This is a genomic window from Pseudomonas sp. BP01, assembly GCF_022760795.1.
In the GTDB taxonomy this organism is placed as follows: Bacteria; Pseudomonadota; Gammaproteobacteria; order Pseudomonadales; family Pseudomonadaceae; genus Aquipseudomonas; species Aquipseudomonas putida_Q.
On record NZ_JAFBKA010000007.1, the window covers coordinates 1 to 113,337 of the forward strand.

Genomic DNA, 113,337 nt, shown 5'->3' on the forward strand with positions numbered 1-113,337 from the left:
GCGCCGATGCCTGGCCCTGTGCACTACCTGTGGGAGCTGGCTTGCCGGCGATGGGCCGCAAAGCGGCCCCAAGATCTCAAAGGCTGCGCCGATGCCTGGCCCTGTGCACTACCTGTGGGAGCTGGCTTGCCGGCGATGGGCCGCAAAGCGGCCCCAAAATCTCAAAGGCTGCGCCGATGCCTGGCCCTGTGCACTACCTGTGGGAGCTGGCTTGCCGGCGATGGGCCGCAAAGCGGCCCCAAGATCTCAAAGGTTGCGCCGATGCCTGGCCCTGTGCACTACCTGTGGGAGCTGGCTTGCCGGCGATGGGCCGCAAAGCGGCCCCAAGATCTCAAAGGCTGCGCCGATGCCTGGCCCTGTGCACTACCTGTGGGAGCTGGCTTGCCGGCGATGGGCCGCAAAGCGGCCCCAAGATCTCAAAGGCTGCGCTCATGCTCCAGCCAACCCACAAACCGCTCGATCAGCGCCCCACGCCGCTTGCGCGGCGGCAGCACCGCATAATATCCGCGCTGCGAGCGCAAACTCCCCTCCAGCGGCCGGCACAGCAGCCCTTGCTCTACCAACCCATCCACCAGATGCCCCCAGCCAATCGCCACCCCTTGCCCGGCAATCGCTGCCTGAATCAGCAACGTATAGTTATCGAACCGCAACTGCCCCGCAGGCGGTGGGCTGGCCACGCCAAACCCGCGAAACACACCCGCCCAGTCAAACCAGCGGCTGGCCTGCTCGCCCTTCAAATGCAGCAAGGGCAAACGTTGCAAAGCCACGGCTGACAAGGGTTTGCCATCCGTCAGGCGGGGGCTGCACACCGGGAAGACTTCTTCATCGAACAACCAGCGGCTTTCACCTTGGTGAAAGCGCCCATCGCCAAACAGCACCGCCACATCGATGTCCGGGCGCAACATCCCCTGGCTGCGCTCACCGGTCACCAGGCTCACATCCACCTGTGGATAAGCCTCGTGAAAGCGCTGCAGCCTGGGCATCAGCCAGAACGCCGCAAAGGCAAAGTCGGTGGCCACCTGCAGCACTTCGCGCTGGCCGCGCCCGCTGGCTTGGCCAATGCCGTCATCCATGGCTTGCAAGCCCTGGTGCACCTGTTCGAACAACAGCTGGCCGGCCTCGGTGAGCTCGATGCCCCGATAAATACGGTCGAACAGGCGCGTGCCAAGCTGGGCTTCCAGGCGTTTCATCTGTTGGCTCACTGCCGGCTGCGTGGTGCCCAGCTCCAGCGCCGCCGCGGTAAAACCCCGCAGCCGTGCTGCGGCTTCGAACACACGCAAGGTATCCAGCGACAGCTCGGAAAGGTGCTCAAACATAAGTTCAGCTAATCCCAGTCATTGCCCGCCATGGGCTTTACCCATGTTATCCACAGTCGCATCTTGGTAGGCAAGCACATCGCATAACCCTCAACGATGGAAGCCACCATGACGCGCCCGAATATCCTGTTCATCATGGCCGACCAGATGGCCGCACCCTTGCTGCCGATCTACGCCCCTTCGCCCATCCAGATGCCGCACCTGAGCCGCCTGGCCGAGCGGGCGGTGGTGTTCGACTCGGCCTACTGCAACAGCCCGCTGTGCGCGCCGTCACGCTTCACCCTGGTCAGCGGCCAGTTGCCCAGCCGCATCGGCGCCTACGACAATGCCGCCGATTTCCCCGCCGATGTGCCGACTTATGCACACTACTTGCGCCGCCTGGGCTACCGCACCGCGCTGTCCGGCAAGATGCACTTCTGCGGCCCGGACCAGCTGCACGGTTACGAAGAGCGCCTGACCAGCGACATCTACCCGGCCGACTACGGCTGGGCGGTGAACTGGGACGAACCGGATGTGAGGCCAAGCTGGTACCACAACATGTCCTCGGTACTGCAGGCCGGCCCGTGCGTGCGTACCAACCAGCTGGATTTCGACGAGGAGGTGGTGTTCAAGGCGCGCCAGTACCTGTACGACCATGTGCGCGAAAACGATGGCCGGCCATTCTGCCTGACCGTTTCGATGACGCACCCGCACGACCCGTACACCATCCCCAAGCGCTATTGGGACCGCTACGAAGGTGTGGATATCCCCATGCCCGGCGCCGAGTTCAACCAGGCAGAACTCGACCCCCACTCGCGACGCCTGCTCAAGGTCTACGACCTGTGGAACAAGCCGCTGCCTGTGGACAAGATCCGCGACGCCCGCCGCGCCTACTTCGGCGCCTGCAGCTACATCGACGACAACATCGGCCAGCTGCTGCAAACCCTGGAGGAGTGCAACCTGGCCGACGACACCCTGATCGTGTTCTCCGGCGACCACGGCGACATGCTTGGCGAGCGTGGCCTCTGGTACAAGATGCACTGGTTCGAGATGTCGGCGCGGGTACCGCTGCTGATCCATGCGCCCAGGCACTTTGCGGCGGCTCGGGTGCGTGCCTCGGTATCGACCTGCGACCTGCTGCCAACCTTGGTAGAACTGGCCGGCGGCGCTGTGGATAAAAACCTGCACCTGGACGGCCGCTCGCTGCTTGGCCACCTGCAAGGGCAGGGCGGCCACGATGAAGTGATCGGCGAGTACATGGCCGAAGGCACGGTCGGCCCGCTGATGATGATCCGCCGCGGGCCTTACAAGTTCGTGTACAGCGAAGACGACCCATGGCTACTCTATGACCTGAGCCGCGACCCGCACGAGCGGGAGAACCTCACCGGCAGCCCGGACCACCAGGCGCTGCTGCAGGCATTTGTCGATGAAGCACGACAGCGTTGGGATATCCCCAGCCTGCGCCAGCAGGTACTCGCCAGCCAGCGGCGGCGCCGCCTGGTGGCCGAGGCGCTGGCCATCGGCACGCTGAAAAGCTGGGACCACCAACCGCTGGTGGACGCCAGCCAACAGTACATGCGCAACCACATCGATCTCGACGACCTCGAGCGCAAGGCACGTTATCCACAGCCCGCACCCCTGGATTGAAAAGAGAGGCCGCCATGCACAAGTTCTCCGCCGCCGTGTTCGCCCTGGCCCTTGGCGCTGCCACGGCCCACGCCGCCGACAGCGACGCGCAATGCAATACCGTGAAAATGGCCGACCCCGGCTGGAGCGACATCGCCTCGACCAATGCCGTGGCCCGTCTGTTACTGGAAAGCCTGGGCTACAAGGTGAAGATCGACAGCCTGGCCGTCCCAATCATCTACGGCGGCTTGAAGGACGGCCGTGTTGACGCCTTTCTGGGCAACTGGATGCCGGCGCAGCAAGGCTTCCATGACAAGTTCATCGCCAACGGCGATGTGCAGCAGCTGTCGCGCAACCTGGAGGGAACCGAGTTCACCCTGGCAGTGCCCGACTACGTGTGGAATGCCGGGGTGAAGGACTTTGCCGACCTGCAGAAGCATGCCGACCAGTTCGACAAGAAGCTGTACGGTATCGGCTCCGGTGCACCGGCCAACCTGTCGCTGAAGGCAATCATCGACAAGAATGAATTCAACCTCGGCCAGTGGAAACTGGTGGAGTCCAGCGAGCAGGCGATGCTGGCCCAGGTCGACCGGGCGGTGAAGAAACAGCAGTTCATCACTTTCCTTGGCTGGACCCCGCACCCGATGAACGTGAAGCTGAAAATGCATTACCTGACCGGTGGGGAAAAGTGGTTCGGCAGCAAAGGTGAGGTGTACACGCTGACCCGCAAGGGTTATCCACAAGCCTGCCCGAATGCGGCGAAGCTGCTGGATAACCTGAAATTTACCCTGGACATGGAAAACGCCATCATGGCCGAGGTTGTGGATAAGAAGATCAGCTTCGATGACGCGGCCCGGGCTTGGGTGAAAACGTATCCCGAGGTGCTGGACGGGTGGTTGGCTGGGGTGACCACCAAGGCCGATGGCAATGCCCTGGAGGCCGTCAAAGCCAAACTGTAGTTTCAGACACGACGCGCCCCCTGTGGGAGCGGGTTCACCCGCGAATGCTGCATTGCATGTACCGACGCATTCGCGGGTAAACCCGCTCCCACAGGGGACAGTGGACCTTTGGAAATGTGAATATCTCATGCATCGCATCATTCACCTGCTGCCCTTCCTCTCCTGGCTCCCGCGCCAATCGGGCCGCAGCCTGCGCCAGGACCTGCTGGTCGGCCTGAGCGGTGCCATCCTCGCCCTGCCACAATCCATCGCCTACGCCCTGATCGCCGGCTTGCCCGCCGAATATGGCCTGTACGCCGCCATCGTACCGGTGCTGATCGCCTGCCTGTGGGGTTCGTCCTGGCACCTGATCTGCGGCCCGACCGCTGCCATCTCCATCGTGCTCTACGCCAGCATCAGCCCGCTGGCCGTGGCCGGCAGTGCCGATTACATCACCCTGGTGCTGCTGCTGACCTTCCTCGGCGGCATCTTCCAGCTGCTGCTCGGGCTTTTGCGCTTTGGCGCGCTGGTCAACTTCGTCTCCCACTCGGTAGTACTCGGTTTCACCCTGGGCGCCGCTATCGTCATTGCCCTGGGCCAATTGCCCAACCTGCTGGGCATGAACCTGCCCAGCCAGGCCACAGCACTGAAGACCGTGCAGGACCTGGCCAGCCATGCAGGTGAGGTCGACCTGCCTTCCTTGATGCTGGGCCTGGCCACTGTCGTGATCGGTGTGGCCTTCAAACTCTGGCGCCCGCGCTGGCCGAGCCTGTTGATAAGCCTGATGCTGGTCAGCCTGCTGGCCTGGCTGTTGCCGGGCTACTTTGGCCATGTGCCAAGGGTGGCGGCATTCACCGGGCAGCTCCCACCCTTCAGCCCGCTGCCTTTGCTGGATGTGGAGCTGATGCTGCGCCTGCTGCCCAGCGCCGTGGCGGTGGGCATGCTGGGGCTGGTCACCAGCCTGTCGATTGCCCGCTCGTTGTCGGCACGTTCGGAACAGCTGATAGACCCCGACCAGGAAATACGCGCACAGGGCCTGTCGAACATAGCGGGGGCGTTTTTCTCCGGTTACCTGTCTGCCGGTTCCTTCACCCGCTCGGGCCTGAGCTATGAGGCAGGTGCCCGCTCGCCTATGGCCGGGGTATTTTCGGCGCTGTGGGTGGCGTTGTTTGCCGTTACCGGCGCCGGCCTGATCGCGCACCTGCCGATACCCGCCATGGCCGGCAGCATCCTGCTGATCTGCTGGGGGTTGGTGGACCATCGGGGGATTCGCGCGTTGTTCCGGGTCAGCCGCTCGGAGTTTCTGGTCATGGCACTGACGGCGGCGGCGACGTTGTTGCTGGAGCTGCAGACGGCCATCTATGCCGGGGTGCTGGCGTCGCTGTTCTTCTACTTGAAGCGCACTTCACGGCCACGGGTGCAGCAAAGCCGTGAAGGGGACGCGGATGTGTTGCGGGTGGGCGGGTCGATTTTCTTTGGTGCGGCGCATTACCTGCAGGTGCGCTTGCAGCGCTGCCAGGGGCCACATGTGGTGATCGATGCCCGGCAGGTGAATTTTATCGATTACTCGGGTGTGGATATGTTGCACCGCGAAGCGCGGCGGTTGCGGCGGTTGGGCGGGAGTTTGACCTTGCACCGGGCCAGGCCGCAGGTGATCGAGGAATTGCAGAAGCTGGAAGGGGTGGAGTTGTGTCCGATCCGGTTTGAGGAGTGAGGTTGGGTTGAGATCCTGGGGCTGCTTTGCAGCCCCAAAAATCTCAGCCCCGAGCCAGTTGCCGGCGCAGTTCAGCCAACACCGGCGCCGTATCCGGCCGCACACCACGCCAGATAAAGAAGGCTTCAGCCGCCTGCTCAGCCAGCATCCCCAACCCATCGAGCACCTTGGCAGCACCCAGCCGGGTAGCCCACGCGCAAAACGGCGTCGGCTCCTTGCCATACATCATGTCGTAGCAAACCGTGCGCCCCGCCTCGACCAGGCTGTCGGCAATCGGCGGCATTTCGCCGGCCAGGCTCGCCGAAGTGGCGTTGATGATCACATCCACAGGCTCCTGCAACCAGGCAAACCCGCTGGCCACAACCGGCCCCAGCTCATCGAACTCACGCGCCAGCTGCTCGGCTTTTTCCACAGTGCGGTTGGCAACCACAAGCGACTGCGGCTTGTGCGCCAGAATCGGCTCCAGCACACCCCGCACGGCGCCACCGGCACCGAGGATAAGAATGCGCTTGCCGGCCAGTTCGACCCCGGCATTCACCGTCAGGTCGCGCACCAGGCCCGCGCCATCGGTGTTGTCGCCCTGCAGGGTGCCATCAGCCAGCTTGCTCAGCGTATTCACAGCGCCAGCGCGCTGGGCACGCGGGGTCAGGCTGTCGCACAGCCGGTAAGCCTCTTCTTTGAATGGCACGGTGACGTTGCCGCCGCTGCCTTGCTTGAAGAAGCCGCGCGCGCAATCGCTGAACTCGTCCAGCGGCGCCAGCAGGGTGGCGTATTCCAGGTCCTGGCCGGTCTGCTCGGCAAACAGGCGGTGGATCAGCGGCGACTTGCTGTGGCCGATGGGGTTACCAAAAACGACGTACTGGTCCATGACGGCTCCTTGGTTATCCACAGGCTTACTGGCCGAGCCAGTCGCGGTCCTGCAGGAAGTACTCGGTCAGGCGCGCTTCTTCGCTGCCGGGTGCGGCCTTCCAGTCGTAACCCCAGCGCACCTGAGGTGGCAGCGACATGAGGATGGACTCGGTGCGGCCACCGGATTGCAGGCCGAACAGGGTTCCACGGTCGTAAACCAGGTTGAACTCCACGTAGCGGCCGCGGCGGTATTCCTGGAACTCGCGCTGCTGCGGGGTGTAGGGCGTGTCCTTGCGGCGCTGGACGATCGGCAGGTAGGCGTTGACGAAGGCATCGCCGATGGCGCGGATGAAAGCGAAGCAGGTGTCGAAGTCCCACTCGTTCAGGTCGTCGAAGAACAGGCCACCGATGCCGCGTGGCTCGCCACGGTGCTTGAGGTGGAAGTAGCGGTCGCACCAGGCCTTGTAACGCGGATACACGTCGGCGCCGAATGGTGCGCAGGCCTGTTCGGCCACGCGGTGCCAGTGGATGCAGTCTTCTTCGTTGCCATAGTACGGGGTCAGGTCGAAGCCGCCGCCGAACCACCATACGGCCTCTTCACCTTCCTTTTCGGCGATGAAGAACCGCACATTGGCGTGGGAAGTGGGCACATGCGGGTTGTGCGGGTGGATCACCAGCGACACACCCAGGGCCTCGAAGCCACGGCCCGCCAGTTCAGGGCGGTGTGCGCTGGCCGAGGGTGGCAGGCCGGCACCAAACACATGGGAGAAGTTGACCCCGCCTTTCTCGATCACCTTGCCGTCGCCGATCACCCGCGTGCGGCCCCCGCCACCGGCTTCGCGCACCCAGGCATCCTCGACGAAACGGGCACCGCCGTCTTCTGTTTCGAGGGCAGAGCAGATGCGGTCTTGCAGGTCGAGCAGGTAGGCTTTCACGGCCTCGGTGCGGCTAGTCATCGGGTCACCAGGAACGGGCAGGGAAGAATTCGCGCGTAGCATACCACCGCCAGCGCGCGCGCCGCAGTTGACGGCGATCAAGCAAAGGCGTCCGATAGAAGGCCTTTTCCCGATCCCGACTACAGGAGTGCGAGATGGCCAAGCGTATCCAGTTCAGCCAGCATGGCGGCCCGGAAGTGCTGCAGTTTGTGGAATTCGAACCCACCCCGCCCGGGCCACAGCAGGTGCGTGTGCGTAACCACGCCATCGGCCTGAACTTCATCGACACGTACTTTCGCAGCGGGCTGTATGCACCGCCGTCCCTGCCTTCTGGCCTGGGTACCGAGGCGGCCGGCGTGGTCGAGGCCGTGGGCGACGGTGTGACCCGCCTGAAGGTGGGTGACCGCGTGGCCCATGCCGGTGGCCCGCTGGGCGCGTACAGCGAGGTGCATACGCTGCCGGAGGCCAACCTGGTCAAGCTGCCCGACAACATCAGCTTCGAGCAGGCGGCAGCGGTGATGCTCAAGGGTTTGACCGTGCAGTACCTGCTGAAGCAGACCTATGAGGTCAAATCGGGCGACGTAATCCTGTTCCACGCGGCAGCGGGTGGCGTCGGTTCGCTGGCCTGCCAGTGGGCCAAGGCCCTGGGCGCCAAACTGATCGGTACCGTGAGTTCTGCCGAGAAGGCCGAGCGGGCCAAGGCGCTGGGGGCATGGGAAACCATCGACTACAGCCACGAAGATGTGGCCAAGCGGGTACTGGAACTGACCGACGGCAAGAAATGCCCGGTGGTGTATGACGGCGTGGGCGCCGATACCTGGCTCACCTCGCTGGACTGCCTGCAGCCACGCGGGTTGATGGTGAGCTTTGGTAATGCCTCAGGCGCGGTGAGCGGGGTGAACCTGGGGATCCTGGCGCAGAAGGGCTCGCTTTACGTCACCCGGCCAACCTTGGCGACCTATGCCAATAATGCCGAGAACACCCAGGCCATGGCCGATGACCTGTTTGCAATGATTGCGAGTGGCAAGCTGGTTGTGGATATCCAGCAGCGGTATCCATTGAGCGAGGCGGCCAAGGCACAGGCGGAGCTGTCGGCGCGGCGGACTGTGGGGTCGACTGTACTAATCCCCTGAGCCACACACGTTCCCTGTGGGAGCGGGCATGCGCGCGAAGCAGCCACCGCGGTGGATGGCACCGGCTCTGCCGGTGTTCGCGGGCACGCCCGCTCCCACAGGTACTGCGTCGGCTTCAATAGCTGCGCTATGCCTGTGAGGGCCGGTTTGTCGGTGGAGGGGTCGACTCGATGCCATCGAGTATCGCCTCAATCACACCCTCTGCCATCTCAATCGAATGCAGGTTCGACCAGAACATGCCACGGCCCTCTTCGCGCATGTAGTCCAGGGCTTTGTAGCCGGTTTCGTAGGCGCTGCGCAGGTACAGGGCTACGTGGACCAGAGCGTCCTCGGCGGAAATGTTCGGGTTGACGGTGAAGAGAGGGTCATGGCCGGCGTCGCAGCGGCCGAAGGGGCGGGTGGAGGTGCATGGAAGGGGTGGATCGGGGACTATTTTCTTGCTCATGGGAATTCACCTGATCAGGGCGGCCGCTCAATCCGTTACCACACGAAATGGGTGGCAGCTGCACGCAGGGTGGTAAACCGGACGAATCCCAAACCCGGCAGGCTCGAAAGCCTCCCGCGCACAGCCGCCATGGCTGCCATTCAGAATTCGCACATCCGGGTTACCACACCCGATCGCCAAGTTATTCGGCGACGGTTTAAGCCTAAGGGCAGAGGTTCCCACTGAGAAGGTGATGGCAGAGGACGCGGCTCGTAGGATATTTCCCAAGCCGCAAGCTGGACAGCCATTTTGGCAAAATCAGAAAAATCTGCGGGGTATGGGGCCGCTTTGCGGCCCAATCGCCTGCAAGCCAGCTCCCACACCGACCGCACCGGCTTCAAGCCATGGGCAGTACCTGTGGGAGCTGGCTTGCCGGCGATCGAGGGCGAAGCCCTCGGCAGCGGTATCAGCCCGGGCGCACAACCTCGCCGGTTGCCAGGTTGCGAATCACACTCGGGTTCTTCCGGCCCCCCAGCGCCCCGCCAAGCACCAGGTCCAGCTGGCCGTGGAAGTACTGCTCCACCCGCAACCGGGTCTTCGCCGCCGGGCGCCCGCCGGGGTTGCACGAGGTGGAAATCAGTGGCCCCACCAGTGCGCACAGTTCACGCACCACCGGGTGGTCACTGACGCGCAGCGCCACCGTGTCATGCTGACCGGTCACCCACTCGGGCAGCAGGTCCTGGTGCGGCACCAGCCAGGTATTCGGCCCCGGCCAGGTGCTGCCCATGCGGTCGATCCAGTCTTCGGGGAAGTCCTCGAACAGGAAGTCGAACTGGCGGATGTTGTCAGCGATCAGGATCAGCCCTTTATCCACAGGCCGCGACTTCAGCGCCAGCAGGCGATACACCGCGTCCTCGTTCCATGGGTCGCAGCCCAGGCCCCAGACCGCTTCCGTCGGGTAGGCGATTACTGCGCCCGCCCGGATCTCACGTGCGGCTTGTTGCACACGAAAACTGCTCACCATTGCTGTTACTCCGCCTGAATACCTTGCTTGTGCGCAGTGTACTTAGCCCGCGCGGGCAAACCAACGCCCGGCTTCATTGCTGACCCGGCCTTCCAGCTCCAGCTCGGTCAGCTGCGCCAACACTTCAGCCAGCGGCAGCTCGCTGCAGTGCGCAAGGCTTTCGCTGGTTTGAGGCGCTGCATGCAGCAGGGCAAGCAGGGGATGGTCGAACCTGTCCACAACTGCAGGTGGCAGGTTCTGCCAACCCTGCAGGCTTTCCAGGATTTGTTCCACCGTTTCCACCAGCAGTGCCCCATCCCGGATCAGCTGGTGACAGCCCTTGGCCCCCGGGTGATGAATAGACCCCGGAATGGCATACACCTCACGGCCTTGCTCGGCCGCCAGGCGCGCCGTAATCAGCGAGCCGCTGGCAATACTGGCCTCTACCACCAGCACACCCAGCGACAGCCCGCTGATGATGCGGTTGCGCCGTGGGAAGTTGCCAGGCAGTGGCCCGGCATCCAGCGGATACTCCGAAACCAGCGCACTGCCGTTGTCGATCATCGCCTGCGCAAGCTCTTGATGGCGCTGTGGATAAAGTTTTTGCAGCCCCGTGCCGAGCACGGCAATCGTGCACCCACCAGCCTGCAACGCAGCCCGATGAGCGGCACCGTCGACGCCTACCGCAAGCCCGCTGGTAATGGTGAAACCAGCCTGCGCAAGGTAGCGGGAAAATGCCCGGGCGGTGTCGAGCGCCGGGGGTGTGGCACGTCTGCTGCCCACAATCGCCAACTGAGGGCGGTCGAGCAAGGCCCGGTCGCCAGCAACGAAAAGCAGCGGCGGGGCATCGTCGATTTCTGCCAGCAACGCTGGGTAGCCAGGGCCGTCCCACATCAGCAAATGCTGGCCGGGGCGCTCTAACCAGGCCATTGCGGCGAGCGCGCCCTCGCGGACCTCGGCACTGCGCCGGGCATCGATGGTGGCTTGGGGGATGCCCAACGCTCGCCAGGCCGAACCGGGAGCGCTAAGTGCACTAGAGGCGCTGCCGAACGCATCCAGCAAGGTGCGAAAACGTCGCAATCCTGTCTCGGGCAAGCGATGCAGGCGTAATCGCGCCTCCAGTTCGGCAGGCGGGCAGAGCGACGAATGGTAACTGGGCATGGGGATCGTCCTTGATCGAAACAGGGCCATCTACGTGGCACAACCTGTGGATAACTCTGTGAGTAACACTTTGAAAACCTGTCCATTGGCTGGGGGCTATCAAGCCCATAGACACCCTAGACGAGCTTGCCAGGTGCCGAAATCCCCGTTTCCCTTTATTATGTGTGCTCAGTTTTCAACCGAACGCACAGTGACTGCCTGACCTTATGGCCATCTTGAACATTCTCGAATTCCCGGACCCGCGCCTGCGCACTATCGCCAAACCGGTGACGGAGTTCGACGACGCCCTGCGTCAGCTGATCGACGACATGTTTGAAACCATGTACGAAGCCCCTGGTATCGGCCTGGCCGCCACCCAGGTCAACGTGCACCTGCAGGTCGTGGTCATGGACCTCAGCGAAGACCGCAGCGAGCCGCGCGTCTTCATCAACCCCACGGTCGAAGAACTGACCCACGACATGGGCCAGTACCAGGAAGGCTGCCTGTCGGTGCCCGGCTTCTACGAGAACGTCGACCGCCCGCTGCGTGTGCGGGTCAAGGCCCAGGACCGCGACGGCAAGCCTTACGAGCTGGAATGCGAAGGCCTGCTGGCGGTGTGCGTGCAGCACGAATTCGATCACCTCAACGGCAAGCTGTTCGTTGACTACCTGTCGCAGCTCAAGCGCGACCGGATCAAGAAGAAGCTGGAAAAGCAGCACCGCCAGCAAGCCTGATCCCTACCTTCCAGAAGGCTTGCTCCGGCAAGCCTTTTTCTATTTTGAAGCGAGAACTCCATGCGCATCGTCTTTGCAGGCACTCCAGAGTTTGCCGCCGAACACCTCAAGGCCCTGCTCGACAGCCCTTACGAGATCGTGGCCGTCTACACTCAGCCCGACCGCCCGGCCGGCCGTGGCCAGAAGCTGATGCCAAGTGCGGTCAAGGCACTGGCCGTCGCCCACGACATCCCGGTGTTCCAGCCGCAGACCCTGCGCAACGCCGATGCACAGGCCGAACTGGCCGCGCTGAAGCCGGACCTGATGGTGGTGGTCGCCTACGGCCTGATCCTGCCGCAGGCAGTGCTGGATATCCCGCGCCTGGGCTGCATCAACAGCCACGCCTCCCTGCTGCCACGCTGGCGCGGTGCGGCGCCTATCCAGCGGGCCGTGGAAGCCGGCGACGCCGAGAGCGGCGTAACCGTGATGCGCATGGAAGCTGGCCTGGATACCGGCCCGATGCTGCTCAAGGTAGTCACCCCCATCAGCGCCGATGACACCGGCGGCACCTTGCACGACCGCCTGGCCGAAATGGGCCCGCCCGCCGTGGTACAGGCCATCGCCGGCCTGGCCGACGGGTCGCTGCACGGTGAAGTGCAGGACGATGCCCTGGCCACCTACGCACACAAGCTGAACAAGGACGAGGCGCGCATCGACTGGAGCCGCCCGGCGGTTGAGCTGGAGCGCCTGATCCGCGCCTTCAACCCGTGGCCGGTGTGCCACAGCACCCTCGATGGTGAAAGCGTGAAGGTGCTGGCCGCCAACTTGTCCACAGGCCAGGGCGCCCCGGGCGAAATCCTGTCCGCCAGCAAGGACGGCTTGGTCGTTGCCTGCGGTGATCAGGCGCTGAGCCTGACCCGCCTGCAATTGCCCGGCGGCAAGGCGCTTAACTTCAGCGACCTGTTCAACAGCCGCCGCGAGAAGTTCGCCGTCGGCAAGGTGCTGGGCCAATGAACCCACGTCTCGCCGCCGCCCGTGCCCTTGCCGCTGTGCTCAGTGGCAAGGCCTCGCTGAACAGCTCGCTGCCGGCACAACTGGACAAGGTTGATGAACGCGACCGTGGCCTGACCCAGGACCTGGCGTTCGGTACCGCACGCTGGCAGCCGCGCCTCGACCTGCTGGCCGCGCAACTGCTGCAAAAGCCTTTCAAGGCGGCCGACGCCGATGTGCAGGCGCTGCTGCTGGTCGGCCTGTACCAGTTGTTCTACACCCGCATTCCGGCCCACGCCGCCATCGGCGAAACCGTGGGCTGTGCCGACAAGCTGAAAAAGCCGTGGGCCAAGGGCCTGCTCAATGCCGTGCTGCGCCGCGCCCAGCGTGAAGGCGAAGAATTGCTCGCCGGCATGGAGCGCGACCCAGTGGTACGCACCGCCCACCCGCGCTGGTTGCAAAAGGCGCTGAAAGCCTTTTGGCCAGAGCAGTGGGAAGCCATTTGCGCCGCCAACAACGCCCACCCGCCGATGATTCTGCGGGTCAACCGCCGTCACCACAGCCGCGATGCCTACCTGGCACTGCTGGCCGAAGGAGGCATTGGCGCCAGCGCCTGCCAGTACAGCCGTGACGGCATCGTGCTGGCCGAGGCCTGCGACGTGCGGGGCCTGCCAGGCTTCGCCGAGGGCTGGGTGAGCGTGCAGGACGAAGCCGCGCAGCTGTCCGCCGACCTGCTCGAACTGGCCCCCGGCCAGCGCGTGCTGGACGCCTGTTGCGCCCCGGGTGGCAAAACCTGCCACTTGCTGGAGGCCGAAGCCGGCCTGGCGCAGATGGTGGCCATCGACCTCGAAGCCAAGCGCCTGACCCGCGTGCGCGAGAACCTCGACCGCCTGCAACTGGACGCCGAGCTGATCGCCTGCGATGCCCGGGACACCGCCAGCTGGTGGGACGGCAAGCCGTTCCAGCGCATCCTGCTCGACGCGCCGTGTTCGGCCACCGGCGTAATTCGCCGCCATCCGGACATCAAGCTGACCCGCCAGGCCGACGACATCCCGGCCCTGGCAACGCTGCAAGGCGAGCTGCTCGATGCCCTGTGGCCGACACTGGAAGTAGGCGGCATGCTGCTGTACGCCACCTGCTCCAGCCTGCCGACCGAGAACACCGAAGTGATCGGCGCCTTCCTTGCCCGCACCCCAGGCGCCCGTGAGCTGGACCTGGCCACCGAGGCCGGCCTGCGCCAGCCCCACGGCCGCCAGTTGCTGGCCCAGGAAGGCGGCCACGACGGTTTCTACTATGCCAAGCTGATCAAGATCGCCGCCTCACGCGGATAAGCACAAACGGTAGGGAGTAGCGGATGAAGATCATCATCCTCGGCGCAGGGCAGGTAGGCGGTACGCTGGCAGAGCACTTGGCCAGCGAAGCCAACGACATCACCGTGGTCGACACCGATGGCGAGCGCTTGCGCGACCTCGGTGACCGCCTGGACATCCGTACCGTGCAGGGCCGCGGCTCGCTGCCGACGGTACTGCGCCAGGCCGGTGCTGACGACGCCGACATGCTGGTGGCTGTGACCAACAGCGACGAAACCAACATGGTCGCCTGCCAGGTGGCCTATTCGCTGTTCCACACCCCGACCAAGATCGCCCGGGTGCGGGAATCGTCTTACCTCACCCGCGAGGAGCTGTTCCACAACGACCATATCCCGGTCGACGTGCTGATCAGCCCCGAGCAGGTGGTGACCAACTACATCAAGCGCCTGATCGAACACCCAGGCTCGCTGCAGGTGATCGACTTTGCCGAAGGCAAGGCCCAGCTGGTGGCGGTAAAGGCTTACTACGGTGGCCCGCTGGTGGGCCAGCAGCTGCGCCAGATCCGTGCGCACATGCCCAACGTCGACACCCGCGTGGCAGCCATCTTCCGCCGCGACCGGCCGATCACCCCACGTGGCGACACCGTGATCGAAGCTGACGACGAAGTGTTCTTCATCGCCGCCAAGAAGGACATCCGCGCGGTGATGGGCGAGCTGCGCCACATCGACGAAACCAACAAACGCATTGTGATCGCTGGCGGTGGGCAGATCGGCGAACGCCTGGCCGAAGCCATCGAGAGCCGCTACCAGGTGAAGATCATCGAGATGAACCCGGCGCGCTGCCGGCACCTCTCCGATACCTTGGAAAGCACCGTGGTGCTACAGGGCAGCGCCTCGGACAAGGACCTGATGCTCGAAGAAAACATCGCCGACGCCGACATCTTCCTGGCCCTGACCAACGACGACGAGGCCAACATCATGTCGTCGCTGCTGGCCAAACGCCTGGGCGCGGGCAAGGTGATGACCATCATCAACAACCCGGCCTATGTCGACCTGGTGCAGGGCGGTGATATCGACATCGCCATCAGCCCGCAGCTGGCCACCATCGGCACCCTGCTGGCGCACGTGCGCCGTGGCGATATCGTCAGCGTGCACTCGCTGCGCCGTGGTGCGGCCGAGGCCATCGAGGCGGTGGCACACGGGGACGCGAAGTCGAGCAAGGTTGTTGGCAAAGCCATCGAAGACATCGCCCTGCCGCCGGGTACCACCATCGGCGCCATCATCCGGGACGAAGAGGTGATGATCGCCCACGACGCCACGAGGATCGAATCGGGTGACCATGTGATCCTGTTCGTTGTGGATAAAAAACACATTCGGGATGTGGAAAAGCTGTTCCACGTTGGCTTGAGTTTCTTCTAGGAGAAGAGGGCATGCGCGAATCGCTGGAGAAGATGCTGGCCAAGGGTGTGGATAACCCATTGCTGCGGTTCGGGCTGGGGAAAGCTTGGCTGGATGAAGGCAACGGCGCTGAAGCGGCGGTGCACCTGGCACGGTGTGTGGAGCAGGATCCCAAGTATTCCGCGGCGTGGAAGCTGCTGGGCAAGGCGCATCAGTTGCAGGGTGACCTGGCAGCAGCGCGCAAGGCCTGGGAAGATGGGATCGTGGCGGCGCAGGCCCATGGGGACAAGCAGGCCGAGAAAGAGATGACAGTGTTCCTGAAGAAACTCAACAAGGTCTGAAATTGCCGGGGCTGCTTTGCAGCCCATCGCCGGCAAGCCAGCTCCCACAGGTGCCGAGCAAGCCCATGGGCTTTGTACAAGCCAGAGCTTGTCTAAGCCGAAAGCATGAGCTCGGGCCGGCACGGTCAAGGTGGGAGCCCATCGCCGGCAAGCCAGCTCCCACAGGGGCCGAGCAAACCCATGGGCTTTGTACAAGCCAGAGCTTGTCTAAGCCGAAAGCATGAGCTCGGGCCGGCACGGTCAGGGTGGGAGCTGGCTTGCCGGCGAAAGGGGCGCAAAGCGCCCCCAGAAATCTCAGTACCAGCGCGGCTCGCCAGCCGGGCGCTTCTTGAAGCGTTTCATGCTCCACATGTACTGGCTCGGGTACTCGCGTACATAGCGCTCGACCACCTTGCTCATCGCCGCCGCCGATTCGGTCACATCGGTGCTGTACATCGCTTCCGGCGCTGCTTCCAGAATCACCCGAAAGCCCGAACCATCCGGCAGCCGCAGCGCATGCAGGAACACCCCCACAGCCTTGCCACCGGCCAGCATGTTCGGCACGAACTTGCTGGTCAGCGCCTGGGTACCCAGGAACGGCACGAACACCCCAGCCGATTCCGCCGGCTCCGGGTCGGCGGGGATGCCCACCTGGCCACCACGGCGCACTTCCTTGATCACGCTGAGGATGCCTTCCTTGGTCGAAGGCGCCACGCGGTTGCCCATCTGCACGCGCTGCTCACGCAGCAAGTCATCCACAGCTTTGAGCTTCGGCGGGCGATAGAAGATGATCGGTTTGCACTGGTTGCAGTAGAAGTGGTTCAGCACTTCCCAGTTGCCCAGGTGGCTGGTGATTCCCACCACGCCCTTGCCTGAGGCCAGGGCCTGCTCCAGCACTTCCAGGCCGTGCACTTCCTTGACCAGCTCCAGCGAACGCTGCGGCGGCCAGATCCAGGCACAGGCACTTTCGACGAAGGACTTGCCGATGTCCCGCAGCGCCTGGCCAACCAGCTGCTCACGGGCAACCGGGTCCATCTCCGGGAAACACTTGGCAAGGTTGATCCGCACCACGTTGCGCGAACCATTGGGCACTTTCCACATCAGCCAGCCGATACCCGCGCCCACACGCTGTACAGCGCCCCAGGGCAGCTTGGCAAACAGGCGCAGCACCCCGACCATCAGGGCGCCCTTGAACTTTTCCACAGGCGAATTCCTTATTTCAGCAAGGCGCGCATTGTAACCCCTCAGCGCAACAAGGCGGCGTAGCGATCGCAATCGGTGGTGTGGTCCATGACCATGCCGGTGGCCTGCATGAAGGCGTAGCAGATGGTCGGGCCGACAAAGGTGAAGCCGGCTTTCTGCAGGGCCTTGCTCATGGCCTTGGCTTCGTCGGTGACAGCCGGCACGTCGCCGCGCACTTCGAAGTGGTTGATCTTCGGCTCGCCACCAACGAACGACCATAGCCATGCGGCGGGGTTATCCACAGCCAGCCAGGCCTGGGCATTGCGCCGCGCAGCCTTGAGCTTGAGGCGATTGCGGATGATGCCGGCATCCTGCATCAATTCTTCGATGCGCTTGTCGCTCATGGCGGCCAGCTTTTCCGGGTCGAAGCCGTACATCACCTCGCGATAACGCTCGCGCTTGCGCAAAACGGTTATCCACGACAGCCCGGCCTGGAACCCTTCGAGCAAAAGCATCTCGAAGAGCAACGCCGGGTCACGCTGTGGCGTTCCCCATTCCTGGTCATGATAGGCCTGGTACAACGGATCGTCGGTACACCAAAAGCAGCGTGGCATAAGGCTCCAATGAGTAGAGGGCGAGGCGAATCAGGTTATACTCCCGCTCTTTACATCCGCATCCCCAGATACAGGTGAATTTCGTGAGCCAGCCTACGCCAGCCGTGCGTACCTTCCAAGACCTGATCCTCGCCCTGCAAAACTACTGGGCAGCTCAAGGTTGTGTGGTGCTTCAGCCCTACGATATGGAAGTAGGCGCCGGCACTTTCCATACCGCCACGTTCCTGCGCGCCGTCGGCCCAGAAACCTGGAACGCCGCCTACGTGCAGCCTAGCCGTCGCCCTGCCGACGGGCGGTATGGCGAAAACCCAAACCGCCTGCAGCACTACTACCAGTTCCAGGTCGTGCTCAAGCCCAACCCGGCCAACTTCCAGGAGCTGTACCTCGGCTCGCTGAAAGCCATCGGCCTGGACCCGCTGGTGCACGACATCCGCTTCGTCGAAGACAACTGGGAGTCGCCGACCCTCGGCGCCTGGGGCCTGGGCTGGGAAATCTGGCTCAACGGCATGGAAGTCACCCAGTTCACCTACTTCCAGCAGGTAGGCGGTATCGAGTGCTATCCGGTCACCGGTGAAATCACCTACGGCCTGGAGCGCCTGGCCATGTACATCCAGGGCGTCGACTCGGTGTACGACCTGGTATGGGCCGACGGCCCGTTCGGCAAGGTTACCTACGGCGACGTGTTCCACCAGAACGAGGTGGAACAGTCGACCTACAACTTCGAACACGCCAACGTCGACAAGCTGTTCGAACTGTTCGACTTCTACGAAAGCGAAGCCAACCGCCTGATCAAGCTGGATCTGCCGTTGCCGACCTACGAAATGGTCCTGAAGGCCTCGCACACCTTCAACCTGCTGGACGCGCGCCGCGCCATCTCGGTAACCGAGCGCCAGCGTTACATCCTGCGTGTACGTACCCTGGCCCGGGACGTGGCGCAAAGCTATCTGCAAGCCCGCGCACGCATGGGCTTCCCGATGGCCACCCCTGAACTGCGTGACGAAGTGTTGGCTAAGCTGGAGGCTGCACAATGAGTGCTCAAGATTTCCTGGTAGAACTGGGCACCGAAGAGCTGCCACCCAAAGCCCTGGCCACCCTCGGCGACGCCTTCCTGGCCGGCATCGAGAAAGGCCTGCAGGCCGCTGGCCTGAACTACACCGGCAAGCAGGTGTACGCCGCGCCGCGCCGCCTGGCCGTGCTGATCCGCCAGCTGGACGTGCAGCAGCCTGACCGCAGCATCAATATCGACGGCCCGCCCCTGCAGGCTGCTTTCAAAGACGGCGAGCCGACCCAGGCTGCTCTTGGCTTTGCCAAGAAATGCGGTGTAGATCTGTCGGAAATCGACCAGAGCGGCGCCAAGTTGCGCTTCTCCCAGCATATCCCGGGCAAGTCCACCGTCGGCTTGCTGCCAACCATCGTCGAAGATTCGCTCAACGACCTGCCGATTCCCAAGCGCATGCGCTGGGCGGCCAGCCGTGAAGAGTTCGTGCGCCCGACCCAATGGCTGGTGATGCTGCTGGGCAACCAGGTGGTCGACTGCACCATCCTGTCGCAGAAAGCCGGCCGTGAATCCCGTGGCCACCGCTTCCACCACCCGGAAAACGTGGTCATCACCACCCCGGCCAACTACGTCGAAGACCTGCGCAAAGCCTACGTGCTGGCCGACTTCGCCGAGCGCCGCGAGCTGATCAGCAAGCGTACCGCCGAGCTGGCCATGCAGCAGGAAGGCACCGCCATCGTGCCGCCTGCGCTGCTGGATGAAGTGACCGCCCTGGTCGAGTGGCCAGTGCCGCTGGTGTGCTCGTTCGAGGAGCGTTTCCTTGAAGTGCCACAGGAAGCCCTGATCACCACCATGCAGGACAACCAGAAGTACTTCTGCCTGCTGGACAGCGAAGGCAAGCTGCTGCCGCGCTTCATCACCGTAGCCAACGTCGAGAGCCGCGACCCGAAGCAGATCGTGCAAGGCAACGAGAAGGTCGTGCGCCCACGCCTGACCGACGCCGAGTTCTTCTTCAAGCAAGACAAGAAGCAGCCGCTGGAAACCTTCAACGAGCGCCTGAAGAACGTGGTATTCCAGGCTCAGCTGGGCACTGTGTACGACAAGGCCGAGCGTGTTTCCAAACTGGCTGCGTTCATTGCCCCGCTGATCGGCGGCGACGCCCAGCGCGCCGGCCGTGCCGGCCTGCTGTCCAAATGCGACCTGGCCACCGAAATGGTTGGCGAGTTCCCAGAAATGCAGGGTGTTGCCGGTTACTACTACGCGCTCAACGATGGTGAGCCGCAGGACGTCGCCCTGGCCCTGAACGAGCAGTACATGCCGCGCGGTGCTGGCGCAGAGCTGCCGCAGACCCTCACCGGTGCTGCCGTGGCCATCGCCGACAAACTCGACACCTTGGTTGGCATCTTCGGCATCGGCATGCTGCCCACCGGTAGCAAGGACCCGTACGCCCTGCGCCGTGCTGCCCTTGGCGTGCTGCGCATTCTGATCGAGAAGCAGCTGGACCTGAACCTGACCGGTGCGGTCGAGTTCGCAGTCAAGCAGTTCGGCGCCAAGGTCAAGGCCGCCGGCCTGGCCGAGCAAGTGCTGGAATTCATCTTCGACCGCCTGCGTGCGCGTTACGAAGACGAAGGCATCGACGTGGCCACCTACCTGTCGGTGCGTGCCCTGCAGCCAGGCTCCGCCCTGGACTTCGACCAGCGCGTACAGGCCGTGCAGGCCTTCCGCAAGCTGCCAGAAGCCGAAGCGTTGGCCGCGGTGAACAAGCGTGTATCGAACCTGCTGAGCAAGGCCGAAGGCGCCATCGCCGAACAGGTCGAGCCAAAGTACTTCGACAACGCCAACGAGTTCTCCCTGTACTCGGCCATCCAGCAGGCCGACCAGGCCGTGCAACCGATGGCTGCTGCACGCCAGTACAGTGAATCGCTGGCCCGCCTGGCGGCCCTGCGTGACCCGGTCGACGCCTTCTTCGAGGCGGTGATGGTCAATGCTGAAGACGCCAAAGTACGCGCCAACCGTTATGCCCTGCTCAGCCGCCTGCGCGGCCTGTTCCTGGGCGTGGCCGACATTTCGCTGCTGGGGTAAGCCTTGAAACTGCTGATTCTCGACCGTGACGGGGTCATCAACCATGACTCCGACGCCTACATCAAGACGCTGGAAGAATGGGTGCCGATCCCTGGCTCGGTCGAGGCCATCGCGCAGTTGAGCAAAGCGGGCTGGACGGTGGCCGTGGCCACCAACCAGTCCGGCATTGCCCGTGGCTATTACACATTGGCAACCCTGGAAGCCATGCACGCACGCCTGCGCGAGCTGGTGGCCGAGCAGGGGGGCGAGGTGGGCCATATCGTCTATTGCCCGCACGGGCCGGACGGAGGCTGCGATTGTCGCAAGCCAAAGCCTGGCATGCTGCTGGCGATTGCCGAGCATTACCGGGTCGGCCTGCAAGGCGTCTGGTTTGTCGGTGACAGCAAAGGTGACCTGGAGGCCGCCCTGGCCGTCGGTGCACAACCCGTGTTGGTAAAAACCGGCAAGGGCGAGCGGACCCTGGAAAAAGGCGTCCCTGAAACTACACTGATTTTCGACGATCTGGCAGCTATCGCCAGAGAACTAATTTAAACAGTGCGCCTTCGGGCGCATTTTTCTCAGGCGGGCATGCCCCGCAATGGTACAAGCCACTATGTCGATCCTGCAGGCGATCAGAATCTTTCTTTTTTACCTGCTGCTGGGCACCAGTTCGCTGCTGTGGTGCTCGCTGAGCTTCTTCATCGCGCCGTTCCTGTCGTTTCCCAAGCGCTACAGGTTCATCAACGTGTACTGGTGTCGCTGCGCGCTGTTCCTGGTGCGCACCATTCTCGGCATCGACTACAAGGTCACCGGCGCCGAGAACGTGCCGAATGAGCCCTGCGTGATTCTGTCCAACCACCAGAGCACCTGGGAAACCTTCTTCCTTTCCCAGTACTTTTCGCCGCTGAGCCAGGTGCTCAAGCGTGAACTGCTGTACGTGCCGTTCTTCGGTTGGGCCATGGCCATGCTGCGGCCTATCGCGATCAACCGCGACAACCCCAAGGAAGCGTTGCGCCAGGTGGCGAGCAAAGGCGACGAGCTGCTCAAGCAGAAGACTTGGGTGCTGATTTTTCCGGAAGGCACCCGCGTGCCGTACGGCACCGTGGGCAAGTTCTCCCGCGGCGGTACCGCGTTGGCCGTGAATGCCGGGCTGCCGGTGCTGCCGATTGCCCACAATGCCGGCAAGTTCTGGCCGAAGACCGGGTGGGGCAAGCGTGCCGGTACCATCGAGGTAGTGATTGGCGAGCCGATGTACGCCAATGGCACCGGACCACGTGCCATCGCCGAACTCAACGACCGCGCAGCGGCTTGGAACGAAGCCACCCAACGGGCCCTGGGTTCGCTGCCGCCAGCCGATGAAAAAACCCAACAGCAGACGGCTTGATGATCTGTGGATAACTTGTGAGCAGTTTTTCGATCAAATGCTTGAAGTGATCGCTAAGTATTTGAATTAGCTGTTTATTTCTACGTGTGACATTTTTCTTAAAATCGTGCATAAGTTTTTTTGGGGCATAAAAAAACCGGCTTTTACAGCCGGTTTTTTTGTGCCCTGTGAACAGCATCAGACCTTGTCGAGATCCACGTCTTTGGTCTCTTTAAGGCAGAAAATCCCCACAACCAAACTGATCCCGGTCACCAGCACCGGGTACCACAGCCCGTAGAAGATATCCCCGGTATACACCACCAGCGCGAACGACACGGTTGGCAGGAAGCCGCCGAACCAGCCATTGCCAATATGGTAGGGCAGGGACATCGAGGTGTAGCGGATGCGGGTCGGGAACAGTTCGACCATCACGGCTGCCAGCGGGCCATAGGTCATGGTCGCGATCAGGATCATCGCCACGATCAGCACCACCACCATGACTTGGTTGACCTGCCCTGGGTCGGCCTTGGCCGGGTAGCCAGCCTGCTCCACTGCGGTGCGCATGGCCGCTTCGTCATAGCCATTGATGGTCTTCTCACCAATGTTGACCACCACATCACTGCCGGCCACGTTTACCGAGCTGTACGGCAGACCCTGCTTGACCAGGAACGTCTTGACCTTGTCGCACGGGCTGTCAAAACGAGCCTTGCCCACCGGGTCGAACTGGAAGGTACAACTTTGTGGGTCGGCGGTGACCACGATAGGCGCCTGCCGGCTGGCGGCGTCGATCTGAGGGTTGGCGTAGTGGCTTAGCGCCTTGAACAGCGGGAAGTACAGCACCGTGGCCAGCAGCAGGCCCAGCATGAGGATCGGCTTGCGGCCAATACGGTCCGATAGCCAGCCGAAGAATACGAAGAACGGCGCACCGATCACCACACTGATGATCAGCAGGGTGTTGGCCTGGGCCGGGTCCATCTTCAGCATCTGGGTCATGAAGAACAACACGTAGAACTGCGCTGTGTAGAAGGTTACGGCTTGCCCGGCGTTGATGCTGAACAGCGCGGTAAGCACCACTTTCAGGTTCGGCCAGGAGGTGAACGACTCACGGATCGGCGACTTGCTGACCTTGCCCTGGGCCTTCATTTTCACGAACGCCGGTGACTCGTGCATGCTCATGCGGATCCAGGTGGAGATGGCCAGCAGCACGATCGACAACAGGAACGGCAGGCGCCAGCCCCAGGTTTCGAACTGGTCGCCACTGATGTAGCGGCTGCCCAGCACCACCAGCAGCGACAGCAACAGCCCAAGGGTGGCAGTGGACTGGATAAAACCGGTGTAGAAGCCCCGTTTGCCATGGGGCGCATGCTCGGCCACATAGGTGGCAGCACCGCCGTATTCACCGCCCAGCGCCAGCCCCTGGAGCATGCGCAGGATCACCAAAATGATCGGTGCGGCAATGCCGATGCTGGCATAAGTGGGTAGCAACCCCACGGCGAAGGTGGACAGGCCCATCAGCACGATGGTGACCAGGAAGGTGTACTTGCGCCCGATCATGTCGCCCAGGCGGCCGAACACCAATGCACCGAACGGCCGTACCAGAAAGCCGGCGGCGAAGGCCATGAGGGCGAAGATGAAGGCGGTGGTGTCGTTCACCCCGGCAAAGAACTGCTTGCTGATGACCGCTGCCAGCGCACCATAGAGAAAAAAGTCATACCACTCGAAAACCGTCCCGAGGGATGACGCGAAAATGATCTTGCGTTCTTCACGGCGGCTGGAGCTGCTGGCCGCCGCACCCTGCTCTTGGATGTAATCCGACATCGTTGCTGTCCTCGGCCCGCAGGCCACAGTGATTATTCTTTTTGTTCCACTGTCGGCGGCTTTTGACCGCAAGCCGCCGGTGTTGCACGTACCCGGGTCAGGGGGTCGGTATTGCGTCTTCGTTCAAGTAGGTCTGGGTAGCAGCTCCTTTGAGGATCAGTTGCGCCGCCTTTTCGGCGATCATCAGGGTCGGTGAACAGGTATTACCGGAGGTGATCTGCGGCATGATCGAGGCATCGGCCACGCGCAAACCGGGGATGCCGTGTACCCGCAGCTGGTTATCCACAACGTCCAGGGCACCGCTGCCCATGCGGCAGGTACCCACCGGGTGGAAGATGGTGGTGCCAATCTTGCCGGCTGCCTCGAACAGCTCTTGCTCGGTTTGCAGGGCTGGGCCTGGCAGGTATTCCTTGGGGTCGAACGCTGCAAGGGCAGGGGCCTGCACGATGCGCCGGGTGAGGCGGATGGCATCGGCAGCCACGCGCAGGTCCTGTGGGTCGCTGAGGTAGTTGGGGTCGATCAGCGGCGTGCTGTTCATGTCGGTGCTGCTGATATCGATACGCCCGCGGCTGGCTGGGCGCAGGTTGCACACCGATGCAGTAAAGGCCGGGAACAAATGCAGCGGTTCACCGAAGCGCTCCAGTGACAGCGGCTGTACGTGATACTGCAGGTTGGCGGTGGCCTGTTCCGGGCTCGAACGCACGAACGCGCCCAGTTGGCTTGGCGCCATCGCCAATGGGCCGCTGCGGTCATAGAGGTAGCGCAGGCCCATGCCCATCTTGCCCCAGAGGCTGTTGGCCATCTGGTTCAAGGTGCGGGTGTTGCTGATCTGGTAAATCAGGCGCAGTTGCAGGTGGTCCTGAAGGTTGCCACCCACGCCCGGCATATCGTGGCGTACACCAATGCCCAGGCTTTCCAGCAGCTGGCGCGGGCCGATGCCGGAGCGTTGCAGAATACCGGGTGAACCAACGGCGCCGGCGCACAGGATAATCTCGCGACGCGACGAAAACTCGTGCCAGGCGCCTTGCCAAAATGCTTTCACGGCCCGCGCCCGGGTGTTGTTGAGCAGTACCTGGTCAACCTGAACGCCGGTCAGCACGGTGAGGTTGGCGCGGTCCTTTATCGGCCTCAGGAAGGCTTTGGATGCGTTCCAGCGTACGCCGCTGCGCTGGTTGACCTGAAAGTATCCACAGCCCTGGTTGTCGCCGGTGTTGAAGTCGTCGACCTTGCCGATGCCGCTTTGCTCGGCGGCATCACGGAAAGCATCGAGGATCGGCCAGCTGTAGCGCTGGCGCTCGACCCGCCATTCGCCGTCACCGCCGTGGTGCTCACTGGCGCCGGCGAAATGGTTTTCGCTGGCCTTGAACAGCGGCAGCACATCTTTCCAGGCCCAGCCGTCATTGCCTTGCTCGGCCCAACCGTCATAGTCGGCCGCCTGGCCGCGCATGTAGATCATGCCGTTGATCGAGGAACAGCCACCCAGCACCTTGCCACGCGGGTAGCCCAGGGCACGACCGCCAAGGCCAGGCTGGGCCTCGGTCTTGAAGCACCAGTCGGTACGCGGGTTGCCGATGCAGTAGAGGTAACCGACGGGTATGTGAATCCAGGGATAGTTGTCGCGGCCACCCGCTTCCAGCAGCAGAACGCGGCAGGAAGGGTCGGCGGACAAACGATTGGCCAGCAGGCAACCGGCTGGGCCGGCCCCTACGACCACGTAGTCGAAGACAGAATCGGCTGATGGCATGTGCAACCTCGCGCCCGTTTTTTATTCTTGTCCCGATCCATCTTAGTGCGTAATTTCGTGGGTGAAACACGAGATTTCGCGCAGCCGTTGTGCGTTTTAGCACAGGGGTAAGCCTGGACCGACCTCTTCGCGGGCTCGCCCGCTCCCACAGGGATCTCGTTACCTTCAGGATGTTCTCTGTACCTGTGGGAGCGGGCATGCCCGCGAAGAGGCCGGAACGAACTGCCAAAAAGGATCAGCATGTTCGACTGGAACGATCTGCGGTTTTTCCTCGAGTTGCAGCGCAGTGGCCGCCTGCTTACCGCTGCCAAGCGCCTCAACACTACCCACAGCACCGTGGCCCGGCACATCGAGAGCATCGAGCAAAGCCTGGGCACGGCGCTGTTCGTGCAGCATGCCCAAGGTTACGAGCTGACGCCCTCAGGCCAGGCCCTGCTTAAACACGCCGAAGCCATGGAAAACGTCGCTTTGCTGGCGCAGGAAGAAATCACCCAGGCCATCACCCCGTTGGGCAAGATTCGCCTGGGGGTGACCGAAGGCATCGGCATCATGTTTTTCACCCCGCGCATGAACGCGCTGTTCGAGCGCTACCCGGGCCTGGAGGTGGAACTGGTGGCGGTGCCGCGCTTTGTCAGCATCCTCAACCGCGAAGCGGAAATCAGCATTCACCTGGAACGCCCCAACGCCGACCTGCTGATAACCCGCAAGCTCACCGACTACCGGCTGGCGCTGTACGCAAGCCAAGGCTACCTGGACCGCGCGCCGCCACTGCGCAACCGCGAAGACCTGGCCAAGCACAACTGGATCGGCTACGTCGACGACCTGCTGTTCAGCCAGGAGCTGCTGTTTCTCAACAGCTTCTGCCGGGCACCCACCGTGGTGTTTCGCAGCACCAGCGTCATTGCCCAGCAAGCTGCCGCCCGCGCCGGGCTAGGCATCGCCGTACTGCCCAACTACATGGCGCGCCACGATCCGACACTGGTGCGCGTGCTGCCGGGTGAGACCATCCAGCGCAGCTACTGGATATGCACCCGCCGCGAGCTGCACAAGTCTGTGCGCCTGCGGGTGGTGTGGGATTACCTGCTGGCACTGTGTGCGGCGCAACAGGACGAGCTGCTAGCCCAATAGCGCTTTGCCGGCCAGTAGCACTGCCGCCGCCCAACCGGCAATGGCAAACATCTGCTGCAAGCGCGGCCCAGCCAGCCTGGCCGCCAATGGCCGCGCCAGCAACAGGCCGAGCACCGCACCGACGGCAAACGGGGCGCCGACCTGCCAGTGCATGACGCCGGCAAGGCTGGCGCTGACCACACTGCCGGTGGACACCAGCGCGATCACCGCCAGCGAAGTGGAAACGATGCTGGCCATGCGCAGGTTGGTATAGCGGTTCAGGGCCGGGATGATGACGAAACCACCGCCAACCCCGAGCAGACCCGACAGCAACCCAGACAAGGCACCGGTGAATGCCAGGGCTCGGGCGCAGGGCAAGGTCCAGCGCAAGCGGCCTTGCAACGGGTTCAGCACACACGGCTCGATAAAGCGATGAGCGTCATTTGCCTCGCCGCGCAGTTCTTTGGCAGCCTTGCGCCAGATCCGCAGACAGGCATAAACCAGCACCCCGGCGAATACCACCTGCAACGGTGTATTCGGCAGACGGTGCGCCAGCATCAGCCCGAACGGCGCCGCCGCTACGCCGATCAGCGCAATAAACAACGCCGCCCGATAACGCACCAGCCCCTGCCGTAGGCCCAGCACCGCGCCGACCGCCGCTGCCAGGCCTACAGCCAACAGGCCGACCGGTGCGGCCTCGATCATCGACAGCCCCAGGCCGAACACCAGCAAAGGCACTGCGAGAATGCCCCCGCCTGCGCCGGTCAACGCCAGCACGGCACCGATGATTGCCCCCAGGCCCGCCCCCAACAATTGATGTTCGATCACTGCCCACCCTCGGTTACCAGCTGCGGGCGGGCCAGCCACTCACGGCCCTTGAGCATGCCTTGCCAGTACAACGGCGGCAGCGCCTGCGCCTTGAGCAACCAGGCCAGCCGCGTGGGTTTGCGGCCGTCCAGCAACCAGCTGGGGAAACTCGGTGCCAACTTGCCGCCATAGGTGAATTCCGCCAGGACGATTTTGCCGCGCTCGACAGTCAACGGGCACGAACCATAGCCATCGTATTGGGCGAGGGTAGGCAGCCGGCCCAGCGCCACCAGCACGTTGTTGGCCACGACCGGCGCTTGCTTGCGGGCAGCTGCGGCAGTTTTGGCATTGCTGGTACTGGCCACGTCACCCAGTGCATGGATGTTGGTGTACTTGTGATGGCGCAGGGTATGCGGGTCGACATCGACCCAGCCGGCGTTGTCGGCCAAAGGGCTTTCGCGAATAAACGCCGGCGCCACCTGTGGCGGTACCACGTGGAGCATGTCGAATGCCTCGATGCGCGTTTCGCTGCTGCCATCGGGCAGGGTGCGCACGAAGGTGGCGCGCTTGCTCGGGCCATCCACGGCTACCAGTCGGTGGGAGAAATTGAGGTCCACGGCGTATTTTTCGATGTACTTCATCAGCGCGGGCACGTAGTCCGCCACTCCGAACAAAACTGCACCGGCATTGAAGAAGCTGGCTTTCACCGCGCCCAGATGGCCGTTGCGCAGCCAATGGTCACAAGACAGGTACAGCGCCTTCTGCGGCGCGCCCGCACATTTGATCGGCATAGGCGGCTGTGTAAATACGGCACGGCCTTGCTTGAGTTTTTGCACCAGCTCCCAGGTATAGGGCGCCAGGTCGTAGCGGTAGTTGGAGGTGACACCGTTGCGGCCCAGCGTGTCGCTCAGCCCATCGATGGCCGCCCAGTCCAGCGTGAGGCCAGGGCACACGACCAGCTGTTCATAGCTGATGGCGCGACCATCTTCGAGGATTACCAACTGGCCCGTAGGGTCGAACCCCTGTACCCGCGCCTTGACCCAGCGCACACCGCGCGGGATGGTCGAGGCCATGGTGCGGGCGGTGCTCGGTGCCTTGAACACACCGGCACCGACCATGGTCCAGCCGGGTTGGTAGTAATGCACATCGGCAGGGTCAATCAAGGCAACGTCCAGCGACGGGTCACGGCTGACCAGGCTGGAAGCGGTGGCGATACCAGCGGCACCGGCACCGACGATGACCACCTTGTGGTGGTCGGTATTGGCAGGGGACAACAAGGCAGGCATGGCGGTAAATCCTGGAAATCTGATTATGGGGCAGGGCGGTTACAGCTTGTTCAGCGGGATTTTCAGGTAGCTCACGCCGTTCTCTTCCGGCGCGGGGAGCTGTCCGCTGCGCATGTTCACCTGCACCGAAGGCAGGATCAGCACCGGCATGTCGAGGGTCTTGTCACGGGCTTCGCGCATGGCGACGAAACTGTCCTCATCGATGCCCTGGTGAATATGAATGTTGCTGGCGCGCTGCTCGGCCACGGTGGTGACGTACTGCATGTCGCGGCCACCTGGCAGGTAGTCGTGACACATGAACAGCCGGGTCTGGTCGGGGAACGCCAGCAGACGACGGATCGAGCGGTACAGGGTACGGGCATCGGCCCCAGGGAAGTCGCAGCGGGCAGTGCCGTAGTCGGGCATGAACAGGGTGTCCCCCACAAACACCGCGATCTCCCCGGCGTCTTCGATCATGAAACTCATGCATGCGGGTGTATGCCCCGGCGTGTGCAGCGCCCGCGCGTGCAAGTTGCCAATACGAAAGCCTTCCTCGTCTTCGAGCAGCACATCGAATTGGCTGCCATCTCGGGCGAAGCCAGGCTCTGCATTGAACAACGCACCGAATACTTTCTGCACCTGGGTGATATGCGCGCCGATGGCGGTATGGCCGCCCAGCTTTTCCTTCAGGTAGGCGGCTGCTGAAAGATGGTCGGCGTGTACATGGGTTTCCAGTACCCAGCGCACGCTGGCATTCAGTTCGGTCACGCGCTCGACCAGGCGATCCGCCGAAGCGGTGCAGGTGCGCCCGGACTTGGGGTCGTAATCCAGCACACTGTCGATCAATGCGCATTGCCGGGTTTCACGGTCCATGACCAGGTAGCTGATGGTCGAGGTCGCCTCGTCGTAAAAGGCGTCCACGTGAAGGTTGTTGCCGATGATCATCACGTTCTCCAATTTATCCGCCCCGCCTTGCAAGGCGTAGGCAGTGACAGGAGGTTTATCAAGATGCATGCCAGCCTTTTCAGCGCGCTTGGGCCAAGGAAACCGGCCGGTTGCAGACAACTGGCAGCAGCAGTGGCAGAGCAGGTGGCAGTCGACTGTCAGCCAATGGCAGTGTTTGGCAGTCCTTGTTACGCTGCTCAGTCATCCAAACGGTGCCGTCATGCCTGAAGCCCATCCCCTCATCCTAGCTCTGGTTTCCTACCTTGAGCACGATGCCCTGCCGGCCATCGTGCTGGACACCGACTACAATATCCTGGCCGCCAACGCCGCCTATCGGCGCCAGTTCGCCCACCATGACCAGGCCCCGCTGGGGGAGAAGTGCCACAAGGTCTCGCACCATTACGCCGTACCGTGCGACCAGGCCGGCGAGCATTGCCCCATGCGCAAGGCCTGGGACAGCAAGGTGCCCGAGCGAGTGCTGCATGTGCATCACACACCACGCGGCCCCGAGCATGTGGATGTCGAGCTGCGCCCGATTCTGGATGAGCAGGGCAGGGTGGTGGCTTTTGTCGAACGCCTGACCACCATCACCCTCGCATCAGCGCAACCTCAAGAGCAGGGCCTGGTTGGCCGTGCGCCAGCCTTCAAGGCCGCCTTGGCCAGCCTGCAACGTGCTGCGCCAGCGCAGATCCCGGTGCTGCTGCAGGGTGAGTCCGGTAGCGGTAAAGAACTGTTCGCCCGTGCGGTCCACATGGGCAGCCCCAGAGCAAACGGCCCCCTGGTGGTGGTGGACTGCACTGGCCTGACGGAGCCGTTGTTCGAAAGCGAGTTGTTCGGTTATGAGAAAGGCGCGTTCACCGGTGCCAACCAACGCAAGATCGGCTTGGCTGAGGCAGCCCATGGCGGCACCCTGTTCCTCGACGAAATTGGCGAAGTACCGCTGGCGATGCAGGTAAAGCTGCTGCGTCTGATCGAGTCCGGCAGCTTCCGCCCGGTGGGCAGCCTGCGCACGGTGCATTCAGATTTCCGCCTGGTATCGGCCACCCACAAGCCGCTCAAACAGATGGTGGCGCAGGGCGCCTTCCGTGAAGACCTGTACTACCGCATCAGCGGCTTTCCGATTCGCCTGCCGGCATTGCGCGAGCGGGTGGAAGACCTGCCGCTGCTCGCGCAGAGCCTGCTGCAGCGCATGGCCACGGCCGGCAAGCCAACGCCCAGGTTGAGTGACGATGCCTTGCAGCAACTTGGCTTGCATCCGTTTCCGGGCAATATCCGCGAGCTGCGCAACATACTGGAAAGGGCGCGTCTGTTTGCCGATGACGGACTGATCCGACCTGAGCACTTGCCGGAAGATATCGGGCCGGTGGGGGCGCTGAAAGGAAGCGGCCGTCGTAATGACTTGGGTGAGCTGGCGCAGGCGCTGGAACAGTTCAAGGGCTCGCGTAGCGAACTGGCCAGCCATCTTGGCATGAGTGAACGCACGCTCTATCGCCGCTTGAAGGCCCTGGGGCTGAACTAACGAATATCCACAAACGCGGACTCTGTGGGAGTCAGAGGGTTGATGCGATACAGCATCCACAGCGGTCTTCCTTCTACACCTTTACCCGACCTTTACCTCTGCCCTTACATTAAACGGCTAGAACCATGGTCTGATTGGTTAACCGTACCCGGTACCCAGACAGTGACAACCGGGCGTTAATAGGCAGAGGACCGCAGCAAATGAAGAAAACCCTAACCGTGATCTGCGCCGCGCTCATGTTCAGCGCACCGTTGGCCAGCTTCGCGCAGCCGGGCCCACCAGACCGACATGATGGCGGCCCATCGCACCAGGGCAACCCGCCACATGGACAGCCGAAGCAGCAAGGTCGACATGACAACGGGCGAGCACCCGCTTACCGCAACCCGAATTTCCGACCGCAGCAGGGCATGCCGGTACCTCATCAGCAGTGGCAGCGTGGACATGCCGTTGACCCACATTACCGTGGTGACCGTTACTGGGTGACCGACTGGAAAGCGCGCCACCTGTATGCGCCACCGCGTGACCACCGTTGGCTGTACGTGAATGGCGACTATGTGTTGATGTCGATCGCCAGTGGCAGGATCGTCAACATTCTTACCGGTTACTGATTTTTTGCAGACACTAAAAAGCCCGCATCAGCGGGCTTTTTAGTGTCTGGCGCATTACACCTGATCAGAAGTCCAGGTTGGACACCGACAGTGCGTTGCTTTCGATGAACTCACGACGCGGCTCGACTGCATCACCCATCAGGGTGTTGAAGATCTGGTCAGCAGCGATTGCATCCTCGATGGTGACCTTGAGCATACGGCGAACGGTCGGGTCCATGGTGGTTTCCCACAGCTGGTCCGGGTTCATCTCACCCAACCCTTTGTATCGCTGGATGGTATGACGCTTGGTGGTCTCGTTCATCAGCCAGTCCAGGCCTTCCTTGAACTCGACGATTGCCTTGCGACGTTCACCACGTTGTACGTAAGCACCTTCACCCAAAAGGCTGGAGAGCTTGGCACCGATGTTGACGACGGTCCGGTAGTCATTGCTGCCAAAGAAGTCACGGTTGAACGTGATGTAGCTGGCCAGGCCGTGGGAGGTGATTTCCACTTCCGGCAGCCACACGTTGCGCTCTTTGTCTTCACGCAGGCTGGCGTTGTAAGCCAGGCCAGACTTCTGGCTGGAGTTCAGACGCTCCTGCAGCTTGGCCAGCCAGGCTTGCATCACTGCGTGGTCACCCAACTGCTCCAGGGTCACCTCAGGCAGGTAGACGAAGTGCTCGGTCAGCTCTTCCGGATACAAACGCGACAGGCGCTTGAGGGTCTTCATGACGCTACGGAATTCGTTCACCAGGCTTTCCAGCTGCACGCCAGAAACCGCTGGGGCCGACTCGTCCAGGTGCAGGCTTGCGTCCTCCAGGGCCGACTGGGTCATGTATTCTTCCATGGCCTCGTCGTCCTTGATGTACTGCTCCTGCTTACCTTTTTTCACCTTGTACAGTGGAGGCTGGGCAATGTAGATGTAGCCGCGCTCGACCAGCTCCGGCAACTGACGGAAGAAGAAGGTCAGCAGCAGGGTACGGATGTGCGAACCGTCCACGTCAGCATCGGTCATGATGATGATGTTGTGATAACGCAGCTTGTCGATGTTGTACTCTTCGCGGCCGATACCGCAGCCAAGCGCAGTGATCAGCGTGCCCACTTCCTGGGACGAGATCATCTTGTCGAAGCGTGCTTTCTCGACGTTGAGGATTTTACCCTTCAGCGGCAAGATCGCCTGGGTACGACGGTTACGACCTTGCTTGGCCGAGCCACCTGCGGAGTCACCCTCCACCAGGTACAGTTCGGAAAGGGCAGGGTCCTTCTCCTGGCAGTCTGCCAACTTGCCTGGCAGGCCGGCGATATCCAGCGCACCTTTGCGGCGAGTCATCTCACGGGCTTTACGTGCCGCTTCACGCGCACGAGCTGCGTCGATCATCTTGCCAACGACGGCCTTGGCCTCGTTCGGGTTCTCCAGCAGGAAGTCGGAGAAGTACTTGTTCATCTCCTGTTCCACGGCGGTTTTCACCTCCGAGGAGACCAGCTTGTCTTTGGTCTGCGAACTGAACTTGGGGTCCGGAACCTTTACCGAAATGATCGCGGTCAGGCCTTCACGAGCGTCGTCACCCGTGGTCGCCACCTTGTTCTTCTTGGCCAGGCCTTCCTGTTCGATGTAGCTGTTCAGGCTGCGGGTCAGCGAAGAACGGAAGCCCACCAAGTGTGTACCACCGTCGCGCTGTGGAATGTTGTTGGTGAAGCACAGCAGGTTTTCGTTGAAGCTGTCGTTCCACTGCAGAGCGACTTCCACACCCACGCCATCTTCACGCTGAACGTTGAAGTGGAACACCTGGGAGTTCACCGGCGTCTTGTTGGTATTCAGGTACTCGACGAATGCACGCAGGCCGCCTTCGTACTTGAAGAACTCTTCCTTACCGCTGCGCTCATCCTTCAGCAGAATGCCAACGCCCGAGTTGAGGAACGACAACTCGCGGATACGCTTGGCCAGGATGTCCCAACTGAAGTGGATATTCTTGAAGGTTTCAGCCGACGGCTTGAAGTGGATGTGGGTACCGGTGGTTTCGCTTTCACCGACAACCGCCATCGGCGCTTGTGGTACCCCGTGAACGTAGGTCTGTTCCCAGATCTTGCCGCTACGGCGAACGGTCAGTACCAGTTTCTCGGACAAGGCGTTCACAACAGAAACACCCACGCCGTGCAGGCCGCCGGATACCTTGTAGGAGTTATCGTCGAACTTACCGCCGGCGTGCAGTACGGTCATGATGACCTCAGCTGCGGAAACGCCTTCTTCTTTATGCACGTCGACCGGAATGCCGCGACCGTTGTCGCGCACACTAATGGATTCGTCCGTGTGGATGATGACGGTGATGTCATCGCAGTGACCGGCGAGGGCTTCGTCGATCGAGTTGTCGACCACCTCGAAGACCATGTGGTGCAGGCCGCTACCATCATCGGTGTCGCCAATGTACATGCCGGGACGCTTGCGTACGGCATCCAAACCTTTCAGCACCTTGATGCTGGAGGAGTCGTACGTTTGATTTTCGCTCATGCCTTCACTCCCGATGGTCGTGGGTCTGGGTGATACGGCCTTGTTCCACGTGGAACAAAGCAACTGGCGTTTCCGTCTGCCAGCCTTCCCTCAGTAATTCGTGATCTACACAGGTGATGAACACCTGGCAGCGTAATTCTTCAAGCAAGCGGCACAGCGCGCGGCGATGCTTGTCGTCCAGTTCGGACGGCAAGTCATCCACGAGATAAATACAGTTACCGCGACGAGCCTGGCTGACGAGGTGGCCTTGGGCAATGCGCAATGCGCACACCACCAGCTTTTGCTGACCACGCGACAGGATGTCGGCCGCGTTATTGGCAGCCAGACGAAGACGCAGATCAGCACGCTGCGGACCGGCCTGGGTATGGCCCATCTGCTGATCGCGAAGGAGAGAGGATGCGAGTACTTCTTGCAGTTCCCGGTCCTTGTCCCAGCCTCGGTAGTAGCTAAGGGTCAACCCGTCCAGCTCGACCAGTTCGCTCAGGGTTCGCTCGAAGACGGGCTTCAAGGCCTTGATGTAGTTGCGACGGTATTCATCTATTTCCGCGCTGGCCAGGCACAATTCCCGGTCCCAGGCGGCTTGCGAAGCTGCGTCAAGTGTACCATGACGCAACCATGAGTTCCGCTGCCGCAGCGCCTTCTGCAGCCGTTGCCAGGCTGGCAAAAAGCGAGGTTCCACGTGGAACACACCCCAATCCAGAAACTGGCGGCGTATTTTCGGGGCACCTTCCAACAGCCGGAAACTGTCTGGGTTGATGAGCTGCAGCGGTAACAACTCCGCCAGCTGGGCGGCGCTCCGTGCGTTCTGCCCATCGATGCGTATGGTGAATTCTCCCTGCCGCTCTCGGGAGACACCCAGGTTGCTGGTGCCACCTTCAGCCAACTGCACTTCGCCAAACACGGTACAGGCAGGCTGTTCGTACTGGATGACCGGGTTCAGGCGGGTGCTGCGAAATGAGCGTGCCAGCCCAAGCAAGTGCACGGCCTCGAGCACGCTGGTCTTGCCACTGCCGTTGGCGCCGTAAAGGATATTGATGCGGGGGGAGGGCGAGAGGGTCACCGGGTGCAAGTTGCGCACCGCGGTGACCATGATCCGTCGAAGGGACATTGCGCCTGCTACAGGTTACAGACGCATCGGCATGACAACGTAGGAAGAATCGTCGTTGCCAGCTTCCTGCAGCAGCGCACTGCTGTTGGAGTCGGAAAGGATCAGACGAACTTGCTCGGTAGTCATCACGCCTAGCACGTCCAGCAGGTAGCTGACGTTGAAGCCGATTTCCAGCGAGCTACCTTCGTAGTCCACGCTGATCTCTTCTTCAGCTTCTTCCTGCTCGGGGTTGTTGGCCTGGATCTTCAGTTGGCCAGCCGCCAGTTGCAGGCGAATACCGCGGTACTTTTCGTTGGAAAGAATCGCCGTGCGGCTGAAGGCTTCACGCAGCGCCTGACGGTCGCCGACCACCAGCTTGTCGCCGCCCTTGGGCAGTACACGCTCGTAGTCCGGGAACTTGCCGTCCACCAACTTGGAGGTGAAGGTGAATTCACCGGTCGTGGCGCGGATGTGGTGTTGGCCCAGGACAATGCTGACCATGCCTTCGGGGTCGGTCAGCAGACGCGCCAGCTCCAGGATACCTTTGCGCGGCACGATGACCTGATGGCGATCTTCCTGCTCGATCGGCGCGGTCATGGAGCACAGCGCCAGGCGGTGGCCGTCAGTGGAAACTGCGCGCAGGGTGTTCCGAGAAACCTCGAGCAGCATGCCGTTGAGGTAGTAGCGCACATCCTGCTGGGCCATGGCAAAGCTGGTGCGCTCGATCAGACGGCGCAGCTTGCTCTGTTCCAGGTTGCAGGTCAGCGAACCCGGGCCTTCTTCCACAGTCGGGAAGTCATTGGCTGGCAGGGTCGACAGGGTGAAGCGGCTGCGACCGGCCTTCAGCAACAGTTTCTGCTCGTCGACCTTGATATCGATCAGGGCGTCGTTCGGCAGACTTTTACAAATGTCCATCAGCTTGCGCGCCGGCACAGTGATTTCGCCAGGCTCGGCCGGCTCTTCCAGTTGTACGCGGCCTACCAGTTCGACTTCCAGGTCGGTACCGGTCAACGACAGCTGCTGGCCTTGCACGACCAGCAATACATTGGACAGGACCGGCAAGGTCTGACGGCGCTCTACGACACCGGCGACCAGTTGCAGGGGTTTCAACAGGGCTTCGCGTTGAATGGTGAAATGCATGGTCTAGTCCCTTGCCTTCAATTAGCTGCGCAGACGGCCATCAGGTCGTCAGCGTCCGCAGCAGGTTCTTGTAGTCCTCGCGGATGTCCGCGTCGGATTCCTTCAATTCGTTGATCTTGCGGCAGGCGTGCAGCACGGTCGTATGGTCGCGACCACCGAACATGTCGCCGATTTCCGGCAGGCTGTGGTTGGTCAGCTCCTTGGACAGGGCCATGGCCACCTGACGTGGACGCGCGACAGAACGCGAACGACGCTTGGACAACAGATCAGAGATCTTGATCTTGTAGTACTCGGCAACGGTGCGCTGAATGTTATCCACACTGACCAGTTTATCTTGCAGCGCCAGCAGGTCTTTCAGCGACTCACGGATCAGCTCGATGGTGATATCGCGGCCCATGAAGTGCGAGTGGGCAATCACCCGCTTCAGTGCACCCTCCAGCTCACGTACGTTGGAGCGAATGCGCTGGGCGATGAAGAAGGCCGCATCGTGTGGCAGCTCGACCTTGGCCTGGTCGGCCTTTTTCATCAGGATCGCTACGCGGGTTTCCAGCTCTGGTGGCTCGACTGCCACCGTCAGCCCCCAACCAAAGCGCGACTTCAGGCGCTCCTCCAGGCCTTCGATTTCCTTGGGGTAACGGTCAGAGGTCAGAATTACCTGCTGGCCGCCCTCAAGCAGGGCATTGAAGGTGTGGAAAAACTCTTCCTGCGAGCGCTCTTTGCGTGCAAAGAACTGGATATCGTCGATCAGCAACGCATCCACCGAACGGTAGAAGCGCTTGAACTCGTTGATGGCGTTGAGCTGCAGCGCCTTGACCATGTCTGCGACGAAGCGCTCGGAGTGCAGGTACACGACTTTGGCGTTCGGGTTCTTCCTCAGCAGGTGGTTACCCACAGCATGCATAAGGTGGGTTTTACCCAGGCCAACGCCGCCGTACAGGAACAGCGGGTTATAGCCATGCTTGGGGTTATCAGCCACCTGCCAGGCAGCCGCGCGCGCCAGCTGGTTCGACTTACCTTCGACGAAGGTGTCGAAGGTGAAAGTGCGATTCAGGTAGCTGGTGTGCTTGAGCGCACCTTCTACCTGGACGGTGCGCTGTTCGGTCCGGGCATTGCTGGCTGGCGCCGACACAGGCTCGACCATGGCATCAAAGCTGTCACGCGAGGACGGCTCTGCCAATTCATTGACCAGTACAGGCTCGGTGGCCGTGACAGCAACGGGTTCGACCGCTGCCGCTACCGGCACTGGCTTTTGTGCCTGGCTCTGCGACCGGGTCTGCGCCAGCGAAGCGGCTACCGCGGCGCTGACAGGCGCGTTGGGCGCGGCACGTGGGGCCGAGCTGCGCCGGCTGCCTATTAATAAGGAAAGGGCAGGCGCAATGCCGCTGCCGTTCTCACCCAACAGCTCGAGCAAGCGGCTCAGGTACTTTTCATTGACCCAATCGAGAACGAAACGGTTAGGCGCATAGACGCGCAACTCGTCGCCTTCGGCTTCGACCTGTAGCGGACGGATCCAGGTGTTGAATTGCTGGGCAGGCAGTTCATCGCGCAGAAGCTCCACGCACTGCTGCCAAAGTTCCACTGACACGGATATCCCCTGAGTTTGAAAGCCGGATGAGGCAAAAGCAAACCGCCATTGTACCGGTCGAGCGTTCAGTTATCCACATGTGGACACGTTAGGAACCATGACAAAACAGCCATTTATCGACCAAAAAGGCTTTGCCTCACTGTGAATAAGCCCTGTGGATAAACGACCATGAGGGCTATGCACAACCCTGGGTCCAGATCTGTTGATAACTCATCTGTGGATAAGCGCCATTTTAATCCACAGGTTTCGACCACGATGGAAACAAGCGCAGCACCGGTTGAGAACAAGGTTTTAAAACTCTGTACAGCTCGTATTTACTGGCCTACAGAAGGTTATCCACAGAAGGTTATCCACCTAAGATTTATAAGTTATTCAGAAAAGCTTTTTATATGTCTCTTCTTTTTTTTCATGTTGTCCCCAATTCGTGTGTCCGATCAACCACCCCCTTGAGGATGAACGAGCAGGCACCGTCCATCACACGGCCTATAGGGAATAGCTGGTTGGAAATTGACCTACGGGCTTGCTTTCTCTAGAATCGCCGGTCTCTTAAAAAGGGGGCCATCCCGGCCCGTCGTCGACAAACCAGGTAACACGCCATGAAACGTACTTTCCAACCAAGCACCATCAAGCGCGCCCGCACCCACGGTTTCCGTGCCCGTATGGCTACCAAGAACGGCCGTGCTGTTCTGTCGCGTCGTCGTGCCAAAGGCCGTAAGCGTCTGGCCATTTGATTTTTCGGCACAGGTGGTGAGTCAGGACTTCAGTCGGGAAAAGCGACTGCTTACACCCCGACACTTCAAAGCGGTCTTCGACTCCCCAACCGGCAAGGTTCCAGGGAAAAACCTGCTGATCCTTGCTCGCGAGAACGGTCTCGATCACCCACGTCTCGGCCTGGTGATTGGCAAGAAGAGCGTCAAGCTCGCCGTTCAACGCAACCGCCTCAAGCGCTTGATGCGCGATTCCTTTCGTCTGAACCAGCAATCGCTTGCCGGGTTGGACATCGTGATCGTCGCGCGCAAGGGATTGGGTGAGATAGAAAACCCGGAATTGCACCAACACTTTGGCAAGCTCTGGAAACGCCTGGCACGCAGCCGGCCAACACCAGCAGTCACCGCCAATTCCGCAGGGGTAGACAGCCAAGATGCGTAAACTGGCACTCGTTCCGATCCAGTTTTACCGTTACGCCATTAGTCCTCTGATGGCCAGTCACTGTCGTTTTTTCCCCAGTTGCTCCTGTTACGCTTATGAAGCCATCGAAAACCATGGCCTCTGGCGTGGTGGGTGGCTGGCCGTTCGTCGCCTGGGGCGTTGTCATCCGTGGAATGACGGCGGTTTCGACCCCGTTCCACCCGCTCCTTCCTCCCGAACTTCTTCGATAGCCGAGTAATCATGGATATTAAACGCACGATCCTGATCGCCGCGCTGGCAGTCGTGTCCTACGTCATGGTCCTGAAGTGGAACGATGACTACGGCCAAGCTGCCCTGCCGACTCAGAATACTGCTGCCAGCACTGTTGCTCCGGGTTTGCCTGATGGCGTGCCGGCCGGTAACAACGGCGCCAGCGCCGATGTACCAAGCGCCAACGCCGAATCGAGTGCTGCCGAACTGGCACCGGTCGCACTCAGCAAGGACCTGATCCGCGTCAAGACCGACGTCCTGGAACTGGCTATCGATCCGGTCGGTGGTGACATCGTCCAGTTGAACCTGCCGAAGTACCCACGCCGTCAAGACCACCCGAACATTCCATTCCAGTTGTTCGACAATGGTGGTGAGCGTGTCTACCTGGCACAAAGCGGCCTGACCGGTGCCAACGGCCCGGATGCCCGCGCCAGCGGCCGTCCGCTGTATGCCGCCGAACAGAAGAGCTACCAGCTGGCCGACGGCCAAGAACAACTGGTGGTCGACCTGAAGTTCAGCGACAACGGTGTCAACTACATCAAGCGCTTCAGCTTCAAGCGCGGTGAGTACGACCTGAATGTCAGCTACCTGATCGACAACCAGAGCGACCAGGCCTGGAGCGGCAACATGTTTGCCCAGCTCAAGCGTGACGCCAGCGGCGATCCGTCCTCGAGCACTGCCACTGGCACCGCCACCTACCTGGGCGCAGCCCTGTGGACAGCTTCCGAGCCCTACAAAAAGGTCTCGATGAAGGACATCGACAAAGGTAGTTTGAAAGAAAATGTGTCCGGCGGCTGGGTTGCCTGGCTGCAGCACTACTTCGTGACCGCCTGGATTCCGGCCAAGTCGGACAACAACGTTGTCCAGACCCGCAAGGACAGCCAGGGCAACTACATCATCGGCTACACCGGCCCAGCCCTCAGCGTCCCTGCGGGTGGCAAGGTCGAAACCAGCGCCATGCTGTACGCCGGCCCGAAGATCCAGTCCAAGCTCAAAGAGTTGTCCCCAGGCCTGGAACTGACCGTCGACTACGGCTTCCTGTGGTTCATCGCCCAGCCGATCTTCTGGCTGCTGCAACATATCCACAGCCTGCTGGGTAACTGGGGCTGGTCCATCATCGTGCTGACCATGCTGATCAAAGGCCTGTTCTTCCCGCTGTCGGCTGCCAGCTACCGCTCCATGGCGCGCATGCGTGCTGTTGCGCCCAAGCTTGCCGCGCTGAAGGAACGCTTCGGTGACGATCGCCAGAAGATGTCCCAGGCGATGATGGAGCTGTACAAGAAAGAGAAGATCAACCCGCTGGGCGGCTGCCTGCCGATCCTGGTGCAGATGCCGGTATTCCTGGCCCTGTACTGGGTACTGCTGGAAAGCGTAGAAATGCGCCAGGCCCCATGGATGCTGTGGATTACCGACCTGTCGATCAAGGATCCGTTCTTCATCCTGCCGATCATCATGGGCGCCACCATGTTCATCCAGCAGCGCCTGAACCCGACGCCGCCGGATCCGATGCAGGCCAAGGTGATGAAAATGATGCCGATCATCTTCACCTTCTTCTTCCTGTGGTTCCCGGCTGGTCTGGTGCTGTACTGGGTTGTGAACAACTGCCTGTCGATTTCGCAGCAGTGGTACATCACTCGCCGTATCGAAGCAGCCACCAAAAAAGCTGCTGCTTGACGGGCTAGTACGCTAGCCTGTGAATAAAAAACGCCCCCTAGTGGGGCGTTTTTGCTATCTGTCGTTTTTGTCGTAGAGGCTTTCGAGCATGAACACTGTGCGTGAAACCATCGCCGCCATCGCTACCGCCCAAGGCCGCGGTGGTGTGGGTATTGTCAGGTTGTCCGGCCCTTTGGCCAGCAAGGCCGGGCAGTTGATCACCGGTCGTACGCTGACCCCTCGCCATGCCCATTACGGCCCGTTCCGCGACGATGAAGGGCTGGTGCTGGACGAAGGGATCGCGTTGTTCTTCCCAGGGCCAAACTCGTTCACCGGCGAAGATGTGCTCGAACTCCAGGGCCACGGTGGCCCGGTGGTGCTGGACATGCTGCTGCAGCGCTGTGTACAAGTTGGCTGTCGCCTGGCCCGCCCGGGTGAATTCAGCGAACGTGCGTTCCTCAACGACAAGCTCGACCTGGCCCAGGCCGAAGCCATTGCCGACCTGATCGAGGCCAGCTCCAGCCAGGCGGCACGTAACGCCCTGCGCTCGCTGCAAGGGGAATTCTCCAAGCGTGTGCACAGCCTCACCGAGGCGCTGATTGCCCTGCGCATCTACGTCGAGGCAGCAATCGACTTCCCTGAAGAGGAGATCGATTTCCTCGCCGATGGCCACGTCCTGTCGATGCTCGATGCAGTGCGCGGCGAGTTATCCACCGTGCAACGTGAGGCCGGGCAGGGTGCCTTGCTGCGTGACGGCATGACGGTGGTCATCGCCGGGCGGCCGAACGCCGGCAAGTCGAGCCTGCTGAATCAGCTGGCTGGTCGGGAAGCCGCCATTGTCACCGATATCGCCGGCACCACCCGGGACATCCTGCGCGAACATATCCACATCGACGGTATGCCGCTGCACGTGGTCGATACCGCCGGTTTGCGTGATACCGATGACCATGTGGAAAAGATCGGCGTAGAACGCGCCCTGAAGGCCATTGGCGAGGCCGATCGTGTGTTGCTGGTGGTCGACTCCACCGCGCCCGAGGCCAGCGACCCGTTCGCCTTGTGGCCCGAGTTTCTCGCTCAGCGGCCGGACCCGGCCAAGGTCACGCTGATTCGCAACAAGGCCGACCTGAGTGGTGAGCGGGTAGCGCTGGAACAGTGCGATGACGGCCATGTGACCATCACCCTCAGTGCCAAGGGCGACGACACAGGGCTGCAACTGCTGCGCGACCATCTCAAGGCCTGCATGGGTTACGAACAGACGGCAGAGAGCGGCTTCAGTGCCCGCCGGCGCCACCTGGATGCCTTGCGCCAGGCCAGCGAGCACCTGGAGCACGGCCGCGCACAGTTGACCTTGGCGGGCGCAGGAGAGCTGCTGGCAGAGGACTTGCGCCAGGCACAGCATGCCCTGGGGGAAATTACCGGGGCATTCAGCTCGGATGACCTGCTGGGGCGGATTTTCTCCAGCTTCTGCATCGGCAAGTAATCCACAGCCAGACACGGCCAAGCGCCGCTCCTTAGGGAGCGGCTTTTTTTTGCCTGAAATTCGTTGCAGGAAGTGACCACAGTGAGGTTAACAGCGCACCTGTGGGAGCGGGCATGCCCGCGAAGACGGCATTACAACCGCTAGATCTCTATGGCTGGGCCGACGCTTTTGCGGAAAACCGGCTGTCGCCTTTGTCCGCATCTGTCGTGAACTTGAGTATTTTTTCATCCACAACCTGAAAACTGCGCTCAGGAGCCCTGTGGAAAACCCATCTTCAGCTCAGTTGATAAGCAGGCTTTTTTTCTGAGGAAAAATCCGCCTGTGGGTAAATAGCCATTTCATCCACAGGCTAAATGACGTTATCCATAGCCCTCATGGCACTCCAGACACAGGGTTTAATTTCTCTCTACACATCGCAAATCGTGGCCTACAGAGCTTTATCCACAGATATCGTTGTGCATAAGAATAAACATAAAAACAAAGCTTTTATAAATTTCTTCTTGTTGATTTCTGTTGTCTGCCACTCATCCACAGACTGGTCAAAATTTGCTCAGACGGTTTCTTTAAAGGGGGTGAAGTCCCTATACTTGTCGGCTTACCTTCTCTATTCGCAAAAACAGGCACGAGGTGCGTGGTGGATTTCCCTTCCCGTTTTGAAGTGATCGTCATCGGCGGCGGCCATGCCGGTACCGAGGCTGCGCTTGCGTCTGCACGCATGGGTGTGAAAACCCTGCTGTTGACCCATAACGTGGAAACCCTCGGTCACATGAGCTGCAACCCCGCCATCGGCGGTATTGGCAAAAGCCATCTGGTCAAAGAGATCGATGCCCTCGGCGGCGCCATGGCGCTGGCCACCGACAAGAGCGGCATCCAGTTCCGCGTTCTGAACAACCGCAAGGGCCCGGCGGTACGCGCCACCCGTGCACAGGCCGACCGCGCCATTTACAAGGCGGTGGTGCGTGAAATCCTGGAAAACCAGCCGAACCTGTGGATATTCCAGCAGTCCTGCGACGACCTGATCGTCGAGCAGGACCAGGTCAAGGGCGTAGTTACCCAGATGGGTTTGCGTTTCTTCGCAGAATCCGTAGTACTGACTACCGGTACCTTCCTGGGCGGGCTTATCCACATTGGCCTGCAAAACCATTCCGGTGGTCGCGCCGGTGATCCACCCTCGATCGCCCTGGCCCACCGCATGCGGGAACTGCCGCTGCGCGTCGGCCGCCTGAAAACCGGCACTCCGCCACGCATCGATGGGCGCTCTGTGGATTTCTCGGTGATGACCGAGCAGCCAGGTGATACCCCGATCCCGGTCATGTCCTTCATGGGCAATGCCGAAATGCACCCACGGCAGGTGAGCTGCTGGATTACCCATACCAATGCGCGTACCCACGAGATCATCGCCTCGAACCTCGATCGTTCGCCGATGTACTCAGGTGTGATCGAAGGCGTCGGGCCGCGCTACTGCCCATCGATCGAAGACAAGATCCACCGCTTCGCCGACAAGGAAAGCCACCAGGTGTTCATCGAGCCGGAAGGCCTGAACACTCACGAGCTGTACCCCAACGGTATTTCCACTTCGCTGCCGTTCGACGTGCAGCTGGAGCTGGTGCGTTCGATCCGCGGCATGGAAAACGCACACATCGTCCGCCCGGGCTACGCCATCGAGTACGACTACTTCGACCCGCGTGACCTCAAGTACAGCCTCGAGACCAAAGTCATCGGCGGCCTGTTCTTCGCCGGGCAGATCAACGGCACCACCGGTTACGAAGAAGCCGGTGCCCAGGGCCTGCTGGCCGGGACCAACGCCGCACTGCGCGCACAGGGCCGCGACAGCTGGTGCCCGCGCCGCGACGAGGCGTACATCGGCGTGCTGGTCGACGACCTGATCACCCTGGGTACCCAGGAGCCGTACCGCATGTTCACCTCGCGTGCCGAGTACCGCCTGATCCTGCGCGAAGACAACGCCGACCTGCGCCTGACCGAGAAAGGCCGTGAACTGGGCCTGATCGACGACCAGCGCTGGGCCGCCTTCTGCGCCAAGCGTGACGGCATCGAGCGTGAGGAACAGCGCCTGAAGTCGACCTGGGTTCGGCCGAACACCGAGCAAGGCCAGGCCATTGTGGATAAGTTCGGCACGCCGCTCAGCCACGAGTACAGCCTGCTCAACCTGCTGGCGCGCCCGGAAATCGACTACGCCGGGCTGATCGAGGCGACCGGCGGTGAAGCGATCGATCCACAGGTCGCCGAGCAGGTCGAGATCCGCACCAAGTACGCGGGCTACATCGACCGCCAGCAGGATGAAATCGCTCGCTTGCGCGCCAGTGAAGACACCCGCCTGCCTGTGGATATCGATTACTCGACGATTTCTGGCTTGTCCAAGGAGATCCAGGGCAAGCTGGGTCAGACCCGGCCGGAAACCCTGGGCCAGGCTTCGCGCATTCCCGGCGTGACCCCGGCGGCGATTTCCCTGTTGCTGATTTACTTGAAAAAACGCGGCGCTGGCCGCGAATTGGAGCAAAGCGCTTGAGTTCCCTGGTCACCCCGCAACACGCTGAAGAGTTGTCCACAGGCGCGCGCCAGCTCGGTGTCGAGCTGAGCGCCGAGCATCACGAGAAACTGCTTGGCTACCTGGCCCTGTTGATCAAATGGAACAAAGCCTACAACCTTACGGCGGTGCGCGACCCGGACGAGATGGTGTCGCGCCATCTGCTCGACAGCTTGAGCGTCATGTCGTTTATCCACAGCGAGCGTGACAACTGGCTGGATGTGGGCAGCGGCGGTGGCATGCCGGGTATTCCGTTGGCTATCCTGCATCCGCACAAGCGCGTGACGGTGCTGGACGCCAACGGCAAGAAGACCCGCTTCCTGACCCAGGTTAAAATGGAGCTCAAACTGGACAACCTCACGGTTATCCACAGCAGGGTCGAAGCCTTCCAGCCGGCTCAGCCGTTCGACGGAATCATCTCCCGCGCCTTCAGCAGCATGGAGAACTTCACCAACTGGACCCGCCATCTGGGCGACACCGGGACGCAATGGCTTGCAATGAAGGGGCTGCATCCTGCCGATGAACTGGTAGCATTGCCCGCAGACTTCACAGTAGAAAGCGAACAGGCCCTGACCGTTCCGGGTTGCCAGGGCCAGCGCCATCTGCTGATACTGCGCCGCAAGGCATGACTGGGAACACGCGCATCAATGGCTAAGGTATTCGCAATCGCGAACCAGAAAGGTGGTGTAGGCAAGACCACCACCTGTATCAATCTCGCCGCCTCGCTGGCCGCGACCAAGCGTCGTGTGCTGCTGATCGACCTCGATCCGCAGGGCAACGCCACCATGGGCAGCGGTGTGGACAAGCACGAGCTCGAGCACTCGGTCTACGACCTGCTGATCGGGGAATGCGACCTGGCCCAGGCCATGCATTACTCCGAGCATGGTGGGTTCCAGTTGCTGCCGGCCAACCGCGACCTGACCGCCGCCGAGGTGGTGCTGCTGGAAATGCAGGTCAAGGAGAGCCGTCTGCGCAACGCCCTGGCGCCAATCCGCGAGAACTACGACTTCATCCTCATCGACTGCCCGCCGTCACTGTCGATGCTCACGCTCAACGCCCTGGTCGCTTCCGATGGCGTGATCATCCCCATGCAGTGCGAGTACTACGCACTCGAAGGTCTCAGCGACCTTGTGGATAACATCAAGCGCATCGCCGCCCGGTTGAATCCGGAGCTGAAGATCGAGGGCCTGCTGCGGACCATGTACGATCCTCGCCTGAGCCTGAACAACGATGTTTCGGCGCAGCTGAAGGAGCACTTTGGCCCGCAGCTGTACGACACGGTCATTCCGCGCAATATTCGCCTGGCCGAGGCCCCTAGCTTCGGCATGCCGGCCCTGGCTTACGACAAGCAATCGCGCGGCGCGCTGGCCTATCTGGCCCTGGCTGGGGAACTGGTTCGCCGTCAACGCCGTCAATCACGCACTGCACAAACAACTTAAGGAATCCGTATGGCCGTCAAGAAACGGGGTCTCGGACGTGGGTTGGATGCACTGCTCAGTGGTCCTTCCGTCAGCGCGCTCGAAGAGCAGGCTGTGAAGATCGACCAGAAAGAACTGCAACACCTGCCGGTCGAGCTGATCCAGCGTGGCAAGTACCAGCCGCGCCGGGACATGGACCCGGAGGCGCTGGAAGAGCTCGCGCACTCGATTCGCAGCCATGGCGTGATGCAACCGATCGTGGTCCGCCCGATTGGCGAAAACCGCTACGAGATCATCGCCGGTGAGCGCCGCTGGCGCGCGACCCAGCAGGCCGGCCTGGACACGATCCCGGCCATGGTCCGCGAAGTGCCCGATGAAGCCGCCATTGCCATGGCGCTGATCGAGAACATCCAGCGCGAAGACCTCAACCCGCTGGAAGAGGCCATGGCCCTGCAGCGTCTGCAGCAGGAGTTCGAGCTCACCCAGCAACAGGTGGCTGATGCCGTGGGCAAGTCGCGGGTAACCGTGGCCAACCTGCTGCGCCTGATCACCTTGCCTGAGGCGATCAAGACCATGCTCGCCCACGGTGACCTGGAGATGGGTCACGCACGCGCATTGCTCGGTCTGGACGAGAACCGTCAGGAGGAGGGGGCGCGTCATGTTGTCGCACGTGGTCTCACCGTGCGCCAGACCGAGGCACTGGTTCGCCAGTGGCTCAGTGACAAGCCTGATCCGGTCGAACCGAGCAAACCTGATCCGGATATCGCACGCCTTGAACAGCGGCTCGCAGAGCGCCTGGGCTCGGCCGTTCAGATCCGTCATGGCAACAAGGGCAAAGGTCAGTTGGTTATTCGTTACAACTCGCTTGACGAGTTGCAAGGCGTGCTTGCTCACATCCGCTGAAACAATTCCTGTTGTAGCGCGCAGTCGGAAATCACTACGAAGAGTTGAATAGGGGTTAATCCACCCCTATACTCTGCGCGCATTTTGTCGGCACAAATTATGCCAAGTCATAGCTGACTTGTTGGTCGACTTCCGAGGAGCAGTTGTGATGGAAATCCGCACGCCAAACCGCCTGCCTTTCCATCGCTGGGCGGTTTTTCCGGTACTGCTGGCTCAATTCGTCGTACTGCTGCTGGCAACCCTGGTGTTGTGGCAGTGGAAAGGGGCGGTCAGTGGATATTCAGGCCTTTGCGGAGGTTTGATTGCGTGGCTGCCCAATGTGTATTTCGCCTGGAAGGCTTTTGGCTTCAGCGGAGCTCGGGCAGCACAAGCCATCGTCAAGTCGTTTTACGCTGGCGAGGCAGGCAAGATGATTTTGACGGCAGTGCTTTTTGCACTGACCTTCGCAGGAGTGAAGCCACTGGCGCCGTTAGCAGTATTCGGCGTCTTCGTGTTGACCCTTTTGGTCAGCTGGTTCGCGCCCCTGCTGATGAATAAAAGACTTTCGAGACCTTAGGGCGTTTGAGGCAACCATGGCAGCAGAAACCGCTTCGGGCTATATCCAGCACCACTTGCAGAACCTGACCTACGGTCAACTACCAGACGGCAGCTGGGGCTTTGCCCATTCGGCTGCAGAAGCCAAGGCAATGGGCTTCTGGGCGTTCCACCTGGACACCCTGGGTTGGTCCGTCGCGCTGGGTCTGATCTTCCTGTTCATTTTCCGCATGGCGGCAAAGAAGGCGACTTCCGGCCAGCCTGGCGGTCTGCAGAACTTCGTGGAAGTGATGGTCGATTTCGTCAACGGCAGCGTGAAGGACTCCTTCCACGGCCGTAGCCCGGTAATCGCACCGCTGGCGCTGACCATCTTCGTCTGGGTATTCCTGATGAATGCCGTCGACCTGGTACCGGTCGACTGGATTCCTCAGCTGGCCATCCTGATCTCCGGTGATCCGCACATTCCGTTCCGCGCCGTGTCGACCACCGACCCGAACGCGACCCTGGCCATGGCCTTCAGCGTGTTCGCCCTGATCATCTTCTACAGCATCAAGGTCAAGGGCCTGGGTGGCTTCATCGGTGAGCTGACCCTGCACCCGTTCGGCAGCAAGAACATCTTCGTGCAGATCCTGCTGATTCCGGTCAACTTCCTGCTGGAATTCGTCACCCTGATCGCCAAGCCGATCTCGCTGGCACTGCGTCTGTTCGGCAACATGTATGCCGGCGAACTGGTGTTCATCCTGATCGCTGTCATGTTCGGCTCCGGCCTGCTGTGGCTCAGCGGCCTGGGTGTGGTGCTGCAATGGGCGTGGGCTGTGTTCCACATCCTGATCATCACCCTGCAAGCTTTCATCTTCATGATGCTGACCATCGTCTACCTGTCGATGGCGCACGAAGATAACCATTAAGACCGCCTGGCGTGTCTGATAGCCTTCCCCGCCCGTTCGGGGGGAGGGCTTAAAAAGTCCGCAAGGGCATGCTGTACCAAACGATTTGTTTTACCGCTTCAAACTAAAAACCTAACCAATACGACGTAAAAGTCGGGAGGAAAGATGGAAACTGTAGTTGGTCTGACCGCTATCGCTGTTGCTCTGCTGATCGGCCTGGGTGCTCTGGGTACCGCCATTGGTTTCGGCCTGCTGGGCGGCAAATTCCTGGAAGGCGCTGCTCGTCAACCAGAAATGGTTCCGATGCTGCAGGTTAAAATGTTCATCGTTGCCGGTCTGCTCGACGCCGTAACCATGATCGGTGTTGGTATCGCTCTGTTCTTCACCTTCGCGAATCCGTTCGTTGGTCAGATCGCCGGCTAATCACTCGTCACCACGAGTTGATGGCTGTATGAATTAAGACCGAGCGAGGTGTTGGCGTGAACATTAATGCAACCCTGATTGGCCAATCCGTTGCTTTCCTGATTTTTGTACTCTTCTGCATGAAGTATGTATGGCCTCCGGTCATCACTGCCCTGCAAGAGCGCCAAAAGAAGATTGCCGACGGCTTGGACGCTGCCAACCGCGCAGCTCGCGACCTGGAGCTGGCCCAAGAGAAAGCGGGTCAGCAACTGCGTGAAGCTAAAGCACAGGCAGCCGAAATCATTGAGCAAAGCAAGAAACGCGCTGCTCAGCTTGTCGAGGAAGCCCGTGAACAGGCCCGCGTCGAAGCTGACCGTGTGAAGGCTCAGGCTCTGGCCGAGATCGAACAGGAACTGAACAGCGCTAAAGACGCCCTGCGTGCCCAAGTGGGTGCTCTGGCTGTTGGCGGTGCTGAAAAGATCCTTGGCGCCACAATCGATCAAAACGCGCATGCGGAGCTGGTTAACAAACTGGCCGCTGAAATTTAAGCGAGGGCGATCATGGCAGAACTGACCACGTTGGCCCGACCTTACGCTAAGGCTGCCTTTGAGCATGCCCAGGCCCATCAGCAACTGGCCAATTGGTCAGCCATGCTCGGCCTGGCTGCTGCAGTGTCGCAAGACGACACCATGCAGCGCCTGCTCAAGGCCCCGCGACTGACGAGCGCAGAAAAGGCCGCCACGTTCATTGACGTGTGCGGTGACAAGTTCAATGCACAGGCACAGAATTTCATTCATGTTGCCGCGGAAAACGACCGTCTCCTGCTTCTGCCGGAGATTGCCGCTCTGTTCGACCTGTACAAGGCCGAGCAAGAGAAATCCGTGGACGTGGAAGTCACCAGTGCCTTCGCGTTGAACCAAGAACAGCAAGACAAACTCGCCAAGGTTCTCAGTGCACGGTTAGGCCAGGAAGTGCGCCTGCACGCGTCGGAGGATGCCAGCCTGATTGGCGGCGTCGTCATCCGCGCTGGTGACCTGGTAATCGATGGCTCTGTTCGCGGCAAAATCGCGAAACTGGCCGAAGCATTGAAATCTTGAGTTTGAAGGGGCAGCAGAGCAATGCAGCAACTCAATCCTTCCGAAATTAGTGAAATCATCAAGGGCCGCATCGACAACCTCGATGTGAGCTCCCAAGCCCGTAACGAAGGTACCGTCGTTTCGGTTTCCGACGGTATCGTGCGGATCCACGGTCTGGCCGACGTCATGTACGGCGAAATGATCGAGTTCCCGGGCGGCGTCTACGGCATGGCACTGAACCTGGAGCAAGACTCCGTAGGTGCAGTGATCCTGGGTGCCTACGACACCCTCGCCGAAGGCATGAGCGCCAAGTGCACCGGCCGCATCCTGGAAGTTCCGGTTGGTAAGGAACTGCTGGGTCGCGTCGTCGACGCACTGGGCAACCCGATCGACGGCAAAGGTCCTCTGGGCAACACCCAGACCGACGCGGTCGAAAAAGTTGCTCCAGGCGTGATCTGGCGTAAGTCGGTAGACCAGCCTGTACAGACTGGCTACAAATCCGTCGACGCCATGATCCCTGTCGGCCGTGGCCAGCGTGAGCTGATCATTGGCGACCGTCAGATCGGCAAGACCGCCATGGCCATCGACGCCATCATCAACCAGAAAGACTCCGGTATTTTCTGTGTTTATGTAGCTGTCGGCCAGAAGCGTTCCACCGTTGCCAACATCGTTCGCAAGCTGGAAGAAAACGGCGCCCTGGCCAACACCATCGTGGTGGTTGCCAGTGCATCGGAATCCGCCGCACTGCAATTCCTGGCGCCATACGCCGGTTGCACCATGGGCGAGTTCTTCCGTGACCGCGGTGAAGACGCTCTGATCGTTTACGATGACCTGTCCAAGCAGGCCGTTGCCTACCGTCAGATCTCCCTGCTGCTGCGCCGTCCACCAGGACGTGAAGCGTACCCAGGCGACGTGTTCTATCTCCACTCCCGTCTGCTGGAGCGTGCATCGCGCGTTTCGGAAGAGTACGTCGAGAAGTTCACCAACGGTGCTGTCACTGGCAAAACCGGTTCCCTGACCGCTCTGCCGATCATCGAAACCCAGGCTGGCGACGTTTCCGCGTTCGTTCCGACCAACGTGATTTCCATCACCGACGGTCAGATCTTCCTGGAATCGGCCATGTTCAACTCGGGCATCCGCCCTGCAGTGAACGCCGGTGTTTCGGTATCCCGCGTAGGTGGTGCCGCTCAGACCAAGATCATCAAGAAGCTGTCCGGTGGTATTCGTACCGCGCTGGCTCAGTACCGTGAACTGGCTGCATTCGCCCAGTTCGCGTCCGATCTGGACGAAGCGACCCGCAAGCAGCTGGAGCATGGTCAGCGCGTTACCGAGCTGATGAAGCAGAAGCAGTACGCGCCGATGTCCATCGCGGACATGGCCCTGTCGCTGTATGCCGCTGAGCGTGGCTTCCTGACCGACGTAGAAGTCTCCAAGATCGGCAGCTTCGAGCAAGCTCTGATCGCCTTCTTCAACCGTGATCACGCTGAACTGATGGCGAAGATCAACGTGAAGGGTGACTTCAACGACGAAATCGACGCAGGCCTGAAAGCCGGTATCGAGAAGTTCAAGGCCACCCAGACCTGGTAAGCCGCAGCGGGGGCCCTGGCCCCCGCTTGCTAACCTGATAGGTGATACATGGCAGGCGCAAAAGAGATTCGCAGTAAGATTGCGAGCATCAAAAGCACGCAAAAAATTACCAGCGCCATGGAGAAAGTGGCGGTCAGCAAGATGCGCAGGGCACAAATGCGCATGGCTGCTAGCCGTCCTTACGCGGAGCGTATCCGCCAGGTGATCGGTCATCTGGCCAACGCCAACCCGGAATACCGCCACCCGTTCATGATCGAGCGCCCTGTAAAGCGCGCCGGTTATATCGTGGTGAGCAGTGACCGTGGTCTGTGCGGTGGCTTGAATACCAACCTGTTCAAGGCCCTGGTCAAGGACATGAGCGCAAACCGCGAACAGGGCGTGGAAATCGACCTGTGCGTGATCGGCAGCAAGGGTGCGACTTTCTTCCGCATCTTTGGCGGCAACGTCGTAGCAGCGATCAGCCACTTGGGCGAAGAGCCATCGATCAACGATCTGATCGGCTCCGTCAAAGTGATGCTGGACGCCTACCTGGACGGCCGTATCGATCGCCTCTCCGTGGTTTCGAACAAGTTCATCAACACCATGACCCAGAAGCCAACGGTCGAGCAATTGGTACCGTTGGTGGCAACCCCGGATCAGGATCTCAAGCATCACTGGGATTACCTGTACGAACCCGACGCAAAAGAGCTGCTGGACGGCTTGATGGTGCGTTACGTGGAGTCGCAGGTATACCAGGCGGTGGTCGAGAACAACGCTGCTGAACAAGCGGCCCGGATGATCGCCATGAAGAACGCCACAGACAACGCCGGTGATTTGATCAAAGAGCTTCAGTTGATCTACAACAAGGCGCGTCAGGCTGCGATCACCCAGGAGATCTCGGAAATCGTCGGCGGCGCTGCCGCGGTTTAACGGTTCAAAAATTCAGAGGATCCAGCTATGAGTAGCGGACGTATCGTTCAAATCATCGGCGCCGTCATCGACGTGGAATTCCCACGTGATGTCGTGCCGAGTGTATACAACGCGCTGAAAGTACAAGGCGCGGAAACCACCCTGGAAGTTCAGCAGCAGCTGGGCGACGGCGTGGTTCGTACCATTGCGATGGGCTCCACCGAAGGCCTGAAGCGCGGTCTGGAAGTCGTTGACTCCGGCGCTGCCATTTCCGTTCCTGTTGGTAAGGCCACCCTGGGCCGTATCATGGACGTACTGGGCAACCCGATCGACGAAGCCGGCCCGATCGGTGAAGAAGAGCGTCGCGGTATCCACCAGCCAGCGCCTTCGTTCGCTGACCAGGCAGGCGGCAACGACCTGCTGGAAACCGGCATCAAGGTTATCGACCTGGTTTGCCCGTTCGCCAAGGGTGGTAAAGTTGGTCTGTTCGGTGGTGCCGGTGTCGGCAAGACCGTAAACATGATGGAACTGATCCGTAACATCGCCATGGAACACAGCGGTTACTCCGTGTTCGCTGGTGTGGGTGAGCGTACTCGTGAGGGTAACGACTTCTACCACGAGATGAAGGACTCCAACGTTCTCGACAAAGTAGCACTGGTCTACGGTCAGATGAACGAGCCACCAGGAAACCGTCTGCGCGTAGCGCTGACCGGCCTGACCATGGCTGAGAAATTCCGTGACGAAGGTAACGACGTTCTGCTGTTCGTCGACAACATCTATCGTTACACCCTGGCCGGTACCGAAGTATCCGCACTGCTGGGCCGTATGCCTTCGGCAGTAGGTTACCAGCCGACCCTGGCTGAAGAGATGGGCGTTCTGCAAGAGCGCATCACCTCCACCAAGGAAGGTTCGATCACCTCCGTCCAGGCCGTATACGTACCTGCGGACGACTTGACCGACCCGTCGCCGGCGACCACCTTCGCCCACTTGGACGCCACCGTCGTTCTGTCCCGTGACATCGCCTCCCTGGGTATCTACCCAGCGGTCGATCCACTGGACTCGACTTCGCGCCAGCTGGACCCGAACGTGATCGGCAACGAGCACTACGACACCGCTCGTGGCGTTCAGTATGTTCTGCAGCGCTACAAAGAGCTGAAGGACATCATTGCGATCCTGGGTATGGACGAACTGTCCGAGACCGACAAGCAACTGGTAGCCCGCGCTCGTAAGATCCAGCGCTTCCTGTCGCAGCCGTTCTTCGTGGCCGAAGTCTTCACCGGTTCGCCAGGCAAGTACGTTTCCCTGAAAGACACCATCGCTGGCTTCAGCGGCATCCTCAAAGGTGACTACGACCACCTGCCAGAACAAGCGTTCTACATGGTCGGCAGCATCGACGAAGCGATCGAGAAAGCCAAGAAACTGTAATTCCTGCGCCCCGCAAGGGGCGCTATCAGGTTGAGGCAAGCAGATGGCTATGACAGTCCATTGCGATATCGTCAGCGCGGAAGGAGAAATTTTCTCCGGTCTGGTCGAGATGGTGGTTGCGCACGGTAACCTGGGTGATCTTGGTATCGCTCCAGGCCACGCGCCGCTGATCACCAATCTGAAGCCAGGTCCGATTACGCTGACCAAGCAGGGTGGCGCCCAAGAGGTGTTCTACATCTCTGGTGGTTTCCTCGAGGTTCAGCCGAACATGGTCAAGGTGCTTGCCGATACCGTGCAACGTGCTGCAGACCTGGATGAAGCTCAGGCTCAGGAAGCCCTCAAGGCTGCCGAGAACGCCCTGAATCTGAAAGGCGCGGACTTCGACTACGGTGCCGCCGCCGCACGTCTGGCAGAGGCCGCAGCCCAGCTGCGTACCGTCCAGCAAATGCGCAAAGGCAAGTAATCGGCCCCGGCTGATGACTTCTGTTGCGATTGAGTAAAAGGGTAGCCTCGGCTACCCTTTTTCTTTTTCTGATTTCTCCCCCGGTCATTTCACTGACCGCCCAGGATTGGTAGCCAGTAATGTCACTCGATATCGTTATCCTCGCCGCCGGCCAAGGTACCCGCATGCGCTCGGCGCTGCCCAAGGTGCTGCACCCGGTAGCCGGCAACTCCATGCTCGGCCATGTTATCCACAGCGCGCGCCAACTACAGCCACAAGGTATTCACGTGGTCATTGGTCATGGTGCCGAGCTGGTACGCGAGCGCCTGGCCGCTGACGACCTGAATTTCGTCATGCAGGAAAAACAGTTGGGTACCGGCCATGCGGTTGCCCAGGCACTGCCAGCCGTCACCGCCGACACCGTGCTGGTGCTGTACGGCGATGTACCGTTGATCGAAGTGGAGACCCTGCAACGTCTGTTGGCCAAGGCCAATGACCAGCAGCTGGGCCTGCTTACGGTCACGCTCGACGACCCGACCGGCTATGGCCGCATCGTGCGTGACGAGCAAGGCCAGGTGACTGCCATCGTTGAGCACAAGGACGCCAACGACGCGCAGAAAGCGATCAAGGAAGGCAACACCGGTATTCTGGCCCTGCCAGCTGCGCGCCTGGCTGACTGGATGGGCCGCCTGTCGAACAACAACGCCCAGGGCGAGTACTACCTGACCGACGTCATCGCCATGGCGGTGGCTGACGGCCTGGTGGTGGCCACTGAACAGCCACATGACCCGATGGAAGTGCAGGGCGCCAACGATCGTCGTCAGCTGTCCGAGCTTGAGCGTCACTACCAGCTGCGTGAAGGCCGCCGCCTGATGGCCCAGGGTGTGACGCTGCGCGACCCGGCGCGCTTCGATGTACGGGGTGAAGTGACCGTTGGTCGTGATGTGCTGATCGACATCAACGTGATTCTCGAAGGCAAAGTGGTCATCGAGGACGATGTGCAGATCGGCCCAAACTGCGTCATCAAGAACACCACCCTGCGCAAAGGCGCGGTGGTCAAGGCCAACAGCCACCTCGAAGGCGCCGTGATGGGCGAGGGCAGCGATGCCGGCCCGTTCGCCCGCCTGCGCCCGGGCAGCGTGCTGGACGCCAAGGCCCATGTGGGTAACTTTGTCGAACTGAAAAACGCCCACCTGGGTGAAGGCGCCAAGGCCGGTCACCTGACCTACCTGGGCGATGCTGAAATCGGTGCACGCACCAACATCGGCGCCGGTACCATCACCTGCAACTACGATGGTGCCAACAAGTTCAAGACGGTGATGGGCGAGGACGTGTTCATCGGTTCGAACAACTCACTGGTGGCGCCTGTGGAAATCAAGGCCGGTGCCACTACCGCAGCCGGTTCGACCATCACCCAGGCCGTCGAAGCCGGCGACCTGGCTGTGGGCCGCGCGCGCCAGCGCAACATCTCGGGCTGGAAGCGGCCGGAGAAGATTAAGAAGAGCTGAGTTATCCACAGCTGTTTCAATCGAAAGCCGACTTATGCGAATAAGTCGGCTTTTTTATTGGCCGATCGGTAATCCCGTGGGACCGCGCCAAATCTGACAAAACTATCCACAGGGCAGCGACTGCTTGACGAAACGGGCGACTTAGGTTTTGATTGCAACCATTATCTTTCGAAACGAAACTTAAGCGCTCATGTCGAAACGAAACACACCGCAGCGGCGGCACAATATCCTGGCTTTGCTCAGCGAGCAGGGCGAGGTAAGTGTGGACGCCTTGGCCAAGCGTTTCGAAACGTCGGAAGTGACCATTCGCAAAGACCTCGCGGCCCTTGAAACAAACGGGCTGTTGCTACGCCGCTACGGTGGTGCGGTGCCGGTGCCGCAAGAGCTGCTCGGTGAACCCGCCCAGCCTGTGTCTTCCTATAAAAAGGCAATTGCGCGGGCCGCCGTGGGGCGTATCCGCGAACACGCGCGCATCATCATCGACAGCGGCAGCACCACCGCCGCCATGATCCCCGAACTGGGGCGCCAGCCAGGCCTGGTGGTGATGACCAATTCGCTGAACGTGGCCCGTGCCATTTGCGACCTGGAACACGAGCCAGTGCTGCTGATGACCGGTGGCACCTGGGACCCCCATTCCGAATCGTTCCAGGGGCAGGTTGCCGAGCAGGTACTGCGCTCCTACGACTTCGACCAGCTGTTCATCGGTGCCGACGGTATCGACCTTGGCCGCGGTACCACCACCTTCAACGAGCTGCTTGGGTTGAGCCGCGTGATGGCCGAAGTCGCCCGTGAAGTGATCGTGATGGTCGAGTCGGACAAGGTGGGGCGCAAGATCCCCAACCTGGAGCTGCCTTGGGGCAGCGTCCACACCCTTATTACAGATGAACGCCTGCCCGCAGCGGCACGCGAACAAATTCAAGCCCGCGGCATCAACCTGATCTGCGCCGCGATCAGCCAGGAGCAATAAAACATGTGTGGAATCGTTGGTGCCGTCGCCGAGCGCAATATCACAGCCATCCTGATCGAAGGCCTCAAGCGTCTTGAGTACCGCGGGTACGACAGCGCCGGCCTGGCCGTGCTCACCCAAGGCGGTGAACTGCAGCGCCGCCGCCGCATTGGCAAGGTCAGCGAGCTGGACGCTGCTGTCGTAGCCGACCCCCTGGCGGGCCAACTGGGCATCGCCCACACCCGTTGGGCCACCCACGGTGCGCCAACCGAAGGCAATGCCCACCCGCACTTCTCGGGCAATGAAGTGGCTGTGGTGCACAACGGCATCATCGAGAACCACGAAGAGCTGCGTGAAGAGCTCAAGGGCCTGGGCTACGTCTTCAATTCGCAGACCGACACCGAAGTTATCGTCCACCTGATCGACCACACCCTGAAGAGCATTCCGGACCTGGCTGATGCCTTGAAAGCCGCCGTGAAGCGCCTGCATGGCGCCTATGGCCTGGCACTGATCAGCGCCAAGCAGCCTGACCGCCTGGTAGCTGCACGCAGCGGCAGCCCGCTGGTCATCGGTTTGGGCCTGGGTGAAAACTTCCTGGCGTCCGACCAGTTGGCCCTGCGCCAGGTCACCGATCGCTTCATGTACCTGGAAGAGGGCGACATTGCCGAAATCCGCCGTGACCAGGTCACCATCTGGGACCAGGCCGGCCACAAGGTCCAGCGCGAAACCGTGCAGTACCATGAAGGCGCTGAAGCTGCCGACAAGGGTAACTATCGCCACTTCATGCTCAAGGAAATCCACGAGCAGCCAAGCGTGGTGCAGCGCACCCTGGAAGGCCGCCTGGGCAAGGACAACGTACTGGTCCAGGCCTTCGGCCCGCAGGCAGCCGAACTGTTTGCCAAGGTGCGCAACGTGCAGATCGTTGCCTGTGGCACCAGCTACCACGCCGGTATGGTCGCCCGTTACTGGCTGGAAAGCCTGGCTGGCATCCCGTGCCAGGTAGAAGTCGCCAGCGAATTCCGTTACCGCAAAGTTGTGGTGCAGCCGGATACCCTGTTCGTCTCTATCTCGCAGTCTGGCGAAACCGCCGACACCCTGGCCGCGCTGCGTAACGCCAAGGAGCTGGGCTTCCTCGGCAGCCTGGCAATCTGCAACGTGGGCATCAGCTCGCTGGTGCGTGAGTCGGACCTGACCCTGCTGACATTGGCCGGCCCGGAAATCGGTGTGGCCTCGACCAAAGCCTTCACCACCCAGTTGGTCTCGCTGATGCTGCTGACCTTGGCCCTCGGCCAGGTGCGCGGTACCTTGGAAGCAGGTGTCGAAGCCGAGCTGGTTGAAGAACTGCGTCGCCTGCCGACCCGCCTGGGCGAAGCCTTGGCCATGGACGCCACGGTCGAGAAGATCGCCGAGCTGTTCGCCGACAAGCACCACACCCTGTTCCTCGGCCGTGGTGCACAGTACCCGGTGGCGATGGAAGGTGCGCTCAAGCTCAAGGAAATCTCCTACATCCACGCCGAAGCCTACCCGGCAGGCGAGCTGAAGCACGGCCCGTTGGCACTGGTGGATAACGACATGCCGGTGGTTACCGTTGCTCCGAACAACGAACTGCTGGAGAAGCTGAAATCCAACCTGCAGGAAGTGCGTGCCCGTGGTGGCGAGTTGGTAGTGATTGCCGACGAGCACGCTGGCATGACCAATGGTGAAGGCACTCACGTGATCAAGGTTCCGCACATCGTCGATGCGCTGGCGCCGATCCTGTACACCATTCCACTGCAGCTGCTGTCGTACTACGTGGCCGTGCTGAAGGGCACCGACGTGGACCAGCCGCGTAACCTGGCCAAGTCGGTTACTGTCGAATAACCAACGCTGATTGACCGGTTCGAAATGGCTTTGAACAATAAAGATTGACACAAAACAATAAAGTTTGACACAAGCTATTAAAGTTTGACACAACGCGTAAACCCCCGTATCTACGGGGGTTTTCCGTTTATGGGCCAAACCGTTGGTCCGGATCCGCCGCTTCGCTTTTCAGCGGGAGTAGTCTAGGAATTCCTTCGGAGTGGCCGTGCAACAGGCCATTTTTTCCTATTACTTTTTTTGAGAGTGAGGTGAAGCGGTCCGGGTGGACTAAGGAGGGAAGGTTGCGCGGTCGTAGGTTTGCGTCAAAGCAGGACATAGAACGGCACATCGCCAATGGATTTGGGGGCGGAGCCGGAGCCGGTTACATGCCCTGGTTGAGAGTGCAGGATGTTCCGTCTAGAGGGCGCTCCCACAAAATCCTGGGCGTCAAAGTCGAACGCATCCACCATCTCCTGTCTGACCTGGAACGGGCATACCTTTTGGTCTGTGAATTCTCTGAGGACGTTGTTGATATCCGTGAGCAATATCCGTTACTGCCTGTGGAGAGCACCCAGGCCATTGCACGTGCGATCGGTGTCCGTTACCCAAAATACACAGGGACCACCCTTCCGTTAGTCATGACTACCGACTTCCTTTTGACCGTCAAGCAGCCAAACGGAGACTTCAAGACCGTAGCTAGGACGATCAAATATCAACACGATCTAAAAGGGAAGGATGCTGTTCGGACGCTGGAGAAACTTGAGGTCGAGCGACGTTTCTGGATGAGTCAGGGGGTAGATTGGAGCATCGTAACCGAGGAGTTGTTCACGCCTGATCTCATCAAAAATCTAGGTCTGTTGAGGCGGTATGCGCAACTGCCCCGTGCTTTGATGGGTTCCTCTTTGCACTGTGATTTCATGGAAGCCATGGAAGAAAGCAAGGTGTATCCGTGGACAACGGCAGAATGCTTAAGGAAAATTGCCGCTCGGCTGTCCATACCTTATGGCGAGGCCCGTGACATATTCTTCAACCTGATCTGGCGAAAGTTGATTCAGATTGATCTGAGTAGCGCTCCTCTTCACCTAAAGTCGCCGTTACCTGATTTCAACCTCGTTTACCCCTCCGAAATCGCCGCCCTGAGCGAGAAATTGTCATGATTATTTCAGTCAATGACGTGCTCGAACCCGTCACAGAACTGTCCGCGCTCTCCACCATGGTGAGAGTCCTCCATATCGATGAAGCGCGTGACGTAGTGATGGTCATAGATCTGATTGAACCACCAGGCAGGCCTAATCCTGTGGGATTGGAGGAGCTTCAGCTGTCGCTGGGGTCTGGTGATACAAAACCTGTGACTTTGTCGGTTCCCGAATTTCTGTTGGTATTAGAAGATGATTTAGAAGCGAGCGCCAAACGGGATCGGGATGATAAATGGGCTGTGATAGCGCCACTTTTGGATCCGGCTTACCCAGGTCAGATCTTTGTTCGGGGTGAGATGGGTCGCCTAGTCGGAAATCGAGCGGCTGAACTGGGCATGCAACGAAAAACAATTTACCGGCTTCTGTATCGATACTGGTTCTATGGTCAGGTGAGAAATGCGCTTCTGAAGAACTACTCGGCAGTGGGGGTTGAGAATCGCAACTACAAACCCGAAAGCCGACCGGGGCGTAAACCAAAATTCCAAGGTGTGCTCGTCTCCCCGGCCAAATTGCTCAGTGTTGCCGATAAGCGATGCATTCGGGTGGGTTACGCCCTGTACACAAAAAATAAGACGTCCACGGTCCGTAGTGCCTACGACAAGATGCTTAGTAGGTTCTACTCGGTTAAAGAACTCGCCAAGAACCCGGAGAATCGTGTCCGCCTGCTCCCCCAGTCGGAAATTCCCACATTTAGGCAGTTCGATTATTGGGGGAAGCAGTTTTTTGATGTAATCGAAACTGACCGCGGTCGGAAGGGAATGATCAAGTGGCTCAAGGATTGCCGTCCGCTTTCTGGCACTGTCCGCGACTGGCTTCGCGGACCTTGCCACCAGTTTGAGATCGACGCGACGATTGCAGACATCTATCTGGTCAATAGCTACTCCAGACGGATGCTGATCGGCCGACCGGTACTGTACATCGTGGTCGACAGTTTTTCGGGGATGATTGTCGGGTTGTATGTCGGTCTGGAGGGGCCCAGCTGGAACGGCGCCCGGCAGGCATTGTTCAATGCATTCACCCCTAAAGTCGATTTCTGTGCGCAGAATGGCGTTGAAATCACCCCCGAGGATTGGGACTGTCATCATCTGCCGCATCAAATCTATGCCGATCGAGGCGAGATGCTGTCTTTGGCGGCTGAAGGCCTAGCGACTGGTTTGGGTATCGAGATGGGGACAGCTCCTCCGTACCGACCAGATTGGAAACCTATGGTCGAGAGCCGGTTTGGCATCCTGAATGATCTGACCGGCATTAGATGGCTTCCAGGTGGTGTTGCTGCGCGGGAAAAGGAGCGGGGCGATCGCGATTATCGACTCGATGCCACTCTAAACGTGAAGGAGTTCACACAGATAATCATCGAGAGTGTCCTTCACTACAACCGCTATCACCGGCAACCGGAGCGACTCACCCAAGCGATGATGAATGATGGTGTCGAGCCTACCCCGATGGGTATCTGGAATTGGGCATCAGAGAACGACCTGATCCAGCCAAACAACCGGCCTGAGGAGCTGATTTATTTGCACCTGCTGCCTCGTGAGAGAGCCACCGTACAAAAGAGTGGTGTGCTGTTCCGTGGGATGCACTATGTCTGCGAATTGGCGATCCAGGAAAATTGGTTCGCCAAATCACGTCGCAACGGTGTCTGGTCGATTGAGTGTCGGTTTGATCCGAATTCAGCCGCTCATATCTGGATTCAGGATGAGAACAAACAATTCGTCCGCTGTGACCTTCGACGTTCGGATGCGAAGTACGCGAGTTATCGCTCAGACGAGGTTTACGATCTTCTGGAAGCGTACCGGCAGTCGCCACCCGCTCATAAACGTGCGGAGCTGGAAAGTCGTGTGGATTTGGTCGACACGGTCGAGCAAATCATCACCAACGCAAAAGCCGAGCGTAAGCTTGAGCCTCCTCCCAGCAGCAAGGCTGAGGCGGTGGCCAATATCCGCGAGAATCGCACTGAAGAACGGCTGCAGGAGCGCGAGAATGCCACTGTTCCAGTTGGTGTCCGTGCAGAACCCGTGCAATCCGCCACGGATCCTTCGACCGTTACGCACGATTCTTATGCGGGGCCGCGCAGTGCACAAGTTATCGATCTGCTCAAAAGACTCCGGCCGGGACAATCTCAATGAAAGGTGCACAGATTTTTGCCGGCTACACCAAGCAGGCCATCACGGAGTATGCGGGAAATCCGCTGATTGAAGCTCTGCCGCCAATTCTTGCGGAAACGACGGCGATCGAGCTGATTTCGAATTTTCCTCAGCCAGTAGTGGCTGAAGAGCTTGATCTTGATGGGGCAACACGGATCCACTGCATAGAGCGCCTGAGGACGGTCGTCCAGCCGTTCCTGCTGCATTTGGAGCTGGAGTCCATGTTCTCGTTGCTGATCCGCCGCGGATATGTAGGACGCAATCCAACCTCACCCGACACGGTCAGGCATCTGCATTCCTTGTCGGGGGCTCAGCGCTATCACGACTCCTTTAAGTCGACCGCTGATTCCTTCAGTGTTGTGGGCTTGAGTGGCATCGGAAAGTCCACCGCTCTCCACGCGATCTTGAGCCTTTATCCGCAGACGATTCGGCATGAGCGCTATGAGGGCAACCAGTTTGTCCACACCCAGATTACGTGGCTAAAACTTGATTGCCCGCGGGATGGTTCACTGGCTGGGTTCTGTCAGCAGTTTTTTTACGCTGTCGGCCATGCATTGGGCGACAAGGATTATCACAAGCGACATCGGCACCGGAATATCAACGACGCACTGCAGCAGATGGAGCAGGTCGCCAGCACGTTTTTCATCGGCGCCTTGCTCATTGATGAGTTGCAAAACCTTCACCTGGCGAAGACGGGCGGCAAGGAGAGCATGTTGAACTTCTTCCTCCACCTGGTGAACAACATCGGTATTCCGGTGGTATTCATCGGGACGAACTCGATGATCAGTTTGTTCTCGGACGTTATGCGTGTCGCCCGGCGTAGCTGCGGCGGCGGGATGGTGGAATTCAAGCGCTTCGAGAAGGAAAATGATGAGTGGCAGCTTCTTGTTGAGAATCTCTGGAGCTATCAGTGGTGCAAGAAGACCGCGGAACTGACCCCGGAGATTTTAGACGCGCTGTATGAGCACACTCAGGGCGTAACTGATTTCCTGGTTAAGCTACTTGTACTGAGCCAGCGCTATGCAATCCAAAGTGGCTCCGAATGCCTGACTGCCGAGATGATCGGCAAGGTAAGCAACGCCAAGATGCAGATACTCAAGCCAGCGCTAGCGGCTCTACGTAGCCGAGACCCTGCTCGTATGCGGCAATTCGACGACCTGCTTCCGATCGAGGAGCAGTTGATAGACATGATGGCGTTCGATGCACTTCCACGAGCAGACCGTCTCGCGTTGCTTCGTGGTGTAACGTCGCTTGCGAGGCCAGAGGCTGCAGCCCAAGTCGCTGTTGCAAGTAAACCCGCAGCTCCTGCAGCTGCAGCAGTGGAGACATCGGAAGCAAAAGTGCTGAGCGAGCAGGCGGACACCATCGCAGCGCTGAAGTCAGCAGGCTGGATAACCACGGACCTTTTGGAGTTTTCGCCGGCCTACCGCAAATCATGAACTGAAGGTGGTGGAATGGAGCTCAATTTCCATTTCTTCCCTACCGCTTTTCCTGACGAGACACTTCACAGTGTCCTCTCTCGCTACGCCCGGCTCTGCGGTGGAAGTAGCCGCAAAGCGGCTTTCGCTGGCGATCGGGCAGCAGCCTCATTCACGCAGAATGTGACGTTCCCACATCGGTTGGCTGACTTAGTCGAGGCACTTCCCCGCAGTACCGATCTATCCGTAGCTCAAATCATCAAGTGTCATACCGTACTTCCTTATTACGCGCCCTTTCTCACCAAGGACCAGCTGAAGCATGCTCAGGCTTCAATGGCGGGCGACGGCAAGGGGCTGATGCTTAAACTTGGAATCAATGCCAGTAGGCTTGAGGGTGCTTCGAGAGTGCGGTTCTGTCCGGTATGCCTCAATGAGGACATCTGTCGAGTGGGCGCAGCTTATTGGCACCGAGTTCACCAACTCCCGGGGGTACTGGTATGTCCCCACCACGAGCAGATGCTCAAGGTGGTGGATCCCAGCGGGTACAGTCGTAGTTCAAGGCAACTCAATTTGCCTGACGACACAGCAGTGCAGGAGCATGCCTTTCAGCTAGATGCTAACTTGGACACCCTCCCAGCATTACATCAGATTGCGCTGAGCTCACTGCAGTTGCTAGGTGCAGATCTTCCCGCACTGCCTGCGTCGTCGGTGCGCTCCTGTTTTCTTCACGCCGCTGTTCAATTGAACTTGGCCTCTGACTCACACCGTTTAGATTTGCATGAGTTGGCCAGACATATGGCCAGTTTTTTCACATCGCTACCGGCGTCATGGGAGTTCTCGATTCTAGGTGACTCGCCCGCAGATGCTCCTGCGACCTGGGTCACCAAGCTTCTTCGCAAGCCAAGAGGCACACACCACCCACTCAAATACATCGTGCTCGCGGGCGCCCTTAAGGTCGACCTGGTCAGCATGCTGGACAGAGACCAGCCACCACTGACACCGGAAGTTGCGGGTGTATCCATCCATGCTTTCCCCTTGCCACAGAATTTACCCATCGAACCAGCCATTGAGGGTTTAGAAAAGCTTCCGGCAGCGATTTGGGAACTCGCTAGCGGAGGTGCCGACGCGAGTGAAATTTCTTCTGCACTGGACCTATCCCGGGCGTCTGTTTACCGGTCCATCCGAGCCATCAATGGCGGTCCGGAGGCCTGGAGGAAAGCGAGATTTATCAGGATGCGCGATGAACGCAGGACGGCCTTCGAGGCTGAGTATCGCTTACTGCATGCACATGGTTGCCAAGGCTATGCCTGGCTGTATCGATGTGACCCTGAATGGCTCTCAGGTTGTATCGCAAAGCACACCGATACCCATACTCAGACCGGCCGAGCAGACGTTGCGGAGAAATTCGCGATACTGGATGAGAGCCTCGCCAAAAAAATCAACGAATGCGCGAAAAGCCTTCGGGCTCTCGCTGGAAAACCTGTTCGGATTTCTAGAACCAGGATTGGCCGAGAACTGCACGTGCTGTCTCGCTTTGAGAAACAGCTATCAAAGCTGCCGCTATGTATGGATGCCTTGGCAGAGGCCTGTGAGTCTTCCTACGAGTTTCATGCTCGACGTTTGCAGTGGGCCGAGGCGAAGCTGATGAGTGAAGGCCACGCCCTGACCCTTTCAGCGTTGTATCGTACCGCTGGTATCAGGCCGTTATAGACTTCACCGGACGGTATGCATAGCCTCCCAGCGGAGCTTCATAGCCTGGAGGACCTCCCCATTTGCGAGAAACGCCGGTTGATTTGAGCAATTTCGCCGGATCTATGCCGTTTTTATCAAGGTGTTCTAAGTTCCATTCAAAGAAATTAACAAGAGCTGGAAAAACTTGACGTGGTAAGGTCGAAACCAGATTAAGGCGGGAGCAATTTAACGGCAGGTCTCGTTTTATCATTTCAGCCAAAGCCCAGATCAAACGCCTCAAATGAAAATGCCAAATTGACTCACGGTGCAGCTCTACTTCCTGAGCGACCAGAGGGAAATTTCGCTGCCGAGCCATTGCTGCAGACCTCAGCCGTATCGGGAGTAATTTCAAGAGATTGCCTAGGTTCACGCGTTTTAGATCATTTCCGATGCGGTACAGGTCCTCAGCCCCTGAGGCGATAATGGCAGCAAACGACTCATCGCGAGGGTCGCTAGCTTTGTCCAGAGTTTTGGCCTTCGGGTCCTCATGACAGAGTTTTGCCTGTAGCCACGTGTTGTCATTCTCCTTGAGCCAGCGCGTTGCTTGGTACGCTTTCTTCCAAAGATACTCAAGGTCAGCATCCGGACGCAGAGCCAGAAGTGTCGCAACCTTTTTTCGATGCTGGTCTTTATTACTGTGCTGTTGTTTAGGTTTAACCCGAACATTTACCTTAGCAGCACTACGTAGTATCAGCTCACTGTTCAATGACTCATGGAATTTATCGGCGTTACCAAAGAGGTGCAAAGCGAGAATCAAATGCCGCGCGAGGGGTAGATCCATTTGTCCATCGCGGTGACTGAATCTGATCCATTGATTATAGTCGCCTTTTCCAAATGCCCCATCCATTTGCGATAAAATTTCATCACCAAACTTTACTCGAATACTCTCAAATAATTTAGCCTTGCTCACGAGATCGCCGCAGTTAAATTCACGCTTGCGGCATTGCCTTACATAACATGATGATAAGGCTTCGCCACTTATCAAAGGAAGATTACGCTGAAGAATATCATGTGCGAAAGCTGCAAATTGCACCTCAAGTTTAGAGCCTTGAGATTCTGGGGCAGGAGATAGAGCACTCCAACCGCAGATACAAGGCTCCGTCAAATTCGGCAATAATTTCAGTTTTCGATAGAACGGATGGCTGCAGTTTGGGCAGTCATGAATCAGTGAGTCTCCATGACGCCAACAGACCGTGACGCCAGGCAAATGGTGCGATCTGTGCCAGTAGGCGTAGCCCAGTTCGATGAGGTCCTGTCGAACGCAGCTAAGGCAGATCCGCGCCTTGCCATGAATCGTGGCTTCCCGGCGAGGAACGCGCGCCACCCCCGAGTAGATACGAGCTCTGGAGGGGTATTCAGTGCCCGTGTGCCTCCCTAGAAAAGGCTTGTATGCAGGGAACGTCGTGTTGCTGCAGATCAGCTCTTCGAGATTCCTTTGCTCGTCCCCCGGCAGTCTTCTAGCGAGGATTTCAATCTGCTTAGGTAACATACCCACACCAAACGGATCGGAGTCGAACAAATCGCGGAAGGTCTCCGCCTCAGTTCTGTTGCCTGAGAGGAAGTGATAGCGGGTGATACGAGAATGGAGCATCTCGTCTGGCATCGACATAGGGAAGAATAATAGATCCGACATCTGTTACCGACTTACAAGTGGGGCTCGAAAAGGACGTGCATCCGGTGAGGAGCATAGTTGTAACACACCGAGTCCTGTACCAGGGTTAGGATTTTTGAATTTTTTCAAGGCGGACTGGCTATAGCCCATGCTGTTGATTATGAAGTGTCCGGTCGCGCTCAGGGTATTGAATTCCATACAAAGCACGTATTGATACGAGCCCCAGGGTGAAAGTGTATTTCCCGAACCGGCTTTGCCATGGTTCGTGCATTGCTCTTGTGTAGGACAGGAACCAGAGCTAATGCTTGCGAGTAGCGATTAGGTCAAGACGGCTAAGGCAAAGTTTCCTTTACCTTAGCTGGGCGATTACGAGCTAATAGAAATCTTTATCTTATGCCTACCCTGCCAAAGCCCGTGCAAGCAGGTGCCAGCCTCGAAAACAACCTTATGTCGCATCCTCCTACGCTGATTCAGAGCGGGTTGAGGATTCTCCTGGCCTCTCCTAAGCCCTGTGCGCTCGCCGTGATGGGGTAGTTCAGTCGAGGTGAAATCTTTGCTTCTCAGTCAAAATGCGCCGCGGCAGGCTGCATCGAGCCGCTAGCACGAAGGACATCTAGCTGCATCGCTGCTGGCCCGATGTCAGAAGCAAGGTGATCCCAGTACGTGGGTCGACCACGGCGACAGGCCCTTGCGCAGATTGAAGTCAGTCAGCTGAGCGAGGGATCGAGGACGCTTCCAAGGCTGGTAGGTATGCACCAGCCCCCGCTCATGCCGATCCGTGCTGAAGCTGAGCGAAGCAGGGCGTTCAGAAAGCATGAATCTGGGGAAATGGGATGGCGGGGTGTCTATTAGCGCCTACAGCTATTAAATCGCCGCAGCCACACGAAGTGCCAGCTCGGTTCGGTTTGTCACTTTGGCTTTTCGAAAAAGAGCGTGGATCTGATTCCGAACTGTATTAGGGCTCGACCCCAGCTCTCGGGCAATTTGTTTGTTGCTTATGCCACTCGCAACCAGCTTCAAGATCTCAAGCTCCCGCGCGGTGAACTGGTACCAATCCAGCTCTTCAGTTTCCTGGGTTGGAGGGGGCACGTAGGCAGGAGTCTTGGACGAGTGCAGCTCGTTGGCTTGCCGCACCAGGTCAGCCACTATGGCTTTGACGCTTTCTACGTCGCTCCAGCGCTTTGTGGAACTGATTACGGCGAACAGCAAGAGGTTATCGCTGATCGGCGTCGCATCGATAGCGAAGCGTCTGCCCAATGTCGGTTCCTGCAGGAACAGGCGGCGGCCTATGCAGGTGCATTTTCCAAGGTCAATCAGTGACGGGGCTCGGACGGCAGCCCAGAGGGCTACGAGGGACGCGCAATGGCTCTGCAGGGTTTCTGGCTCTTCATGGATTTCGCCTTGCATGAAGAGCAACTGCTCAAAGTGAACTGCCGGGCCATTCACCGAGGCGGTACCGACAGCAACGCAGTCCACATCAAGGCCAGCCAGGGGTGGCGATTCTATGCTTTGACCAAGCACTTCCCAGCCGTTTTTGACCTTTTCCATGTACCGCTCTCCATGCCGTCATGAGCGCACCAGAAGCCTGAGTGCAGGCTCCTGATAAGCGTATTTGTCTCGATTATATGGACAAACGGATACCTCCGCGACAAATGCGACTCACAACGGTCTGGCTAGCAACATCCACTTACAGAGGAGCAACAGGCCGTCGCCTGACCACCCTCAAACGCCAACAGTCCTTTAGTAACCTTCGGGTCCCTCAGCGCTGGTGTATTGCAGTCAAACAGCACCGCCTCGGCCAAGGGTGGCTCGTTCACGCTGCGCAGTCCGAGTAAGGAGCCCTGATACGGAGCTCGCATCATGAGGTCGTAGGTTTTCGCACAGACAGCCACACGCTCCCCGCGCCGATACACATGGCCATCGTCATCGCGGACTTCACTCCAGGGGCCCCGGTACATGACTGCCTGACCCAATTCCCAGCAAGGCCCTTGCTTACCCTTGTAAGCCTGGATTGTGCAAATCCGGACTTCTGCCTCGCCGATCCTGTCGATTGCCTCCGCCGCTGTTGCCGACCAGTGGAGAGTAATACCGTGGAAGCCAGCCCGTTCAAACGCATTGATAACCGCCGTTTCAGAAGGAACTCTGAGCGCCGCGCCGGGAGGTGCGCAGCGGACGGAGTGCAGCGAATCCAGTGGTTCGTCACTCACCACTACCGCACAAATCACCGAGCCGCTCAGGCTGAGGGCGCGAAATGCTTCGGTCAGCAACTGCTGCTCGGCTTCGGCACCGACGCGGTTGAGCGCGAAGTCCATGACGATCCGGCTGGCCCATCCGGCCGGGACGGCCGGAGAGCGCTCGACACCGAAACGCAGCTTTTCTTCCAGGGCCAGATACCCGTCGATGTCGCGGAGTACCGCGCCTTGCAGCAGCGTCTCAATCACGCCAGCATCGCGGGACAGATCCGAGAGCGCCATCAGTCGAACAGCGCGAGCTTTGGGGAGCAAGACCGCGCCTTTGCGCAGTGTTCGCGGTTCGTGGTCGGCAATGAGCAGTTCGCCTTGTAAGCCATCGGCACACATGGCGAGCAGCTCGGAATAGGCGCCGCCCCACCAGAGCGTGCGTGGCAAGTCTGTGGTACTCGCATCATGGTCGAGGTTACTACCAAGCAGCGACGCGATGTGCATCAGCTCCCGCTGCCAGGGCTCCAGCCTCATGGCTGTGCTATCAAGCATGTTCATTGGCGGCGATGTCCAGAGTGTCTTGATAATGGCGGTATTCGGTGTGGGCGGGCAGATCCGCACCGAACCGTTCCAGATATCGCTGAATGGGTTGGGATGATCGAACGAACCGGTCTTGGCAAACCTTCAGCGTTTCCATGGTGGTCTCGGTGAAATGCAATCCGTGATTTCGTAACGTCTTCAGCCAATGGCGATCAAATGCCCAAGGGTAGGCACCTATTTCAAGGTTGGTCTGGGCGAAGGTCAGATAGCCGCGCTGGCGAATGTTGATGGCTTTGAGATCGACGTCCTGAAGACTGTCATAGAAGATAACCGTATTGGGCCGGGTGACTTCACAGAAGACTTGCCACAGGTCCCTCATGGACGGACTGGTCTGGTCGTCCACGACGAGATTGACGTATTCCCCCTCCGGGACCCAGCGGAAGATGCTGGCGATACTGGCTTGGAACACGTCCTGGTGCAGCAGGTTGAGTGCCTGGTTAGTGGCGACTGTGTGCAACTCAGCATGGTGTCGGTCCGATAGCAGCCGTTCGATGCCCATCCATTGCTGATACAAGCCGTAGCGCTTACCGCTGTAGCGTCCGTCCACTGAACTGCCGATTACGATCGAAGGCCGTATGACGATGAATGGGATACCGCATTCAGCGACGACCCGTTCGGCGGCCCGCTTGGTCAGGGTGTAGTTGGTCGGGTCTTTCGGTGGTTCGCTTAAGGCCGTTTCGGGCACCGGAGCACCGGAGTAACCCGCCGAGTAGGCCGTCGAAACGAAAATGAAGAGGCTGACGCCTGCACGCTTGGCCGCGATAGTCAGCCTTTCGGTGAAATCGACGTTCATCGCTTGGAGGGCGTCGTTGTCGAAGTAGTCGAGGCAGCCGGCGCAGTGAACGATGGTGTCAGCCTTGCCTGCACGAAGGGTATTTTCCAGCAGCTCTACCGTGGCGGTTTCGGCGCCTTGCCAGTGAACCGTCGAGACTTGGCCGGCAAAATCATCCGCGTTTTTCCCCAGCGCAAGCAGTTCGCGCTGGACCTCTTCGGGAATACTGCTTGGTGCGACTTCACGGCGAGACGGCAGGATCAGGTGGTCGGCCCATCCGTCAGTCAGCATCTGGGCAGCCATCAAGGCACCTAGAAAACCGGTACCTCCGGTGAGAAATACACGGCCCCCGTGGCGTGCGGTCGGCAACGGCGTTTTCATCGTGCTCCTCCGCTCGCCACAGTGGGCTCGCTCGTAACGGTCGGAAGAGTATCCTGGATCATGGTCTGGTCGGGTACACCGCCGTAGGACAGCAGTTTTTGGTCAACGATGACGATCGGGAACGCGCTCAGTCCGTGCGCCATAAACAGCTCAGAGACCTGCTGCGCCAACGCTGCTTCGGCTGGGTTCAGCGCGGAAGTAATTTTCGGAAGGATGGTTTGTGCCGTCGTCACAGTGACGGTCAACACCGGCCAGTCGAGTTTGGTCGCGGCCAAGGCCGCCCGCGCCGCCGATTCGATCTGCTCATCGACCTGATTGGTCCCTGGCATGCAGCAACTGGCAGAGAGTATGACCACTGCGTCGTTGCCCAGAGCGCGTTTTACCTGGGCGATATCTGCGTCCGAGGCTTTGTTGAAGAAACCTAACATGTCTTGTCCCTCTTGAATGGGTGGTTACAGCACGAGAGCCACGGTTACGCCCAGCGCAAGTGCGCAGAGGACGACGGTCAGGGTGTGGGCAATCACCAGTGGAAGTCTGAACAGCCTGAAAAGCAGCATTACTTCTGGCGGGCTCGTGCCGATCGCGGCGACGAGGAATGTCACCAGCGGGCCGACTGGGAACCCTTTTTCAATCAGCGCGAAGCCGATGGGCAGAGCTGCGATCGGGGAGATATAAAGCGGCACCCCGACCAGTGCGCAGGCGAGGTAAAGCCAGGCGATCGGCAAGCGGTCGACCAGCCCCATCAGCATGTCCTTGGGCACTGCGCCATAGATCAAACCGCCGATGAGCAAGCCAACCAGCAGGTAGGGTGCGACGGTGCGCAGCTCCTGCTTGGCGGCTAACCAGGCGAAGCGGCTTGCAGGTTTCCAGCCAGGCCAGGCTGCAACTTTCTGCCCCAGGAAGGTTGCGCTGCTCTGCGGGGCTGGGGTGATGGTGACGTGCTTGGCCATTCCCAGCCGACCAGCGATCACGCCGGCGGCCGAAGTCAGTGCCAGACCGGCGATGATGAACACAGCGCCTGGAATAAAGCCGACAGTCAGGAACAACAGGATGAAGACACCTTCGTTAACTACCGGGGACGCCACCAGGAAGGCGAAGCTCGGAACGAAACTAACGCCCGCCCTAAGCATGCCGCTCAGAACAGGAATGGTTGAACACGAGCAGAACGGAGTGATCACCCCTCCAACGCTTGCGGCAAATGCAGACCGCCAGCCTGAAGAGCCGAGCAAGCTGCCTTGCGTCGCTTGAAAGGGCATTCGTTGTTGCAGCATCACCACAGACCAGGTGACCAGCAGAAAGAGCCCAATGAGCAGGGTGCCGTCCATGAGCAGAAACTCGAAGAAGGCGCGAAGACCCTGCGCTAAGGTCGTGTTATCGGACATAGGTGCTCCGCCGGTACTGATGAGGGCGGGCTGATGCAACGCTTCAGGCGTTGGCCAGCCCGGCATTCAAGGACGGGGTGCCGCCGTAGGCCTGCATTGATTCGATCAGGGACGCAGTCACTACCGGGTCGAAGTTGGCCTTGTCGAGCGTTTCCACGTAGGTGTCCAGCGCTTCGATGCGGATTTCGTCAATGTCAGTTTTTAGGTCGCCAAGCGAGAGGGCACCGCAATCGATATTCAGGCGGTCGCAGAGGAAGTGGCAGCTAGTGCTCACCATGCTGAAAAGCTCTGGCATGACCCGGTGGTGCGCCCATTTGAGGCTTTCGTGGACGCCTTCCGAATCTTTTGCGATCAGACCGCGAATTCGGGCTAGGCCGATTTCCAGGTGTTCCAGCTCATCGTCGAGGATCTTGTTAGCCAGCGCTGCGGTATCCGGGTCGCCCTGACGCACCAAGGTGCGGTACAGCACGATGGCCATGGTTTCGGTCATTAGGTCCTGAATCACCAGGCAAGCGGCCAGATCCTTGTTTTGGACGGCGGTGCTGAAGTGCCGGCGGATGTTGAACCACTGCGGCTCGACGATCTCGCGCATGACGTTATAGTCATGGCGCTTGCCCAAGCTGGCCAGCATCTGGATGTGCTTCGATTCCTCGTGGGCCTGTTTAACGGTTTCGATCTTGCTCTCGGTATCCGGCATCAGCGGCACCATTTCCGAGTAGTTCTCCACCGCCATGATTTCGCCTGCAATCGCATTCGAAGCGATGTAGGCCAACAGGTTGAAGTAACCATCGGACTTGTTGTGCTCGGCGCCGAGTTCTTCGCGGCGGCTGGCGGAGCGCAGGTCGATTGGGGCGTGTGAAATTGGCTGAGTACCGGCAGATGCGTGTTGCATTTCTTATCCTCCCATAGGCTTCAAGGGCATTCCCTTGCCGCGGCAATTGTCGAGAGGCTGCTGGCGTGGTGCCATAGTACATAGCTTCTATTCAAAATTAGGCGCACTACCCCCTACCATGAGTCAGATAACGACGCATCGGTCATCCGGTGCGTTTCATGGAAGATGCTAGGGAACAAGATGAAAACAAGAACCTGGGCGGCCCGGCACGTCGGTATGCCTGCGCTGTTGACGCTGGGCGCGTTGCTCTGCCTGTCAGGCTGTAATGGTGAAGCAGAACTGAATGCTGACACCAAGTCGATGCGCGTCAGTGTCGTCGGTGCCAGCACCATTGCGCCGCTGATCAGCGAATTGGCCAAGGCCTACGAGAAGCAGCATCCCGGCGTTCGCATCGAGGTGCAGGCGGGCGGAAGTGCGCGGGGCATCATGGACGTGCGCAGCGGTACCGCCGTGCTTGGCATGGTGTCTCGCGACCTCAAAGCCGATGAGCAAGACCTCGAACATGCACTGATCGCCAAGGACGGCATCGGCATGATCGTCAACAAGAGCAACCCCGTGGTCGGGCTGAGCAAGGCGCAGGTCATTGCGATCTACACCGGCCAGATCAGCAACTGGAAAGAGGTGGGGGGCAATGATGCACCCATCACCGTGGTCAGCAAGGCCGAGGGCCGCTCCACGCTGGAGATCTTCAGCAGCTTCTTCGGCATCCCCTACAAGGACATCCGAGCCCACGTCATCATCGGCGACAACCAGCAAGGCATTCAGACCATTGCCGGATCGCCTGACGCAGTGGGTTATGTCTCCATCGGATCAGCAGAGTACGAAGCTGGCCAAGGCGCCGCCATCCGCTTGATCCCTATGGATGACCAGATTCCTTCGACCGCCTCCGTGGCCTCGGGGCAATACGCGATCAGCCGTGACCTGAACCTGGTCTACAAGGCGCCTTTGAACGAGCAGGTCCGGGACTTCGTAGCCTACGCACAATCGAAACAGGCCGAAGACTTTGTCACACGGATGTACTTCATCCCGGTGGTGAAATAACGGCCGGCGTTGCTGGCTAGGGCCGCTTCATGACACTACCTATCGTTGACTCCACCTCACCGCCCACAGCGGCACTGCGCGGCTGGGCATTCTGGTCAGCAATGGTCATGCTGGCTTTGCTCGGGGCCGCGATCGTATTCCTGATCGTCGCGTTTCTCTTGGGCGAAGCGCTGCCGCTGATCAACAAGGGTGGCTTCGCCCGGTTCTTCACCGACGAAGGCTGGTGGCCAAGGGATGCCAGCTTCAACATGACGCCGATGGTCATAGCGAGCCTCTACCTGACGGTCGGGGCGCTGCTGGTAGCGACCCCGTTGAGTCTGGCGATATCTCTGGTCACCACATTCAAAGCGCCACTTGGGCTAGCGCGGCTGATGCGCAATTTAGTGGAACTTAGCGCGGCCGTACCAACAGTGGTTTATGGCCTTTGGGGCGTGAGTGCCATCGTCCCGATCATCAACCTGTGGAGCCCACCGGGCGCCAGCTTGGTGGCCGGTATTCTCGTAGTGGCTTTGATGATCATTCCGACTATCACCGTACTGACTCAATCAGCCCTCCAGACGGTACCGTTCGCCTATGTACAGGGGGCGGCGGCACTCGGTGTTTCCGCCAATCAGACCCTGTTGCGCATTGTCGTTCCGGCAGCCAGGCAGGGCATTTTTTCCGCCATGGTGCTCGGTGCTGCCAGAGCCATCGGGGAAACCATGGTGGTTCTGATGGTCTGCGGCAATATCGTGCAAATACCCACTTCGTTATTTGATCCTGTCCGTGCGCTAACAGCCAACATTGCGCTGGAGATGCCGTATGCAATGGGTGATCACCGGGCCTCGTTGTTCATCGCTGGCGTATTAATGTTGCTGCTAGTCAGCGTGCTGGTTGCCACGGGCGAATGGGTGGGCAGGCGTCAGCGGGAGATGAGCTTATGAGACGGATGTTCTTGGCTCGACTCAAGGAGCGGGCTTGGACTGCATCCTTCTACGGCTTGGCCTTCGGGGCAATTGCAATGCTCCTGTGGCCTCTGCTGACTGTGTTCGGCAATGGGCTTCAGGTACTTAGCTGGGAGTTCGTTTTGTCCGACCCGCTCGATGCGGGCCGTGGTGGCGGGATCGCTCCGATCCTCGTCTCGACGCTGGGCATCGTACTGGTCAGCCTGACGGCAGCCTTGCCGCTGTCGTTCGGGGTGGCGGTGATGCTGACCGAAGGTTTCAAAGCCGGTGGCTGGCCCGCAACCTCTGTGCGCTGCAGCCTCGATATCCTCGCTGGCGTTCCCTCTGTGGTGTTCGGGCTCTTCGGCCTCAGCCTGTTCTGTCGGCAGTTGGGGTTGGGCTATTCCATCCTGGCCGGCGGCCTGACCCTGGCCTGCATGATCCTTCCGACACTGGCGCGGTCGCTAGCGTTTTCCCTAGAGGCGGCGGCCACGGCCCATCGTGCTGGCGGTGCCGCGCTGGGACTGTCGCGGCAAGCCGTGCTCTTGCGGGTGATGGTGCCAGTGGCGCTCCCGGGTATCTGTGCTGGGATCGTGCTGGCGCTGACTAGGGCCCTGGCGGAAACGGCGGTGTTACTGTTCACCAGTGGCTATTCGGACCGTATGCCCGGATCGCTGCTCGACTCTGGACGCAGCGTTTCGGTGCATATCTACGATTTGGCCACCAATGTGCCCGGCGGTACGCCGAACGCCTATGGATCGGCCCTCGCGCTTCTGTTGCTCCTGGCTCTGCTCAGTTTCGCGGTGCATACCCTGACTCGGTGGATGCAGCAGCGTATGACCGGCACAACTACAGGGAGATATTGAGCATGACCAATAAGACCGGTGCACAAAGGCTTGAAACCCCAATGCTAGCCATCCCCTACGAGCCAGGCACGGTTACGCATCTGAATAGCGCTGCCGAAGGCTACATCGAGATCCAGGATCTGTCGGTGAGCTACAACAAACGGATGGTCGTCGAGGGCGTGAGCCTGCGTGTTCCGCGAAATTCGGTCACAGCCTTGATTGGGCCGTCCGGCTGCGGCAAGTCCAGTTTGCTGCACTGCTTGAATCGCCTGAACGATCTTGTTCCCGATTGTTCAGTCTCGGGTTCGATCAGCTTCAGTTGGATGGACGGTAAGCTGTTATTGAAGAATCCGACCCAGTTGCGCCGTCAGGTCGGGATGTTGTTTCAGCGGCCTAATCCGTTCCCGTTCTCCATTCGCAAGAACCTCGAATTTGCATTGCGTCAGCACGGCATCAAGTCACGGGAAGAAATCGATACGCGGATCGAGGCGTCCCTGATGGAGGTAGGTCTGTGGGATGAGGTTCATGATCGCCTCGATGGCCCGGCGCTGGCGCTATCTGGCGGGCAGCAACAGCGACTATGCCTTGCGCGGGCCCTCGTACTGGGGCCGGAGGTGCTGTTGATGGACGAGCCATGCAGCGCCCTCGATCCGATCTCGACCCAAACGATCGAGGCGTTGATCTCAAGCCTGTCGCAGCGGCGAACCATCGTTCTGGTCACCCACAGCCTGAGTCAGGCCCGGCGGGTTGCGGACCAAGTGGCGGTGTTCTGGAAGGTCGATGGCGTGGGACGATTGATTGAGTGTGGCAAGGCGCGGGAGGTATTCGAGCGCCCGCGTCATGAGCTGACACAGGCGTATCTGCAATTCGCCTGAATCGAGCAGTCGGTGCAGCGGGGCGCCATGGTACATCGGTTCCATTGTGGGCACAGCGCGGCGATTCCTACCATGGCCGCATGAAAACTATCTCTGCTAATCCCGTGCAATACCCGGCCGCGAGAGTGAAAACCCTCCCGCTCCTTGTCCATGATGTGCTCAAGCATGCGGCAAGGGTGCATGCCGCAGTGAAAGTAACTTCCATCGCTCTCGACGGTGCTGTCAAACGCCAGAGCTACGTGGATCTGGCGGATTCCGCGCGTAATTGCGCCGCGCAACTCCATGCTTTGGGGTTTCAGCCAGGCGATGCGCTCGTCAGCTTTGGCCTGAGCTCGCTCGATCAGTTGGCCTGGCTGTACGGGGCACTCGATCAAGGCGTGGTCACCCACCTGCTGAACCCCCAGCATCGTCCTGAAGACCTGGGGCTTTTCCTTCAAAATATCCGTCCGAAGCTGGTGCTGCACGACGCCGCCACGGCCGGCGCGGTTCAGGCTTTTCAGGGGCTGCCTCCAGGGTCTGCGGTGCGCGCGATGACCCATCGCAACGCCGAGGGGGCGGTTGGCTATGTAGCGGCACAGTTTACGGAGGACAGCCTTTCCCACGTCTGTTACTCGTCCGGCACCACCGGCACGCCGAAAGTCGTCGAGTACACGCACCGTTCGACGCTGCTGCACACCTGGGCTTGTGCCTTGCCGGATGCCCTGGGCCTGACTGGCGCCGACCGGGTCATGCCGCTGATGCAGAATTTCCATGCCAGCGCATGGGGCGCTCCGTTCGTATGCCCGATGGTAGGCGCCGAGCTTATCCTGGTCCCGCCAACCCGTGATCCGGCGCAATGGTTCCAGTGGATCGAAGAGCATGGGGTGACAGTTCTGGGCGCGGTGTCGGCCCACTGGCTGGCGCTTGCTCATTACATGCAGGCCACCGGGCAGCGTTTCAGCACCTTGCGCCGGACCGTCGTGGGAGGAACCCGGCTGCCGTTCGAGGTTGCGCATTTCATTCAGGAGCAACTGGGCGTCGAGGTTTGCCACGCTTGGGGCATGACTGAGACCTCGCCTCTGGCCACCATCGAACGGTTCGACAGCAGCGCGACCGTCCTGGCCCACGGCAAGCCAGTCTTTGGGGTCGAGCTGGCAGTGCGAGGTGATGATGCAAAGTGCGTGGTCGAGGGCGTCGGCGAGCTCATGGTGCGCGGGCACTGGGTAGCTGTCGGCGCCGCGCAGGACGATTGGCTGGCGACCGGCGACTTCGCGACCCTTCGGGCCGATGCGCGGCTCGATGTCAGTGATCGGCTCAGCGACTCGCTGCTGGTCAGCGGCGCTCCCCTCAGTTCCGCCCTGGTCGAGCACCGGGCCAGACAGGTGCCGGGCGTCGCGGACGCAGCTCTGGTGATCTGCGAGCCCGGCAGCGGCCGGAGCGTCCTGGCTTTGGTCGCTGCTCCCGGTGCCGAGCACGCCGCCGTTCTCGCCGAGCTGCAGGTGGTTCTGGCCCGAGCCTTCCATGGCTGGTGCCCGACGCAGTGCACCGTCGTGGATGCGTTCCCCTACACAGCCTCGGCAAAGGTCCAGAAACACATCCTCAAAGCACAAATCGCGCGCCAGAACGAAAGCGATGCTGCCTCAAACCCTTCCTTGACGTGCTGATGCCTGACTCATGACACACATATCGAAAGTCGCAGCGGTAAATTCTGTTGAAACAAGCGGGCTGAAGAGCTCGCTGCCCCTGGAGCGGTACGTGACCTGGGTGGTGGACCATCGGCGTTGGGTCATCGCCATCGTGCTAGCGCTGTCGGCGTTCTTTGCGTTCTTTGCCGCCAAGCAGCAGGTCATCATCAACCCGGCCGCCGTGGTGCCGCAAAGCCACCCGTACATCAAGGCGACCAACACCATCGAGAAGATCTTCGGCTCGAAGTATCTGGTGGTGATTGGTCTCACCCCGACCCAGGGCGATGCTCTGCAACCCAAGGTGCTGGAGGCCGTGAAGCGTATTACCGACAAGCTCTATGCGGCACCGTCAGTCACCAAGCAGACGCTGCTGAGCCTGTCATCGCGGCAGGCCAAGAGCATTCGCGGTAACTCCGAGGGCTTCGAGGCCAAGCCGTTGCTGGGTGACCAGTTGCCGTCTAACGCCGCGCAGATCGACGAGCTTAAGGCGGTAATCAACGCCAATCCGGTCTACAGGGACACGGTGATCTCCAGTGACTGGCGTACCGCAACGATCATGCTGGAGCTAAAGGAAAACCCCAATGGGTTCGGCGCGATGCTTTCCGATGTCCGCCAGATACTGAGCCAGGAAAACACGCCAGGCATCGAGATCTCCATGAGCGGTAACCCAGTGTTCTTGCACCAGGCGGAAGTCTTCGCCGACCGGATCAACTGGCTGTTCCCGATCGCGGTACTGGTTATCGGCCTGTTGCACTACGAGGCGTTCAGGACCCGCCAGGGGCTGATCCTGCCACTGGTCACGGCGCTGCTGTCGGTGGTCTGGGGCGTGGGGATCATGGGACTTATGAAGGTACCGATGGATATCTTCAACTCGCCGACGCCGATCCTGATCCTGGCAGTTGCGGCGGGCCACGCGGTGCAGCTGCTCAAGCGCTATTACGAACGCTTCATCGAGCTGGTGAATGGTCAGCAGATGGATCCTGTGGTCGCCAACCGGCTCGCGACGATCCAGTCGTTGGCGGCGGTGGGCCCGGTGCTGGTGATTGCTGGCGGTGTCGCTGCCCTCGGGTTTTTCTCGCTGGTGGTGTTCGAGCTGGAAACCGTCCGGGCATTCGGCATCTTCACCGGTATTGGCATCCTGGCGGCCGTGCTGCTGGAATTCACCTTCACCCCGGCAGTGCGGGCCAGCCTCAAGCCGCCATCGGCCGCGCAGATCGATACCGAGACCAAGCCCCGGGTCTGGGATCGCCTAAGCGCGAGAATCGCTCACTTGGTAGTGACCCCACGAAGCCGACATTGGATTTTGGCTGGCTTCGTAGCGCTGATTGGCATCGCGGTTGCCGGCTGGCCGCTGGTGCATGTGGATAACTCCAGTAAGAGCTTCTTCTCCGATTCGCTACCGCTGCAACGCGATGACAACCTACTGAACACCCAGACCGGCGGCACCAACGTGCTTTACGTGATGGTCGATACCGGCGAAGCGGACGGGGTGAAGGACCCACAGGTACTGAGTGCGATCCGCTACCTGCAGGCGGATGCGGCGAAGCGCCCGATCGTGGGTAAGACGCTGTCCATCGACAACTTCCTCCAGCGCATGCACGAAGCAGCATCGGGGGATACGGGGGCTGCTACGCCACTTCCCGATGACCGTGAGTTAATCGCCCAGTACCTGTTCCTCTACTCGATGTCAGGGGATCCAGAGGATTTCTCGGCCCACGTCGATTACGACTACCAGCGGGCAAAAATCGCGATCATGTTGCGCACTAACAGCAACGCCGAGATTGATCACCTGGTAAACGAACTGCGTCAGGTCGCGAGCGAGCATTTCCCGCGCAACGTCACGGTGTCGTTCGGCGGTGAAGTCGCGCAGACCCTGGCGGTCACCGATGTGATGGTGCACAGCAAGCTGCTGAACATCGCCCAGATCCTCGGCGTGATCTTCGCAGTGTCGGTGATCGCGTTCCGTTCGGTGATCGCAGGCCTGTTGGTGCTGTCGCCGCTGGTGGTGGTGCTGTCGCTGGTGTTTGGCGTCATGGGCTACTTCGGCGTGCCGCTGAACATCCCCAACTCGCTGATCTCAGCCATGGCGGTCGGTATTGGCGCCGACTACGCAATCTATCTCATCTACCGCATAACCGAGTACACGGCCCAAGGCAAGCCGTTGCCCGAGGCTGTCGAAATGGCGATGAAAACCGCCGGCAAGGCTTGCCTGTTCGTCGCCACCGCCGTGGCCGGAGGCTACGCCGTCCTCATGTTCTCCTACGACTACAAGGTTCATATGTGGCTTTCTACCTTCATCGTTCTGGCAATGCTGGCGAGCGTTCTGGCAACTCTGACCTTGATCCCCAGCGCCATTCTAGCCTTCAAACCCCGTTTCATTTTCCAGCGCCGCTCCGGTGATCGTGGTGCGGTCCTGCTCATTATTCTGGCGGCCATTGGCTTCCTGACTTATTCACAGGTCGGATGGTCTGCCGAGCTGGAAGCGAAACAGATCATGGAGCGCAACGCAGCTGTCACCCGCTTCAGCACTTCAACCGCCGATGCGCAATTTGTGCTCCAGACCAAGGACGGTAGCCAGCGGACCCGCAAATCCAACATGTCCTCGAAGCTTCAGGAAAACGGCCAGGACACTATGCGCATGGTGCGCTTCGAAGCGCCTGCGGATATTCGCGGGACCACAACCTTACTCGTCGAGCGCACTGCCCAAGACGACGAAATGTGGGTCTACCTGCCCGCGATGAAGCGCGTTCGTCGTCTGGTGGCGTCGAACAAGAAAGACAGCTTCATCGGTACAGACTTCAGTTACGGCGATGTAATGGGGCACAAAGTCAGCGACTGGAAGCACACGGTGGTCAGGCGGGAGACCCGCGACGGAGTTGAGCACTACGTCATCGAGTCGCTGCCCGCCGAGGACCGCGTGCGCACCAACTCTGGCTACGCGAAACGCCTGACATGGATCCGCAAAGACAACTTCGCGACCACCTACGTGGAAGCGGCGGATGTCAGCGGGGCGCCGTATAAGCAGTTCTCCTTCGCCGATATCCAGTTGGTCGATGCCGCCAACGGCAAATGGCAGCCGATGAAGACCGAAGGCAAGAACCTCCAGAGCGGCCACACCACCACCATCACGTTCTCCAACTTCAAGGTAGGTGAGGCGTTGAGCGACAGCCTCTTCTCGGCGAACAACATGGCTTCGCGCTAAGGACAGGACATGAGCGGGTCTTTTCTTCCCGGATGGTGGGCTGGCGCCTTTGTGCCTCTGTTCTTCTCGGTGGGCGCTTTCGCCGGCGTGCCTGAAGTCACTGGCGAAGTTGCGGCAGGGGTGTGGTCGTCGAACAGGATGCTGGATGACCGTCATGCGGTTTCGTCCAATCGCGCCAAGCTCAAACTGGACTGGCAGGCCAGCGAGAGCCTGACATTGCGCAGTGAGGTGTGGGCACTGTCGTCCCCCGAGCGGCTGGATGAAAAGCGGGAGGATGCCGGGGTCAACGAGTTGTACGTCAAAAGTAGTGAGACCTTGTGCGCGCCGGCGCTTGGCAAGCAACTGGTCATGTGGGGCCGTGCCGACGGGATCAACCCCACCGACCAGGTGTCTCCCAGCAACTTCAGGCGCCTGACTCCGGAGACCACGGACCAGCGTACAGGCAATTGGGGACTGCACCTGGACTGCGCTGCTGGTGCGGGAAAGCTGCAGGTCCATGTGCTTGATCGGTTTCGCTTCAATGAGGTGCCGCTGGAAAAAACGCCCGGGGTGACGTTCCGCGAGCAGGATCCGGATGTCCGCCCTACGCTTGCCGTGAAGTATGACGTGCTGGGCTCGGAAGCGGATTGGTCGATCAGCGTGATTGATGGTCATGACCTGTTTCCGACCTTCGCGGTGCGTAGTGCCACGCCTGCTGGTGTGACCCTTGGTCAACACGCAACGCGCATGCGCCTGCTCGGCAGTGACTTCACAATCGTGCGGGGCGAGATGGCCTACAGGGGGGAAATCGCCTGGGTGGACTTCGAGCAGTCTTCTGACCCGGCGGTAGCTCGCCGGCAGCCCTATACCTCAGCTATTGGCGGCGCCGAGTGGTACATCGGCGATCGTGAAACAGTTTCTTTGCAGGGCTTCTGGCGACATTTGCGCTCGGTCGCGAGCATCGCCAACGATCCTGTGATGGCCCAGGTGCAGGAGGCCCAGGCCCTGATCAGCAACGAGCTGGACCGGGACCAATATGGGCTGACACTCCGCTACGCCAGGCCGTTGTTCGACTCGAAAGCGGATCTGGATCTCTTCGCGGTATGGACCGAACCCCGCAACGACTGGATGCTTCGGGGACGTCTGAAGTACGCCATCACTGACTCGTGGCGGGTCAGCACAGGGTTCGATGTTTTCCGGGGCCCGCAGGATTCTTTCTTGGGCCACCTGAGAACAAACTCACTGACGTTCGTGGAGGCGAGCTACATGTGGTGATGCTGAGGCCGTGCCAAGGTCCTTAACCATGTAGGCCGCTGATGCCGGGCAGAGCCCTTTGAATTCTGCAGAGCTGGAAATCGCCATAGGGGCTTGGGATCGATCTCTGCGCTCGTATCCGCGAGCCTCGAAAAACGCAGGAGCAGTTGTGGTCAGCAGATGAAGGCTGTGGGCGCCGTCGGCTTCGGCTATTCGTTCAAGTGCTCTCAGCAGCAAAGTACCGACCCCAGATTTTCTTTGGCCGGGCACCACAACCATTGAACGAATTAGACGAGCCTGGCCACTTCCTTCAATACCCCCATATCCCAGCTCCGTTTCTCCGCGGTGGAATGAATAAAACATACGGTCGGGCTGGAGAAGATCCTGGGTTGGCAAGCCGGCTGCGGCCAGATGCTCGGCCAGTCCCTGGATTTGATCGGGACCAAGCAGTCGGAGGGATATCTCAGGCTGGTTCATCGTGGACTCAGTATGAAGGGGGCGACGTTCAGTATAGGGCGCTGGACTCTGGCTTTTTCCAGTTTCTGTAGCCCCGCCGGGCGAGGTAAAAACCAATATCTGCTTTACCGAATATACGAATAGGCATATATTCGTTTTTCCAGATATCAGCAAACATACAACCCCCAGGAGGTCACATGCGGGAAACCCTGACACCCCCCGTCGTTTTCAAATCCCTGGCCGACGAAACTCGAGCCCGGATGACCTTACTGATCGCCTGTGAAGGCGAGCTTTGTGTATGTGAGCTGACCTGCGCACTAGACCTGAGCCAGCCGAAGATCTCGCGACACTTGGCGCAACTGCGTGAAGCGGGAATCCTCATGGACCGGCGTCAGGGGCAATGGGTCTATTACCGCCTCAATCCGTCGCTACCGGAATGGGTGCAGGTAATGCTGAAGGGTGTCGTTGATGCGAACACCGAATGGTTGAGCACTGATGCCCTGCGTCTCGCTGAAATGGGCGAGCGGCCCAAGAGCCCTGCCTCCTGTGTTTGATTTTTTCCCTCGCTGATTGAGTTGTAGTCATGTTGATCGCATTTCTTATTTTTCTGGTGACGATCGTTCTCGTCATCTGGCAACCCAAAGGTCTGGGCGTGGGCTGGAGCGCGGCTCTAGGGGCTTTGGTGGCACTGCTGGCTGGCGTCGTGAGCCTGTCCGATATCCCTGTGGTCTGGCAGATCGTATGGAATGCCACCGCAACCTTCATCGCAGTCATCATCATCAGCCTGTTGCTGGATGAGGCTGGTTTCTTCGAGTGGGCGGCATTGCATGTGGCCCGCTGGGGTAACGGCAGCACCCGCAAGTTGTTCGCTTTCATCATTCTACTGGGGGCAGCGGTATCGGCGTTGTTCGCCAACGATGGTGCGGCACTGATTCTAACGCCGATCGTCATCGCTATGCTGCTAGCCCTACGATTCTCCCCAGCGGCGACGCTTGCGTTTGTCATGGCAGCGGGCTTCATCGCGGATACAGCGAGCCTGCCTCTGGTGGTGTCCAACCTGGTCAACATCGTTTCTGCCGACTATTTCGATATCGGCTTCAGCGAGTACGCCTCGGTCATGGTTCCAGTGAACCTGGTCAGTGTTGCTGCAACGCTGGCGATGCTGCTCTGGTTCTTCCGCAAAGACCTTCCGCGCACTTACGACCTCGACCAACTGAAGGCACCCGAAGCCGCGATTCGCGATAAAGCGACGTTCGTTGCCGGCTGGGGGGTGCTAGTGCTCCTGTTGATCGGTTTCTTCGTCATCGAGCCGCTGGGTGTTCCGATCAGCGCAATTGCCGCTGTCTGTGCGTTGATCCTTTACCTGATCGCCGCTCGCGGGCATGTCATCTCTACCCGCAAAGTAATCAAGGAGGCGCCGTGGCAGGTCGTGGTGTTCTCGCTGGGCATGTATCTCGTGGTCTATGGATTGCGTAACGCTGGCCTCACCGACTACCTGGCGCAGGTGCTGAATGTCTTCGCCGGCTATGGGATATGGGGCGCGTCGATTGGGACGGGGTTGCTTGCGGCGGGCCTGTCGTCGGTCATGAACAACATGCCCACGGTTCTGGTGGGAGCGCTGTCGATCCATTCAGCCGAGGCCACCGGTGTGGTTCGGGAGGCCATGGTTTACGCCAACATCATCGGCTGCGACCTTGGACCCAAAATTACCCCTATTGGCAGCCTCGCCACCTTGCTGTGGCTGCATGTGCTGGCCCGCAAGAACATCGTCATCACTTGGGGTTACTACTTCCGCACCGGCATTGTCCTGACACTGCCGATCCTCTTTGCCACCTTGGCCGCATTGGCCATCCGCCTCAGCTTTTGAACCGGAGATACCTGATGAAAGTCTTGTTCATGTGTACCCACAACAGTTGCCGCAGCATTCTGTCCGAAGCGCTGTTCAATCACCTGGCGCCTGAGGGGATGGAGGCTGTGAGCTCGGGCAGCTTCCCCAGCGGCAAGGTCAATGAGCGGGCACTGAAGACCTTGGACGCTGCGGGTATCCCCACCGCTGGCCTTTCGAGCAAGGCGTCGGACGCTTTCGAAAGCGCTCCCCCTGACATCGTCATCACCGTGTGCGATCGCGCCGCTGGCGAGGCCTGCCCGATCTTCTTCGGACCGTCCCTAAAGGCCCATTGGGGCCTGGCTGATCCATCGGCTGTCGCCGGGAGCGAGGCCGAAATCGAAGAAGCCTTTCAGACTACGCTGGCGAAAATTGATGAGCGCGTGCGCGCCTTCATTGCGCTGCCTGTCCAGCAACTGACCCCGGAACAACTGAAAGCTGAGCTTGCTCGCATCGGCTCGCTTTAGTTCTTGTATCAATGGAGACCGAAATGAATGACAACCTGCCAAACGTTCAGCCAGAGCTGATTGATCTACCGTCGCTGGAGCGAATGGAGCCGAAGGATCCTTCAACCCACAAACCGCGCATCCTGCTGCTGTATGGATCGACCCGCGAGCGCTCATTCAGCCGCTTGATGGTCGAGGAAGCAGCCAGGCTGCTGGAAGAGTTCGGCGCCGAGACCCGCATTTTCAATCCCTCGGGGTTGCCGCTGCCGGATGACGCCCCGGACTCCCACGAAAAGGTGCGTGAGCTTCGAGAACTGATGCTGTGGTCGGAGGGCCAGGTATGGTGCTCGCCAGAACGTCACGGCTCGATGAGCGCGGTGTTCAAAGCGCAGATCGACTGGGTGCCATTGGCCATGGGCGCCGTTCGCCCAACCCAGGGCAAGACCCTGGCGGTGCTGCAGGTATGTGGTGGCTCGCAGTCGTTCAACGTGGTGAACCAACTGCGTGTGCTGGGCCGCTGGATGCGCATGTTCACCATCCCTAACCAGTCGTCGGTTCCGAAAGCGTTCCTGGAGTTCGATGATGCCGGGCGCATGAAGCCGTCTTCCTTCTACGACCGGCTGGTTGATGTGATGGAAGAACTCACCAAGTTCACCCTGCTGCTGCGCGATCGCCAGGATTACCTCGTGGACCGCTACTCCGAGCGCAAGGAGTCGGCGGAGGAGCTATCCAAGCGGGTCAATATTCGGTCTATTTGAGGTTATGAGCATGTCGCATCCCTACTCATTGAAATCGCTGCCAGATGCTCCGGGGGTGTTGATTTTTACGCCTTGTCCGGGCACCCAGTCCAGCGCTCTCGCTGAAAGCCTGGAGACGCTCAAGCAGGCCGGTGCCGTGGTGCTGGTTACGCTGATGTCGGACGCGGAGCTTGAGGAAAACGGCGTAGGCCAGCTTGGCATCGAGGCTGAACAGCACGGGCTGGAGTGGTTCCAGTTGCCGATTGAAGATGATCAGGCCCCCGATGAACGCTTTGAAACCAGGTTGAGCGAGATCCGTGATCAGCTGAACGCTGTCCTCGCTTCCAACCGGGCCTTGGCCATCCATTGCAAAGGTGGCTCTGGCCGGACCGGCTTATTCGCGGCCCGTCTGCTGATCGAATCCGGAATGCCACGCAGCGAGGCGATCAAGTGGGTTCAAGAGCTGCGGCCGAGAGCGATTCAGAAGCCTGCGCACATCGACTATATCAACCAATTCGGCAAAGACTGAACTAGAGGGGGAGCCATGGCCACCGAATCCGGATTACTCGATGTCATCGTGATTGGTGGGGGACAGTCCGCGCTGACGGTGGCCTATTTTCTAAAGCGGGCCAAATTGTCGTTCCTGCTGCTCGACGCCGAGGAAGCTGCGGGCGGGGCGTGGCGCCATGGCTGGGACTCGCTGACGCTGTTCTCACCCTCCGCATGGAGCTCGATCGCGGGCTGGCCGATGCCGCTAGTCACCGAAGGTAATCCCGATAGGGATCACGTGGTCAGCTATCTGGAGCAGTACGAGGCGCGATACGGGTTCCCTATCGCCCGACCCATTAGCGTCACGGCTGTGGAGCGGACCGGGCGTGGCCTTCGTGTACGCTCGAAGGATCGCGACTGGGAGGCTCGTGCCGTTATCAGCGCAACGGGGACCTGGAGCAACCCCTATGTTCCGGCCTATCCGGGGATAGAGCTGTTCCAGGGACAGCAGATTCACTCCGCCCATTACCAGTCACCAGAGGCTTTCCAAGGAAAGCGCGTGGTGGTCGTTGGTGGTGGCAACTCGGGGGTGCAAATCTATGCGGAGCTGTCCGAGGTCGCCGACGCAACGTGGGTAACCACGGAGGAGCCGGCGTTTCTGCCTGATGACGTTGATGGCCGGGTCCTGTTCGAACGGGCTACCGAGCGCCTCAAGGCTCAGCAGGAGGGCCGTGTTATCGACGCACCGGTCGGCGGGTTTGGCGATATCGTCATGGTGCCCTCGGTGGTCCGGGCTCGCGAGCGCGGGGCCCTTCGTGCTGTAAGGCCTTTCGCCTCATTCACTCCTGACGGGGTCTTCTGGCCCAACGGTGAGAAAACCCAGGTCGATGCGGTAATCTGGTGCACCGGCTTCCGGCCTGCGCTGGATCACTTGCGGAAACTTGACGTACTGGATGACAACGGCAAGGTCGAGGTATCAGGTTCGCGTTCAACTCGCGAACCGCGCCTCTGGCTTGTGGGATACGGTGATTGGACGGGTCAGGCATCGGCCACGCTCATCGGGGTGACTCGCACGGCGCGCAGTACTGTCAACGAAGTGGTGGATTACCTCAATAGCAAGGAAGAGTTGGATGCCTAGTCCAATCGAGATTCGTGTTGCCAGACCAGATGACGCAGAGGCTATACAGGCTATCTACGCGCCGATTGTGCTCCGCACTGCTATTTCGTTTGAAGAGGTAGCGCCAAGCGTGGAGGAAATGCGCCAACGTATCGAGACGACGCTGGAAACCTACCCCTATCTAGTGGCGGTGCAGGATGACCGAGTGATTGGCTACGCCTATGCCAGCCAGCATCGCGCGCGAGCGGCATATCGTTGGGCGGTAGATGTGACGGTTTATGTTGCAGAGGGGCAGCGCCGGAGTGGCATTGGCCGGCAGCTCTATACCGTGCTCCTGCCCATTCTGAGGCGGTTAGGATACCGTTCTGCATATGCCGGCATTTCCCTTCCGAACGTTGGAAGCGTGGGACTGCATGAGCGACTCGGCTTTCAGCATATCGGTACGTTTCCGCAGGTCGGGTTCAAGCTCGATGCTTGGCATGATGTGGGGTATTGGCGATTTGATTTCGGTGACGAGGGTCTTCGCCCCGAGGCTCCTATAAGCTTCCTATCCCAAATCCCGATGCCGCGTTAGAACACCTCAGCCCGCCCAGTTGCTGGGAGCGACAATTTCATTTCTCTTACACATTCGAGTAAACCAGCGTTTTCGAGAGTTCCGACAGTTTTGCATTTTCTCTAAGATAGACTGCAGGACCCCGTAAAGGGCAGTCTCTGAATCGCAGCATCGGCAGTGCAGGTTAAATCAACTAGCCTGGCATTAATGGTGTGCACGATCATTAATCGGCCGCTTCCCGGTGGCAAAAGTAATGTGGAATGCCGTCTCACCTTTCTCCGAGGCACACCATATACGTCCGTTGTGGGCTTCGACGATGGAACGGGTTATCGCAAGGCCGAGGCCGGCGTTGCTGGGCCCTCCTTCCCGTCTAGCCGGGTCGGCCCTGAAGAAACGGTCAAAGATTTGCTTGGCATGTTCTGGAGCAATGGTCGCCCCCCCATTTCGAGTAATGACGCTCACGGTGTCAGCGGTCTGCTCGATCTCCACCGAGATTGAGCTGCCTTCGGGGGTGTACCGCATGGCGTTCGAAAATATGTTGGAAAGAGCCCTGTCGATCATGAGTCTATCCCCTGAGACAACACCCTTTCCTTGAAGGGTTAACGTTATACCCCGATCCTCCGCCACCAATTGGTAGTAATCGAAGAGCTTGGCCACTAGCTTTTCGAGTTTGATATCGACTTGTTCAGGAATGATAAGGCCATTGTCGGCTTTGGCGAGGAAGAGCATGTCATCGATCATTCGAGACATTCGCTTTAGCTCCTCCAGATTCGAGTAAAGGTTCTCCTCGTACGCGACCACATCGCGTTTTTTGGTCAGCACCACCTCGGTGTGTGTCAGTAGATTACTCACCGGCGTTCTTAGCTCATGTGCTATATCGGCCGAAAAGTTGGATAGACGAATGAACGCATCTTCCAGACGTGCAAGCATCCCGTTGAAAGACAAGATCAATTCCTGAAGCTCTAGTGGCACAGGCTCCAAAGGAATGCGTTCTTGGAGTGATCTCGCCGACATGGATGTCGCAACCTTCGTTATCTGCTCGACGGGACGCAACCCACTTTTTGCTACCACCCAGCCCAATGCCGCGCTGACCAATGCGCTAATGACCAGGCCGATACCGAACCACCGTTGCAGCGTTTCAAAGAAGTGAGCATGACTAGTGACATCCAGCATCAGCATGACGGTACCGGGGGCGGGATCCCCTTGGATCTGAACGGGAGAGGTCACGCCACGGAAATTATGGGATGTCTCCTGCCACTCCCACATATTGTCCTTCCCCGCACCCTTGTATCGATCGGGGATTTTGGTGGTTTTGAGATCTGAGAACAGTACGCCACCGTCCGAGGTGAGAATCTCCGCCGTCAGATCTTGGTGCGCGCCCAGCAATGCGCGCAGCTGTTCCCGCAGCTCCTCCTGGCTCGTCCCGGGCGTTTGAATTGAAAGGATGTGCCTGGTCGATTCCAGTTTCTCGGATAGTGCCTGCTCGTCAAGCATGCGGAAGTGATGCTGGCTGAGCATGTTGACGCTTATGCCTGCGACCACCAATACCGAAATGACCGCGAACATGATCATAAGGGTCAGACGCTTGACCAGCGAAGATTGGGATAGCATCACTCCGGCGCATCCATCATGTAACCCATTCCTCGCGCGGTATGAATAAGCTTCGGAGCGAAATCGTCATCGATCTTTGCACGTAGCCGGCGAATTGCTACCTCAATCACATTCGTGTCGCTATCGAAGTTCATGTCCCAAACCTGCGAAGCAATCAAGGACTTGGGCAGCACTTCGCCGCGTCGGCGCATCAACAACTCAAGAAGAGAGAATTCTTTGGCGGTTAGATCGATTCGCTTGCCGTTCCGGGTGGCTCTGCGCTTAAGAAGGTCGACCTCAAGGTCTGCCATCTTCATGGTGGTTTGGGCTGAGGCACTGGTTCCCCGGCGTAGTAATGTTCGTACCCGAGCCAGTAATTCCGAGAAGGCGAAGGGCTTGATCAGATAGTCATCGGCGCCCAGTTCAAGGCCTTTCACTCGATCGTCCACGCCATCCCGAGCTGTCAGGAACAAGACCGGGACGTCCTTACCTGCAGCGCGAACCATCCGCAGGACTTCCCATCCGTCCAACCCCGGCATCATGACGTCGAGGATCAACAGGTCGTAGCTCTCACTCAGTGCATTTTGAAGAGCGTCGGTACCCGTGAGGACTCGGTCAACGGTGAAACCTGCCTCTGCCAGCCCCTGCTGTAAGTAGACTCCCGTTTTCGGTTCATCCTCAGCTACGAGTAATTTCATGTGGTCCAACCCCAAAGGTGTACATGCCCAGTTTGCAGCAAAAACGCCACCTAACTAGAACCTGACGCAAAAGTAATTTAGGCATCAGGCGGCTGTCAGGGAGCCCCGGCTACGGTCATTTATGACAGGCATTTCAATCGACGGTGTCTGTCGTTTAGCGGTAGCAGTGACCCTGACAACCTGATGGAGATCGTCCTGTGAAATCCCTAAAACCCATGATTCTTGCTACAGCGATGCTGCTATCGTCAGCTGCGTTTGCCGAAGGTGGAAGCGACCGTGCGCTTGAAAGAATTCAGTCACTTCGCGACAAGGCCGAGGCTGTGTTGATCAAGGCGGAGAAAGCCGACCCCAGCCAACGGCACGTTCATATGAAAGAACACATGTCTATGCTGCAGAACTTGATGAGCGAGTTGCATCAGGATCACCCTAAATCAGGCATGACAACGGATGAACATCTCACATGGATGGAGACACACGACAAGTTGGTAGACGACGTCCTTGCTCAGATGGTCCGTGAACACAAACTCATGATGACAGACAGGGAGTGCCATCCGTAATCCACTTTTCCCGGCCGTTCCCCTCTGCTCCTTGGCCTTGCGGCGCCCTCTCGGCGCCGTTTTTTTGGGTGACGAGTGGCGCCGGTCTTCCTTCATCAGCCTCTCGAAAGGCCAAGAACCTATGAGATTTCACGGACGCTAGAAGCTGACAGAACTGTAACGTCGAGCTCAGCTACCTGAAAGCGAGGGTTGGCTAATGTTGAATCCAAGCCTACCCATTGGCCCCAACCGACTACAGAGGGACTAGGAATGAACTTGATGAAAGCGCTTGTGATGATGGTCACTTTTGGTTTGGCCGGCGTTGCCTTAGCTGAAGGTGGTGCCGACCGTACTTTTGCAAGGATGGAGGCAGCTCGCCAATCGTCTATGCAGGCCTATCAAATTGCGCAGCAGAAGAAGGACACCGTTCCAGTCGCTGCTAAAGCGCACCGAGAGACCAACCACGAGAACTGCTGAGTCGAGCTTACAGAAATGTAATCACTCACGAATCTGTTATGTGGCAGCTTCAGAGTGCTCATTCCCGCCGCTGCTTGTGCTTCTGAAATCCACAAGGCTTGGGGGAGTTCTTAGGAAACGGGGTGCTGCGACGTCGCGCAGGCCTGGATATTAGCGAATTACCTGACTCACTGGACACTACGGCATGCAAAGCAAAACCACGAGACGATCCTTCGTTAAAGGCCTGGCCGCCACTGGATTACTGGGTGGATTGGGCATGTGGCGCACGCCGGTGTGGGCGGTGACCAGCCCTGGCCAAGCTAACGTGCTGACAGGGAGCGATTTTGATCTGTACATCGGTGAGCTGCCAGTCAACATTACCGGAGCTGCTCGCACGGCAATGGCAATCAACGGCTCGCTGCCCGGTCCCATTCTTCGTTGGCGCGAGGGTGACACGGTCACCCTTCGGGTACGAAACCGCTTGAAGCAGGACACCTCTATCCATTGGCACGGCATCATTCTGCCGGCGAACATGGATGGTGTGCCTGGCCTGAGCTTTCATGGCATTGCACCTGATGGCATGTATGAGTACAAGTTCAAGGTCCATCAGAACGGCACCTACTGGTACCACAGCCATTCTGGTCTCCAGGAGCAGATCGGGGTGTACGGCGCATTGGTCATCGATGCGAAGGAGCCCGAGCCGTTCACCTACGAGCGAGATTATGTCGTGCTGCTCAGCGACTGGACGGATGAGGACCCTGCCAGGGTTCTGTCCAAACTTAAGAAGCAGTCCGACTATTACAACCACCATAAGCGTACGGTAGGCGATTTCGTTAATGACGTAGGCGAGATGGGCTGGTCGGCCGCAGTGGCAGACCGGAAGATGTGGGCTGAGATGAAAATGAGCCCCACCGATTTGGCCGACGTGAGTGGCTATACCTACACCTATCTCATGAATGGCCAGGCTCCGGACGGTAACTGGACGGGCATCTTCAAGCCGGGCGAAAAGATCCGTCTGCGCTTCATCAATGCATCCGCCATGACGTACTTCGATGTGCGTATCCCTGGTTTGAAAATGACTGTAGTCGCAGCCGATGGGCAGCATGTCAAGCCGGTGAAGGTGGATGAATTCAGAATCGCAGTAGCCGAAACCTTCGATGTCATCGTCGAGCCAGACGACGCCCAGGCTTACACCATTTTTGCGCAATCCATGGATCGGACTGGTTACTCCAGAGGCACCTTGGCCGTGCGCGAAGGTCTGCAAGCTGCAGTACCAGCCGTTGATCCACGCCCTCTAATCTCGATGAGCGATATGGGCATGGATCACGGCAGTATGGGTGGGATGGACCACGGCAGCATGGCTGGCATGGACCACAGCAAGATGGCTGGGATGGGCCAGGACAGCATGGCCGGCATGGACCACAGCAAGATGGCTGGTATGGGTCAGGACAGCATGGCCGGCATGGACCACAGCAAGATGGCTGGTATGGGCCATGACAGCATGACTGGAATGGGCGGCGCCATGCAGGCTCACCCCGCTTCGGAGACTAACAATCCCTTGGTCGACATGCAGACAATGTCGCCAACAGCCAAGTTGAGCGATCCAGGCATCGGGCTGCGTAACAACGGCCGTCGTGTCCTTACCTATGCAGATCTGCGAAGCACGTTTATTGACCCCGATGGCCGCGAGCCGGGTCGAACAATCGAGCTTCACCTCACTGGGCACATGGAAAAATTCGCCTGGTCCTTTGACGGAATCAAATTTTCAGATGCCGAGCCGCTGCGTCTCAAATATGGCGAGCGGCTTCGCATCACCTTGGTTAACGACACCATGATGACGCATCCAATCCACCTCCACGGCATGTGGAGTGACCTGGAGGACGAGAACGGTAATTTCATGGTTCGAAAACACACCATCGACATGCCGCCTGGCTCTAAACGAAGTTACCGCGTAACTGCGGATGCTTTGGGTCGTTGGGCCTATCACTGCCACCTACTGCTCCACATGGAAATGGGCATGTTCCGAGAAGTCCGTGTGGACGAATGAACTGGAGATTTGAGATGAACAAACCAATGAAACGTAGCGCATTTTTCTTCTCTGCAGCCATGGTAGGGCTTCTGGCAGTTTATGCCCCGCCCTCGTGGTCCGGTGAAAACCATGACCAACATACCCAGAAGTCTGCTGATACCACTAATCCAGCGAAAACCACCCCCGAAACAAAGGGTTCGCAGGGTAAGCAATCCGAAGGCATGGATCATGGTTCCATGAAGGGTATGGATCACGGCTCCATGGAAGGAATGGACCATGGCTCGATGGAGGGCATGGATCACAGCAAGATGAAGGAATCGCAGGGCGGCGACAAAGCTAAGGCAGGGAAAGATGACCAATAGGCTGGCACGACCATCGCTCTTGGCATTGACTGTATCGCTCAGTGCACTAGGTGGGGCACCCAGTTTTGCGGCTGAAGAAATGGACCATTCGGCAATGGGCCATGGATCCATGCAAATGGATTCTGACTCTTCGCAAAAGCCAATGCCGAGTATGGATCACAGCCAGATGGGGGCGAGCAAGCAGCAGACAAAGCCTGCCCCTGTTGATCATAGCAAGATGGATCACGGCGCCATGCAGGGAGGCATGGGCACCATGGATCACAGCAAGATGGGACATGGTCAACCTAAGGTGGAGCCTACCCCCGCGGACCCCAACAAGATGGACCATGGGAGCATGGAAGGGATGGATCACGGAACCATGGATCATTCGAAGATGAACCACGGTTCCGCTGATGCACCTACTGCGGCCAGTCGGACCCCCATTCCTGTCCTGACGGATGCGGACCGCAAAGCGGCTTTCCCCCCTCTGGGCGGTCATGAGGTTCACGATAGCGGCATTCACAGCTTCTTCTTGTTAGATCAGCTGGAGTATCAGGACGCTGACGAAGGCAGCACCCTGGCTTGGGATGCCTCTGGATGGGTTGGCGGCGACATTAACCGCCTTTGGATTCGCTCCGAGGGCGAGCGAACAAATGGTGTAACCGAGGATGCCGAGCTGCAGCTCCTTTATGGCCGATCCATTGGTCCATGGTGGGATGTTGTTGCCGGAGTGCGTCAGGACTTCCAACCAGAGTCTCCCCAGACGTGGGCTGCTTTTGGCATTCAGGGTATGGCTCTGTATGCGTTCGAAGCAGAAGCCACTGCGTTCATCGGTGAGAATGGCCAGACTGCTGCACGCTTGGAAGGCGACTACGACATCCTTTTGACCAATCGCCTGATCCTGCAGCCCACCGCCGAAGCTAACTTCTATGGCAAAAATGACCCTGAGCGGGGTTTCGGTTCGGGTCTTGCCAATACTGAGGTAGGTCTGCGTCTGCGGTATGAAATCGTCCGCCAGTTCGCCCCCTACATAGGTGTCACTTGGGGCCGCTCTTACGGCAAAACTGCAGACCTGATTCAAGACGAAGGCGGGGATGTGAGTGAAGCGCGTTTCGTTGCCGGCATTCGGATGTGGTTCTGAGAACCTGACATGAAGAAAATAATTACAACGTTGCTAGCAGCAAGCGCCGTGGGCAGTGCGGCTGTCTTGGGCGCCGCCTATTTCGGTCTGTTCAACGTCGGCGCTGACGATCCTCATTTCCCGGCGGTGCATGCATTTCTCGCCATGGCCAGAGATCGCTCCATCGAAGTTCGTGCCAAGGATATTGAGGTACCGAATCTAAAGGATGAAGCCCTCATTCGTACCGGCGCCGGAAACTACAATGCCATGTGCATTGGTTGTCACCTCGCTCCAGGGGTGGATAAGACCGAACTTAGCCAAGCGCTTTACCCGTCGCCGCCCGACCTTTCCAAGATTGGTGTTAGTGCAGATCCAGCCGCTGCGTTCTGGACTATCAAGCACGGCATCAAAGCCACCGGAATGCCGGCTTGGGGCAAGAGCATGGGTGATCAGTACATCTGGGGAATTGTCGCCTTCTTGGATCAGCTCCCGCAGATGAACGCCGAGCAGTACAAAGCGTTGGTAGCAACCAGTGGCGGCCATCAGCACGGCGGTGGGGAAAGTGACATGCACAATCATGAAGGCCAGCACGATAAGGCTAACGGTGAACGTCACAGCGAGGCTGCCCCTGCAAAAGATCATCATGATAGGGCGCAGTCAGAAGCGCATCATGCGCAACCAGCCGATACCAAGCCTGAAGATGGCCATCATGGCACCCAGGACGGCGCTGAAGTTGGCAGTGACCATCACTCCGAGCCTGCTCCAAAAACACATACTCACAGTGACGGCAAGGAGCATATCCATGGCAGCTAAGAACCGATTCATCAGGTTGGCAGGCCTTGCTGCATTTCTCGCGTTACCATCAGTGAATGCAGTCGTACCAACCTCTATCGATGTGCACCGGGATGCAAACTGCGGGTGCTGTAAAAAGTGGATTGCTCACTTGGAGCAAAATGGTTTCAAGGTCGTCGACCATGTTGAAGCCGATATGAGTGCCGTGAAGCAGAAGCTAGGGGTAGCGCCGCGTCTAGCTTCCTGTCACACCGCAGTGATAAATGGAAAGTTCGTTGAAGGCCATGTACCGGCCGAGCAGATCCGACAGCTTACAGAGCGGAATGATTTGGTAGGCGTCGCCGTGCCTGGAATGCCTGCTGGTTCTCCAGGAATGGAGGTAGATGGCGTTAGTCATGCCTACAAGGTCATAGGCCTTACCACGGGTGGTGAAGATCGCGTAGTTGCAGATTATCCTGTCAAATAAACCCTGCCAGCCAACGAAAACGGCGCCCTTACAGGCGCCGTTTTCGTTGGGCGTGGGACCATCTGGATTCCTCAATTCTGGCCCCGGCAACCAGTGCCTGATGTACGGTACTCCAAGATGTTGAGCTTTCCAGATGAGTCTTCATAGTTCATCTGTGCCGGCATCACGTCGCAGGTGCCATTTTTCGAGGTCACGCTGATCACTTTTGCCACGTCGAGCTTCATCCCGTAGCGATAGTGGGTAACCTCGGGTTGGCTTTTCCCATTGGCGGCGGCATACGCCCGCATTGCTTGCTCATTTGCCTGGATCATTTTGCCATGCAGGCGGTCTGAGCCCCCCTCAGCCAGTGCCACCGAGGAAGCAGTTAGAATCAACAACGCGGCAATGCTTTTGAAAGCTTTCATGTTCATCACTCCGATCTGGTGTGATTGAATCTTAAGCGGGTAGACCTGTCGGCTAAATGATCGGGGAATTACATCTAGGTAAGCCTTCCCAACAGAAAACCGGGATCGACAGTTGATTTGGTTAGCCACCTGCACTGGCCACGCCGTGCTCTGCGTTGTGCCGTGTTGTTAGGTGAGCAGAGTTGATGCCGACTGCTGACCTAGCAGTCGGCTGCGGTGGGAGACTGGTCGGCACACTGCTATCAGGTTGTTGGTTGCACGCCTAGGGTATGGGAGGTAGCTTTCAGACCGATCGAAACTCGACCGTCAGATGACTGACTTCGTGAACCGGCTTGATACGCTCTCGAATGCTGTCGGCATTCGCAGTGGCTTTACCAACAACGCTGACGATCGCTGCATGGGCTTGTGGCCCAATCCGCCAAACGTGTAAATCCGTAATCGTGACATCCCCTGGTTTCTCAACCAGTTCGCGAATTTCATCGGCCACATGTACGTCTGTCTGATCCAGCAGTACCCCTGCAGTAACCTTCATCAAGGTCCAGGCCCAACGCGCAATAACGATCGCACCTACGATGCCCATAGCCGGGTCCAGCCACGCCCATCCCAGATACCGGCCGGCGAGCAGTGCAGCAATAGCGAGTACCGAAGTCAGTGCGTCAGCAAGGACATGGATGTATGCCGATTTCAGGTTGTTGTCGTTCCCGTGGTGGTCATGATCATGATCATGACTGTGGCCGTGACCCAGCAACAGGGCACTGACAACATTGACGACCAAACCGGCAATCGCGATGAGCGTAGCGGTACCGAACTGAACGTCCGTTGGTTGCAAGAGACGCATTACAGACTCAATGCCGATTCCCAGGGCGACCATGCCGAGAATCAAGGCAGAGGCAAACCCGCCTAAGTCCCCCACCTTTCCCGTGCCAAAACTGTAGCGCTGGCTGAAAGCGTGCCTTTTTGCGTATCCGTATGCGGACGCCGCTATGCCCAGCGCACCGGCATGGGTTGCCATGTGAAAGCCATCGGCCAATAAAGCCATCGAACCCGTGAAATAGCCTGCGGTGATCTCGCCAACCATCATTACGACGGTCAATGCCACGACCCAAAGCGTGCGTTTGGCATTTTCGTCATGCGCGGAGCCGAGGAACACGTGGTCGTGTGTGTGGTTGATGTTGGTGCTGCTCATGTGCGTATATCCGGATCCGTTCACTTGGAGTACCGGCGAATGGCTTCAAGAAGCTCTTCGACGCCTTTGCTACGCTCTTCTTCGCTCAGCGCGGGGTTAGCGACATGCTCCCGCGCGTGGTCTTCAATGATTTCTTCCATCAATCCGTTCATAGCTCCGCGGGTGGCGGCCACAAGGTGCAGCGTTTTGGCGCAATCCAAATCAGACTCCAGCGCCCGCTCAATGGCCTGGACCTGTCCGGCGATGCGTTTAACTCGTTTAAGAAGATCGTCCTTATTTGCTGCGATGTGACCCATGGAGTACCCCCTATCGTAATCTAAGCATGATAGGAGTACCCCCTATGCCTATGCAAGCTTGGCGAAAGGTCGGAGGACCGTAGCAGCGAAGCTTCCAGAGCCAAGTGCCACGCGAGCACGAGGGTCTATCATTGAGCAGCCTCGGCAGGTTGGCGACGTGTTGATGGTCTCGACTTTGGTGTAGCCGCGTGAGCGTTCCGTCCTGAGCGCTGTGAGACCCTTCGTTCGTTTCAGTCCTGACGGAGTAGTCTGGGCAGACGGTGCAGCTCCACTAATCCCGGATGGCGTAGTTATTTGATTTGTGCCGCCATGAGAGAGCGGTAAGCTCGTCTGAAACCACGTGAGGATCAGAAAATGAGCCGCGGGCCACTCACACAGAACCAATCAAGCATTGGCCTCAAGGTAGCGCTTCGAATTGTGAGCACTTGGCGCGCTACACCTGGTCAGGCATGCAAAATTCTCAGGATTTCACCTTCCACCTTTCGTAGAGCATCACGAGAAGCTACTTGCGGGTCGCGGCTTGATTTGGATCAGCAGCAAAGGATCGGCCTGGTGCTTGGCATTCATGCACAGTTACGCGTCATATTTAGCAACCCAGAGAACGTCCAGGGATTCGCAAGTCTGAGAAATTTCAATGCATTTTTTGAAGGACGCTCGCCGCTTGACGTTATGGCTCAAGGCGACATGATTTCGCTATATGAAACTTACAAACGCATTGAGCAGCTTCACTGCGGCGATGTTATGGCTGGTCAGGTAACCAGCCATATCAACAGTTAGGATCAAATCAGGCTACGAGTTGCAGCCGTGGTGCAAGCGCCATCTATTCATGGGGCATGGTGGCTAGGATCACAGCGACCTTTTCCTGCGGCAGCCCTCGGCGAGTAGTCTCTCAAGCTTGTAGAGGCGCTCTTGGACAGCTTGGGCGCGATCCCATTGAACGCAAAATCTTTTGGCCGCTGCTTTTTGCTCTACAAGGGCGAAATGACGATTGCGGTCGTAGGTGTAGCGCATCGTGACCTTGCTCGTCGATCCGTCCTCATCCGACTCCAGGAAGGTCACCTCGAAGACCATGCGTTGTGGAGCCTTTCGAGCTGAGGATCCTACATAATCGTCCTCGAAGAGGTTGTCGACGAGATCGCTGGGTTGAACGCCGCCGGTGGGTCCCGGTGGCCAAGCTCAGATCCCCGCTGGGTACCAGTCATCCATCGACGACGTGTGTAGCCTACAGCTGCAGTAAGGTATGTCTTACCCTTGCGTTCGGCATGATAACGGAGGCCATATGCTTTCGATTGACCTGCTCGGTCCTTGTTCTTCCGCTGCTCCCCGTTGCTGGAGCGGACAGTACCGTTGTTCCGTTGCGCGTCGAGGGCAGGTCCAGAGCTTGGCGGCACACGTCTTGGGTGACGAACGCATAGCTAATGAATGGCTCATGCGGCCAGCAGTTGGGCTAGGCCGCAGGAGTCCCTGTGGCCTTCTGGATGACGCTCAAGGCTATCGCCAGGTCTGCGACCATCTCATGCGGATTGAGTACGGCGTTTACTGCTAGGGTGAGTGAATTGCGATTGGTGGGGGCTGCACCTCATGTTAGCTTAAACCGCATCAGGACTGAGTTGGGTGTAGATCCTCCTTCACAGTGGATTGTGGTTTTTGGGAGGCACATTGGATACACAACTCGGTACAACAAGAGCGGTGCAGGATCTGGAAGAGTTGCTGTATCACTTTCCCTTGGCGAGTGTGATCAGGAAGCAGGTTAGCTTGGTGGAGCTAGCTCAGGAGGAACATTCTGATCACGTACGGAGGATCGGTGATCCAGGTCGACGTTTCTGGGACACAACCGCAGAGCTGCTATACGACGAGGTGGGTGTCCACCTTGGGGCGATGTTCGTGCTGCTGCAAGCGGGCATCACTGAGACCGTATCCATTGTGAATCACATCTACAATTTGCACGGCAATGAAGTAAACAAGTCGTCAATTCTTCGACTGGAAGCCACAATTAGTGCTTCTGGGCTCAGCCATCAGGAAACTGCCAGCGCGGCCGCAAACTATTTCAAGCATCGTCATGAATGGCCGCAGAACTGGGCGAACGCAAAAGCTCTGCCGAAGAAAACCATAGACCTAATTTCGAAGATAGGGATGTGTGCCAGCAACGACCTCGCAGACAACCTGTATTGTGCTGTAGGTGCGATCACCGATCGCGCGAACGCCATAGCACTGCCTACTTTGGTAGTCGAAGATTGGAGAATTAAGCTCGCAGCTCGACTTCGCGCCGATTTTCTGAGCTCTGGGACCTGACTCGATCTGAACGTCTTGGCATCAACAAGCAGGCCAATCTCGGGCAGCCAGCGCTTACTGAACGAGGTGAGGAACGAGCGTTTTCATGCTTGTGTCAAACTATGTTGTTCTACGCGAGCCCAGTTTTTCGTACTGTCTAGTCAGCTGTGTCAATCTATGTTGGCGCTACTATCTGTACCCAAAGCGCTACAGGCCTCATTTTTCAAGGGGCCTTGTGTCAATCTATGTTGTCAGCATCCACGAAAGCCCTCCACAAGGAGGGCTTTTTGCTTTCTGATGCCTAGTAAACAGCGCACCCAGACATACGATTCGGCTGCATCAACCTGGCGGCTCCGCTCAGATCTGCATCGCCATGCCGTCCACATTCATCGCTGCCTGGCGCAAGGCCTCGGAGCGGGTCGGGTGGGGGTGGCAGGTCAGGGCGATGTCTTCTGCCGAGGCCGAGAACTCCATGGCCACGCAGAACTCACCGATCATCTCGCTGACGCTTGGGCCCACCAGATGCACACCTAGCACTTCATCGGTTTGGGCATCGGCGATGACTTTGGCGAAGCCTTCGGTCTCGTGGTTGATCTTGGCGCGGCTGTTGGCGGTGAAGGGGAACTTGCCTACTTTATAAGCACGCCCTTCGGCTTTGAGCTGCTCTTCGGTCTTGCCCACGGTGGCCAGCTCCGGGCGGGTGTAGATCACGCCTGGGATGAGGTTGTAGTTGACCTCGTGGGGCTTGCCGGCAATGCGCTCGATGCAGGCTACCGCTTCGTCTTCGGCCTTGTGCGCCAGCATCGGGCCGGAAGTGACGTCACCAATCACCCACACACCGGGCACTGAAGTGCGGTGGTGTTCGTTGCCGAGCATGCCGCGTTTGTCGGTTTCCAGGCCCACGCTTTCAAGGTTCAGCCCCTTGGTATAAGGGCGGCGGCCGATAGCCACCAGCACGTAATCGGCCTGCAGCGATTCTGCGGCGCCCCCGGCAGCAGGCTCCAGTGTCAGGCTCACGCCATCGGCACTTGCAGTGGCTTGGGTCACTTTGCTGCCCAGCTTGAACACCATGCCTTGCTTGGCGAGTGCCTTTTGCAGGGTCTTGGCGGTTTCCGTGTCGGTACCCGGGCAGATGCGATCAAGGTATTCGATGACGGTGACCTGGCTGCCCAGGCGGCGCCAGACGGAACCCAGCTCAAGGCCGATCACGCCGGCACCGATGACCACCAGGTGCTTGGGCACTTGCGGCAGCGACAGTGCACCGGTCGAGTCGATGATGCGCTGGTTGTCGATGGTCACGCCCGGCAGAGGAGTGGGCTCGGAGCCGGTGGCGATGACCACGTCCTTGGCTTGCAGCGCCGTTTCGCTGCCATCTTCAGCCTTGACCACAACCTTGCCGACGCCGTCCAGGCGGCCCCAACCTTTGATCCAGTCGACCTTGTTCTTGCGGAACAGGTATTCGATTCCCTTGGTCAGGCCGGTCACGCTCTCGTCCTTCTGTTTCATCATCTGGGCGAGGTTGAGGGTGGGCTTGACTTCGATACCGAGGTGGGCGAACTCTTCACCGCTGGCGGCCTCGTACAGCTCGGATGCATGCAACAGTGCCTTGGAGGGCATGCAGCCCACGTTCAAACAAGTGCCGCCCAAGGTCGAGCGGCCTTCCACGCAGGCAACGCTCAGGCCCAGCTGGCCAGCGCGGATGGCTGCGTTGTAGCCGCCAGGGCCACCGCCGATGATCACCACGTCGTAGGATTTCATGGGTTCAACTCCAGGATGTAGAAGCGCGAGAGGGGCACAAGGTTAAGCTGAGATGCAAGAATTGTATACAATCTGCTGCGCGTATAAGACCCGTTGGTTCTAGACCTTGGTCTCGTTTAGAGGAAACATCTCACCAATGAACTACTCTGATCCGGCGACGTTCGAAATTTAAGGCGTCGTAGTCAAACACGGATAGGAGGGTTGTTCATGCTCGCGCAACTTCCACCTGCACTGCAGAGTTTGCATCTGCCGCTGCGGCTGAAATTGTGGGACGGTAACCAGTTCGATCTGGGGCCTAGCCCGCAGGTCACCATCCTGGTCAAAGAGCCACAGTTGATCAGCCAGTTGACGCACCCGAGCCTGGAGCAGTTGGGCACGGCGTTCGTCGAAGGCAAGCTGGAGCTGGAAGGCGATATCGGTGAAGCCATCCGGGTATGCGATGAGCTGAGCGAGGCGCTGTTGCCTGATCTCGAAGAGGCTTCGCCGACTCGGCTTGCCCATGACAAGCGTACTGACGCTGAAGCCATCTCCTATCACTATGATGTTTCCAACGCGTTCTACCGGCTGTGGCTGGATCAGGACATGGCCTATTCGTGCGCTTACTTTCGCGAGGCTGATAACACGCTCGATCAGGCCCAGCAGGACAAGTTCGATCACCTGTGTCGCAAGTTGCGCCTGAATGCCGGCGACTACCTGCTGGACGTTGGCTGTGGTTGGGGTGGCCTTGCGCGCTTCGCTGCACGGGAATATGACGCCAAGGTATTCGGTATCACTTTGAGTAAAGAGCAGCTCAAGCTTGGCCGGCAGAGGGTCAAGGCCGAAGGGTTGGCTGACAAAGTCGACCTGCAGATTCTCGACTACCGTGACCTGCCTCAAGACGGTCGCTTCGACAAGGTTGTCAGCGTGGGTATGTTCGAGCATGTCGGGCATGCCAACCTGGCGCTGTATTGCCAGAAATTGTTCGGCGCCGTGAGGGAAGGGGGGCTGGTGATGAACCACGGTATCACCGCCAAGCACATCGATGGCCGCCCGGTCGGGCGTGGTGCAGGTGAGTTCATCGACCGCTACGTGTTCCCCCATGGCGAGCTGCCTCACCTGTCGATGATCAGCGCCAGCATCTGTGAAGCAGGGCTGGAGGTGGTGGACGTGGAAAGCCTGCGCCTGCACTACGCCAAGACCCTGCACCACTGGAGCGAAAACCTGGAGAACCAGTTGCACAAGGCGGCGGCGCTGGTGCCGGAAAAGACCCTGCGCATCTGGCGCCTGTACCTTGCAGGTTGTGCATATGCCTTTGAGAAGGGCTGGATCAACCTGCACCAGATCTTGGCAGTGAAGCCTTATGCGGATGGCCACCACGATCTGCCTTGGACGCGCGAAGACCTGTATCGCTAAGCATGTAGATGCGGATTTTGTGGGAGCGGCCTTGTGTCGCGAAAGGGCCGCAAGGCCGCTCCCACATTCAGACTGCTTAGCTTAAAGAATCGGCGAAATCAGCCGTGCAATCCGCATCCCCAATTGCTGCAGTCGATGAGTGTCGAGGGTGTCCTCCGCGGTAATTTCCCGGGACTGTTCAAAGTCATTGATCAGCATCTTCTCCACCTGGTCGGCGAAGTTGCGGTCGACGGTGAGCAGGGTGATCTCGAAATTCAGACGGAACGAGCGGTTGTCCAGGTTGGCACTGCCGATCGCGCTGACATCATCATCCACCAGCACCACCTTCTGATGCAGGAAGCCCGGCTGATAGCGGAACATCCGCACACCCGCGCGCACCGCTTCGAAGGCAAACAGGCTGGAGGCGGCATAAACCACCCGGTGGTCTGGCCGTGACGGGATCAGCACCCGCACATCGACCCCGCGCAGCACCGCCAGGCGCAAGGCGGCGAACACTGCCTCGTCCGGGATGAAGTAGGGGCTGGTGATCCACACCCGTCGGGTAGCGGAATGGATCGCTTCGAGGAAGAACAACGAGCAGGTTTCCTGCGGGTCGGCGGGGCCGCTGGCCAAGGCCTGGCACAGCACACCGTTATCCGGGTAGGTGTCCGGCAGGATCAGCGGCGGCAGCTGGCGCGTGGCCCAGTACCAGTCCTCGGCGAACGACTCCTGCAGGCAGGCCAGCACCGGCCCGCTGATCTGCACATGGGTGTCACGCCAAGGGGAAAGCTTAGGGTGCTCACCGAGGTATTCGTCACCCACGTTGTGCCCACCGATGAAACCCAGCAGGCCATCCACTACCACGATCTTGCGATGGTTGCGGAAGTTTACCTGGAAGCGGTTGAACCAACCGCGGCGGGTGGCGAAGGCATGAATCTGTACACCACCGTCGCGCAGCTGCTGGCTGTACCTGGCTGGCAATGCATGGCTGCCCACGCGGTCATAGAGCACGAACACCTGTACCCCGTCGGCAGCCTTGCGCAGCAGCAGCTGTTGCAATGCCTTGCCCAAGGTATCGTCATGGATGATAAAGAACTGCACCAGCACCACATCCCGGGCTTTTTCGATGGCGGCGAAGATGGCATCGAACGTGGCTTTTCCATCGATCAGCAACTTCACCTGGTTGTTCGCCAGGCAGGGCATGCGCCCAAGCTTGGGCATGGCGCGCAGGGCTGCGTAGCTTTCTGATTCACGTGCGGTTAGGGCTTCTTCCACCCAAGGCCGCCAGTTGAGACTGGCCATGGCCACGTGCATTTCCTGGTTGGCCTGCCGCCTGGCCTTGATGTAGGCATAGAACGAGCGGGCGCCGAAGATCAGGTAAGGGATCAAGGTAAGGTAGGGGATGAAGACCAAAGGCATGGCCCAGGCGATGGCGCCTTGGGCGGTACGCACGGTGAAGATCGCGTGCAGTGCGGCGACGATACCCAGTAGGTGAATCAGTCCGAGTAGGTAACCAAAAAAGTAGGGGCTGTGGTAATCCATATGCATCCTGCTTGCCGAGTACACTTGAGGTAACAGAACACGTTCCCGGTCCGCCTTGCAACCCGAAGGTGGATTTGGCGTCCAAGGTTCAGCCCGGCCCGCTTGGCCGGTTTTTATCAGGAGCGATCGTCCATGAAGATTCGTCTGCCACTGTTGGCGTTGGCCCTGGCCATGAGCAGCCCGCTGGTGCATGCCCAGGTGCTGCAACCAGGTTTGTGGGAGCTGACTACCAGCAACATGCAGGTCGATGGCAAGCCGTTACCCGACATGCAGTTCATGCTCGGCCAGTTGAAAAACCTGCCGCCAGAGCAGCGCGCGATGATGGAAGGGGTGTTGGCCAAACAAGGGGTGACGGTTGGTGGTAACGGCGTGCGTTCGTGCCTGACGCCAGAGCAGGTGGCAACCAACGACATCCCGCTGCAGGACCCGAAGTCTGGCTGCACCCAAAAGATTACCGACCGTACCGGTAATGTGTGGAAGTTTCAGTTCAGCTGCCCCAAGGCACAGGGCACTGGCCAGGCCACCTTCCTCAGTGACCGGGAATTCACCACGCAGGTCAGTGGTACCTTCAACGCTTCGGGTGTGCAGCAGCAAGGCAGCATGAACACCCGTGCGGTGTGGCTGAGCAATGACTGCGGCACGGTCAAACCGCGCACCTGACGTCCCATTGCCATTGGCTGGTGGCGACGGCGTCGTGGGCATGCAGGCTTTCTGCATGTTCCACGCGCAGCTTGAAGGCCGTGCTCCATTCCATTTGCCGAAGCGCCTTGTGCAGGCGTCGGGCGGCGTCTTCGCAGAACATCAGGTTTTGCCCGTTGGCCAAGGCGAAGGCTTGCTCGTCCGCACGTTTCACCGCGGTCTGCACAGCTGTCCCCAAGCTTGTCTCAATGCAGTTGATCAGCTCGGTGATGGGTAAAACGTGCTGATTGCTGCACAGCCGTACCTGGATGTGCGCGGTACTTCGTTGGCTGTGGGGCGTCGCCACAATACCTTCGGCGCTACCAAGCCACTGCAAGACAGCGGATTTTTCGACCTGCTCCGCGCTGAAATCGCCCAGGAACTGCTGCTGAATCAGCTGCCGTGCAAGTGCAGCGGAGCATGGGCAGGTCGAGGAGTAAGGGACGGAAACAGATAGTTCCACGTGGAACATTTCATTTTCTATCCTTGCATCGACCGTTACGGCATAGCTTTTCCAGCCTGCCAATGGGCTGATCAAGGCCGGCCTTTTCAGCAGATGCTCGAAGCGGAGGCGCAAGTAGGCGGCAGAGGAAAGGCCTTCATGGCTGCTCAAGAAATCCGCCAATAGCTGCCTGATTGCCAGCACAGAGAGTGGCTGATGTTCTAACGACCCCAGGGCAAGGTAAAGCCGAGACATATGGATGCCGCGTGAGCTGCCATCCACCAGGCTTACCCCTGCGTCCACTTTGGCAGCTACGGTGCGCCCTTCGAATTGCACTGGCACGGCGATCCCGCACATGCCCACCCAGTCCAAAGGCAAGGTGTACTCCAGGGTTTGTGCTGCGATGTCGGGGAGCTTGAGCTGGGTCATCTGGCTTTCCAAACAAAAAGAGGCATTAGTGGCAACCGCCGATCAAGCTGCAATGCAGCTTAAAGCGCTGCCCACTGGAGCTGGATACGCGGTTCAGGGTGGTCCAGCCAACGCGACGGCTGTAACCCACCCAGGCTTCGCCATCGCTGGCCAGGCCGGTAAAAAAGGTCAACGTGCCATAAAGGCTGTTGGTTTGTGCCCACAGGCGCCGGCTGCTGAAGTCGTAGCCGCGCAGGTAGATCGTGCTGCCTGCGCTGCGCACGCTGTAATAACTGCCCTTACCGTCCTGGCAGGCAAGCAGTGTCGCGCTGCGTGTACACACCGCCAACATGCTGCTCTTCGGCATGGCGAACAGCGAAGTGGGCATGGTGAGCAACAGCAACACCATGGCGCGTGGCAGATTCATTTTTCATCCCCGGTGAATACTCGTCCGTCGAGAACGGCTTGGCGAAATTGTATTGTTACTTTATAACATTGTGCAATGCATCGTTTCGAATGCGCTCGCCTGAAGAGGTTTCGCCATGTCCAATCGTCTCCCTGTCACCGTGCTGTCTGGCTTCCTTGGCGCCGGCAAGAGCACTTTGCTCAACCATGTGCTGCGTAACCGCGACAACCTGCGGGTCGCGGTCATCGTCAACGACATGAGTGAAATCAACATCGACGCCAGCGAGGTGCAGCGCAACGTCAGCCTCAACCGCGCTGAAGAGAAACTGGTCGAAATGAGCAACGGCTGCATTTGCTGCACACTGCGTGAAGACCTGCTCGAAGAGGTGGCGCGGCTGGCCGAAGAAGGGCGCTTCGATTATTTGCTCATCGAGTCCACCGGTATCTCGGAGCCGCTGCCGGTTGCCGAGACGTTCACCTTTCGCGACGAGCAGGGCCGCAGCCTTTCCGACATGGCGCGCCTGGACACCATGGTCACTGTGGTCGATGGCCTGAATTTTTTACGCGATTACCAGGCAGCAGACAGCCTGGCCAGCCGTGGTGAAACCTTGGGTGAAGAGGACGAGCGGTCGATCAGTGATCTGCTGATCGAGCAGGTGGAGTTCGCCGATGTGCTGTTGCTGAGCAAAATCGACCTGATCAGCCAGCACGAGCGCGAAGAACTCATGGCCATTTTGCGCAGCCTTAACGCCCGGGCGCAGATCGTGCCTATGGTCATGGGCCAGGTGCCGCTGGCGCGTATCCTGGACACGGGCCTGTTCGACTTCGACCAGGCTGCCCAAGCGCCTGGCTGGTTGCAGGAGTTGCGTGGCGAGCATGTGCCAGAGACTGAAGAGTATGGTATTGCGGCCACGACCTGGCAGGCCCGGCGACCGCTTCATCCACAACGCTTTTTTGACTTTATCCACAAGCCTTGGAGCAATGGTCGTCTGCTGCGTTCGAAGGGTTTTTTCTGGTTGGCCAGCAAGTACCAGGAAGCCGGGAGCTGGTCCCAGGCAGGTGGCATGATGCGCCACGGCCTGGCGGGCCGTTGGTGGCGTTTTGTACCGCGCGAGCAGTGGCCACAGGATGTGGATAACACTGCCGAGATATTGAAGCACTGGGCCGCCGAGACCGGTGACTGCCGGCAGGAACTGGTGTTCATCGGGCAGAATATCGACTTCAAAAAATTATCCACAGACCTTGATGCGTGCCTGTTGACAGATGATCAAATGGATTTGGGGCACATGGGCTGGTTGCGTTTGCCCGATCCATTTGGCCCTTGGCACCAGGAGTCTGCAGCATGAACCCGGCGCGCAAGGCTGTGGATATCTTTCAGGTGTTTGGCGAAACGCCGCTGGTGTTGACTGACGTTTTGCAGGACGGCGTAAACATGGCGGTGTGGCGCCGGCGCTTGCCGCCGCAGCTGGAGGATTTCGCCGCGGTGGTTGTCAGCCTAGGGCAAACTTTGGCTGATCAGCGCGTAATCGATGTGGACGAGCAGCACATGCCGGTTTTGTCGGATTTGCTGCGCGAAGCGGCGGACTTGCACGGTTACGAAGCATTCGTGGCCGATGTGGCCTGGTTGGTGGGGGCGTACACCTGCCTGGTTGGCGCGCGGCGGGTGGGTTTGCGTCTGCGGGTACTGGCTGGGCCCATGTGCCCGCGCTTTCATGTGGATAACGTTCCGTTGCGGCTGCTCACTACCTACGCGGGGCCGGGTAGCGAGTGGTTGCGAGAGGATCAGAGCCCGCGCCGTGAGTTACTCACATCCCTACCACCTGTGGATAACATTCAGCATCTGAGCGTGGGCGAAGTGGCCGTACTCAAGGGCGAGAAGTGGCAGGGCAACGAAGGTGCAGGCCTGGTGCACCGCTCGCCCTCGGGCCAGCAGGGGCGCCTGCTGCTCAGCCTTGACTGGCTAGCCTGACGGCGCATAGTGAGCCATCACCCCGCCTGAAGCCATCCCATGCTGCAGAACATTCCTACCCATGTGATTGCCGGCCCACTGGGCGCCGGCAAGACCACCCTGATCCGTCATCTGCTGGCCCAGCGCCCAGGCAACGAACGCTGGGCGGTATTGATCAACGAATTCGGCCTGGTTGGCCTGGATGCGGCCTTGCTCAGCCGTGACGAGGACGGCATCACCATCGGCGAGGTTGCAGGGGGCTGCCTGTGTTGTGTCAACGGCATGCCGTTTCAGGTGGGCCTGGGCCGGTTGTTGCGCAAATCCCGGCCTGACCGGCTGTTTATCGAGCCGTCTGGTCTGGGTCACCCGTTGCAGCTGCTTGCTCAGCTGAAACAGGCTCCGTGGACTGGAGTGCTGACAATTCAGCCGTTGTTGATGGTTGTCGATGCGCAATCCATGGCGCGAAACGAGCCGCTTCCGGAGGCCCAACAGCAGGCTTTCAACGCGTCTGAATACGTGGTTTTCAACAAGTCAGAGGCTGTGGATGAAAAATCTAAGTTGTTGATAACTAATAAATTTAACGACAAGAACGTGATGTGGTCGGTACAGGGTCAGGTACCGTTATCAAGCCTTCCTGGCGCCCTCCTACAGATTGTCGACAGCCCATTTGAGGAAAACCAGATTGTCGACAATCTTGGGAGTGCCCCAACAATATTGTGGACAGACCCCAGCCAGCCGATCTGTCTTGCCCAGGAGGGGGAGGGAGGTTGGAGCATTGGCTGGCGCTGGCATCCCGCACAGCAGTTTTATCCACAGCGGCTACAGGCGTTCTTACGCACCTGGCCATGGCGGCGTGCCAAAGGGGTTATCCACAGCGTCGAAGGATGGCGGTCATTCAATGGGCTCAATGGTGACATGCCCGTGTGGCAGACCAGTGACTGGCGCAGGGACAGCCGCATCGAGCTGATTTTTGATCAGCCGCAATCGCAACCCACACTGCAAGCGGGGTTGAGCGAATGCCGCGTCAGCTGATCAGTTGCGCCAGCGATTGTGTTCCTGGCGCCACTGCTGCATCTCGATGACGTTGTCGGTGCGTGGCGGGGTCTTGATTTCGAACGGGTAGGGCGCCAGTTCGATCTGCACGCTGTGCGCGCCGAACTGGGTCACGGTACCGGGGTGGCGTTGCTCGCCAGTGACGGTGAACTCGAAGGCATAGATGCGTGCCAGGCGCTTGCGGCCATTGGCATCACGGACAAAGGCGATGCGCTTGAGTGCGACAGCATCGTCGAGCAGCTCGAGGTCGAGCTTGGCGCAGTGCTGTTTGACCCTTTCCAGGGCTTTTTCGCGCAACCCATGGTTGTGCCACAACCAGGCGCCTGCCGTGGCTACCAGCATCAGGACGAGGACGTTCTCCAGGGTCAACATTTGCATATGCTCCAAACAGGTAGATCCAGCTTAACTGCGTCCCTGGCCTGTCGTACAGGTGGCAATCGAGTTCATACTGCGCTGCGCACAATCCTTGAAACAGCTTTGGAAACCCCCGCATGAAACGTACCCCGCACCTGCTCGCCATCCAGTCCCATGTGGTGTTCGGCCACGCCGGCAACAGCGCCGCGGTGTTTCCCATGCAGCGTATCGGGGTCAATGTCTGGCCACTCAATACCGTGCAGTTCTCCAATCACACACAGTATGGCCAGTGGGCGGGTGAAGTGCTTGCCCCGGCGCAAATTCCAGCGTTGGTGGAAGGTATTTCCAACATTGGCGAACTGGGTCACTGCGATGCGGTGCTTTCTGGCTACCTGGGCAGTGCCGAGCAGGGGCGGGCTATCCTGGCGGGTGTCGAGCGGATCAGGGCGGTAAACCCGAAGGCTTTGTACTTGTGTGACCCGGTCATGGGGCACCCGGAGAAGGGCTGCATCGTACCACCGGAGGTCAGCGAGTTCCTGCTTGACGAGGCGGCGACCCAGGCCGACATCCTGTGCCCCAACCAGCTGGAGCTGGACAGCTTCTGTGGGCGCCGCGCGCAGTCGCTGGAGGATTGCGTGAGCATGGCGCGCAGCCTGTTGCAGCGTGGGCCGCAGGTGGTACTGGTCAAGCACCTGGTTTACCCCGGGCGGGCCGAGGACCAGTTCGAAATGCTGCTGGTGACCGCCGAGCAAAGCTGGCACCTGCGCCGCCCGCTGCTGGCGTTCCCGCGTCAGCCGGTGGGGGTGGGTGACCTGACCTCAGGTTTGTTCCTGGCCCGCGTGCTGCTCGGCGACAGCTGGGTGCAGGCGTTCGAATTCACCGCTGCAGCCGTGCATGAAGTGCTGCTGGAAACCCAGGCCTGCGCCAGCTACGAACTGCAGCTGGTACGGGCTCAAGATCGCATCGCCCACCCGCGGGTGCGCTTCGAGGCGCAGGTGCTGGCGCTTTAGTTCGCGTCGGTTTTCAGGTCCTGGTAGCGCTTTTCCAGCTCCTGGCGGATCTGGCGACGCTGCTGGCCTTGCAGGAAGCGGCGCTTTTCTTCGCTGCTGTGCGGCTGGCGCGGCGGCACCGGCACCGGGCGGCGATTGTCGTCGACCGCGACCATGGTGAAGAAGCAGCTGTTGGAATGGCGTACCGAGCGCTCGCGGATGTTCTCAGTCACCACTTTGATGCCGACTTCCATCGAGGTGTTGCCGGTGTAGTTGACCGACGCCAGGAAGGTCACCAGTTCACCCACGTGCACGGGCTCGCGGAAGATGACCTGGTCAACCGACAGGGTCACCACATAGCTACCGGCGTAGCGGCTGGCACACGCATAGGCCACTTCGTCGAGGTACTTGAGCAGGGTGCCGCCATGTACGTTGCCAGAAAAGTTGGCCATGTCCGGGGTCATCAGGACGGTCATGCTCAGCTGGGCGTTTCCAGGTTCCATAGTGTGCTCACGGTGAGGTTGCGCTGAATCGGGCGAATGGGGGGCGTTATCTGCTGACACTTCTGTTCCCCTCTTTTGAATTTGCCTTGTTGATACGGGACGTTGGCTGACGCGCCATCGTCACGCTGATCATGCCATCAGCGGCGCTTTTCCAGCCGATCTGTTTCTGCATATTGCACCGGCTTTTTGCGGCCGGGTGCGATGTTAACCTGAGTACGCCCATGCAACATGGGCTTTCCTGCATTCAATACAGTATGTACTTGCTGCTCGCTCGGGTTTGCCTTGGCAGAGGAGCGGTCTGCCCAGGCATCCATAAAAAGACGAGAAAAGGAGTATCACGCCATGCATGCCATCAGCTTTATCCAGGACCTGGCAGTCATCATGATGGTCGCTGGCGTGGTCACCATTCTCTTTCACCGCCTAAAGCAGCCCGTGGTGCTGGGCTATATTGTCGCCGGCTTCATCATTGGCCCGCACACCCCGCCATTCGGCCTGATCCATGACGAAGACACCATCAAGACCCTTGCCGAACTGGGGGTGATCTTCCTGATGTTCTGCCTGGGGCTCGAATTCAGCCTGCGCAAGCTGTTCAAGGTCGGCGCCACGGCGTTCATCGCGGCGTTCCTGGAAATCGTGCTGATGATCTGGATCGGCTTCGAGATTGGCCGCTGGTTCGGCTGGAACACCATGGATTCGCTTTTCCTCGGCGCTATCCTGGCCATTTCCTCGACCACCATCATCGTCAAGGCACTGAATGACCTGAAGATGAAGAACGAGCGCTTTGCCCAGTTGATCTTCGGCGTGCTCATCGTGGAGGACATCCTCGGTATCGGCATAATCGCGCTGCTGTCCGGCATCGCTGTCAGCGGCACGGTCAGCTCG

109 protein-coding genes (1 of these 109 only partly in view) are annotated in these 113,337 nt (G+C 59.4%); 72 read left to right on the forward strand and 37 right to left on the reverse strand.

The features are described from left to right. Positions 1–416: 416 nt before the first annotated feature. A complete protein-coding gene (locus JOY50_RS08190) occupies positions 417–1,316 on the reverse strand; it encodes a choline sulfate utilization transcriptional regulator (protein ID WP_243055058.1) in 900 nt (299 codons plus the stop codon). A 108-nt stretch (positions 1,317–1,424) separates the two neighbouring features. Between JOY50_RS08190 and betC the strand changes: the two genes are divergently transcribed. The 3 genes from betC (at position 1,425) to JOY50_RS08205 (ending at position 5,573) form a co-directional block, all read left to right on the forward strand. Beyond that, the gene (gene betC, locus JOY50_RS08195; protein ID WP_243055059.1) at positions 1,425–2,942 is read left to right on the forward strand and encodes a choline-sulfatase; all 1,518 of its coding nucleotides are present in this window, start codon (positions 1,425–1,427) and stop codon (positions 2,940–2,942) included. A 14-nt stretch (positions 2,943–2,956) separates the two neighbouring features. Then, positions 2,957–3,880 (forward strand): choline ABC transporter substrate-binding protein, encoded by a 924-nt coding sequence (choX, locus tag JOY50_RS08200; protein WP_243055060.1) that lies wholly within the window; start codon positions 2,957–2,959, stop codon positions 3,878–3,880. A 127-nt stretch (positions 3,881–4,007) separates the two neighbouring features. Continuing rightward, complete coding sequence (locus tag JOY50_RS08205) at positions 4,008–5,573, forward strand: SulP family inorganic anion transporter (protein WP_243055061.1); 1,566 nt, start codon at positions 4,008–4,010, stop codon at positions 5,571–5,573. 43 nt (positions 5,574–5,616) lie between these two features. Here JOY50_RS08205 and aroE read toward each other — a convergent pair whose 3' ends face one another. Both aroE and hemF read right to left on the reverse strand, forming a co-directional pair. After that, positions 5,617–6,441 (reverse strand): shikimate dehydrogenase, encoded by an 825-nt coding sequence (gene aroE / locus JOY50_RS08210; protein ID WP_019473736.1) that lies wholly within the window; start codon positions 6,439–6,441, stop codon positions 5,617–5,619. A 25-nt stretch (positions 6,442–6,466) separates the two neighbouring features. Beyond that, complete coding sequence (gene hemF, locus JOY50_RS08215) at positions 6,467–7,378, reverse strand: oxygen-dependent coproporphyrinogen oxidase (protein WP_019473737.1); 912 nt, start codon at positions 7,376–7,378, stop codon at positions 6,467–6,469. 134 nt (positions 7,379–7,512) lie between these two features. Between hemF and JOY50_RS08220 the strand changes: the two genes are divergently transcribed. Then, positions 7,513–8,490, forward strand: coding sequence for an NADPH:quinone reductase (locus JOY50_RS08220; protein ID WP_132846304.1), 978 nt, complete (start codon positions 7,513–7,515; stop codon positions 8,488–8,490). Between the two features lie 127 nt (positions 8,491–8,617). On the opposite strand, the gene JOY50_RS08225 is transcribed toward JOY50_RS08220, so the two are convergent. The 3 genes from JOY50_RS08225 to dprA all read right to left on the reverse strand — a co-directional run bounded on the left by JOY50_RS08225 (position 8,618) and on the right by dprA (position 11,078). Beyond that, positions 8,618–8,935 (reverse strand): hypothetical protein, encoded by a 318-nt coding sequence (locus JOY50_RS08225; protein ID WP_132846303.1) that lies wholly within the window; start codon positions 8,933–8,935, stop codon positions 8,618–8,620. Between the two features lie 445 nt (positions 8,936–9,380). After that, the gene (locus JOY50_RS08230; protein ID WP_011953122.1) at positions 9,381–9,938 is read right to left on the reverse strand and encodes an L-threonylcarbamoyladenylate synthase; all 558 of its coding nucleotides are present in this window, start codon (positions 9,936–9,938) and stop codon (positions 9,381–9,383) included. 42 nt (positions 9,939–9,980) lie between these two features. Beyond that, positions 9,981–11,078, reverse strand: a complete 1,098-nt coding sequence (gene dprA, locus JOY50_RS08235; RefSeq protein WP_138736678.1) for a DNA-processing protein DprA — start codon at positions 11,076–11,078, stop codon at positions 9,981–9,983. Positions 11,079–11,284: 206 nt separating this feature from the next. On the opposite strand from dprA, the gene def reads away from it, so the two are divergent. Genes def through JOY50_RS08260 form a run of 5 tightly spaced genes read left to right on the forward strand, consistent with a single transcriptional unit; the run spans position 11,285 to position 15,808 of the window. Continuing rightward, the gene (def, locus tag JOY50_RS08240; protein WP_016497369.1) at positions 11,285–11,791 is read left to right on the forward strand and encodes a peptide deformylase; all 507 of its coding nucleotides are present in this window, start codon (positions 11,285–11,287) and stop codon (positions 11,789–11,791) included. 60 nt (positions 11,792–11,851) lie between these two features. After that, the gene (gene fmt / locus JOY50_RS08245; RefSeq protein WP_132846301.1) at positions 11,852–12,784 is read left to right on the forward strand and encodes a methionyl-tRNA formyltransferase; all 933 of its coding nucleotides are present in this window, start codon (positions 11,852–11,854) and stop codon (positions 12,782–12,784) included. Beyond that, positions 12,781–14,091, forward strand: coding sequence for a 16S rRNA (cytosine(967)-C(5))-methyltransferase RsmB (gene rsmB, locus JOY50_RS08250; protein WP_138736680.1), 1,311 nt, complete (start codon positions 12,781–12,783; stop codon positions 14,089–14,091). Before fmt ends, rsmB begins: the two co-directional genes overlap by 4 nt. Positions 14,092–14,114: 23 nt before the next feature. Beyond that, positions 14,115–15,488: a Trk system potassium transporter TrkA gene (trkA, locus tag JOY50_RS08255; protein WP_138736681.1), complete on the forward strand. Its 1,374-nt coding sequence runs from the start codon at positions 14,115–14,117 to the stop codon at positions 15,486–15,488. Positions 15,489–15,499: 11 nt separating this feature from the next. After that, positions 15,500–15,808 (forward strand): tetratricopeptide repeat protein, encoded by a 309-nt coding sequence (locus tag JOY50_RS08260; protein ID WP_019473745.1) that lies wholly within the window; start codon positions 15,500–15,502, stop codon positions 15,806–15,808. Positions 15,809–16,102: 294 nt separating this feature from the next. On the opposite strand, the gene JOY50_RS08265 is transcribed toward JOY50_RS08260, so the two are convergent. Both JOY50_RS08265 and JOY50_RS08270 read right to left on the reverse strand, forming a co-directional pair. Then, a complete protein-coding gene (locus JOY50_RS08265; protein ID WP_016489937.1) occupies positions 16,103–16,990 on the reverse strand; it encodes a lysophospholipid acyltransferase in 888 nt (295 codons plus the stop codon). Positions 16,991–17,031: 41 nt separating this feature from the next. Next, positions 17,032–17,583, reverse strand: a complete 552-nt coding sequence (locus tag JOY50_RS08270) for a DNA-3-methyladenine glycosylase I (protein ID WP_132846298.1) — start codon at positions 17,581–17,583, stop codon at positions 17,032–17,034. Between the two features lie 83 nt (positions 17,584–17,666). Between JOY50_RS08270 and glyQ the strand changes: the two genes are divergently transcribed. Genes glyQ through JOY50_RS08290 form a run of 4 tightly spaced genes read left to right on the forward strand, consistent with a single transcriptional unit; the run spans position 17,667 to position 22,025 of the window. Then, a complete protein-coding gene (gene glyQ / locus JOY50_RS08275; protein ID WP_019471032.1) occupies positions 17,667–18,614 on the forward strand; it encodes a glycine--tRNA ligase subunit alpha in 948 nt (315 codons plus the stop codon). Next, positions 18,611–20,662 (forward strand): glycine--tRNA ligase subunit beta, encoded by a 2,052-nt coding sequence (glyS, locus tag JOY50_RS08280; protein WP_243055062.1) that lies wholly within the window; start codon positions 18,611–18,613, stop codon positions 20,660–20,662. Before glyQ ends, glyS begins: the two co-directional genes overlap by 4 nt. Positions 20,663–20,665: 3 nt before the next feature. After that, the gene (gene gmhB, locus JOY50_RS08285) at positions 20,666–21,193 is read left to right on the forward strand and encodes a D-glycero-beta-D-manno-heptose 1,7-bisphosphate 7-phosphatase (RefSeq protein ID WP_243055063.1); all 528 of its coding nucleotides are present in this window, start codon (positions 20,666–20,668) and stop codon (positions 21,191–21,193) included. 46 nt (positions 21,194–21,239) lie between these two features. After that, positions 21,240–22,025, forward strand: a complete 786-nt coding sequence (locus JOY50_RS08290; RefSeq protein WP_019471029.1) for a 1-acyl-sn-glycerol-3-phosphate acyltransferase — start codon at positions 21,240–21,242, stop codon at positions 22,023–22,025. A gap of 177 nt (positions 22,026–22,202) precedes the next feature. Here JOY50_RS08290 and JOY50_RS08295 read toward each other — a convergent pair whose 3' ends face one another. Continuing rightward, positions 22,203–23,822: an MFS transporter gene (locus JOY50_RS08295; RefSeq protein ID WP_132846297.1), complete on the reverse strand. Its 1,620-nt coding sequence runs from the start codon at positions 23,820–23,822 to the stop codon at positions 22,203–22,205. Between the two features lie 97 nt (positions 23,823–23,919). Then, positions 23,920–25,566, reverse strand: a complete 1,647-nt coding sequence (locus tag JOY50_RS08300; RefSeq protein ID WP_243055064.1) for a GMC family oxidoreductase — start codon at positions 25,564–25,566, stop codon at positions 23,920–23,922. Between the two features lie 240 nt (positions 25,567–25,806). Between JOY50_RS08300 and JOY50_RS08305 the strand changes: the two genes are divergently transcribed. Next, on the forward strand, positions 25,807–26,694 hold the full coding sequence (locus tag JOY50_RS08305; protein ID WP_019470316.1) for a LysR family transcriptional regulator: 888 nt from the start codon (positions 25,807–25,809) through the stop codon (positions 26,692–26,694). On the opposite strand, the gene JOY50_RS08310 is transcribed toward JOY50_RS08305, so the two are convergent. From JOY50_RS08310 to JOY50_RS08320, 3 genes are read right to left on the reverse strand one after another with little or no spacing between them, the layout of a single operon-like run. Beyond that, on the reverse strand, positions 26,683–27,501 hold the full coding sequence (locus JOY50_RS08310) for a sulfite exporter TauE/SafE family protein (RefSeq protein WP_132846294.1): 819 nt from the start codon (positions 27,499–27,501) through the stop codon (positions 26,683–26,685). The genes JOY50_RS08305 and JOY50_RS08310 overlap by 12 nt on opposite strands. After that, positions 27,498–28,766, reverse strand: coding sequence for an FAD/NAD(P)-binding oxidoreductase (locus tag JOY50_RS08315; protein ID WP_132846293.1), 1,269 nt, complete (start codon positions 28,764–28,766; stop codon positions 27,498–27,500). Before JOY50_RS08315 ends, JOY50_RS08310 begins: the two co-directional genes overlap by 4 nt. Positions 28,767–28,805: 39 nt before the next feature. Beyond that, positions 28,806–29,690, reverse strand: a complete 885-nt coding sequence (locus JOY50_RS08320) for an MBL fold metallo-hydrolase (protein ID WP_132846351.1) — start codon at positions 29,688–29,690, stop codon at positions 28,806–28,808. Between the two features lie 220 nt (positions 29,691–29,910). On the opposite strand from JOY50_RS08320, the gene JOY50_RS08325 reads away from it, so the two are divergent. Both JOY50_RS08325 and JOY50_RS08330 read left to right on the forward strand, forming a co-directional pair. Then, positions 29,911–31,209: a sigma-54-dependent Fis family transcriptional regulator gene (locus JOY50_RS08325; RefSeq protein WP_132846292.1), complete on the forward strand. Its 1,299-nt coding sequence runs from the start codon at positions 29,911–29,913 to the stop codon at positions 31,207–31,209. Positions 31,210–31,409: 200 nt separating this feature from the next. Then, positions 31,410–31,817, forward strand: a complete 408-nt coding sequence (locus JOY50_RS08330; RefSeq protein ID WP_132846291.1) for an RcnB family protein — start codon at positions 31,410–31,412, stop codon at positions 31,815–31,817. 64 nt (positions 31,818–31,881) lie between these two features. Here the strand turns inward: JOY50_RS08330 and gyrB are convergent, their stop codons facing one another. Genes gyrB through dnaA form a run of 4 tightly spaced genes read right to left on the reverse strand, consistent with a single transcriptional unit; the run spans position 31,882 to position 38,114 of the window. After that, a complete protein-coding gene (gene gyrB, locus JOY50_RS08335) occupies positions 31,882–34,302 on the reverse strand; it encodes a DNA topoisomerase (ATP-hydrolyzing) subunit B (RefSeq protein WP_019470310.1) in 2,421 nt (806 codons plus the stop codon). A gap of 4 nt (positions 34,303–34,306) precedes the next feature. After that, on the reverse strand, positions 34,307–35,410 hold the full coding sequence (recF, locus tag JOY50_RS08340; protein WP_019470309.1) for a DNA replication/repair protein RecF: 1,104 nt from the start codon (positions 35,408–35,410) through the stop codon (positions 34,307–34,309). 15 nt (positions 35,411–35,425) lie between these two features. Further along, positions 35,426–36,529 carry a DNA polymerase III subunit beta gene (gene dnaN, locus JOY50_RS08345; RefSeq protein WP_243055065.1) on the reverse strand — a complete coding sequence of 368 codons (1,104 nt, stop codon included), beginning with the start codon at positions 36,527–36,529 and terminating at the stop codon, positions 35,426–35,428. A gap of 40 nt (positions 36,530–36,569) precedes the next feature. Further along, a complete protein-coding gene (dnaA, locus tag JOY50_RS08350) occupies positions 36,570–38,114 on the reverse strand; it encodes a chromosomal replication initiator protein DnaA (protein WP_132846290.1) in 1,545 nt (514 codons plus the stop codon). A 596-nt stretch (positions 38,115–38,710) separates the two neighbouring features. Between dnaA and rpmH the strand changes: the two genes are divergently transcribed. The 25 genes from rpmH to JOY50_RS08475 all read left to right on the forward strand — a co-directional run bounded on the left by rpmH (position 38,711) and on the right by JOY50_RS08475 (position 65,513). After that, positions 38,711–38,845: a 50S ribosomal protein L34 gene (rpmH, locus tag JOY50_RS08355; RefSeq protein ID WP_003253163.1), complete on the forward strand. Its 135-nt coding sequence runs from the start codon at positions 38,711–38,713 to the stop codon at positions 38,843–38,845. 13 nt (positions 38,846–38,858) lie between these two features. After that, positions 38,859–39,263 (forward strand): ribonuclease P protein component, encoded by a 405-nt coding sequence (gene rnpA / locus JOY50_RS08360; protein ID WP_019470307.1) that lies wholly within the window; start codon positions 38,859–38,861, stop codon positions 39,261–39,263. Beyond that, positions 39,256–39,501 (forward strand): membrane protein insertion efficiency factor YidD, encoded by a 246-nt coding sequence (gene yidD, locus JOY50_RS08365; protein ID WP_075046823.1) that lies wholly within the window; start codon positions 39,256–39,258, stop codon positions 39,499–39,501. The genes rnpA and yidD overlap by 8 nt, the downstream gene beginning before the upstream one ends. Positions 39,502–39,503: 2 nt before the next feature. Continuing rightward, positions 39,504–41,186 (forward strand): membrane protein insertase YidC, encoded by a 1,683-nt coding sequence (gene yidC / locus JOY50_RS08370; protein WP_019470306.1) that lies wholly within the window; start codon positions 39,504–39,506, stop codon positions 41,184–41,186. 88 nt (positions 41,187–41,274) lie between these two features. Next, the gene (gene mnmE / locus JOY50_RS08375; protein WP_132846289.1) at positions 41,275–42,645 is read left to right on the forward strand and encodes a tRNA uridine-5-carboxymethylaminomethyl(34) synthesis GTPase MnmE; all 1,371 of its coding nucleotides are present in this window, start codon (positions 41,275–41,277) and stop codon (positions 42,643–42,645) included. A 634-nt stretch (positions 42,646–43,279) separates the two neighbouring features. Beyond that, positions 43,280–45,172 (forward strand): tRNA uridine-5-carboxymethylaminomethyl(34) synthesis enzyme MnmG, encoded by a 1,893-nt coding sequence (mnmG, locus tag JOY50_RS08380; protein ID WP_026034341.1) that lies wholly within the window; start codon positions 43,280–43,282, stop codon positions 45,170–45,172. Further along, positions 45,169–45,819, forward strand: coding sequence for a 16S rRNA (guanine(527)-N(7))-methyltransferase RsmG (gene rsmG, locus JOY50_RS08385; RefSeq protein WP_019470303.1), 651 nt, complete (start codon positions 45,169–45,171; stop codon positions 45,817–45,819). The genes mnmG and rsmG overlap by 4 nt, the downstream gene beginning before the upstream one ends. 18 nt (positions 45,820–45,837) lie before the next feature. Further along, complete coding sequence (locus JOY50_RS08390) at positions 45,838–46,629, forward strand: ParA family protein (protein WP_016489914.1); 792 nt, start codon at positions 45,838–45,840, stop codon at positions 46,627–46,629. Between the two features lie 9 nt (positions 46,630–46,638). After that, positions 46,639–47,511 (forward strand): ParB/RepB/Spo0J family partition protein, encoded by an 873-nt coding sequence (locus tag JOY50_RS08395; protein ID WP_019470302.1) that lies wholly within the window; start codon positions 46,639–46,641, stop codon positions 47,509–47,511. 148 nt (positions 47,512–47,659) lie between these two features. Further along, the gene (locus tag JOY50_RS08400) at positions 47,660–48,067 is read left to right on the forward strand and encodes a F0F1 ATP synthase subunit I (RefSeq protein WP_243055066.1); all 408 of its coding nucleotides are present in this window, start codon (positions 47,660–47,662) and stop codon (positions 48,065–48,067) included. Between the two features lie 16 nt (positions 48,068–48,083). Further along, entirely contained in the window at positions 48,084–48,953 is an 870-nt protein-coding gene (gene atpB, locus JOY50_RS08405) for a F0F1 ATP synthase subunit A (RefSeq protein WP_016489912.1), read from the forward strand. 144 nt (positions 48,954–49,097) lie between these two features. Next, positions 49,098–49,355 carry a F0F1 ATP synthase subunit C gene (gene atpE, locus JOY50_RS08410; RefSeq protein WP_003097235.1) on the forward strand — a complete coding sequence of 86 codons (258 nt, stop codon included), beginning with the start codon at positions 49,098–49,100 and terminating at the stop codon, positions 49,353–49,355. A 56-nt stretch (positions 49,356–49,411) separates the two neighbouring features. Further along, a complete protein-coding gene (locus JOY50_RS08415) occupies positions 49,412–49,882 on the forward strand; it encodes a F0F1 ATP synthase subunit B (RefSeq protein WP_003253189.1) in 471 nt (156 codons plus the stop codon). Positions 49,883–49,894: 12 nt separating this feature from the next. Next, positions 49,895–50,431 (forward strand): F0F1 ATP synthase subunit delta, encoded by a 537-nt coding sequence (locus JOY50_RS08420; protein ID WP_003253191.1) that lies wholly within the window; start codon positions 49,895–49,897, stop codon positions 50,429–50,431. A gap of 21 nt (positions 50,432–50,452) precedes the next feature. Beyond that, entirely contained in the window at positions 50,453–51,997 is a 1,545-nt protein-coding gene (atpA, locus tag JOY50_RS08425; RefSeq protein ID WP_012274911.1) for a F0F1 ATP synthase subunit alpha, read from the forward strand. Between the two features lie 48 nt (positions 51,998–52,045). Beyond that, a complete protein-coding gene (gene atpG / locus JOY50_RS08430) occupies positions 52,046–52,906 on the forward strand; it encodes a F0F1 ATP synthase subunit gamma (protein WP_016502295.1) in 861 nt (286 codons plus the stop codon). A 27-nt stretch (positions 52,907–52,933) separates the two neighbouring features. Then, positions 52,934–54,310 (forward strand): F0F1 ATP synthase subunit beta, encoded by a 1,377-nt coding sequence (gene atpD, locus JOY50_RS08435; protein ID WP_016502294.1) that lies wholly within the window; start codon positions 52,934–52,936, stop codon positions 54,308–54,310. Positions 54,311–54,353: 43 nt separating this feature from the next. Next, positions 54,354–54,773 (forward strand): F0F1 ATP synthase subunit epsilon, encoded by a 420-nt coding sequence (locus JOY50_RS08440; protein WP_016489909.1) that lies wholly within the window; start codon positions 54,354–54,356, stop codon positions 54,771–54,773. 119 nt (positions 54,774–54,892) lie between these two features. Continuing rightward, complete coding sequence (gene glmU, locus JOY50_RS08445) at positions 54,893–56,260, forward strand: bifunctional UDP-N-acetylglucosamine diphosphorylase/glucosamine-1-phosphate N-acetyltransferase GlmU (RefSeq protein ID WP_019470301.1); 1,368 nt, start codon at positions 54,893–54,895, stop codon at positions 56,258–56,260. A gap of 190 nt (positions 56,261–56,450) precedes the next feature. Further along, entirely contained in the window at positions 56,451–57,227 is a 777-nt protein-coding gene (locus JOY50_RS08450; protein WP_012274906.1) for a DeoR/GlpR family DNA-binding transcription regulator, read from the forward strand. 3 nt (positions 57,228–57,230) lie between these two features. Next, on the forward strand, positions 57,231–59,066 hold the full coding sequence (gene glmS, locus JOY50_RS08455) for a glutamine--fructose-6-phosphate transaminase (isomerizing) (protein WP_243055067.1): 1,836 nt from the start codon (positions 57,231–57,233) through the stop codon (positions 59,064–59,066). Positions 59,067–59,347: 281 nt separating this feature from the next. Further along, complete coding sequence (locus tag JOY50_RS08460; protein ID WP_243055068.1) at positions 59,348–60,202, forward strand: TnsA endonuclease N-terminal domain-containing protein; 855 nt, start codon at positions 59,348–59,350, stop codon at positions 60,200–60,202. Next, complete coding sequence (locus JOY50_RS08465; protein WP_243055069.1) at positions 60,199–62,367, forward strand: Mu transposase C-terminal domain-containing protein; 2,169 nt, start codon at positions 60,199–60,201, stop codon at positions 62,365–62,367. Before JOY50_RS08460 ends, JOY50_RS08465 begins: the two co-directional genes overlap by 4 nt. Next, the gene (locus tag JOY50_RS08470; RefSeq protein ID WP_243055070.1) at positions 62,364–63,824 is read left to right on the forward strand and encodes an ATP-binding protein; all 1,461 of its coding nucleotides are present in this window, start codon (positions 62,364–62,366) and stop codon (positions 63,822–63,824) included. The genes JOY50_RS08465 and JOY50_RS08470 overlap by 4 nt, the downstream gene beginning before the upstream one ends. A 15-nt stretch (positions 63,825–63,839) precedes the next feature. Then, positions 63,840–65,513, forward strand: coding sequence for a TnsD family Tn7-like transposition protein (locus tag JOY50_RS08475; RefSeq protein WP_243055071.1), 1,674 nt, complete (start codon positions 63,840–63,842; stop codon positions 65,511–65,513). Here the strand turns inward: JOY50_RS08475 and JOY50_RS08480 are convergent. From JOY50_RS08480 to JOY50_RS08510, 7 genes are all read right to left on the reverse strand, one after another. Beyond that, on the reverse strand, positions 65,500–67,167 hold the full coding sequence (locus JOY50_RS08480; protein WP_243055072.1) for a TniQ family protein: 1,668 nt from the start codon (positions 67,165–67,167) through the stop codon (positions 65,500–65,502). The two genes, JOY50_RS08475 and JOY50_RS08480, sit on opposite strands and share 14 nt — an antisense overlap. A gap of 843 nt (positions 67,168–68,010) precedes the next feature. Continuing rightward, positions 68,011–68,694 (reverse strand): LuxR C-terminal-related transcriptional regulator, encoded by a 684-nt coding sequence (locus JOY50_RS08485; protein ID WP_243055073.1) that lies wholly within the window; start codon positions 68,692–68,694, stop codon positions 68,011–68,013. Positions 68,695–68,819: 125 nt separating this feature from the next. Next, positions 68,820–69,884 (reverse strand): hypothetical protein, encoded by a 1,065-nt coding sequence (locus JOY50_RS08490; RefSeq protein WP_243055074.1) that lies wholly within the window; start codon positions 69,882–69,884, stop codon positions 68,820–68,822. Then, positions 69,871–71,079 (reverse strand): SDR family oxidoreductase, encoded by a 1,209-nt coding sequence (locus tag JOY50_RS08495; protein WP_243055075.1) that lies wholly within the window; start codon positions 71,077–71,079, stop codon positions 69,871–69,873. Before JOY50_RS08495 ends, JOY50_RS08490 begins: the two co-directional genes overlap by 14 nt. Further along, positions 71,076–71,507, reverse strand: a complete 432-nt coding sequence (locus tag JOY50_RS08500; protein WP_243055076.1) for a hypothetical protein — start codon at positions 71,505–71,507, stop codon at positions 71,076–71,078. The genes JOY50_RS08495 and JOY50_RS08500 overlap by 4 nt, the downstream gene beginning before the upstream one ends. A 24-nt stretch (positions 71,508–71,531) precedes the next feature. Further along, on the reverse strand, positions 71,532–72,461 hold the full coding sequence (locus JOY50_RS08505; RefSeq protein ID WP_243055077.1) for a permease: 930 nt from the start codon (positions 72,459–72,461) through the stop codon (positions 71,532–71,534). Positions 72,462–72,504: 43 nt separating this feature from the next. Continuing rightward, positions 72,505–73,353, reverse strand: a complete 849-nt coding sequence (locus JOY50_RS08510; RefSeq protein ID WP_243055078.1) for a ferritin-like fold-containing protein — start codon at positions 73,351–73,353, stop codon at positions 72,505–72,507. 180 nt (positions 73,354–73,533) lie between these two features. Between JOY50_RS08510 and JOY50_RS08515 the strand changes: the two genes are divergently transcribed. The 7 genes from JOY50_RS08515 (at position 73,534) to JOY50_RS08545 (ending at position 83,157) form a co-directional block, all read left to right on the forward strand. Then, positions 73,534–74,394 carry a phosphate ABC transporter substrate-binding protein gene (locus JOY50_RS08515; protein WP_243055079.1) on the forward strand — a complete coding sequence of 287 codons (861 nt, stop codon included), beginning with the start codon at positions 73,534–73,536 and terminating at the stop codon, positions 74,392–74,394. Between the two features lie 29 nt (positions 74,395–74,423). Continuing rightward, positions 74,424–75,317: a phosphate ABC transporter permease subunit PstC gene (gene pstC, locus JOY50_RS08520; RefSeq protein ID WP_243055080.1), complete on the forward strand. Its 894-nt coding sequence runs from the start codon at positions 74,424–74,426 to the stop codon at positions 75,315–75,317. Continuing rightward, positions 75,314–76,183 (forward strand): phosphate ABC transporter permease PstA, encoded by an 870-nt coding sequence (gene pstA, locus JOY50_RS08525; RefSeq protein ID WP_243055081.1) that lies wholly within the window; start codon positions 75,314–75,316, stop codon positions 76,181–76,183. The genes pstC and pstA overlap by 4 nt, the downstream gene beginning before the upstream one ends. 2 nt (positions 76,184–76,185) lie before the next feature. Beyond that, positions 76,186–77,037: a phosphate ABC transporter ATP-binding protein gene (locus JOY50_RS08530; RefSeq protein ID WP_243055082.1), complete on the forward strand. Its 852-nt coding sequence runs from the start codon at positions 76,186–76,188 to the stop codon at positions 77,035–77,037. Positions 77,038–77,225: 188 nt separating this feature from the next. Next, complete coding sequence (locus tag JOY50_RS08535; RefSeq protein ID WP_243055083.1) at positions 77,226–78,680, forward strand: AMP-binding protein; 1,455 nt, start codon at positions 77,226–77,228, stop codon at positions 78,678–78,680. Positions 78,681–78,771: 91 nt separating this feature from the next. Next, entirely contained in the window at positions 78,772–81,903 is a 3,132-nt protein-coding gene (locus tag JOY50_RS08540) for an outer membrane lipoprotein-sorting protein (RefSeq protein WP_243055084.1), read from the forward strand. A gap of 9 nt (positions 81,904–81,912) precedes the next feature. After that, positions 81,913–83,157, forward strand: a complete 1,245-nt coding sequence (locus JOY50_RS08545) for a hypothetical protein (RefSeq protein WP_243055085.1) — start codon at positions 81,913–81,915, stop codon at positions 83,155–83,157. On the opposite strand, the gene arsN2 is transcribed toward JOY50_RS08545, so the two are convergent. After that, positions 83,122–83,613 (reverse strand): arsenic resistance N-acetyltransferase ArsN2, encoded by a 492-nt coding sequence (arsN2, locus tag JOY50_RS29235; RefSeq protein ID WP_405045974.1) that lies wholly within the window; start codon positions 83,611–83,613, stop codon positions 83,122–83,124. The two genes, JOY50_RS08545 and arsN2, sit on opposite strands and share 36 nt — an antisense overlap. A gap of 176 nt (positions 83,614–83,789) precedes the next feature. Between arsN2 and JOY50_RS08550 the strand changes: the two genes are divergently transcribed. From JOY50_RS08550 to JOY50_RS08580, 7 genes are read left to right on the forward strand one after another with little or no spacing between them, the layout of a single operon-like run. Next, positions 83,790–84,146 carry a metalloregulator ArsR/SmtB family transcription factor gene (locus tag JOY50_RS08550; protein ID WP_243055086.1) on the forward strand — a complete coding sequence of 119 codons (357 nt, stop codon included), beginning with the start codon at positions 83,790–83,792 and terminating at the stop codon, positions 84,144–84,146. A gap of 29 nt (positions 84,147–84,175) precedes the next feature. Next, on the forward strand, positions 84,176–85,459 hold the full coding sequence (locus JOY50_RS08555; RefSeq protein ID WP_243055087.1) for an arsenic transporter: 1,284 nt from the start codon (positions 84,176–84,178) through the stop codon (positions 85,457–85,459). Between the two features lie 14 nt (positions 85,460–85,473). Further along, complete coding sequence (locus tag JOY50_RS08560) at positions 85,474–85,944, forward strand: arsenate reductase ArsC (protein ID WP_243055088.1); 471 nt, start codon at positions 85,474–85,476, stop codon at positions 85,942–85,944. Between the two features lie 23 nt (positions 85,945–85,967). Beyond that, on the forward strand, positions 85,968–86,681 hold the full coding sequence (gene arsH / locus JOY50_RS08565) for an arsenical resistance protein ArsH (RefSeq protein WP_243055089.1): 714 nt from the start codon (positions 85,968–85,970) through the stop codon (positions 86,679–86,681). 4 nt (positions 86,682–86,685) lie between these two features. Further along, the gene (locus JOY50_RS08570; protein WP_243055090.1) at positions 86,686–87,189 is read left to right on the forward strand and encodes a cyclin-dependent kinase inhibitor 3 family protein; all 504 of its coding nucleotides are present in this window, start codon (positions 86,686–86,688) and stop codon (positions 87,187–87,189) included. Between the two features lie 15 nt (positions 87,190–87,204). Next, positions 87,205–88,287 (forward strand): ArsO family NAD(P)H-dependent flavin-containing monooxygenase, encoded by a 1,083-nt coding sequence (locus tag JOY50_RS08575; protein WP_243055091.1) that lies wholly within the window; start codon positions 87,205–87,207, stop codon positions 88,285–88,287. Continuing rightward, entirely contained in the window at positions 88,280–88,840 is a 561-nt protein-coding gene (locus JOY50_RS08580) for an arsinothricin resistance N-acetyltransferase ArsN1 family B (protein WP_243055092.1), read from the forward strand. Before JOY50_RS08575 ends, JOY50_RS08580 begins: the two co-directional genes overlap by 8 nt. A 183-nt stretch (positions 88,841–89,023) precedes the next feature. Here JOY50_RS08580 and JOY50_RS08585 read toward each other — a convergent pair whose 3' ends face one another. Next, on the reverse strand, positions 89,024–90,430 hold the full coding sequence (locus JOY50_RS08585) for a heavy metal sensor histidine kinase (protein WP_243055124.1): 1,407 nt from the start codon (positions 90,428–90,430) through the stop codon (positions 89,024–89,026). Continuing rightward, a complete protein-coding gene (locus JOY50_RS08590; RefSeq protein WP_243055093.1) occupies positions 90,430–91,107 on the reverse strand; it encodes a heavy metal response regulator transcription factor in 678 nt (225 codons plus the stop codon). The genes JOY50_RS08585 and JOY50_RS08590 overlap by 1 nt, the downstream gene beginning before the upstream one ends. Before the next feature lie 197 nt (positions 91,108–91,304). On the opposite strand from JOY50_RS08590, the gene JOY50_RS08595 reads away from it, so the two are divergent. From JOY50_RS08595 to JOY50_RS08625, 7 genes are all read left to right on the forward strand, one after another. Continuing rightward, on the forward strand, positions 91,305–91,664 hold the full coding sequence (locus JOY50_RS08595) for a co-regulatory protein PtrA N-terminal domain-containing protein (RefSeq protein ID WP_243055094.1): 360 nt from the start codon (positions 91,305–91,307) through the stop codon (positions 91,662–91,664). A gap of 249 nt (positions 91,665–91,913) precedes the next feature. After that, complete coding sequence (locus JOY50_RS08600; RefSeq protein ID WP_243055095.1) at positions 91,914–92,120, forward strand: co-regulatory protein PtrA N-terminal domain-containing protein; 207 nt, start codon at positions 91,914–91,916, stop codon at positions 92,118–92,120. 184 nt (positions 92,121–92,304) lie between these two features. Beyond that, complete coding sequence (locus JOY50_RS08605) at positions 92,305–94,146, forward strand: copper resistance system multicopper oxidase (RefSeq protein ID WP_243055096.1); 1,842 nt, start codon at positions 92,305–92,307, stop codon at positions 94,144–94,146. A gap of 14 nt (positions 94,147–94,160) precedes the next feature. Then, positions 94,161–94,490 carry a hypothetical protein gene (locus JOY50_RS08610; protein WP_243055097.1) on the forward strand — a complete coding sequence of 110 codons (330 nt, stop codon included), beginning with the start codon at positions 94,161–94,163 and terminating at the stop codon, positions 94,488–94,490. Next, positions 94,480–95,610: a copper resistance protein B gene (locus JOY50_RS08615; RefSeq protein WP_243055098.1), complete on the forward strand. Its 1,131-nt coding sequence runs from the start codon at positions 94,480–94,482 to the stop codon at positions 95,608–95,610. Before JOY50_RS08610 ends, JOY50_RS08615 begins: the two co-directional genes overlap by 11 nt. Before the next feature lie 9 nt (positions 95,611–95,619). After that, positions 95,620–96,402: a cytochrome c gene (locus JOY50_RS08620; protein WP_243055099.1), complete on the forward strand. Its 783-nt coding sequence runs from the start codon at positions 95,620–95,622 to the stop codon at positions 96,400–96,402. After that, entirely contained in the window at positions 96,392–96,847 is a 456-nt protein-coding gene (locus tag JOY50_RS08625; protein ID WP_243055100.1) for a DUF411 domain-containing protein, read from the forward strand. The genes JOY50_RS08620 and JOY50_RS08625 overlap by 11 nt, the downstream gene beginning before the upstream one ends. A gap of 71 nt (positions 96,848–96,918) precedes the next feature. On the opposite strand, the gene JOY50_RS08630 is transcribed toward JOY50_RS08625, so the two are convergent. From JOY50_RS08630 to JOY50_RS08640, 3 genes are all read right to left on the reverse strand, one after another. Further along, a complete protein-coding gene (locus tag JOY50_RS08630) occupies positions 96,919–97,251 on the reverse strand; it encodes a DUF2790 domain-containing protein (RefSeq protein WP_243055101.1) in 333 nt (110 codons plus the stop codon). Positions 97,252–97,534: 283 nt separating this feature from the next. Beyond that, positions 97,535–98,437, reverse strand: a complete 903-nt coding sequence (dmeF, locus tag JOY50_RS08635; protein WP_243055102.1) for a CDF family Co(II)/Ni(II) efflux transporter DmeF — start codon at positions 98,435–98,437, stop codon at positions 97,535–97,537. Between the two features lie 20 nt (positions 98,438–98,457). Next, positions 98,458–98,733, reverse strand: coding sequence for a metal/formaldehyde-sensitive transcriptional repressor (locus JOY50_RS08640; protein WP_243055103.1), 276 nt, complete (start codon positions 98,731–98,733; stop codon positions 98,458–98,460). 354 nt (positions 98,734–99,087) lie between these two features. On the opposite strand from JOY50_RS08640, the gene JOY50_RS08645 reads away from it, so the two are divergent. Next, the gene (locus tag JOY50_RS08645) at positions 99,088–99,510 is read left to right on the forward strand and encodes an antitoxin Xre-like helix-turn-helix domain-containing protein (protein WP_243055104.1); all 423 of its coding nucleotides are present in this window, start codon (positions 99,088–99,090) and stop codon (positions 99,508–99,510) included. 69 nt (positions 99,511–99,579) lie between these two features. Here the strand turns inward: JOY50_RS08645 and JOY50_RS08650 are convergent, their stop codons facing one another. Then, complete coding sequence (locus JOY50_RS08650; protein WP_243055105.1) at positions 99,580–99,804, reverse strand: hypothetical protein; 225 nt, start codon at positions 99,802–99,804, stop codon at positions 99,580–99,582. Positions 99,805–100,012: 208 nt separating this feature from the next. Between JOY50_RS08650 and JOY50_RS29240 the strand changes: the two genes are divergently transcribed. Together JOY50_RS29240 and JOY50_RS08655 are read left to right on the forward strand one after the other, a co-directional pair. Beyond that, the gene (locus JOY50_RS29240) at positions 100,013–100,279 is read left to right on the forward strand and encodes an antitoxin Xre/MbcA/ParS toxin-binding domain-containing protein (protein WP_405045975.1); all 267 of its coding nucleotides are present in this window, start codon (positions 100,013–100,015) and stop codon (positions 100,277–100,279) included. 113 nt (positions 100,280–100,392) lie between these two features. After that, a complete protein-coding gene (locus tag JOY50_RS08655; protein ID WP_243055106.1) occupies positions 100,393–101,025 on the forward strand; it encodes a hypothetical protein in 633 nt (210 codons plus the stop codon). Positions 101,026–101,361: 336 nt separating this feature from the next. Here the strand turns inward: JOY50_RS08655 and lpdA are convergent, their stop codons facing one another. Further along, on the reverse strand, positions 101,362–102,762 hold the full coding sequence (gene lpdA, locus JOY50_RS08660) for a dihydrolipoyl dehydrogenase (RefSeq protein WP_243055107.1): 1,401 nt from the start codon (positions 102,760–102,762) through the stop codon (positions 101,362–101,364). Positions 102,763–102,969: 207 nt separating this feature from the next. Here lpdA and cfaB point away from each other — a divergent pair, with 207 nt between their 5' ends. Then, on the forward strand, positions 102,970–104,154 hold the full coding sequence (gene cfaB / locus JOY50_RS08665) for a C17 cyclopropane fatty acid synthase CfaB (RefSeq protein WP_019470271.1): 1,185 nt from the start codon (positions 102,970–102,972) through the stop codon (positions 104,152–104,154). An 81-nt stretch (positions 104,155–104,235) separates the two neighbouring features. Here the strand turns inward: cfaB and cls are convergent, their stop codons facing one another. Then, positions 104,236–105,675, reverse strand: coding sequence for a cardiolipin synthase (gene cls / locus JOY50_RS08670; protein ID WP_243055108.1), 1,440 nt, complete (start codon positions 105,673–105,675; stop codon positions 104,236–104,238). A gap of 132 nt (positions 105,676–105,807) precedes the next feature. Here cls and JOY50_RS08675 point away from each other — a divergent pair, with 132 nt between their 5' ends. Beyond that, positions 105,808–106,335, forward strand: a complete 528-nt coding sequence (locus JOY50_RS08675; protein ID WP_019470269.1) for a DUF3617 domain-containing protein — start codon at positions 105,808–105,810, stop codon at positions 106,333–106,335. On the opposite strand, the gene folE2 is transcribed toward JOY50_RS08675, so the two are convergent. Both folE2 and JOY50_RS08685 read right to left on the reverse strand, forming a co-directional pair. Beyond that, a complete protein-coding gene (folE2, locus tag JOY50_RS08680) occupies positions 106,319–107,224 on the reverse strand; it encodes a GTP cyclohydrolase FolE2 (protein ID WP_243055109.1) in 906 nt (301 codons plus the stop codon). The genes JOY50_RS08675 and folE2 overlap by 17 nt on opposite strands. 25 nt (positions 107,225–107,249) lie before the next feature. Beyond that, positions 107,250–107,630, reverse strand: a complete 381-nt coding sequence (locus JOY50_RS08685) for a glutamine synthetase (RefSeq protein ID WP_243055110.1) — start codon at positions 107,628–107,630, stop codon at positions 107,250–107,252. A gap of 115 nt (positions 107,631–107,745) precedes the next feature. Here JOY50_RS08685 and zigA point away from each other — a divergent pair, with 115 nt between their 5' ends. Genes zigA through JOY50_RS08700 form a run of 3 tightly spaced genes read left to right on the forward strand, consistent with a single transcriptional unit; the run spans position 107,746 to position 110,588 of the window. After that, positions 107,746–108,954, forward strand: a complete 1,209-nt coding sequence (zigA, locus tag JOY50_RS08690) for a zinc metallochaperone GTPase ZigA (protein WP_243055111.1) — start codon at positions 107,746–107,748, stop codon at positions 108,952–108,954. Beyond that, complete coding sequence (locus JOY50_RS08695; protein ID WP_132846284.1) at positions 108,951–109,577, forward strand: DUF1826 domain-containing protein; 627 nt, start codon at positions 108,951–108,953, stop codon at positions 109,575–109,577. Before zigA ends, JOY50_RS08695 begins: the two co-directional genes overlap by 4 nt. Before the next feature lie 39 nt (positions 109,578–109,616). Beyond that, positions 109,617–110,588 carry a GTP-binding protein gene (locus JOY50_RS08700; protein WP_243055112.1) on the forward strand — a complete coding sequence of 324 codons (972 nt, stop codon included), beginning with the start codon at positions 109,617–109,619 and terminating at the stop codon, positions 110,586–110,588. On the opposite strand, the gene JOY50_RS08705 is transcribed toward JOY50_RS08700, so the two are convergent. After that, positions 110,589–110,981, reverse strand: coding sequence for a DUF3301 domain-containing protein (locus JOY50_RS08705; protein ID WP_019470263.1), 393 nt, complete (start codon positions 110,979–110,981; stop codon positions 110,589–110,591). Between the two features lie 119 nt (positions 110,982–111,100). On the opposite strand from JOY50_RS08705, the gene pdxY reads away from it, so the two are divergent. Next, positions 111,101–111,973 carry a pyridoxal kinase PdxY gene (gene pdxY, locus JOY50_RS08710; protein WP_132846282.1) on the forward strand — a complete coding sequence of 291 codons (873 nt, stop codon included), beginning with the start codon at positions 111,101–111,103 and terminating at the stop codon, positions 111,971–111,973. Here the strand turns inward: pdxY and JOY50_RS08715 are convergent. Beyond that, positions 111,970–112,455, reverse strand: a complete 486-nt coding sequence (locus JOY50_RS08715) for an acyl-CoA thioesterase (protein ID WP_019470261.1) — start codon at positions 112,453–112,455, stop codon at positions 111,970–111,972. The two genes, pdxY and JOY50_RS08715, sit on opposite strands and share 4 nt — an antisense overlap. A gap of 342 nt (positions 112,456–112,797) precedes the next feature. On the opposite strand from JOY50_RS08715, the gene JOY50_RS08720 reads away from it, so the two are divergent. After that, positions 112,798–113,337, forward strand: partial view of a cation:proton antiporter gene (locus JOY50_RS08720; protein ID WP_132846281.1) — the beginning only. 1,221 nt of this gene lie beyond the right edge of the window; only the first 540 of its 1,761 coding nucleotides appear in the window; it begins with the start codon at positions 112,798–112,800; its stop codon lies beyond the right edge, outside the window.

What these genes read in the sequence shown, in the direction of transcription:
- cfaB (WP_019470271.1), top strand. Translation starts at nt 102,970, where the DNA reads ATGCTCGCGCAACTTCCACCTGCACTGCAGAGTTTGCATCTGCCGCTG.
- atpD (WP_016502294.1), top strand. Translation starts at nt 52,934, where the DNA reads ATGAGTAGCGGACGTATCGTTCAAATCATCGGCGCCGTCATCGACGTG.
- JOY50_RS08450 (WP_012274906.1), top strand. Translation starts at nt 56,451, where the DNA reads ATGTCGAAACGAAACACACCGCAGCGGCGGCACAATATCCTGGCTTTG.
- pdxY (WP_132846282.1), top strand. Translation starts at nt 111,101, where the DNA reads ATGAAACGTACCCCGCACCTGCTCGCCATCCAGTCCCATGTGGTGTTC.
- JOY50_RS08395 (WP_019470302.1), top strand. Translation starts at nt 46,639, where the DNA reads ATGGCCGTCAAGAAACGGGGTCTCGGACGTGGGTTGGATGCACTGCTC.
- JOY50_RS08225 (WP_132846303.1), bottom strand. Translation starts at nt 8,935, where the DNA reads ATGAGCAAGAAAATAGTCCCCGATCCACCCCTTCCATGCACCTCCACC.
- JOY50_RS08490 (WP_243055074.1), bottom strand. Translation starts at nt 69,884, where the DNA reads ATGAACATGCTTGATAGCACAGCCATGAGGCTGGAGCCCTGGCAGCGG.
- JOY50_RS08220 (WP_132846304.1), top strand. Translation starts at nt 7,513, where the DNA reads ATGGCCAAGCGTATCCAGTTCAGCCAGCATGGCGGCCCGGAAGTGCTG.
- recF (WP_019470309.1), bottom strand. Translation starts at nt 35,410, where the DNA reads ATGTCCCTTCGACGGATCATGGTCACCGCGGTGCGCAACTTGCACCCG.
- atpB (WP_016489912.1), top strand. Translation starts at nt 48,084, where the DNA reads ATGGCAGCAGAAACCGCTTCGGGCTATATCCAGCACCACTTGCAGAAC.
- JOY50_RS08640 (WP_243055103.1), bottom strand. Translation starts at nt 98,733, where the DNA reads ATGGGTCACATCGCAGCAAATAAGGACGATCTTCTTAAACGAGTTAAA.
- JOY50_RS08515 (WP_243055079.1), top strand. Translation starts at nt 73,534, where the DNA reads ATGAAAACAAGAACCTGGGCGGCCCGGCACGTCGGTATGCCTGCGCTG.
- lpdA (WP_243055107.1), bottom strand. Translation starts at nt 102,762, where the DNA reads ATGAAATCCTACGACGTGGTGATCATCGGCGGTGGCCCTGGCGGCTAC.
- JOY50_RS08675 (WP_019470269.1), top strand. Translation starts at nt 105,808, where the DNA reads ATGAAGATTCGTCTGCCACTGTTGGCGTTGGCCCTGGCCATGAGCAGC.
- JOY50_RS08570 (WP_243055090.1), top strand. Translation starts at nt 86,686, where the DNA reads ATGAGCATGTCGCATCCCTACTCATTGAAATCGCTGCCAGATGCTCCG.
- JOY50_RS08190 (WP_243055058.1), bottom strand. Translation starts at nt 1,316, where the DNA reads ATGTTTGAGCACCTTTCCGAGCTGTCGCTGGATACCTTGCGTGTGTTC.
- fmt (WP_132846301.1), top strand. Translation starts at nt 11,852, where the DNA reads ATGCGCATCGTCTTTGCAGGCACTCCAGAGTTTGCCGCCGAACACCTC.
- def (WP_016497369.1), top strand. Translation starts at nt 11,285, where the DNA reads ATGGCCATCTTGAACATTCTCGAATTCCCGGACCCGCGCCTGCGCACT.
- zigA (WP_243055111.1), top strand. Translation starts at nt 107,746, where the DNA reads ATGTCCAATCGTCTCCCTGTCACCGTGCTGTCTGGCTTCCTTGGCGCC.
- JOY50_RS08260 (WP_019473745.1), top strand. Translation starts at nt 15,500, where the DNA reads ATGCGCGAATCGCTGGAGAAGATGCTGGCCAAGGGTGTGGATAACCCA.
- JOY50_RS08530 (WP_243055082.1), top strand. Translation starts at nt 76,186, where the DNA reads ATGACCAATAAGACCGGTGCACAAAGGCTTGAAACCCCAATGCTAGCC.
- JOY50_RS08290 (WP_019471029.1), top strand. Translation starts at nt 21,240, where the DNA reads ATGGTACAAGCCACTATGTCGATCCTGCAGGCGATCAGAATCTTTCTT.
- aroE (WP_019473736.1), bottom strand. Translation starts at nt 6,441, where the DNA reads ATGGACCAGTACGTCGTTTTTGGTAACCCCATCGGCCACAGCAAGTCG.
- choX (WP_243055060.1), top strand. Translation starts at nt 2,957, where the DNA reads ATGCACAAGTTCTCCGCCGCCGTGTTCGCCCTGGCCCTTGGCGCTGCC.
- JOY50_RS08470 (WP_243055070.1), top strand. Translation starts at nt 62,364, where the DNA reads ATGAAAGGTGCACAGATTTTTGCCGGCTACACCAAGCAGGCCATCACG.
- arsH (WP_243055089.1), top strand. Translation starts at nt 85,968, where the DNA reads ATGAATGACAACCTGCCAAACGTTCAGCCAGAGCTGATTGATCTACCG.
- JOY50_RS08205 (WP_243055061.1), top strand. Translation starts at nt 4,008, where the DNA reads ATGCATCGCATCATTCACCTGCTGCCCTTCCTCTCCTGGCTCCCGCGC.
- glmS (WP_243055067.1), top strand. Translation starts at nt 57,231, where the DNA reads ATGTGTGGAATCGTTGGTGCCGTCGCCGAGCGCAATATCACAGCCATC.
- pstA (WP_243055081.1), top strand. Translation starts at nt 75,314, where the DNA reads ATGAGACGGATGTTCTTGGCTCGACTCAAGGAGCGGGCTTGGACTGCA.
- JOY50_RS08615 (WP_243055098.1), top strand. Translation starts at nt 94,480, where the DNA reads ATGACCAATAGGCTGGCACGACCATCGCTCTTGGCATTGACTGTATCG.
- trkA (WP_138736681.1), top strand. Translation starts at nt 14,115, where the DNA reads ATGAAGATCATCATCCTCGGCGCAGGGCAGGTAGGCGGTACGCTGGCA.
- JOY50_RS08305 (WP_019470316.1), top strand. Translation starts at nt 25,807, where the DNA reads ATGTTCGACTGGAACGATCTGCGGTTTTTCCTCGAGTTGCAGCGCAGT.
- atpG (WP_016502295.1), top strand. Translation starts at nt 52,046, where the DNA reads ATGGCAGGCGCAAAAGAGATTCGCAGTAAGATTGCGAGCATCAAAAGC.
- yidD (WP_075046823.1), top strand. Translation starts at nt 39,256, where the DNA reads ATGCGTAAACTGGCACTCGTTCCGATCCAGTTTTACCGTTACGCCATT.
- glyS (WP_243055062.1), top strand. Translation starts at nt 18,611, where the DNA reads ATGAGTGCTCAAGATTTCCTGGTAGAACTGGGCACCGAAGAGCTGCCA.
- JOY50_RS08320 (WP_132846351.1), bottom strand. Translation starts at nt 29,690, where the DNA reads ATGATCATCGGCAACAACCTTCACGTGGACGCCTTTTACGACGAGGCG.
- JOY50_RS08330 (WP_132846291.1), top strand. Translation starts at nt 31,410, where the DNA reads ATGAAGAAAACCCTAACCGTGATCTGCGCCGCGCTCATGTTCAGCGCA.
- JOY50_RS08560 (WP_243055088.1), top strand. Translation starts at nt 85,474, where the DNA reads ATGAAAGTCTTGTTCATGTGTACCCACAACAGTTGCCGCAGCATTCTG.
- folE2 (WP_243055109.1), bottom strand. Translation starts at nt 107,224, where the DNA reads ATGACCCAGCTCAAGCTCCCCGACATCGCAGCACAAACCCTGGAGTAC.
- JOY50_RS08715 (WP_019470261.1), bottom strand. Translation starts at nt 112,455, where the DNA reads ATGGAACCTGGAAACGCCCAGCTGAGCATGACCGTCCTGATGACCCCG.
- JOY50_RS08480 (WP_243055072.1), bottom strand. Translation starts at nt 67,167, where the DNA reads ATGTCGGATCTATTATTCTTCCCTATGTCGATGCCAGACGAGATGCTC.
- JOY50_RS08465 (WP_243055069.1), top strand. Translation starts at nt 60,199, where the DNA reads ATGATTATTTCAGTCAATGACGTGCTCGAACCCGTCACAGAACTGTCC.
- hemF (WP_019473737.1), bottom strand. Translation starts at nt 7,378, where the DNA reads ATGACTAGCCGCACCGAGGCCGTGAAAGCCTACCTGCTCGACCTGCAA.
- JOY50_RS08295 (WP_132846297.1), bottom strand. Translation starts at nt 23,822, where the DNA reads ATGTCGGATTACATCCAAGAGCAGGGTGCGGCGGCCAGCAGCTCCAGC.
- JOY50_RS08580 (WP_243055092.1), top strand. Translation starts at nt 88,280, where the DNA reads ATGCCTAGTCCAATCGAGATTCGTGTTGCCAGACCAGATGACGCAGAG.
- JOY50_RS08620 (WP_243055099.1), top strand. Translation starts at nt 95,620, where the DNA reads ATGAAGAAAATAATTACAACGTTGCTAGCAGCAAGCGCCGTGGGCAGT.
- JOY50_RS08700 (WP_243055112.1), top strand. Translation starts at nt 109,617, where the DNA reads ATGCTGCAGAACATTCCTACCCATGTGATTGCCGGCCCACTGGGCGCC.
- glmU (WP_019470301.1), top strand. Translation starts at nt 54,893, where the DNA reads ATGTCACTCGATATCGTTATCCTCGCCGCCGGCCAAGGTACCCGCATG.
- JOY50_RS08495 (WP_243055075.1), bottom strand. Translation starts at nt 71,079, where the DNA reads ATGAAAACGCCGTTGCCGACCGCACGCCACGGGGGCCGTGTATTTCTC.
- rsmB (WP_138736680.1), top strand. Translation starts at nt 12,781, where the DNA reads ATGAACCCACGTCTCGCCGCCGCCCGTGCCCTTGCCGCTGTGCTCAGT.
- JOY50_RS08685 (WP_243055110.1), bottom strand. Translation starts at nt 107,630, where the DNA reads ATGAATCTGCCACGCGCCATGGTGTTGCTGTTGCTCACCATGCCCACT.
- JOY50_RS29240 (WP_405045975.1), top strand. Translation starts at nt 100,013, where the DNA reads ATGCTTTCGATTGACCTGCTCGGTCCTTGTTCTTCCGCTGCTCCCCGT.
- JOY50_RS08610 (WP_243055097.1), top strand. Translation starts at nt 94,161, where the DNA reads ATGAACAAACCAATGAAACGTAGCGCATTTTTCTTCTCTGCAGCCATG.
- JOY50_RS08705 (WP_019470263.1), bottom strand. Translation starts at nt 110,981, where the DNA reads ATGTTGACCCTGGAGAACGTCCTCGTCCTGATGCTGGTAGCCACGGCA.
- JOY50_RS08550 (WP_243055086.1), top strand. Translation starts at nt 83,790, where the DNA reads ATGCGGGAAACCCTGACACCCCCCGTCGTTTTCAAATCCCTGGCCGAC.
- JOY50_RS08230 (WP_011953122.1), bottom strand. Translation starts at nt 9,938, where the DNA reads ATGGTGAGCAGTTTTCGTGTGCAACAAGCCGCACGTGAGATCCGGGCG.
- JOY50_RS08590 (WP_243055093.1), bottom strand. Translation starts at nt 91,107, where the DNA reads ATGAAATTACTCGTAGCTGAGGATGAACCGAAAACGGGAGTCTACTTA.
- JOY50_RS08300 (WP_243055064.1), bottom strand. Translation starts at nt 25,566, where the DNA reads ATGCCATCAGCCGATTCTGTCTTCGACTACGTGGTCGTAGGGGCCGGC.
- JOY50_RS08400 (WP_243055066.1), top strand. Translation starts at nt 47,660, where the DNA reads ATGGAAATCCGCACGCCAAACCGCCTGCCTTTCCATCGCTGGGCGGTT.
- dprA (WP_138736678.1), bottom strand. Translation starts at nt 11,078, where the DNA reads ATGCCCAGTTACCATTCGTCGCTCTGCCCGCCTGCCGAACTGGAGGCG.
- atpE (WP_003097235.1), top strand. Translation starts at nt 49,098, where the DNA reads ATGGAAACTGTAGTTGGTCTGACCGCTATCGCTGTTGCTCTGCTGATC.
- JOY50_RS08650 (WP_243055105.1), bottom strand. Translation starts at nt 99,804, where the DNA reads ATGGTCTTCGAGGTGACCTTCCTGGAGTCGGATGAGGACGGATCGACG.
- JOY50_RS08315 (WP_132846293.1), bottom strand. Translation starts at nt 28,766, where the DNA reads ATGCCTGCCTTGTTGTCCCCTGCCAATACCGACCACCACAAGGTGGTC.
- JOY50_RS08485 (WP_243055073.1), bottom strand. Translation starts at nt 68,694, where the DNA reads ATGGAAAAGGTCAAAAACGGCTGGGAAGTGCTTGGTCAAAGCATAGAA.
- JOY50_RS08585 (WP_243055124.1), bottom strand. Translation starts at nt 90,430, where the DNA reads ATGCTATCCCAATCTTCGCTGGTCAAGCGTCTGACCCTTATGATCATG.
- JOY50_RS08545 (WP_243055085.1), top strand. Translation starts at nt 81,913, where the DNA reads ATGAGCGGGTCTTTTCTTCCCGGATGGTGGGCTGGCGCCTTTGTGCCT.
- yidC (WP_019470306.1), top strand. Translation starts at nt 39,504, where the DNA reads ATGGATATTAAACGCACGATCCTGATCGCCGCGCTGGCAGTCGTGTCC.
- JOY50_RS08440 (WP_016489909.1), top strand. Translation starts at nt 54,354, where the DNA reads ATGGCTATGACAGTCCATTGCGATATCGTCAGCGCGGAAGGAGAAATT.
- gyrB (WP_019470310.1), bottom strand. Translation starts at nt 34,302, where the DNA reads ATGAGCGAAAATCAAACGTACGACTCCTCCAGCATCAAGGTGCTGAAA.
- JOY50_RS08390 (WP_016489914.1), top strand. Translation starts at nt 45,838, where the DNA reads ATGGCTAAGGTATTCGCAATCGCGAACCAGAAAGGTGGTGTAGGCAAG.
- rpmH (WP_003253163.1), top strand. Translation starts at nt 38,711, where the DNA reads ATGAAACGTACTTTCCAACCAAGCACCATCAAGCGCGCCCGCACCCAC.
- JOY50_RS08270 (WP_132846298.1), bottom strand. Translation starts at nt 17,583, where the DNA reads ATGCCACGCTGCTTTTGGTGTACCGACGATCCGTTGTACCAGGCCTAT.
- JOY50_RS08695 (WP_132846284.1), top strand. Translation starts at nt 108,951, where the DNA reads ATGAACCCGGCGCGCAAGGCTGTGGATATCTTTCAGGTGTTTGGCGAA.
- pstC (WP_243055080.1), top strand. Translation starts at nt 74,424, where the DNA reads ATGACACTACCTATCGTTGACTCCACCTCACCGCCCACAGCGGCACTG.
- dmeF (WP_243055102.1), bottom strand. Translation starts at nt 98,437, where the DNA reads ATGAGCAGCACCAACATCAACCACACACACGACCACGTGTTCCTCGGC.
- JOY50_RS08575 (WP_243055091.1), top strand. Translation starts at nt 87,205, where the DNA reads ATGGCCACCGAATCCGGATTACTCGATGTCATCGTGATTGGTGGGGGA.
- JOY50_RS08325 (WP_132846292.1), top strand. Translation starts at nt 29,911, where the DNA reads ATGCCTGAAGCCCATCCCCTCATCCTAGCTCTGGTTTCCTACCTTGAG.
- JOY50_RS08645 (WP_243055104.1), top strand. Translation starts at nt 99,088, where the DNA reads ATGAGCCGCGGGCCACTCACACAGAACCAATCAAGCATTGGCCTCAAG.
- mnmE (WP_132846289.1), top strand. Translation starts at nt 41,275, where the DNA reads ATGAACACTGTGCGTGAAACCATCGCCGCCATCGCTACCGCCCAAGGC.
- JOY50_RS08600 (WP_243055095.1), top strand. Translation starts at nt 91,914, where the DNA reads ATGAACTTGATGAAAGCGCTTGTGATGATGGTCACTTTTGGTTTGGCC.
- JOY50_RS08420 (WP_003253191.1), top strand. Translation starts at nt 49,895, where the DNA reads ATGGCAGAACTGACCACGTTGGCCCGACCTTACGCTAAGGCTGCCTTT.
- cls (WP_243055108.1), bottom strand. Translation starts at nt 105,675, where the DNA reads ATGGATTACCACAGCCCCTACTTTTTTGGTTACCTACTCGGACTGATT.
- JOY50_RS08500 (WP_243055076.1), bottom strand. Translation starts at nt 71,507, where the DNA reads ATGTTAGGTTTCTTCAACAAAGCCTCGGACGCAGATATCGCCCAGGTA.
- arsN2 (WP_405045974.1), bottom strand. Translation starts at nt 83,613, where the DNA reads ATGAACCAGCCTGAGATATCCCTCCGACTGCTTGGTCCCGATCAAATC.
- JOY50_RS08605 (WP_243055096.1), top strand. Translation starts at nt 92,305, where the DNA reads ATGCAAAGCAAAACCACGAGACGATCCTTCGTTAAAGGCCTGGCCGCC.
- atpA (WP_012274911.1), top strand. Translation starts at nt 50,453, where the DNA reads ATGCAGCAACTCAATCCTTCCGAAATTAGTGAAATCATCAAGGGCCGC.
- JOY50_RS08555 (WP_243055087.1), top strand. Translation starts at nt 84,176, where the DNA reads ATGTTGATCGCATTTCTTATTTTTCTGGTGACGATCGTTCTCGTCATC.
- JOY50_RS08475 (WP_243055071.1), top strand. Translation starts at nt 63,840, where the DNA reads ATGGAGCTCAATTTCCATTTCTTCCCTACCGCTTTTCCTGACGAGACA.
- JOY50_RS08510 (WP_243055078.1), bottom strand. Translation starts at nt 73,353, where the DNA reads ATGCAACACGCATCTGCCGGTACTCAGCCAATTTCACACGCCCCAATC.
- dnaN (WP_243055065.1), bottom strand. Translation starts at nt 36,529, where the DNA reads ATGCATTTCACCATTCAACGCGAAGCCCTGTTGAAACCCCTGCAACTG.
- JOY50_RS08505 (WP_243055077.1), bottom strand. Translation starts at nt 72,461, where the DNA reads ATGTCCGATAACACGACCTTAGCGCAGGGTCTTCGCGCCTTCTTCGAG.
- JOY50_RS08625 (WP_243055100.1), top strand. Translation starts at nt 96,392, where the DNA reads ATGGCAGCTAAGAACCGATTCATCAGGTTGGCAGGCCTTGCTGCATTT.
- JOY50_RS08630 (WP_243055101.1), bottom strand. Translation starts at nt 97,251, where the DNA reads ATGAAAGCTTTCAAAAGCATTGCCGCGTTGTTGATTCTAACTGCTTCC.
- betC (WP_243055059.1), top strand. Translation starts at nt 1,425, where the DNA reads ATGACGCGCCCGAATATCCTGTTCATCATGGCCGACCAGATGGCCGCA.